General features: G+C 37.3%; 109 protein-coding genes, 2 rRNA genes, 1 riboswitch and 1 other annotated feature (1 of these 113 running past the window's edge). Of the genes, 82 read left to right on the forward strand and 29 right to left on the reverse strand.

Translation table 11 applies throughout. The annotated features are described in order from the left end of the window. The 7 genes from GLW08_RS07190 to GLW08_RS07220 all read left to right on the forward strand — a co-directional run. Nucleotides 1-126, forward strand: a 23S ribosomal RNA gene (locus GLW08_RS07190); the annotation flags it as partial. A 123-nt stretch (nucleotides 127-249) separates the two neighbouring features. Then, nucleotides 250-365 (forward strand): 5S ribosomal RNA (rrf, locus tag GLW08_RS07195). A gap of 174 nt (nucleotides 366-539) precedes the next feature. After that, a complete protein-coding gene (locus GLW08_RS22400; protein ID WP_202406296.1) occupies nucleotides 540-722 on the forward strand; it encodes an S-layer homology domain-containing protein in 183 nt (60 codons plus the stop codon). Then, complete coding sequence (locus GLW08_RS07205; RefSeq protein ID WP_337193927.1) at nucleotides 719-1,108, forward strand: S-layer homology domain-containing protein; 390 nt, start codon at nucleotides 719-721, stop codon at nucleotides 1,106-1,108. Before GLW08_RS22400 ends, GLW08_RS07205 begins: the two co-directional genes overlap by 4 nt. Then, nucleotides 1,068-1,526, forward strand: coding sequence for a DUF5050 domain-containing protein (locus tag GLW08_RS07210; protein ID WP_237458364.1), 459 nt, complete (start codon nucleotides 1,068-1,070; stop codon nucleotides 1,524-1,526). The genes GLW08_RS07205 and GLW08_RS07210 overlap by 41 nt, the downstream gene beginning before the upstream one ends. A gap of 27 nt (nucleotides 1,527-1,553) precedes the next feature. Then, nucleotides 1,554-1,838 (forward strand): hypothetical protein, encoded by a 285-nt coding sequence (locus GLW08_RS07215; protein WP_160847940.1) that lies wholly within the window; start codon nucleotides 1,554-1,556, stop codon nucleotides 1,836-1,838. A gap of 217 nt (nucleotides 1,839-2,055) precedes the next feature. Beyond that, the gene (locus GLW08_RS07220) at nucleotides 2,056-2,580 is read left to right on the forward strand and encodes a YobA family protein (protein WP_160847941.1); all 525 of its coding nucleotides are present in this window, start codon (nucleotides 2,056-2,058) and stop codon (nucleotides 2,578-2,580) included. Nucleotides 2,581-2,799: 219 nt separating this feature from the next. Here the strand turns inward: GLW08_RS07220 and GLW08_RS07225 are convergent, their stop codons facing one another. After that, nucleotides 2,800-3,459 carry a fumarylacetoacetate hydrolase family protein gene (locus GLW08_RS07225; protein WP_160847942.1) on the reverse strand — a complete coding sequence of 220 codons (660 nt, stop codon included), beginning with the start codon at nucleotides 3,457-3,459 and terminating at the stop codon, nucleotides 2,800-2,802. 141 nt (nucleotides 3,460-3,600) lie between these two features. Here GLW08_RS07225 and GLW08_RS07230 point away from each other — a divergent pair, with 141 nt between their 5' ends. After that, nucleotides 3,601-4,776 carry an acyl-CoA dehydrogenase family protein gene (locus tag GLW08_RS07230; RefSeq protein WP_160847943.1) on the forward strand — a complete coding sequence of 392 codons (1,176 nt, stop codon included), beginning with the start codon at nucleotides 3,601-3,603 and terminating at the stop codon, nucleotides 4,774-4,776. A gap of 216 nt (nucleotides 4,777-4,992) precedes the next feature. On the opposite strand, the gene GLW08_RS07235 is transcribed toward GLW08_RS07230, so the two are convergent. Then, the gene (locus GLW08_RS07235; RefSeq protein WP_160847944.1) at nucleotides 4,993-6,249 is read right to left on the reverse strand and encodes an NAD(P)/FAD-dependent oxidoreductase; all 1,257 of its coding nucleotides are present in this window, start codon (nucleotides 6,247-6,249) and stop codon (nucleotides 4,993-4,995) included. 114 nt (nucleotides 6,250-6,363) lie between these two features. On the opposite strand from GLW08_RS07235, the gene GLW08_RS07240 reads away from it, so the two are divergent. Both GLW08_RS07240 and GLW08_RS07245 read left to right on the forward strand, forming a co-directional pair. Continuing rightward, nucleotides 6,364-7,989, forward strand: a complete 1,626-nt coding sequence (locus tag GLW08_RS07240) for a putative polysaccharide biosynthesis protein (RefSeq protein WP_160847945.1) — start codon at nucleotides 6,364-6,366, stop codon at nucleotides 7,987-7,989. A gap of 17 nt (nucleotides 7,990-8,006) precedes the next feature. Next, nucleotides 8,007-8,735, forward strand: coding sequence for a pseudouridine synthase (locus GLW08_RS07245; protein WP_237458365.1), 729 nt, complete (start codon nucleotides 8,007-8,009; stop codon nucleotides 8,733-8,735). 370 nt (nucleotides 8,736-9,105) lie between these two features. Here the strand turns inward: GLW08_RS07245 and GLW08_RS07250 are convergent, their stop codons facing one another. Continuing rightward, entirely contained in the window at nucleotides 9,106-9,324 is a 219-nt protein-coding gene (locus tag GLW08_RS07250; RefSeq protein WP_160847946.1) for a DeoR family transcriptional regulator, read from the reverse strand. Nucleotides 9,325-9,488: 164 nt separating this feature from the next. On the opposite strand from GLW08_RS07250, the gene GLW08_RS07255 reads away from it, so the two are divergent. The 5 genes from GLW08_RS07255 (at nucleotide 9,489) to GLW08_RS07275 (ending at nucleotide 14,645) form a co-directional block, all read left to right on the forward strand. Beyond that, complete coding sequence (locus GLW08_RS07255) at nucleotides 9,489-10,511, forward strand: potassium channel family protein (RefSeq protein ID WP_160847947.1); 1,023 nt, start codon at nucleotides 9,489-9,491, stop codon at nucleotides 10,509-10,511. Further along, nucleotides 10,508-11,920, forward strand: coding sequence for a dipeptidase PepV (gene pepV, locus GLW08_RS07260; RefSeq protein ID WP_160847948.1), 1,413 nt, complete (start codon nucleotides 10,508-10,510; stop codon nucleotides 11,918-11,920). Before GLW08_RS07255 ends, pepV begins: the two co-directional genes overlap by 4 nt. Nucleotides 11,921-11,945: 25 nt before the next feature. Continuing rightward, the gene (locus GLW08_RS07265; RefSeq protein WP_160847949.1) at nucleotides 11,946-13,133 is read left to right on the forward strand and encodes an MFS transporter; all 1,188 of its coding nucleotides are present in this window, start codon (nucleotides 11,946-11,948) and stop codon (nucleotides 13,131-13,133) included. A gap of 13 nt (nucleotides 13,134-13,146) precedes the next feature. Then, the gene (thpR, locus tag GLW08_RS07270) at nucleotides 13,147-13,716 is read left to right on the forward strand and encodes an RNA 2',3'-cyclic phosphodiesterase (RefSeq protein ID WP_160847950.1); all 570 of its coding nucleotides are present in this window, start codon (nucleotides 13,147-13,149) and stop codon (nucleotides 13,714-13,716) included. 77 nt (nucleotides 13,717-13,793) lie between these two features. Beyond that, on the forward strand, nucleotides 13,794-14,645 hold the full coding sequence (locus tag GLW08_RS07275; protein ID WP_160847951.1) for a nuclease-related domain-containing protein: 852 nt from the start codon (nucleotides 13,794-13,796) through the stop codon (nucleotides 14,643-14,645). On the opposite strand, the gene GLW08_RS07280 is transcribed toward GLW08_RS07275, so the two are convergent. Next, nucleotides 14,632-15,651, reverse strand: coding sequence for an EAL domain-containing protein (locus tag GLW08_RS07280; RefSeq protein WP_160847952.1), 1,020 nt, complete (start codon nucleotides 15,649-15,651; stop codon nucleotides 14,632-14,634). The two genes, GLW08_RS07275 and GLW08_RS07280, sit on opposite strands and share 14 nt — an antisense overlap. A gap of 75 nt (nucleotides 15,652-15,726) precedes the next feature. Between GLW08_RS07280 and GLW08_RS07285 the strand changes: the two genes are divergently transcribed. Further along, entirely contained in the window at nucleotides 15,727-16,662 is a 936-nt protein-coding gene (locus GLW08_RS07285) for a diacylglycerol/lipid kinase family protein (protein WP_237458388.1), read from the forward strand. A gap of 209 nt (nucleotides 16,663-16,871) precedes the next feature. Beyond that, nucleotides 16,872-17,675: a phosphotransferase family protein gene (locus GLW08_RS07290; RefSeq protein ID WP_160848482.1), complete on the forward strand. Its 804-nt coding sequence runs from the start codon at nucleotides 16,872-16,874 to the stop codon at nucleotides 17,673-17,675. Here the strand turns inward: GLW08_RS07290 and GLW08_RS07295 are convergent. Both GLW08_RS07295 and GLW08_RS21610 read right to left on the reverse strand, forming a co-directional pair. Next, complete coding sequence (locus tag GLW08_RS07295; RefSeq protein WP_160847954.1) at nucleotides 17,665-17,946, reverse strand: YtzH-like family protein; 282 nt, start codon at nucleotides 17,944-17,946, stop codon at nucleotides 17,665-17,667. The two genes, GLW08_RS07290 and GLW08_RS07295, sit on opposite strands and share 11 nt — an antisense overlap. Before the next feature lie 254 nt (nucleotides 17,947-18,200). Further along, the gene (locus GLW08_RS21610) at nucleotides 18,201-18,359 is read right to left on the reverse strand and encodes a hypothetical protein (protein ID WP_202406312.1); all 159 of its coding nucleotides are present in this window, start codon (nucleotides 18,357-18,359) and stop codon (nucleotides 18,201-18,203) included. Between the two features lie 258 nt (nucleotides 18,360-18,617). Between GLW08_RS21610 and trmB the strand changes: the two genes are divergently transcribed. Further along, on the forward strand, nucleotides 18,618-19,256 hold the full coding sequence (gene trmB, locus GLW08_RS07300; RefSeq protein WP_160847955.1) for a tRNA (guanosine(46)-N7)-methyltransferase TrmB: 639 nt from the start codon (nucleotides 18,618-18,620) through the stop codon (nucleotides 19,254-19,256). Nucleotides 19,257-19,409: 153 nt separating this feature from the next. Continuing rightward, complete coding sequence (locus tag GLW08_RS07305) at nucleotides 19,410-20,252, forward strand: YtnP family quorum-quenching lactonase (RefSeq protein WP_160847956.1); 843 nt, start codon at nucleotides 19,410-19,412, stop codon at nucleotides 20,250-20,252. Nucleotides 20,253-20,313: 61 nt separating this feature from the next. Here the strand turns inward: GLW08_RS07305 and GLW08_RS07310 are convergent, their stop codons facing one another. Next, entirely contained in the window at nucleotides 20,314-20,628 is a 315-nt protein-coding gene (locus GLW08_RS07310) for a PepSY domain-containing protein (protein WP_160847957.1), read from the reverse strand. Between the two features lie 143 nt (nucleotides 20,629-20,771). Here GLW08_RS07310 and GLW08_RS07315 point away from each other — a divergent pair, with 143 nt between their 5' ends. Together GLW08_RS07315 and GLW08_RS07320 are read left to right on the forward strand one after the other, a co-directional pair. Further along, complete coding sequence (locus GLW08_RS07315) at nucleotides 20,772-21,839, forward strand: M42 family metallopeptidase (protein ID WP_160847958.1); 1,068 nt, start codon at nucleotides 20,772-20,774, stop codon at nucleotides 21,837-21,839. Between the two features lie 84 nt (nucleotides 21,840-21,923). Then, nucleotides 21,924-22,442: a DUF84 family protein gene (locus GLW08_RS07320; RefSeq protein ID WP_160847959.1), complete on the forward strand. Its 519-nt coding sequence runs from the start codon at nucleotides 21,924-21,926 to the stop codon at nucleotides 22,440-22,442. Nucleotides 22,443-22,718: 276 nt separating this feature from the next. Here the strand turns inward: GLW08_RS07320 and GLW08_RS07325 are convergent, their stop codons facing one another. After that, the gene (locus tag GLW08_RS07325) at nucleotides 22,719-23,159 is read right to left on the reverse strand and encodes a YtoQ family protein (RefSeq protein ID WP_160847960.1); all 441 of its coding nucleotides are present in this window, start codon (nucleotides 23,157-23,159) and stop codon (nucleotides 22,719-22,721) included. Between the two features lie 191 nt (nucleotides 23,160-23,350). On the opposite strand from GLW08_RS07325, the gene GLW08_RS07330 reads away from it, so the two are divergent. Continuing rightward, nucleotides 23,351-23,893, forward strand: a complete 543-nt coding sequence (locus GLW08_RS07330; RefSeq protein ID WP_160847961.1) for a hypothetical protein — start codon at nucleotides 23,351-23,353, stop codon at nucleotides 23,891-23,893. Between the two features lie 75 nt (nucleotides 23,894-23,968). On the opposite strand, the gene GLW08_RS07335 is transcribed toward GLW08_RS07330, so the two are convergent. Continuing rightward, nucleotides 23,969-26,119 (reverse strand): methyl-accepting chemotaxis protein, encoded by a 2,151-nt coding sequence (locus GLW08_RS07335; RefSeq protein ID WP_160847962.1) that lies wholly within the window; start codon nucleotides 26,117-26,119, stop codon nucleotides 23,969-23,971. A gap of 281 nt (nucleotides 26,120-26,400) precedes the next feature. Between GLW08_RS07335 and GLW08_RS07340 the strand changes: the two genes are divergently transcribed. The 7 genes from GLW08_RS07340 (at nucleotide 26,401) to murC (ending at nucleotide 35,511) form a co-directional block, all read left to right on the forward strand. Continuing rightward, nucleotides 26,401-27,426, forward strand: coding sequence for a PTS sugar transporter subunit IIC (locus tag GLW08_RS07340; RefSeq protein WP_160848483.1), 1,026 nt, complete (start codon nucleotides 26,401-26,403; stop codon nucleotides 27,424-27,426). 12 nt (nucleotides 27,427-27,438) lie between these two features. Continuing rightward, nucleotides 27,439-27,759, forward strand: a complete 321-nt coding sequence (locus GLW08_RS07345; RefSeq protein ID WP_160847963.1) for a thioredoxin family protein — start codon at nucleotides 27,439-27,441, stop codon at nucleotides 27,757-27,759. Nucleotides 27,760-28,076: 317 nt separating this feature from the next. Beyond that, the gene (locus GLW08_RS07350) at nucleotides 28,077-28,889 is read left to right on the forward strand and encodes a DUF1444 domain-containing protein (RefSeq protein ID WP_160847964.1); all 813 of its coding nucleotides are present in this window, start codon (nucleotides 28,077-28,079) and stop codon (nucleotides 28,887-28,889) included. 21 nt (nucleotides 28,890-28,910) lie between these two features. Then, nucleotides 28,911-29,516 (forward strand): YtpR family tRNA-binding protein, encoded by a 606-nt coding sequence (gene ytpR, locus GLW08_RS07355; protein WP_160848484.1) that lies wholly within the window; start codon nucleotides 28,911-28,913, stop codon nucleotides 29,514-29,516. Nucleotides 29,517-29,929: 413 nt separating this feature from the next. Then, nucleotides 29,930-32,593: a DNA translocase FtsK gene (locus GLW08_RS07360; RefSeq protein ID WP_237458366.1), complete on the forward strand. Its 2,664-nt coding sequence runs from the start codon at nucleotides 29,930-29,932 to the stop codon at nucleotides 32,591-32,593. Between the two features lie 95 nt (nucleotides 32,594-32,688). After that, nucleotides 32,689-33,804 carry a nicotinate phosphoribosyltransferase gene (locus GLW08_RS07365; protein WP_160847966.1) on the forward strand — a complete coding sequence of 372 codons (1,116 nt, stop codon included), beginning with the start codon at nucleotides 32,689-32,691 and terminating at the stop codon, nucleotides 33,802-33,804. Nucleotides 33,805-34,221: 417 nt separating this feature from the next. Beyond that, nucleotides 34,222-35,511, forward strand: a complete 1,290-nt coding sequence (gene murC, locus GLW08_RS07370; RefSeq protein ID WP_160847967.1) for a UDP-N-acetylmuramate--L-alanine ligase — start codon at nucleotides 34,222-34,224, stop codon at nucleotides 35,509-35,511. A gap of 354 nt (nucleotides 35,512-35,865) precedes the next feature. Here the strand turns inward: murC and GLW08_RS07375 are convergent, their stop codons facing one another. Continuing rightward, nucleotides 35,866-36,987 (reverse strand): aminopeptidase, encoded by a 1,122-nt coding sequence (locus GLW08_RS07375; protein WP_160847968.1) that lies wholly within the window; start codon nucleotides 36,985-36,987, stop codon nucleotides 35,866-35,868. A 277-nt stretch (nucleotides 36,988-37,264) separates the two neighbouring features. Here GLW08_RS07375 and GLW08_RS07380 point away from each other — a divergent pair, with 277 nt between their 5' ends. The 3 genes from GLW08_RS07380 (at nucleotide 37,265) to ytxJ (ending at nucleotide 38,655) form a co-directional block, all read left to right on the forward strand. Beyond that, nucleotides 37,265-37,699 carry a DUF948 domain-containing protein gene (locus GLW08_RS07380; RefSeq protein ID WP_160847969.1) on the forward strand — a complete coding sequence of 145 codons (435 nt, stop codon included), beginning with the start codon at nucleotides 37,265-37,267 and terminating at the stop codon, nucleotides 37,697-37,699. 32 nt (nucleotides 37,700-37,731) lie between these two features. After that, a complete protein-coding gene (locus GLW08_RS07385; protein WP_160847970.1) occupies nucleotides 37,732-38,229 on the forward strand; it encodes a YtxH domain-containing protein in 498 nt (165 codons plus the stop codon). Nucleotides 38,230-38,328: 99 nt separating this feature from the next. Continuing rightward, nucleotides 38,329-38,655, forward strand: a complete 327-nt coding sequence (ytxJ, locus tag GLW08_RS07390) for a bacillithiol system redox-active protein YtxJ (protein ID WP_160847971.1) — start codon at nucleotides 38,329-38,331, stop codon at nucleotides 38,653-38,655. A 370-nt stretch (nucleotides 38,656-39,025) separates the two neighbouring features. Here the strand turns inward: ytxJ and GLW08_RS07395 are convergent, their stop codons facing one another. Then, nucleotides 39,026-41,212, reverse strand: a complete 2,187-nt coding sequence (locus GLW08_RS07395) for a cell division protein FtsA (protein WP_160847972.1) — start codon at nucleotides 41,210-41,212, stop codon at nucleotides 39,026-39,028. Between the two features lie 113 nt (nucleotides 41,213-41,325). Between GLW08_RS07395 and GLW08_RS07400 the strand changes: the two genes are divergently transcribed. The 4 genes from GLW08_RS07400 to motS all read left to right on the forward strand — a co-directional run bounded on the left by GLW08_RS07400 (nucleotide 41,326) and on the right by motS (nucleotide 45,418). Next, a complete protein-coding gene (locus GLW08_RS07400; RefSeq protein WP_160847973.1) occupies nucleotides 41,326-42,381 on the forward strand; it encodes a bifunctional 3-deoxy-7-phosphoheptulonate synthase/chorismate mutase in 1,056 nt (351 codons plus the stop codon). Between the two features lie 376 nt (nucleotides 42,382-42,757). Beyond that, nucleotides 42,758-43,756, forward strand: coding sequence for a catabolite control protein A (ccpA, locus tag GLW08_RS07405; protein WP_160847974.1), 999 nt, complete (start codon nucleotides 42,758-42,760; stop codon nucleotides 43,754-43,756). Between the two features lie 53 nt (nucleotides 43,757-43,809). Then, on the forward strand, nucleotides 43,810-44,631 hold the full coding sequence (motP, locus tag GLW08_RS07410; RefSeq protein WP_160847975.1) for a flagellar motor protein MotP: 822 nt from the start codon (nucleotides 43,810-43,812) through the stop codon (nucleotides 44,629-44,631). Beyond that, nucleotides 44,621-45,418, forward strand: a complete 798-nt coding sequence (gene motS, locus GLW08_RS07415) for a flagellar motor protein MotS (protein ID WP_160847976.1) — start codon at nucleotides 44,621-44,623, stop codon at nucleotides 45,416-45,418. The genes motP and motS overlap by 11 nt, the downstream gene beginning before the upstream one ends. A gap of 205 nt (nucleotides 45,419-45,623) precedes the next feature. On the opposite strand, the gene GLW08_RS07420 is transcribed toward motS, so the two are convergent. The 4 genes from GLW08_RS07420 to GLW08_RS07435 form a co-directional block, all read right to left on the reverse strand. Further along, nucleotides 45,624-46,802, reverse strand: coding sequence for an acetoin utilization protein AcuC (locus GLW08_RS07420; RefSeq protein WP_160848485.1), 1,179 nt, complete (start codon nucleotides 46,800-46,802; stop codon nucleotides 45,624-45,626). Beyond that, entirely contained in the window at nucleotides 46,799-47,452 is a 654-nt protein-coding gene (locus tag GLW08_RS07425; RefSeq protein ID WP_160847977.1) for an acetoin utilization AcuB family protein, read from the reverse strand. Before GLW08_RS07425 ends, GLW08_RS07420 begins: the two co-directional genes overlap by 4 nt. A gap of 1 nt (nucleotide 47,453) precedes the next feature. Beyond that, the gene (locus tag GLW08_RS07430) at nucleotides 47,454-48,107 is read right to left on the reverse strand and encodes a GNAT family N-acetyltransferase (RefSeq protein ID WP_160847978.1); all 654 of its coding nucleotides are present in this window, start codon (nucleotides 48,105-48,107) and stop codon (nucleotides 47,454-47,456) included. A gap of 137 nt (nucleotides 48,108-48,244) precedes the next feature. Beyond that, entirely contained in the window at nucleotides 48,245-51,430 is a 3,186-nt protein-coding gene (locus GLW08_RS07435; protein WP_160847979.1) for a transglycosylase domain-containing protein, read from the reverse strand. 130 nt (nucleotides 51,431-51,560) lie between these two features. Then, nucleotides 51,561-51,772, forward strand: a binding site (T-box leader). Nucleotides 51,773-51,886: 114 nt separating this feature from the next. On the opposite strand from GLW08_RS07435, the gene tyrS reads away from it, so the two are divergent. From tyrS to GLW08_RS07450, 3 genes are all read left to right on the forward strand, one after another. Beyond that, a complete protein-coding gene (gene tyrS, locus GLW08_RS07440) occupies nucleotides 51,887-53,155 on the forward strand; it encodes a tyrosine--tRNA ligase (protein ID WP_160847980.1) in 1,269 nt (422 codons plus the stop codon). 261 nt (nucleotides 53,156-53,416) lie between these two features. Next, on the forward strand, nucleotides 53,417-53,662 hold the full coding sequence (locus GLW08_RS07445) for a hypothetical protein (RefSeq protein WP_160847981.1): 246 nt from the start codon (nucleotides 53,417-53,419) through the stop codon (nucleotides 53,660-53,662). Then, nucleotides 53,659-55,605: an insertion element protein gene (locus tag GLW08_RS07450; RefSeq protein WP_160847982.1), complete on the forward strand. Its 1,947-nt coding sequence runs from the start codon at nucleotides 53,659-53,661 to the stop codon at nucleotides 55,603-55,605. Before GLW08_RS07445 ends, GLW08_RS07450 begins: the two co-directional genes overlap by 4 nt. Before the next feature lie 46 nt (nucleotides 55,606-55,651). On the opposite strand, the gene GLW08_RS07455 is transcribed toward GLW08_RS07450, so the two are convergent. The 5 genes from GLW08_RS07455 to rpsD form a co-directional block, all read right to left on the reverse strand. Next, on the reverse strand, nucleotides 55,652-56,218 hold the full coding sequence (locus GLW08_RS07455; protein WP_160847983.1) for a VanZ family protein: 567 nt from the start codon (nucleotides 56,216-56,218) through the stop codon (nucleotides 55,652-55,654). Nucleotides 56,219-56,361: 143 nt separating this feature from the next. Beyond that, nucleotides 56,362-57,690, reverse strand: a complete 1,329-nt coding sequence (locus tag GLW08_RS07460; protein WP_160847984.1) for a DUF4179 domain-containing protein — start codon at nucleotides 57,688-57,690, stop codon at nucleotides 56,362-56,364. Continuing rightward, nucleotides 57,683-58,228: a sigma-70 family RNA polymerase sigma factor gene (locus GLW08_RS07465; protein WP_237458367.1), complete on the reverse strand. Its 546-nt coding sequence runs from the start codon at nucleotides 58,226-58,228 to the stop codon at nucleotides 57,683-57,685. The genes GLW08_RS07460 and GLW08_RS07465 overlap by 8 nt, the downstream gene beginning before the upstream one ends. A gap of 634 nt (nucleotides 58,229-58,862) precedes the next feature. After that, nucleotides 58,863-61,217, reverse strand: a complete 2,355-nt coding sequence (locus GLW08_RS07470) for an ATP-dependent DNA helicase (RefSeq protein ID WP_337193915.1) — start codon at nucleotides 61,215-61,217, stop codon at nucleotides 58,863-58,865. 72 nt (nucleotides 61,218-61,289) lie between these two features. Further along, nucleotides 61,290-61,892 (reverse strand): 30S ribosomal protein S4, encoded by a 603-nt coding sequence (rpsD, locus tag GLW08_RS07475; RefSeq protein ID WP_160847985.1) that lies wholly within the window; start codon nucleotides 61,890-61,892, stop codon nucleotides 61,290-61,292. Nucleotides 61,893-62,391: 499 nt separating this feature from the next. Between rpsD and GLW08_RS07480 the strand changes: the two genes are divergently transcribed. Together GLW08_RS07480 and GLW08_RS07485 are read left to right on the forward strand one after the other, a co-directional pair. Continuing rightward, nucleotides 62,392-63,006, forward strand: a complete 615-nt coding sequence (locus tag GLW08_RS07480) for a hypothetical protein (RefSeq protein ID WP_160847986.1) — start codon at nucleotides 62,392-62,394, stop codon at nucleotides 63,004-63,006. A 142-nt stretch (nucleotides 63,007-63,148) separates the two neighbouring features. Next, nucleotides 63,149-65,023 (forward strand): sensor domain-containing diguanylate cyclase, encoded by a 1,875-nt coding sequence (locus GLW08_RS07485; RefSeq protein ID WP_160847987.1) that lies wholly within the window; start codon nucleotides 63,149-63,151, stop codon nucleotides 65,021-65,023. A gap of 239 nt (nucleotides 65,024-65,262) precedes the next feature. Here the strand turns inward: GLW08_RS07485 and GLW08_RS07490 are convergent, their stop codons facing one another. Further along, the gene (locus GLW08_RS07490; RefSeq protein WP_160847988.1) at nucleotides 65,263-65,742 is read right to left on the reverse strand and encodes a GAF domain-containing protein; all 480 of its coding nucleotides are present in this window, start codon (nucleotides 65,740-65,742) and stop codon (nucleotides 65,263-65,265) included. 137 nt (nucleotides 65,743-65,879) lie between these two features. Between GLW08_RS07490 and refZ the strand changes: the two genes are divergently transcribed. From refZ to GLW08_RS07525, 7 genes are all read left to right on the forward strand, one after another. After that, nucleotides 65,880-66,518 carry a forespore capture DNA-binding protein RefZ gene (gene refZ, locus GLW08_RS07495; protein WP_160847989.1) on the forward strand — a complete coding sequence of 213 codons (639 nt, stop codon included), beginning with the start codon at nucleotides 65,880-65,882 and terminating at the stop codon, nucleotides 66,516-66,518. Nucleotides 66,519-67,035: 517 nt separating this feature from the next. Beyond that, nucleotides 67,036-68,730, forward strand: coding sequence for a septation ring formation regulator EzrA (gene ezrA / locus GLW08_RS07500; RefSeq protein WP_160847990.1), 1,695 nt, complete (start codon nucleotides 67,036-67,038; stop codon nucleotides 68,728-68,730). 10 nt (nucleotides 68,731-68,740) lie between these two features. Further along, nucleotides 68,741-69,091 (forward strand): hypothetical protein, encoded by a 351-nt coding sequence (locus tag GLW08_RS07505; protein ID WP_160847991.1) that lies wholly within the window; start codon nucleotides 68,741-68,743, stop codon nucleotides 69,089-69,091. A gap of 149 nt (nucleotides 69,092-69,240) precedes the next feature. Beyond that, nucleotides 69,241-70,380, forward strand: coding sequence for a cysteine desulfurase family protein (locus GLW08_RS07510; protein WP_160847992.1), 1,140 nt, complete (start codon nucleotides 69,241-69,243; stop codon nucleotides 70,378-70,380). A gap of 5 nt (nucleotides 70,381-70,385) precedes the next feature. Next, nucleotides 70,386-71,591: a tRNA uracil 4-sulfurtransferase ThiI gene (gene thiI, locus GLW08_RS07515; RefSeq protein ID WP_160847993.1), complete on the forward strand. Its 1,206-nt coding sequence runs from the start codon at nucleotides 70,386-70,388 to the stop codon at nucleotides 71,589-71,591. An 80-nt stretch (nucleotides 71,592-71,671) separates the two neighbouring features. Next, nucleotides 71,672-71,869 (forward strand): alpha/beta-type small acid-soluble spore protein, encoded by a 198-nt coding sequence (locus GLW08_RS07520; protein WP_036817163.1) that lies wholly within the window; start codon nucleotides 71,672-71,674, stop codon nucleotides 71,867-71,869. A gap of 403 nt (nucleotides 71,870-72,272) precedes the next feature. Then, on the forward strand, nucleotides 72,273-73,859 hold the full coding sequence (locus GLW08_RS07525) for an amidohydrolase (RefSeq protein ID WP_160847994.1): 1,587 nt from the start codon (nucleotides 72,273-72,275) through the stop codon (nucleotides 73,857-73,859). 309 nt (nucleotides 73,860-74,168) lie between these two features. On the opposite strand, the gene GLW08_RS07530 is transcribed toward GLW08_RS07525, so the two are convergent. Further along, a complete protein-coding gene (locus GLW08_RS07530) occupies nucleotides 74,169-74,972 on the reverse strand; it encodes an NAD kinase (RefSeq protein ID WP_160847995.1) in 804 nt (267 codons plus the stop codon). 136 nt (nucleotides 74,973-75,108) lie between these two features. Between GLW08_RS07530 and GLW08_RS07535 the strand changes: the two genes are divergently transcribed. The 9 genes from GLW08_RS07535 to GLW08_RS07575 all read left to right on the forward strand — a co-directional run bounded on the left by GLW08_RS07535 (nucleotide 75,109) and on the right by GLW08_RS07575 (nucleotide 82,323). Next, the gene (locus GLW08_RS07535) at nucleotides 75,109-75,762 is read left to right on the forward strand and encodes a DUF2953 domain-containing protein (RefSeq protein WP_160847996.1); all 654 of its coding nucleotides are present in this window, start codon (nucleotides 75,109-75,111) and stop codon (nucleotides 75,760-75,762) included. A gap of 21 nt (nucleotides 75,763-75,783) precedes the next feature. Further along, nucleotides 75,784-76,308, forward strand: a complete 525-nt coding sequence (gene ytfJ, locus GLW08_RS07540) for a GerW family sporulation protein (RefSeq protein ID WP_160847997.1) — start codon at nucleotides 75,784-75,786, stop codon at nucleotides 76,306-76,308. A gap of 117 nt (nucleotides 76,309-76,425) precedes the next feature. Next, entirely contained in the window at nucleotides 76,426-76,926 is a 501-nt protein-coding gene (gene tpx, locus GLW08_RS07545; protein ID WP_160847998.1) for a thiol peroxidase, read from the forward strand. Nucleotides 76,927-77,112: 186 nt separating this feature from the next. Further along, on the forward strand, nucleotides 77,113-78,102 hold the full coding sequence (locus GLW08_RS07550; RefSeq protein WP_160847999.1) for an N-6 DNA methylase: 990 nt from the start codon (nucleotides 77,113-77,115) through the stop codon (nucleotides 78,100-78,102). 123 nt (nucleotides 78,103-78,225) lie between these two features. Next, entirely contained in the window at nucleotides 78,226-79,422 is a 1,197-nt protein-coding gene (locus GLW08_RS07555; RefSeq protein WP_160848000.1) for an acetate/propionate family kinase, read from the forward strand. A gap of 429 nt (nucleotides 79,423-79,851) precedes the next feature. Continuing rightward, nucleotides 79,852-80,679 carry an EcsC family protein gene (locus tag GLW08_RS07560; RefSeq protein WP_160848001.1) on the forward strand — a complete coding sequence of 276 codons (828 nt, stop codon included), beginning with the start codon at nucleotides 79,852-79,854 and terminating at the stop codon, nucleotides 80,677-80,679. Further along, on the forward strand, nucleotides 80,679-81,185 hold the full coding sequence (locus GLW08_RS07565; RefSeq protein ID WP_160848002.1) for a MogA/MoaB family molybdenum cofactor biosynthesis protein: 507 nt from the start codon (nucleotides 80,679-80,681) through the stop codon (nucleotides 81,183-81,185). The genes GLW08_RS07560 and GLW08_RS07565 overlap by 1 nt, the downstream gene beginning before the upstream one ends. Nucleotides 81,186-81,594: 409 nt before the next feature. Then, a riboswitch (cyclic di-GMP riboswitch) is annotated at nucleotides 81,595-81,680 on the forward strand. Nucleotides 81,681-81,702: 22 nt separating this feature from the next. Beyond that, a complete protein-coding gene (locus GLW08_RS07570; RefSeq protein ID WP_237458368.1) occupies nucleotides 81,703-81,855 on the forward strand; it encodes an anti-repressor SinI family protein in 153 nt (50 codons plus the stop codon). 102 nt (nucleotides 81,856-81,957) lie between these two features. Further along, nucleotides 81,958-82,323 (forward strand): helix-turn-helix domain-containing protein, encoded by a 366-nt coding sequence (locus GLW08_RS07575; RefSeq protein WP_160848003.1) that lies wholly within the window; start codon nucleotides 81,958-81,960, stop codon nucleotides 82,321-82,323. A gap of 84 nt (nucleotides 82,324-82,407) precedes the next feature. Here GLW08_RS07575 and GLW08_RS07580 read toward each other — a convergent pair whose 3' ends face one another. Continuing rightward, nucleotides 82,408-82,854, reverse strand: coding sequence for a universal stress protein (locus tag GLW08_RS07580; RefSeq protein ID WP_160848004.1), 447 nt, complete (start codon nucleotides 82,852-82,854; stop codon nucleotides 82,408-82,410). A gap of 116 nt (nucleotides 82,855-82,970) precedes the next feature. Between GLW08_RS07580 and GLW08_RS21615 the strand changes: the two genes are divergently transcribed. Continuing rightward, complete coding sequence (locus tag GLW08_RS21615; RefSeq protein WP_202406300.1) at nucleotides 82,971-83,129, forward strand: hypothetical protein; 159 nt, start codon at nucleotides 82,971-82,973, stop codon at nucleotides 83,127-83,129. Nucleotides 83,130-83,202: 73 nt separating this feature from the next. Here GLW08_RS21615 and GLW08_RS07585 read toward each other — a convergent pair whose 3' ends face one another. Continuing rightward, complete coding sequence (locus GLW08_RS07585) at nucleotides 83,203-84,540, reverse strand: purine-cytosine permease family protein (RefSeq protein ID WP_160848005.1); 1,338 nt, start codon at nucleotides 84,538-84,540, stop codon at nucleotides 83,203-83,205. A 74-nt stretch (nucleotides 84,541-84,614) separates the two neighbouring features. Between GLW08_RS07585 and GLW08_RS07590 the strand changes: the two genes are divergently transcribed. From GLW08_RS07590 to GLW08_RS07630, 10 genes are all read left to right on the forward strand, one after another. Next, nucleotides 84,615-85,382 (forward strand): SDR family oxidoreductase, encoded by a 768-nt coding sequence (locus GLW08_RS07590; protein WP_160848006.1) that lies wholly within the window; start codon nucleotides 84,615-84,617, stop codon nucleotides 85,380-85,382. 157 nt (nucleotides 85,383-85,539) lie between these two features. Continuing rightward, nucleotides 85,540-86,655: an alanine dehydrogenase gene (ald, locus tag GLW08_RS07595; RefSeq protein ID WP_160848007.1), complete on the forward strand. Its 1,116-nt coding sequence runs from the start codon at nucleotides 85,540-85,542 to the stop codon at nucleotides 86,653-86,655. Nucleotides 86,656-86,844: 189 nt separating this feature from the next. After that, nucleotides 86,845-87,360, forward strand: a complete 516-nt coding sequence (locus GLW08_RS07600) for a DUF4178 domain-containing protein (RefSeq protein WP_160848008.1) — start codon at nucleotides 86,845-86,847, stop codon at nucleotides 87,358-87,360. Nucleotides 87,361-87,375: 15 nt separating this feature from the next. Next, nucleotides 87,376-88,044, forward strand: coding sequence for a PspA/IM30 family protein (locus GLW08_RS07605; protein WP_160848009.1), 669 nt, complete (start codon nucleotides 87,376-87,378; stop codon nucleotides 88,042-88,044). A gap of 82 nt (nucleotides 88,045-88,126) precedes the next feature. Continuing rightward, nucleotides 88,127-88,822 (forward strand): DUF4247 domain-containing protein, encoded by a 696-nt coding sequence (locus GLW08_RS07610; protein ID WP_160848010.1) that lies wholly within the window; start codon nucleotides 88,127-88,129, stop codon nucleotides 88,820-88,822. An 18-nt stretch (nucleotides 88,823-88,840) separates the two neighbouring features. Beyond that, complete coding sequence (locus tag GLW08_RS07615) at nucleotides 88,841-89,245, forward strand: DUF350 domain-containing protein (protein ID WP_160848011.1); 405 nt, start codon at nucleotides 88,841-88,843, stop codon at nucleotides 89,243-89,245. Between the two features lie 138 nt (nucleotides 89,246-89,383). Continuing rightward, nucleotides 89,384-90,931, forward strand: coding sequence for a polyamine aminopropyltransferase (locus GLW08_RS07620; protein WP_160848012.1), 1,548 nt, complete (start codon nucleotides 89,384-89,386; stop codon nucleotides 90,929-90,931). A gap of 74 nt (nucleotides 90,932-91,005) precedes the next feature. Next, nucleotides 91,006-91,689, forward strand: a complete 684-nt coding sequence (locus GLW08_RS07625) for a metal-dependent hydrolase (RefSeq protein ID WP_160848013.1) — start codon at nucleotides 91,006-91,008, stop codon at nucleotides 91,687-91,689. A 128-nt stretch (nucleotides 91,690-91,817) separates the two neighbouring features. After that, the gene (locus GLW08_RS21620; protein ID WP_202410153.1) at nucleotides 91,818-92,054 is read left to right on the forward strand and encodes a hypothetical protein; all 237 of its coding nucleotides are present in this window, start codon (nucleotides 91,818-91,820) and stop codon (nucleotides 92,052-92,054) included. An 81-nt stretch (nucleotides 92,055-92,135) separates the two neighbouring features. Further along, nucleotides 92,136-93,449 carry a DRTGG domain-containing protein gene (locus GLW08_RS07630; protein ID WP_160848014.1) on the forward strand — a complete coding sequence of 438 codons (1,314 nt, stop codon included), beginning with the start codon at nucleotides 92,136-92,138 and terminating at the stop codon, nucleotides 93,447-93,449. A gap of 150 nt (nucleotides 93,450-93,599) precedes the next feature. Here the strand turns inward: GLW08_RS07630 and GLW08_RS07635 are convergent, their stop codons facing one another. Continuing rightward, entirely contained in the window at nucleotides 93,600-93,899 is a 300-nt protein-coding gene (locus tag GLW08_RS07635; RefSeq protein WP_160848015.1) for a YtpI family protein, read from the reverse strand. A gap of 130 nt (nucleotides 93,900-94,029) precedes the next feature. Between GLW08_RS07635 and GLW08_RS07640 the strand changes: the two genes are divergently transcribed. Further along, on the forward strand, nucleotides 94,030-94,983 hold the full coding sequence (locus GLW08_RS07640; protein ID WP_160848016.1) for a DHH family phosphoesterase: 954 nt from the start codon (nucleotides 94,030-94,032) through the stop codon (nucleotides 94,981-94,983). 248 nt (nucleotides 94,984-95,231) lie between these two features. On the opposite strand, the gene GLW08_RS07645 is transcribed toward GLW08_RS07640, so the two are convergent. The 3 genes from GLW08_RS07645 to GLW08_RS07655 form a co-directional block, all read right to left on the reverse strand. Beyond that, nucleotides 95,232-95,426 carry a hypothetical protein gene (locus GLW08_RS07645; RefSeq protein ID WP_160848017.1) on the reverse strand — a complete coding sequence of 65 codons (195 nt, stop codon included), beginning with the start codon at nucleotides 95,424-95,426 and terminating at the stop codon, nucleotides 95,232-95,234. A 104-nt stretch (nucleotides 95,427-95,530) separates the two neighbouring features. Next, on the reverse strand, nucleotides 95,531-96,049 hold the full coding sequence (gene ytrI / locus GLW08_RS07650; RefSeq protein ID WP_160848018.1) for a sporulation membrane protein YtrI: 519 nt from the start codon (nucleotides 96,047-96,049) through the stop codon (nucleotides 95,531-95,533). Next, nucleotides 96,049-96,384 carry a YtrH family sporulation protein gene (locus GLW08_RS07655; protein ID WP_160848019.1) on the reverse strand — a complete coding sequence of 112 codons (336 nt, stop codon included), beginning with the start codon at nucleotides 96,382-96,384 and terminating at the stop codon, nucleotides 96,049-96,051. Before GLW08_RS07655 ends, ytrI begins: the two co-directional genes overlap by 1 nt. A 228-nt stretch (nucleotides 96,385-96,612) precedes the next feature. On the opposite strand from GLW08_RS07655, the gene dnaE reads away from it, so the two are divergent. The 8 genes from dnaE to GLW08_RS07695 all read left to right on the forward strand — a co-directional run bounded on the left by dnaE (nucleotide 96,613) and on the right by GLW08_RS07695 (nucleotide 108,350). Beyond that, nucleotides 96,613-99,954 (forward strand): DNA polymerase III subunit alpha, encoded by a 3,342-nt coding sequence (dnaE, locus tag GLW08_RS07660; protein ID WP_160848020.1) that lies wholly within the window; start codon nucleotides 96,613-96,615, stop codon nucleotides 99,952-99,954. A gap of 201 nt (nucleotides 99,955-100,155) precedes the next feature. Continuing rightward, nucleotides 100,156-101,364: an NAD(P)-dependent malic enzyme gene (locus tag GLW08_RS07665; RefSeq protein ID WP_160848489.1), complete on the forward strand. Its 1,209-nt coding sequence runs from the start codon at nucleotides 100,156-100,158 to the stop codon at nucleotides 101,362-101,364. A 40-nt stretch (nucleotides 101,365-101,404) separates the two neighbouring features. Further along, nucleotides 101,405-102,028: a FadR/GntR family transcriptional regulator gene (locus GLW08_RS07670; protein WP_202406303.1), complete on the forward strand. Its 624-nt coding sequence runs from the start codon at nucleotides 101,405-101,407 to the stop codon at nucleotides 102,026-102,028. An 85-nt stretch (nucleotides 102,029-102,113) separates the two neighbouring features. Next, the gene (gene accD / locus GLW08_RS07675) at nucleotides 102,114-102,974 is read left to right on the forward strand and encodes an acetyl-CoA carboxylase, carboxyltransferase subunit beta (RefSeq protein WP_160848022.1); all 861 of its coding nucleotides are present in this window, start codon (nucleotides 102,114-102,116) and stop codon (nucleotides 102,972-102,974) included. Then, on the forward strand, nucleotides 102,971-103,936 hold the full coding sequence (gene accA / locus GLW08_RS07680) for an acetyl-CoA carboxylase carboxyl transferase subunit alpha (protein ID WP_160848023.1): 966 nt from the start codon (nucleotides 102,971-102,973) through the stop codon (nucleotides 103,934-103,936). Before accD ends, accA begins: the two co-directional genes overlap by 4 nt. A gap of 308 nt (nucleotides 103,937-104,244) precedes the next feature. Then, entirely contained in the window at nucleotides 104,245-105,204 is a 960-nt protein-coding gene (pfkA, locus tag GLW08_RS07685) for a 6-phosphofructokinase (RefSeq protein ID WP_160848024.1), read from the forward strand. A gap of 69 nt (nucleotides 105,205-105,273) precedes the next feature. Next, nucleotides 105,274-107,034: a pyruvate kinase gene (gene pyk / locus GLW08_RS07690; RefSeq protein ID WP_160848025.1), complete on the forward strand. Its 1,761-nt coding sequence runs from the start codon at nucleotides 105,274-105,276 to the stop codon at nucleotides 107,032-107,034. Nucleotides 107,035-107,957: 923 nt separating this feature from the next. Beyond that, nucleotides 107,958-108,350 carry an FxsA family protein gene (locus tag GLW08_RS07695; protein ID WP_160848026.1) on the forward strand — a complete coding sequence of 131 codons (393 nt, stop codon included), beginning with the start codon at nucleotides 107,958-107,960 and terminating at the stop codon, nucleotides 108,348-108,350. A 73-nt stretch (nucleotides 108,351-108,423) separates the two neighbouring features. Here the strand turns inward: GLW08_RS07695 and ytvI are convergent, their stop codons facing one another. Next, nucleotides 108,424-109,548, reverse strand: coding sequence for a sporulation integral membrane protein YtvI (ytvI, locus tag GLW08_RS07700; RefSeq protein ID WP_160848490.1), 1,125 nt, complete (start codon nucleotides 109,546-109,548; stop codon nucleotides 108,424-108,426). 579 nt (nucleotides 109,549-110,127) lie between these two features. On the opposite strand from ytvI, the gene citZ reads away from it, so the two are divergent. The 5 genes from citZ to GLW08_RS07725 form a co-directional block, all read left to right on the forward strand. Then, nucleotides 110,128-111,243, forward strand: a complete 1,116-nt coding sequence (gene citZ / locus GLW08_RS07705) for a citrate synthase (protein WP_202406304.1) — start codon at nucleotides 110,128-110,130, stop codon at nucleotides 111,241-111,243. A gap of 122 nt (nucleotides 111,244-111,365) precedes the next feature. Beyond that, nucleotides 111,366-112,640 (forward strand): NADP-dependent isocitrate dehydrogenase, encoded by a 1,275-nt coding sequence (gene icd / locus GLW08_RS07710; RefSeq protein WP_160848027.1) that lies wholly within the window; start codon nucleotides 111,366-111,368, stop codon nucleotides 112,638-112,640. 27 nt (nucleotides 112,641-112,667) lie between these two features. Further along, nucleotides 112,668-113,606, forward strand: a complete 939-nt coding sequence (gene mdh / locus GLW08_RS07715) for a malate dehydrogenase (RefSeq protein WP_160848028.1) — start codon at nucleotides 112,668-112,670, stop codon at nucleotides 113,604-113,606. Nucleotides 113,607-113,627: 21 nt separating this feature from the next. Continuing rightward, nucleotides 113,628-114,164, forward strand: coding sequence for a MaoC/PaaZ C-terminal domain-containing protein (locus tag GLW08_RS07720; protein WP_337193917.1), 537 nt, complete (start codon nucleotides 113,628-113,630; stop codon nucleotides 114,162-114,164). 692 nt (nucleotides 114,165-114,856) lie between these two features. Further along, nucleotides 114,857-115,343, forward strand: partial view of a response regulator transcription factor gene (locus GLW08_RS07725; protein ID WP_160848029.1) — the 5' portion only. The gene runs 224 nt beyond the window's last position; 487 of the gene's 711 nt are visible here — the first part of the coding sequence; the start codon lies at nucleotides 114,857-114,859; the stop codon falls past the right edge of the window.

A 115,343-nucleotide genomic window follows, 5' to 3' on the forward strand; every position in this document is an offset into this window, starting at 1 on the left:
AAGATGAGATTTCCCATCATTTTAAATGAGTAAGATCCCTTGTAGACGACAAGGTTGATAGGTCCGAGGTGGAAGCGTGGTGACACGTGCAGCTGACGGATACTAATAGATCGAGGACTTAACTAAACACGAAAAGCGCAGGCGACTGCTTCGGCAGTCGATGGAGCTCGAACCCGAAAAGACGCACCAACCATTCGATGTCTCATTCTTATCTAGTTTTGAAGGTACTACCTTCAAGAAAATACAAAGTATGGCGGTTTTGGCGAAGAGGTCACACCTGTTCCCATGCCGAACACAGAAGTTAAGCTCTTCAGCGCCGATGGTAGTCGGGGTTTCACCCCCGCAAGAGTAGGACGCCGCCATGCACACACAAATCCCTTAGGAATTTCGTTTCCTAAGGGATTTTTTTGTTCAATATATTTGATTTGGTATTAAATGTAATTAGATGAATAGTACTATATGTGTATCTATTATTTAATTTTGGAGGTATGTGATGTAAAAATGATGTTTAGTCTGTGTCATGGTTATGATGATTGGATTTGGGGTGGCTATTTTCTCCGGGAGTTAGTTATGGATTTTCGGATGTATCAGAAAATTATTGGGCAAAGGAAGAAATACATTATTTAAGTGAAAGATTTATTATTAAAGGTATGAATGATGGAACATTTGGCCCAAACAATCCTTTGGAGTACTTGCTAATGGAATTTTTGATGATGTTATAAATGATGGATATTTTAAACCGCATGAACCGATGACACGTGGAGAAATGGCTATTGTATTACAGAAGGAATTTAACTTAAACGGAATATCTAATAAAAGTTTTAATGATGTTTCCGCTGGACATAAAGCGTATGAGGTTATTCAAGCTTTGGCAAAGAATAAAATAACTAATGGTTATTTAGATGGAATCTTCAAATCAGGTAATATCTTAACTCGTGCTCATTCCACAGTATTTATGGCAAGAAGTATGAGTAACTATTTTATTTCTGGTAAGGCATCTTTACATAGTAAAAATGTCATTGTCTGGTCGGATTATTTTGGGGTATATAAAACAGATGTTACTACAAATGAAACACAAACTCTCGCCTGTAAAAAAAGTCCTAGGTGAATCATATAGACTTGGAGATTGGGTCTACTTTTTACACGAGGTTTATCGTAGTGATAGGTCAGGTGATCTTCCCAAAGGACAAATCTATCGAGTAAATCTGGAAGGAACTAAATTAGAAAGGTTGTCAGAAGAATTAGTAACTGATATGGCGATTTCAGATAGTAAAATCGTATATAGCTATTATGGTAATTTCTTGGAAGGTGGAGGGATTGAAAGAGGGGGACAATATTATTTAAAAAGTAGAAATGCAAATGGAGAAGATCCTAAGATTATTACAAAAGAGGTAGAAATCTTTAATTTAGATGCTAAAGATGGGTGGGTTTACTTTACTAACTATTCAGATGAAGAGAAGCTTTATCGTATTCGATTAGATGGTTCCATGCTCGAAAAATTAAGCAATGAACCATTTTATTACTAAGTCTCTTGGAATATAATAGAAAATAATGTGGTATATGGAAGTGTCATATTAGATAATGATGGTTCCAATAAAAAAGAATTAGATCCTGAAGAAGAAATCATCCCAATCATTAAGGGGGATCTGTACTCCATTGAAGAGCTTACAAATTTATTTAAGTTCTCATCAGAAGTATTATCTAAAGAAAAAATAATGGAAGATACACAAGGACAATATATTGGGACAAAAAATGACCAGTTATGGTTTATAATAAGAGACAGTATATGGGAAGAGAGTTATCAAAAAGAGTATTTTAGCATTCCTCTAAAAAATTAAAGTAAATGAAGAACACCTTATTAGATGAATACGATAAGGTGTTCTTTTTATAATGTGAAATGGAATAAGGTTTAATTATTGGTAATCAATTTCAAGGAATTAATATTTTTATATGAATGATTAGTTGCTATATACATACTTCTTTCTTACCGTAACTCATTATGGTTTATATACGTCTGATAAATGAATGAACAGAATTATTAGGAGGTTTCTCGTTATGAAAAAAATCTCTCTCTTTTTTATTGTTACGCTGTTGCTAAGTCTAGTTCTAACAGCATGTTTTGATGGGGATAAAGTAAGTTTAGGGGAACCTGATTACAAAGGATATGTGATGGATAAGAAAGAGGGAAGTATTCTAGTCGTAGGTACAGAGCCGAAAGATTATAGTAAAAACGGAGGTGACCCTGAGTATTATAGTGCACTTTGGGGTTCCAATGCACCTGATCGGATAGAAGTAGGTCAACAAGTAGAAGTATGGGTAGATGGGGGAGTGCAAGAATCTTATCCTGGTCAAGCGAAGATAGGTGATGTTCGAGTTGTATCACAAGAAATAGAAGAGAATGCTGATCTATCGGAAGCAGAAGCATTAAGAAAAGCATTAAATAAAATAAATAGTGTAGAAGGGATTCCAGTTGTGAAATCTATTAAATTTAGCGAGAAAACAAATAGTTGGGCAATAGAGATACAAGTAGAGAATGCTGGAGAGAAATCCATCCTTACTATGTCAATTAACGATAATTAAGAAATGAAGCCTTCTCATACTGTTTTTTATATGTCTGGACGATTCTTCTGAATTTGAATATAACTGATGTTTGCTACTATTACTTATCATGTGTATTATACTTTGAAATACTATTAGATAAATAGTTAAAGCCGTTAAAAATCCCTTAGAGTAGTTTGAGCTCTAAGGGACTTTCAATAGGCTTTCTTTCTCTGACTTTATCATAATGGATAGCTACTGTTAGGTGCTTTTCATTGAAGTAATCGTTAATGGACCAAATGTATATGAAGAGTCAGTATGAGGATGATAAAGTTTTAACTCCATAACATCGCCTGATTGAATAGGACCTACTCCTTCAGGGGTTCCTGTAAAAATAACGTCTCCTTTGTGAAGTCCAAGATGTGTATCTATGTACTCAAGTAACTCACGAATGGAGAAAATCATTTGCCCAGGTTCTCCTTCTTGAACAACGTCACCATTCTTAACAAGAGAGTATGATAGGTGAGGTATATCTGATTCATTTGGGACAGGAAGAAATTCAGTTAGTACAGCTGATCCTTTAAAACCTTTTGCCAGTAACCATGGTTGGCCTTTTTCTTTAAGCTTTGTTTGTAGATCACGTGCTGTCCAATCAATTCCTAAAGCGATACCGTCTATTACCTTATCTAATGATTGGTTAGGGTTGAAGGTGGATGCCATCTTGATGACGAGTTCTAATTCATGATGGATGTCCCCTAACTGGAAAGGAAGTTCTAGTTCCCCTTCTGCTGAATGTAGAGCATGGGTTGGTTTTGAAAAAATAACAGGAGATGAGGGAACCTCATTTCCTAGCTCTTTAGCATGTTTTGCATAATTTCGTCCTATGCAGTAAATATTCTCAACGTCATGAAAATCTACCATAATGTCCTCCTTACTAAAACAATTCTAGTTTGAGTGTAGCATATTCTTTCAATAGTTGAGACAAAACAGTATAATCTCATCATTAGCATAATTCCTATAGATTTAATATGATTTAAGTAAGGAAGTCGAAGAGGTGATGATATGAGAAATTTATACACGAATATCATAAAAACAGACAGACAACAAGAATTGTTTGATATAGTGGATTCTTTAGGTGCTAGCATCAAAGAACGAGCATTAAATGCAGATGAGAAAGCAGATTTTCCAGAGGAAACGTTAAGAGATCTGAAGGAGGTTGGTTATCCAGCTTTACCTTTGCCTCACTCCCATGGCGGGCGGGAGCTTTCCCTTTATGAGTTGCTATTGATCCAAGAGAGATTAGCTGTTGCGGATGGATCCGTTGCTTTATCAATTGGTTGGCATATGGGCATTATTATGGAACTAAGAGATGAAGGTTTGTGGTCGGATGAGGATTTCGATGTCCTAGCACATGAAATCCAAGGAGAACAGAAAGTTGTAAATAGAGCAGCGTCTGAACCAGCAACTGGTAGTCCAACGAGAGGTGGCCGTCCAGAAACTACGGCTAAGAAAAATGGGAATACGTATAACGTTACTGGAAGAAAAACATTCACTTCTATGGCAAGCGTTTTAGATTATTATATTGTCTCGGCGTATGTAGAAGAGAAAGACCAGGTAGGTTGGTTCTTGATTGATTCAAGTTTAGATGGAGTATCCATTGATTATACATGGGACACAGTAGGGATGAGAGGAACAGGTAGTCATGACTTGGTGTTAAACAATGTTCAGTTGCCTGAAAAAAGATTAGTTGAAATGGCTACGAAATCTAAAAAACCTAAAGGCTGGTTGTTGCACATTCCGGCTTGTTATTTAGGTATTGCCATTGCTGCTCGAAATGATGCCATTGATTTTGCCAAGAGTTTTCAACCTAATAGTCTAGATACACCTATTTCTGAAGTACCCCACGTACGACAGAAAATAGGCGAAATGGACTTGAAGTTAATGAATGCTCGTCACTTTATGTATTCCATCGCAGACCAATGGGATCGTTATCCTGATAAGAGGGAACAGCTAGGAGAAACACTTGGTGCAATTAAAACTATAGCTACAAATGCAGCCAACGAAATAGTGGATCTTGCAATGCGAATTGCTGGTGGTAGAGGTTTATCAAAAAAATATGCATTCGAAAGGTATTATCGTGATGTAAGAGCTGGTTTGCACAATCCACCTATGGATGATGCAGTTATTGAAAATTTAGCTAAACAGGCTATTCATAATGCGCCTGAGAAGGATGAATAATATTCAGTATTCAAGCGAAAAAGGAGGGGATTCTCTCCTTTTTCCTTATTTTTGAGACGGTTTTAATCTATCACTCTATCCCCTTGATGCTTGGCAAGTCCCCCCTAATTTCCTTCTTTCTAATAGAAAAAATATTACCGAATTAAATAATAAAGTGCAACTCCCATTAGGAAGTTGCACGGTTGTAAAAAGGGAAGCATGTTATAAGCTTGTTTTTTAAGAATAAGAGTCATATGCAGCATTTGAACCTGCTAATCTTCCAGTTACGAGCGCAGAGGTGATATTATAACCACCTGTATAGCCATGAATATCTAATATTTCTCCACTGAAGTAAAGGCGATCCATTTTCTTAGAAGCCATTGTATTAGGAATGATTTCTTTTGTAGAAACACCACCTCCTGTTACGAATGCCTTTTCGATTGATTGTGAATCGTGGACATTAAAGGTGAATTTCTTAAAATCATGTACAAGATTTTGTAGCTTTTCCATAGAAGTATTTGCCGCTTTATCTTCGGTGGTAATACCATTCTTGTCCATAAGCATTTCAAGATAACGCTCAGGAACCCATCCTTTTAAGAGGTTCTTGACTGTTCGTTTTGGGTTGTCCTTAACTAGTGTCTTCATTTCATTAAGTAGTACATGTTCTTTTTGACCAGGAATGGCGTCGATTTGCATTGGAACAGGTCGGTTCCCTTTTTTGAATTCTTTTACTACATATTGAGAACAGCGTAATACCGCAGGACCACTAATACCAAAATGGGTGAAGAGCATATCCATTTGATGTGTTTTTATGATTTTTCCTTTAGGATTAAGGACAGATAATGCTACATCTCGAAGTGATAATCCTTGTAGCGTCTTCTCCTGTATGAATGTTTCTTGAGAAATTAAAGGGACTTCGGTTGGATAAAGGTCCGTTATGGTATGTCCAGCTTTTTCAGCCCAAGCATATCCATCTCCTGTTGAACCAGTATGAGGGACTGATTTTCCGCCAACAGAAATAACTAATGATTTCGTTTCGATTCGTTCTTTTGATTGCAATTCAATCACATGAATTTCATCACTGTAATGAATGGTTTCAACAGGTGTTTGCTTCATGACCGTAATGTTTAGTTCATCCATTCGATGAAGCATCGCGTTCACAACATCTTTTGCTTTGTTGCTTGCAGGGAACATTCTGCCGTGATCTTCTTCTTTAAGAGCTACGCCTAGATTCTCAAAGAATTCAATGATATCGTAGTTATTAAAAACTGAAAATGCACTATATAAAAAGCGGCCGTTACCTGGAATATGCTTAATGATTTCTTCTTCAGGAAGGCGATTCGTTACATTACATCTTCCGCCTCCTGAAATTGCTAATTTTGTTCCTAACTTTTTTCCTTTATCGATTAGCAGGGTGTTGGCTCCATTCTCTGCAGCTGCAATAGCAGCCATTAAGCCAGAAGGGCCGCCTCCTATTACTGTAACGTCATACATTGGTTAGACATTCCTTTCTATGAAAAGACAATTTTCGTCACAATCAAATCGTAATCCATCTTATATATGATAAAATAGAATGGTTGTATTCTACAAATAAATGCAGGTGAAAATATGGCAGTATCTAAAATATTAAAAGGAACCATGCTCTTAACAGGAGCTACATTCCTGTCAAAATTCTTAGGAATGATTTATACCATTCCGTTCAATGAAATGGTAGGAGAAACAGGGGGGGCTTTACTTTACTATGCTTACACTCCTTATAACATCTTAATCAGTATTTCCACTTTAGGGGTCCCATTAGCTGTTTCCAAGTTTGTCTCTAAATATAATGCCATTGGAGATTATGAAACAGGTAGGAAAATGTATCAATCAGGTCTAGGTCTAATGGGAATAACAGGTGTAATTGCATTTTTATTATTATACTTTAGTGCAGATCTAGTAGCGCCTTGGGTCAAAGGTGATAGTCAAAAAGGGAACTCAATTGAAGATATTGGAATGGTCATACAAATGGTCAGTTTTGCTCTGCTTGTTATACCTGGGATGAGTCTGACAAGGGGTTTTTTCCAAGGATATGAATCAATGGAGCCTACTGCTTTTTCACAAGTTATTGAACAAATTGTTCGTATTATTTTTCTTTTAACTGGAACGTACCTCGTAATGAAATACTATAACGATATTCCACTGGCTGTTGGGTTTGCATCCTTTGCGGCTTTCATTGGTGCCATAGCTAGTGCGATTGTTCTTTATGTGTTCTGGAGAAGGAAAAAAGCAAGCTTAGATGAAATGTTAGCTCAACAACAAACAAGTTCAAACATACCAATGAAAGATTTGTATAAAGAATTATTAGCTTATGCAGGACCATTTGTGCTAGTTGGAGTAGCTACTCCGATATATCAGCTTGTTGATATGCTTACGTTTAACCGAGCTATGAGTGCAGCTGGGCTTGGGAGTATTAGCGAAATATCTCTTTCCGCAATGAACTTATATGGACACAAGTTGGTTATTATACCTGTAACGCTTGCGACTGGCCTTTCTCTTGCGTTATTACCCGCTATTACGAAGTCGTACACAAATGGAGCACAGAAACAACTATTCCACCAAATAAATCAATCACTCCAAATTATCATTCTAATTATTTTGCCCGCTGCAGTTGGAATGAGCATATTATCAAATGCGGCTTATGCCACATTCTATGGATTTGAGAATATGGAGATTACAGGTCGACTTCTAGCATGGTATGCACCAGTTGCATTATTCTTTGCATTGTTCACAGTCACCTCTTCTATTTTGCAAGGTATTAATAAACAACGTTTTGCAGTGGTGAGTTTAGGAGCAGGATTGTTCTTAAAAATAACGTTAAACATTCCGTTTATTCTATTGTTTGGAGCTAAAGGAGCCATATTTGGTACAGGGTTAGCTGTTGGAACAGCGGTTATACTAAATTTAATTAAAATTAGTAGAGCTGCTTCCTTTCCATTGAAACAAATAATGAAGCGAAGTATGTTGATGGGGATATTAACCATCATCATGGTCTTGGTAGTCATGTTAGTTCGATGGATATTAGCTTTAGCTGGCTTGCAATATGATGACGGTCGTATGTCCGCGATAGCCGTTTTATTCATCAGTGCTGGAACAGGAGCAGTCGTGTATTTAGGATTGGCTTATCAAACGACATTACTAGAACGTGTACTAGGAAACCGCATAAAGGTATTAGACCGATTTTTAAAACGGAGTTAACGTGAGGAGGTAATAATTTGAGAATAGATAAAATGTTAGCCAACATGGGATATGGGACAAGAAAAGAAGTAAAAAAGTTATTAAAGTCAGGCATTGTCAGAGTTGATGCCCAGCCCATTAAAGATGCCAAAACACATGTTGATCCAGAAACACAAGAGGTCACTGTATACGGAGAAGTGGTTGAATACAGAGAGTACATTTATTTGATGATGAATAAACCTCAAGGACTTATCTCTGCGACAGAAGACGCTCATGATACAACGGTCATTGATATATTAGAGCCTGAAGATCATGTATTTGAGCCATTTCCTGTTGGAAGGTTAGATAAAGATACTGAAGGATTATTGTTGATTACCAATGACGGAAAGCTAACTCATCAACTTTTATCTCCGAAGAAAGGCATTGGGAAACGTTACTTTGCTACGATTGAAGGTGAAGTCACTGAAGCGGATCAAAAGGCGTTCCGAAGAGGTGTAGTACTGGACGATGGATATCAAACGAAACCAGCAGAGCTGGAAATTATTCATTCTGGACCAACTTCAGAGATTGAGTTAGTTATTACAGAAGGAAAGTTTCATCAAGTAAAACGTATGTTTGAGAGTGTTGATAAACAAGTAACCTATTTGAAACGAATTAGTATGGCTGGTCTAGAGCTGGATGAGGACTTAGAGCCTGGAGAGTATCGAGAGTTAAATGATGATGAAATCGAACTTCTACATCAAAATAGCTCTCAGTCGAAAGAATAAGTATACGATAGGATACCAAAAAAAGCCCGGATAAGTTGCTATCCGGGCTTTCTATTACATTATGTGGTTTTCGTCATGATTTGGTTGTCGAGATGACGAATGGTGTATGATGTTTTTTAATAGTAAAGAAAGTATAAGTTGGTGGCTCTTACATGTCCAGCTCCAGCGCCCAGCGACTAGCAAACTTCCTGCACCTCCTTACGATAAGTCAACATCGAATCGTTATCGCTCTTCGTGTATCCTGTATCTCATTCGGATTTTGAGGAAGTTCGATTAAACTCGCTGCTTCACGCAGTAACATCGAACCAACCCACGTCCTGTGGGCCGCAGCACATACGTCGCTAATCGGGCGCCTCTAGCTTTTGTTCTGTTATGATATTTTCACTTTTCTTTCTGTAATCGTCCACTGTCCACGATTCGGACTTGTAACCAGCCCATTGTATTGCAAAACATGAAGGTCCCTCTGAACGGTTCGGTCTGTGATGCCAAACTCTTCGGCCAAGTCAGTGGTACTCACCATTCCTTTCTCTCGGATATAGAGATAAATAGCTTTCACACGACTTAGCATACGAGTTGTTGAACGATTCAAAAAACCACTCCTTAATGTTTGTTTGAGACGTGGTGCCTGTGAATCTTGGAAGTTAAGTTCATTCTACAATAATTCGTTGTATAATAGCTAGTGTATGGCCTGAAATTTACAGAGAATTCATGTTATTTACGATGCGTTATCATTATGTAAAAAAGGAGGATGTTATGATTTTATTACGAAAACTTTTATTTAAAATGATTAAGATCAATAATACTGTTTTATTCGTTAGTAGTATGTTGCTTATCGGATTATCTACGGTATTAATTGTATTGGTTGAGCCTGATACATTCCCTACTTTTTTTGATGGCTTTTGGTGGGTGATGACAACCGTTACCACTGTCGGGTATGGTGATTTTTCACCAGTAACAGTAGCAGGTAGGATGATTGCCATAGTATTGTACATTTTAGGCATAGGGTTGATTGGTGTTGTCATTGGTAAAGTTGTCGATGGTTTATCATTATTTCGCAAAAGAAGAAGGGAAGGTAATATTGTGTACAAAGGAAAAAGTCATTACATTATTCTTGGTTGGTCTAAAAAGGCACACTATGCAGTGAACGAAATGTTAGATACGATGGAAGATACAGAAATTGTCATTATAGATGATTTAGAAACAGCACCTCTCTTAGAAGATACTATTCATTACATTAAAGGAAATGCCTCATCTAGAGAAACTTTAGAAAAAGCAAATGTGAGAGAAGCAAAAGCCGTGTTAATTTTTGCTGACGACACGCTACAAGATGCTCAGTTGATTGATGGCAAAACATTGCTCATTGCATCTACCGTTGAGTCTATGACAAAAAATGTACACACAGTAGTAGAGGTTATGGAAGAACAGCATATAAAAAACTTTGAGCATGCCAGTGTAGATGAATTTATTTTCTCTAATGAAACGATTTCCTCACTTGCTGTACGTTCTGCATTTACAAAAGGAGTCTCAGGGATTTATGGGCAATTGATGCGACGTTCCCACGGGGATGACTTGTTTCACGTTCCTTCACAACAACATTGGGATACATACCGAAAGGCTTTCAATGAGTTGCTTGAGTACGGTGCTACGTTAATTGCGGATCGTCAGAACCTAAGTATCAATCGCATGCTTGACCAACCATTACCTAAAGAAGCTGAACTATACGTCATATGTGATAAAGAAACCTATCAAATGATAAGGAAGGAGATGTCATCATGAAGCCAGATTTTACCCAGCAAGGCATAAACGAATACCAACCCTTTTTATTGGATCACCTTAAGTCACTTCTAACGATTCCAAGCATGTATGATGAATCAACTATAGGAAAGAACAAACCTTTCGGACAAGGTATTCATGAAGCTTTAGAATTTATGTTAGCTCTAGGAGAGAGTGAAGGTTTCAACGTTAAGAATGTCGATGGCTATGCAGGACATATAGAATGGGGACAAGGTACTGATTTAATTGGTGTTTTAGGTCATCTGGATGTTGTTCCACCAGGAGAAGGTTGGAGTGGAGATCCTTTTCAACCAACAGTTTCTGAGGGGAAACTATTTTCTAGAGGTGCTCAAGATGATAAGGGACCTGTAATGGCAGCCTTTATAGCAATGAAATGGTTAAAGGACTTAGGAGTGAAGCCTAATAAACGAGTTCGTTTTATTGTAGGCACAGATGAGGAACGCCAATGGAAATGTATGAAGCATTATTTCGAGCAGGAAGAAATGCCAAGTATTGGATTTTCGCCTGACGCTAAGTTTCCAGTCATTCATGCAGAAAAAGGTCTTGTTGATGTCGAATTAATTAAATCCACTACAACGATACAATCAGAAGAAGCTAAGGCATCTATACTGTCTCTTCAAGGTGGAGAAAGGTTAAATATGGTTCCTGAAAAAGCTACTGCAACGGTTAGCTGGAATAGCGCTGCTTTACCTGATATGTTTGATTTCTTTATGAAGGAAGACGCCTGTGAAGGAGAGATCATACAACATCCTACTCATTGGGAAATAACCATGACGGGAAAGTCAGCTCATGCCATGGAACCGAACAATGGAGTGAATGCATTTGTTAGCATGCTATCATTTCTTAAAACACTTCCTTTAGCGGATGATTTAAAACAAACCCTGAAATGGATTTCTGAGAAGCTTGCGCCAACTAGAGGGGAAGAACTAGGGATTGCTTGTCAAGACGATGTATCCGGTCCACTAACAGTGAATATAGGACAAGGTTCTATAGAAAATGGTATTATTACGCTTGGCCTGAATATGAGGTACCCCGTAACGAAAGATTTTGAGGAGTTGTTTTTAACCTTTAAAAAAGAGGTCAATTCCCAATGGTTTGAAGAATCCATTATCGAGCATCTTGAATCTATTTTCTTAGAAAAGGATCATCCATTTGTTCAACAATTACTTAATGTGTATAAGAAGCATACTCCTGATCAAGAGGATGTAGCTCCAATTGCAATTGGGGGGGCAACGTATGCAAGAGCTCTAGAACAAGGAGTTGCGTATGGAGCTCTGTTTGATGATAGTCCAGATACAGCCCATAATGCAGATGAGCATGTTAGAATTGATGATCTCATGAAAGCAGCATTAATTTATGCAGAAGCACTCTACGATCTTGTAACAGACTAGCTTAATGACAGAAAGGGTCTTACCAATGAATGTAACGAAACCACAGAAAACATACCGATTTTTTCAAACTTTTTATTTCTTTGCCTTTTTTGGATTTGGGGCATTATTTCCACTATTATCGGTCTATTTAGAAACGGAAAAAGGATTGTCCCATACCCAAATTGGACTAGTGGTAGCTGCAATCCCTATTGTAACAATCTTTATACAACCTCTATGGGGAATGATGAGTGATTATACAAGAAAGCCAAGACGTTTACTAGTGATTGCGGCAGTAATGGCGAGTGTTATGTCATTTGCATACACATGGTTAGACGGATTTATTCTTTTATTACTAGGTATTGTGGGGATTGCTTTATTCCAGTCAGCCGTCGTACCTCTTTCTGATAGTTTATCTCTAAATTTCGTTCAAGTATTTAATAAAGAGTACGGGAACATTAGGTTATGGGGAGCGGTTGGCTTCGCTGTCGCTGTCTTTGTTGTAGGGCAAGTAACAGATCGTACAGGTGATTTAACATGGATATTTTATGCGTTTAGTCTAGGGCTGCTTTTATCAGTGCTAGCCTTATCCTCTTTCCCAAAACAAGGCCAGCATGTACAAGTTGATTTTAGAACAGGATTCAAAACGCTTATAAAAGAGAAAACATTTATTGTTTTCTTAGTATCAAACTTCTTAATTTTTGGTCCAGTTTTGGCAAATAATTATTATTTTGGTACATTCATTTTAAGTACAGGTGGAACATTAACCGGTGTTGGTATTGCTTTCTTAATCGCAGCCGGCAGTGAAGCACCCTTTATGAATATTGCTCAAAAGGTTATCAATCGATTAGATGTTACATTCGTAATGCTCATTTGTGCATTTATATCGGGGTCACGATGGCTATTTTATTTCTTTGAGCCTAGTGTGGCCCTTGTTTATGCTACAACGATTGTGCAAGGTGTATCAGTGGGACTTTATATACCTGCAGCTTTATTATTTGTTCGTAAAACAGCACCTAAAGCAGTTCAAGCTACAGCAGTAGGCATCTATTCCGCAGTAGGTAATGGGATGGGGAATGCTTTTTTTACCTTTATTGGAGGTGTGTTATTGGATTATTGGAGTGTTAATGGAATGTATGGATTCTTTGCTATGATGACGTTTATAGGAATGTCTCTCTTGATTTATATTAGAGGTGGCATAGGCGTGCCATCTTCTCAAGTAAGCTATTCAGAGTAAAGGAGGGGGCAGGATGGAGGCTCATTATTTTATTGGGATTTCATTACCTAGAGAAGTGGCTGCTCATTTATCTCGTTGGCAGAGTGCGATGAAACAGCATGCGAATTATAAAAACTGGACCGATTCAGATGACTTACATATTACGCTTAAGTTTTTAGGTGCAGCAACCGAAAAGAAAATAAAGAAGTTATGTAATGAGTTGGTAGAATGTGGATATACATCCACATTCTCTCTAAATGTAGAAGGGTTTGGATTTTTTGGGAAACCAACTTCTCCAAGAGTGATTTGGGCCGGAGTTGAAAAAACAAATTCGTTACTTTTACTTCAAGAAAAAATAGACCAAGTATGTAGTGAACTAGGATTTGAAAAGGAAACAAGAGTGTACAAACCTCATATAACATTGGCAAAGAAGTGGGTAGGCTCATCCTCGATTGGTCCAGAGTTGGATTCAATGCTTAAACATCAAGAAGTATTAGGTACAGTTAAGGTGAACAAATTTACATTATTTAAAATTCATCCGAATCAAACACCTAAGTATGAAGTAGTCCAACAAATACCTTTATCTCCTCAAAACCATTTATAGGGTTCAGGAGATAAAGAATAACCTTACTATATTAGTAAGGTAGTATGGTTATAACAAATAACAAATGAGGGTTAGGTATGGCACAATTAATAAAGTTACAAGATTATGCATCCCGATATACTGCGGACCCCTATCGTTACCCAAGTCGTTTTATTCGATTGAAGCAGCAAAATTGGAAACGTATGAAACAGGTTTGGGACCAGTATAAACAAAATGGAAGAGATACCATGGATGAAGAAATGAGAGAGTACATGTTTAATGGCCATATTCCTGAAAGTGAACAGGAGTTAAAGCAATATTTTTTAAATGGGTTACTTCCATTTCAGTTTAAATGGGCGTCCAGGACGTTAACTGAAATGTCTTTTTTAGATCGATATTATGAAAAAGATTCAACATTGATATATTTTCTTCAGCGATTTCCGGATACATTTCTACTTATGTATGAGCCAATTTTCAAGATAAAGAAAGCTCCTGTGGAAACCGATCACCTTCTTATCCACCCACAAGGAATCTATTGTATATCGTTTGTGGATATACCTGATACGGACATGCTCATCGCTGGGGATGATCGCACATGGTATCAAGACAGTAATCAAATTCGCAGCAGAATGTTAAGTCCACTTGTTTCCCTGAAGCGATCTAGTCGTATTGTTCGCAGTATCTTACATGCATATGAAATAGATTTGCCTGTAAAGCAAATTGTATTGGCACCCAACCATCCCATTTTATTTGAGTATGAACCTTATCAAACAGAATATGTAGGGATGGAAGAATACGAGGGTTGGTTCCATAAAATGCGAACATTTTCTTCACCACTTAAGTCTATTCAACTAAAAGCGGTGTCGGCTTTACTAAGCTACACGCAAATTACGTCTGTGAGACGTCCAGAATGGGAAGACGATTCCATGGATTCCTTTATGCATGACTAAAGGAATGAATGGGATAAGGAGAAGGTTTGCCGATGTAATATCCTTGTCCGTACTGAATACCATTGTTCTGAAGCCAATTGTATTCTTCTATCGTTTCAATGCCCTCAGCCAATAGTTCAACTCCTAGTTCATACGCTGTATTGATTACCCTTAGCAAGAAATCTTGTTTTTCTTTTTCTAAATGGCAATCTCGTATATATTCTCTATCAATTTTTACAATATGGGGCTTTAATAGATTTAAAACTTCAATTGTACTATATCCACTTCCAACATCGTCTAATGCAACATTCATCCCAGAAGCCTGATATGTTTCAAATATATTTTTTAAATGATCCATGTTTGTAATTTTTTCTGTTTCCACTACTTCGAAGACCAGGTCGGATGGGGCCACATCATAGTGTTTTACAATATTGAATGTATGGCGCAAACAGTATTCTGGCACGTAAATGGTTGAAGGTAAGAAATTGATAAAGCATTTCTGCCCCTTTGGAATATGTTTAGCTTTTGATTTTACGGCTTCCTCTCTAGCTTTTTGATCAAGCATGGAATGAAGTCCGGCACGTTGAGCAAAAGCAAACAGGTCACCGGGTGAGGTAGAAGAGTTTGTAGTTCTGAGTAACGCTTCATAGCCAAAAATCCCCTGAGTTTTCAAATCAATAATAGGTTGAATATGAGAGGTGAATTCTCCGTTGTATATAATGGAAGTTAATGCAGGTTGGGTTGCTCTTTCATAGAGGTGTTGAACGGTTATTGGCATTTGATTATTGTGGTTATCTAGCAATTCCATCCACTCATTATGTACATCTTCTTTCAACCACTCTTCTAATAGGGTAATAAGATTATTAGTAGATTGGAAAGAGAAATAGTATCGATTATGTTTTTGATGGAATTCAGGTTTTACGAATCTATTCCCTGCCATTTTTTCGTATTGTTTAGGGTGCATCGTAACTTGGCCTTGTTCTGGAATAGCCATTTGAATTCCACAATAGTGACATGTGTTGGACATAATAATCACTCCTTTTTTTAGTATAATAAAACTTTGTAATTTTTCCAGTGATTTGAATAGAGGCGATGATTGAATATGTATATTTTTATAGTAAATCCTACAGCAGGAGACGGAAGGGCACTACGCGTTTTTAAGAACATACAAAATGACCCCTTATTTCATAAAATTTCTTGTCGTACTTTTTTTACCAAACATAAAGCTCATGGTGAAGAATTAGCAAAACAACTGGTTGAAATGTATCCTGACAAAATAACCTCATTTATTGTGGTAGGTGGTGATGGCACGTATCATGAAGTACTGAATGGTTTGAAAAGCTATTCCACTATTCCCTTAGCTTTTATACCAGCAGGTTCAGGCAATGATTTTGCAAGGGGTATCTCCTCTAAACTAAAAGGTGTACGACTCTTTAAAAAAGTAGTTAGCTCTTCTTGTTATCGGCCTTATTGGGGAGGAGTCTATCGTACTGATAGGCGAAAAAAACATCACAGTCGATTGTTTGCCAATAGTATTGGCTTTGGGTTTGACGCTGAAGTTGTAAGACGTTCTAATCAAGCATCTTATAAAAAGTGGCTAAATAAAATTCATATCGGTTCGCTCTCCTATGTTGTAGCCTTATTAGAGTGTCTATTTCGTTATCAACCAAGAACGCTAACCATTACACAAGATGGAGTTACTACCACCCATAAGAATGTATGGATGCTTACCATTTGTATCCATGGATATTATGGAGGAGGAATGAAAATTATTCCCAATTCTAAGATGAATGAACATAATTTTTCGGTACTTCTGTTAAAAAATATTTCTAGGTGGAAGATACTTGGATTATTTTTAACTGTTTTCTGGGGAGGACATCAACATTTTAAAGAGATTTCCATAACGGAAGCTGTCCAAGTTGATTTCTCAGCTAATCAGCCTATTGCTTATCAAGTTGATGGTCAATCGGGATTATGTGAAAGCTGCCATGTGAATAAAGAAATAAAGTCCAGAAGCGTGTTTCAATATGATAAATAAAGAGTTAGGCTTGAATTCATACAATAAAATGCGTTAATCTATTGTCGTGTCTCTAAAAGAACGAAGAACTATTTATGGTAAAAAAGTACTATCAAGAAAATTATAACAAGTTTTAATGTGTTTTGCACAAAAATAAGGTATACTTAAGTTTACCTTTTAGCGTTTTCGAAACAAACCAACAAAGATTTGAGGAATTGAAGGTGAATTGGTTGGAACAAATACTCGGTCAAGATTGGACAATTACACCAGCAGGCGGATCAACGGGTGAAGCGTATTATGCACAACGCGATGGCAAACGCCTATTCTTAAAACGAAATTCCTCACCTTTTTTAGCCGTTCTGTCAGCTGAAGGCATCGTTCCCAAGCTCGTATGGACAAAGCGAATGGAAAATGGTGATGTCATAACAGCGCAACAATGGTTAGAGGGTAGAGAGTTATCCCCTGAAGAAATTCAGCATCCTCGAGTTGCCCAACTATTAAGTAAGATTCACCATTCGTCTGAGTTATTAGACTTACTTATGAGAATAGGGAAAAAGCCACTAGATCCTGAGAATTTACTACAGGACCTAAAAAATCAAGAACAAGATTCAAGTTTTATTGATACTCAAATTGAAATCCATCAAGCACTTCGTTACCTTGAGAATCAATTAAAGTATGTTGAGAATCAAAAGAAGGTTGTCTGCCATTGTGATATGAATCATAATAATTGGTTATTAACGAATTCAGATCAGCTTTATTTGATTGATTGGGATAATGCTATGGTAGCCGATCCAGCAATGGATTTAGGAATGATTTTACACTGGTATATTCCGAGGGATGAGTGGCATCAATGGTTGGAAACCTATGGAATTGAATTAAACCAAGACTTATTAAGTCGAATGCACTGGTACATTATTGCTCAGACCATATCATTCATACAATGGCATAAATGCCGTAAAGAAGAAAAGCAAGCCGCCCGGTGGTTGAATGATTTAAAGCGGCTTATGGTCCAATTAGGTATCATTAATATTTAATATTTTGTATAGACGAAGCCCATTGAGTTAGTTGTGGTTGATTTGTCATAATGTACTCGTTTAAATCTTGAGATGTTTCTGCTTGTAAGCTGTACTCATATATTTCAGGAAGAATTCTAAGAACATCTTCATCTTTTATGTTCTTTTTTGATAATAAGGAACGAACGAGCCTTTGTATCTGTTGACATTCAGAATGGGTCCCGCAGCAGTCTTCTGATTGTTCACTTAATAAATCATACAAAACATGTATCTGGTCTTTAGCTGTCAGCATTAGTCATTCCCCCTTTCCTCTGAGGTTATCTTTTCACCTTTAGAGGGGAAATATGTATGTACAGGTCAATTGATGAGATATAATTCATTTTAAGAGCTTGGCACTTTGCCAAGCTCTTTATTATCTTTGCTATTTGTTTAATAAATGTTCACACATACAAAAATGCATGGGGGATACTTCCCACCATGCATTTTTGTACACTAATAAATTTTGTTTTGCATATTATATCCTTATTTTATCAAACGACGTTACGTTTAGTTAGGCGCGTGTTCTAGTTGTTTTTGTTTTACTTCTGGGCTGGTAAGTGTTTGGAGTTTTTCAAGGGGATAAAGAAAAACAGCATATCCTGCAAATAAAACACAAACTGTAGCAAGAACTAGAAATTCAGTCATTTTAGAGATTATCGTTACCATTTCGTCACTCTCCATTTTCCGTATTTATCACACTTTATTAACTGTAAACGAGAAAGCGTTTACAACCCAAGGGGGATAAAGGCAGTTTTTACACCATTTTTTAGAATCAACATGTGTGAAGTGGAAATAGCTTACCAATGATTATATATCCTTCAAAAGGATCCCAATTTCTCTCATATGCTCTAAAAAAGGTGATAACTTTCGATTTTATTTAATTCATGGTAAGGTAACAGGTGATGAAATGAAGGAGGAAACGATATGCGGTTGAGAAATAAACCTTGGGCAGATGACTATATGAATGAAAATAGTCATATTGTTGTAGCAGACCCGTTTTCAAAAAAAGGCAAGTGGGTAAGTGAATTTGAAAATGAAAATCCGGTTCATATAGAAATTGGTACAGGAAAAGGACAATTTATTACGGGGATGTCTAAGCAATATCCCAATATAAATTTTATAGGAATGGAACGTGTGAAGAGTGTCATTGTTGGAGCTATAAAGAAAGTAAAAGAAGCAGAAATCCTAAATACACGTTTACTTAACGAGGATGCTGATGATCTTAGGGAACTTTTTGAAGAAAGTGAAGTAGACCAAATCTACTTAAACTTTTCCGACCCATGGCCCAAAGCTCGACATGAGAAAAGACGTTTAACATATAAAACCTTTTTAGAACAATATCAGTCTATTTTAAAGTCAGATGGAAAGGTTGTAATGAAAACCGACAATCGCCAACTCTTTGAATATTCTTTAGTTAGTTTCTCACAATCAGGGTGGACATTAGAAGAGGTTTCATTAAACCTTCATAATTTAGAAGATGCTACAAACGTGATGACAGAATATGAAGAAAAGTTTTCAGAACAAGGTCATCCTATTTATCGTTGTGTAGTAAGAGTTCCGTAACCGAAAGATGTCGATTGAAAAGCCTTTGACCAACGCAGAGGCTTAATTATATGTTCACTTTCTTATGTAGAGAGGAAGTGCGGATTGATATCGCTTACAAGAAAACGCCTCCTGTGATACACTGAAATATATGTATGAAGGAGGAGAGAGGATATGGAAACCTTACAAGTTGGACGAGCCAAGTTAACATGGTTGAATGGGGGAGTCAATCATTTAGATGGAGGGGCAATGTTTGGAGTTGTGCCAAAACCCCTATGGAGCAAAAAATATCCGGTAAATGAAAAGAATCAAATTGAATTAAGAACAGATCCAATTTTGCTAGAAATAGATGGAGAAAAAATACTAATTGACTCTGGACTAGGTAACGATAAACTTACCGAGAAACAAATCAAAAATTTTGGTGTTGAGGAGCAGTCAAAAGTAGAATCGTCTTTGAATATATTAGGTTTTTCAACAGGCGAAATTGATCGTGTTCTGATGACACATCTACATTTTGATCATGCTTGTGGTCTAACGAAATGGGTGAATGGTGAATTAAAGCCAGCATTTGAAAATGCCACTATTTATACCTCTTCAACCGAATGGAATGAAATGAAACATCCTAACATCCGATCTGCAAATACGTATTGGGAAGACAATTGGAAACCCATTGTTGAACAGGTTGAAACATTTGAGGATGAAATGGAAATCGTCAATGGTTTACATATGGTTCATACTGGTGGCCATAGTGACGGCCATAGTGTGATTCGGTTTGAACAGGACGAAGAAGTATTTATTCATATGGCGGATATCATGCCAACGAATGCTCACCAAAATGTCCTTTGGGTATTAGCTTATGATGATTTTCCTGTTACGTCCGTTCATCAAAAACAGGATTGGATGAAGTACGGCTATCAAAAAGAAGCATGGTACACGTTTTACCATGATGCGTACTATCGTGCTCTAAAGTTTAATGAACAAGGAGAAGTGCTTGATAAAGTAGAACGCCTTCGCTAATAAAATTGCGTAAGAATGTAGCATGCGGTTTTGCAAAAAAATCCGCACAGAGTGCGGATTTTTATGCTACAACACTTACATCAAGTACTGTACCAGTTACAGCGTCTACTAAAAATTCGTATTGCTTCGTTTCCCCATCAACAGACCGGGAAACACCACCACGATAAATCGTGTAAGGCATGTCATCTTTGGAAAGCTCTTCTGTTTTCATATGAATCCATGAACCACTTATAGGTCCTTGACGCTTAAAAGACTCTTTAGCTAGTTTTAATGCCTTTTCTGGAGATAATTGCTTATGATCATTGACTTGTTTTGCGACAGCGTAGCCAACTATTGCTCCAGCAGCAACTGTAGCGACTGATTTTTTCCAATTCATTTGTTACACCTCTCTGTTCAGTACTATAACCTTAGTATATCTAAAATCATCCAAAATAGAAAATAAAAACATATATCGGTGAATGGTTTCTGAATATTCGATAATATAGAATCAATTATTACATAGAGATTGGGGATTTTTATATGAAACAAGATACATTAAATCTATTTCAAACATTAACTGAGTTACAAGGAGCTCCTGGTAATGAACATGCTGTACGTAAATTTATGAAAAGTGAATTAGAACAATACTCAGATGAAGTTATTCAGGATAATTTAGGAGGAGTATTTGGAGTGAAAAAAGGTCAAGGCCCTAAAGTGATGGTGGCTGGTCATATGGATGAAGTAGGTTTCATGGTGACGCAAATCACTAAAAATGGTATGATTCGATTTCAACCATTAGGAGGTTGGTGGAGTCAGGTATTACTTGCTCAACGTGTGCAAGTAATGACAGATCACGGACCTGTAATTGGGGTCATCGGATCAATTCCTCCACATAATTTAACCCCCGAACAGCGCCAAAAACCAATGGAAATGAAGAATATGATGATTGATATAGGTGCTGATGATCGAGAAGATGCTAAACAGATTGGGATAAAACCAGGCCAACAAATTGTACCAATTTGTCCTTTCACACCAATGGCAAATGAAAAGAAAATATTGGCTAAAGCATGGGATAATCGTTACGGTTGTGGCCTCTCCATTGAGCTTTTGAAAGAACTTCAAAATGTAAGTCTACCAAATGAACTGTATTCTGGCGCTACGGTACAAGAAGAAGTAGGGTTGCGTGGTGCGCAAACAGCTGCTAATATGATTCAACCTGATATTTTTTATGCACTTGATGCATCACCAGCAAACGATATGTCTGGAGATGAAAAAGAGTTTGGGCAGTTAGGTAAGGGAGCTCTATTACGAATATTTGATAAGACAATGGTGACTCATAAAGGAATTCGTGAATTTATCTTGGATACTGCGGAAACGAATGATATCCCCTATCAGTACTTCATTTCTCAAGGTGGTACCGATGCTGGTAGGGTTCACGTTTCTAATGAAGGTGTTCCTTCAGCGGTAGTTGGTATTTGTTCAAGGTATATCCATACCTCTGCATCAATGATTCATATCGATGATTACGCAGCGGCCAAGGAATTAATTACAAAATTAGTAAAAACAACAGATCAAAACGTTGTTGATCAAATTAAACAAAATGGATAATTGTAAGGATGGGGTTGCTCACTAATAATGTGAAGCAACCTTCCTTCATTCCAAATGAGTTATGGTCCTAGAAAGGATGAAACGATGAAAATTGTAGTAGGTTCTACAAATCCATCAAAAGTAAATGCAGTAAAAAACAATTTCGTAGATGCTGATATTGTAGGGATTGAAGTTGGATCAAAAGTGTCTTCACAACCCTATTCTGATGAGGAAACGTTTGAAGGAGCCATTAATCGAGCACGCGAATGTGCAAACAGCACCAAGGGGTGTCTTGGAATTGGTCTTGAAGGTGGAGTTATGGAACTAGAGAATGAACTGTACCTTTGCAATTGGGGAGCTCTTGTTGATGAAAAAGAGAACACATTTACTGCGAGTGGAGCTCGAATCCCCCTACCTGAAGAAGTTGCTAATGAACTTCAAAAAGGAAAAGAGTTAGGTGATGTAATGGATAAATTTGCACAACGATCTGGTGTTAGTCTAAATGAAGGAGCAATTGGTGTTTTCACTAACGAAGTGGTGAACCGAACTGAAATGTTTGATCATGTGGTTAAATTATTAAAAGGCCAATACGAATTCTATTACAAGGCTAAGGGCATTCAGTAGTTTATCGAATATTACAAGATATTATATTTCACACTTAATTTCTTATACAAAACGCATGCGAATAGGACATTCGCATGCGTTTTGTGATGGTAAAGGGAGTTGAAATAAAACATAAAAAACTGCGTCCATTTATGCTGAATTATATTAATAATTACAATAAAAAAAGGACGTAATACATAACCATTCTACGTTTTCATAACAAGCTCGGCGGTGAAAAGGATTAAACAACTTTGAGCTTTTATTGTGCTACGATAATGATTCTTTGAATATTAATTGTCACTCATATATATATCCAAGTGCTTGTATTGCTTGGTCAATGTTTTCTACTGTAACGGTAGATTTGTTTGATAGTTCTTTTAATGGGTGGTGAAGAGATTTAGGTCGAATGATGATGGTAGGTTTATTCATGGTCTGTGCTGCGCTCAAGTCCATGGCTGTGTTCCATTGCTTATACTTTTCACCAAAAAGTGCAATAACAAGGTCAGATTTATTCATCAATACTTGAGTACGAAGGTTATTCATACTTGAAGCAGCATCATCACGGTACACATTTCCAGGTTGCTCTCCTAATATGTCTTCACCTATTGAGTCTGAGCGGTCATGTACCTCTTGAGGTCCGACAAAGTCAACATTAAGATTTTTTTGCTGTGCTTTTTCCTTTACTTCATCGCGCCAAGCATCATGAATCTGTCCAGCTAAATAAACAATTAATTTCATTATCAATATCCCCCTTAAGCTTTTATTGGTAGTGGTAATAAGCTTATTTGTCTAATAATATCACAAAATTTTTGCAAAATGGGAAATCAATTCTAGTCAGTCTACTCCTTGTCAAATTGTATATCCATAGTATGATATGGTTAGGTACTTTAAGTATGACTTCATCGTCTAATGGCAAGGAGAGAGTCAATGTGAAAGAATTTAGACCAAAATGGTTATTATTAGGTTTAATCGGTATAGGAGTGCTCATCCTTATTCTAATGACAGTGTTTGGTTTTTTTATCTCTGAAGAGAAGGCAGTGAAAAAAGCAACATCTATGGCGAAGCAGGAATTTGAGAGAGAGGACATTTCCATTAATCATGAACTGGAAGACATCTCCCTTTACTTACCTGAAAGGATGGAAATTTTATCTAATGAAGCAAATAATTTATTGCTTCAAGAAGATGAGCAAAAGTATATTCTATTTTATAACACATTTGAGAAACCAACAAATGACACCTTTTATACTTCTGCAAAGCAAGCGGACGACATCCTACATATTGAATCCTTTGAGAATGAGGAACGATTTGGTTACATACGTGTTCTATCAATTGAAGAGGATATGTTTGAGCTTCAGGTAGGAGTAGGTGGCGTTAAGATGACGACAGAAACAACAAAGCGAGCGATGGAAGACGATGCAAGAAATATGATGAAGATTGTTCGATCAATTGGATTTAAAGCGTCAAATGAATAGAATAGAAGCCTTAAAGAATAAAGAACGGAAAACTCACGTAGCCAGGGAGTTTTCCGTTCTTTTTGTGTGAGTTATTTACTGTCTTCTTGATGATAGATGCTCTGGATTAGACTCTAAAGTTTCATATACTTCTTCATAAGTACTTGCAACTTTCTCAGGTTCCATTTCTTGATTTTCTTCTTTGTAAGAAAGTTCATCATTATTCCCATCTTTTATCATAGATTTCTCATGTAATTTTATGTCAGTTCTTTCTCCTAAAGTGAATTGACTAACTTCACTATCTAGGTCTTGTGATAGGTTTTGAAGCTCTAGCGCAGATTGATTAACCTGCTCAATTGCTTGAGTTTGATTTTCTGACGAGGCTGCGACTTCTTCAGATGTAGCTACAGACTCTTCAGAAATAACACTAATCTCTTGCAGTTTACTCTTCAGTTCCTGATTAAAGCCACCAACATCTCCTAAAGCATGTTTGACTCCTTCAATTTTGGTGTTCATATTCGTGACCTTCTCGGCTATACGATTAAATGCTTCTTTCGTTTGATGAACAGATTCAGATTGATTCTCTTGGAAAGTTTGAAATTTCTCAGCTTCTTTTGACAATGAATTCATTTGTTCAGACATACCATTTACAAGGTTATAAATCTCTTGTGCCTCTTGTTTTGAACGTTCCGCTAATTTTCGTACTTCATCTGCTACTACAGCAAAACCTTTACCAGCCTCACCCGCACGTGCTGATTCAATAGCAGCATTTAGAGCAAGTAAATTTGTGCTATCGGCAATTTCTTGAATAGTCGAGACAATATGATTGATTTTTCTAGATTGTTCTGTTGCTTCTTGTACTTCGCTTGTTAAATGAGAAGAAAGAGTAATAAAAGAATCGGATGTTTGCTCAAGGCGACTCATTGTATCTAAACCAGCTTTTCCATCCTCTTCAGCCGCATATAAGGCATTGGTAATTTCCTGTGAAGAGTGGTTTGTCTTATTTATTGCTTCCGTAACTTTTTCGATTAAATGTGTACTCTCTTCAATTTGACCGGCTTGTTCTTGAGATCCTACGGCTACCTGATTGATTGCTGTACTAACTTCTTGAGCTTGAGCAGTTGTTTGTTGCGAAACGGCTGCAAGGTTAGATGATGAGGATGATAGAACATTGGAAGCTTCTGAAACTTTTAGCAAGGAATGCTGCATTTTATCTGCCATTTGATTAAACGTTTTTGCAAGCTCTGCCATTTCATCTTTAGTATGTAATTCAACTCGATAAGATAGGTTTCCGTTTCCGATAACCTCGGCACCGTCCCGTAGTGTTTTAATAGACCTACTTATGGATCGGATTAATAATATGCCTGTGATCAACGTAATAGAAATCGCTATAACACTTACCACAATAAGAATCGTATTCATTCGTTCTTGAGCAGAGGATTGAGCCTCCACTAAATTTGACTGTATTTGAGTTGAGTTTGCCATTACCTCATCAACTTTTGCGTTAACAGTAGCAGCAATTTTTGAAAACTTATCCGTAATACCTTGTGCCTGTGTTTTTGTACTTGTTATCGATTTTAAGGTTTGTTCATACTTTAAAAATTGAGTACTGATATTACTTAAGTCTTTTTCTGAGAGGTTCGTAGTCTCAGCAACACTTTGAAATGTTGAGGCAGCGGCTTGAAAGGATTGAAGATCTTTATCATTACCTGAATCTAAGTATGATTGTTCCGCCATTTTTAAATCGACAAACGCATTGCTAAGAGCTGAGTTATTCCCTTTTTTAACTAATTCATAGAAAGATTGGGAGGAAGTTTCAATGTTTTTATACATGCCTTCCGCTTTGCTAAAACCAATTAGACTATACATATTAATTAGTGCTGGTAATTGCTCTTTATACTGTTGAGCACTTTCTTTAATTTCGGTAAATGTACTAGCTATTTCTGGGTATTCTTTGTTTGATGTTGCAAATGTTGAAGCTTTATCAATTACTTTTTGAATAGACGCTGTCATGGCTTGCCCATTTTCCTTAGAAGGATTGTTGAAAAAGGCCAGTTCTTTATTCTTTGCTTGTGCCATGGCATAATTCACTTGTTCACTTTGAGATTGAATTTGTTGTACTTTTTCTTGTTCGTTGGCCATCTGTTGTTGTTCTTGAAAGAAATAAAATGAGAACCCGATAAGAATCAGTAAACTAATTAAGGATAAAAGTAAAATGAGTCGAACTCTATTTCGGATGGATCTCAAGATGTAGCCCCCTTTTTGACAAAATTATTTAAAAATTGCTAATTTATCTAATTATTATAGAACTAATAGGTCAGAATTACAATTGTATTAGAGTATTCTGTAGTAGTTTAGACTTAATCCGACATCATGCATCACTCCTATTATATATTTCGGGAATTTCTTATGATTCTGAATGCGTTTTCTGAAATTAATTGTTTTTAAAGATGCATTGCGTTAGGATAAAATCAACATATCCGCTTTATTATAGTAGAAGGAAAGGAGGTAAAACCATGAAAGAAAAAATAGGAGGATTTTTAGACAAAAAAGGTGTCACTCTATCACCAAAAACTTATTTCATTACTGCTTTAAGCTATATGGCCTTAGGACTTTTTTCATCATTAATTATTGGGCTAATTATTAAAACAGTAGGAGATGAATTAGGGGTTACTCCTTTTGTGGAGATGGGTGAATTTGCAATGGACGCTAATATTTGGGGCGGAGCCATTGGGGTAGCGATTGCATATGGCTTGAATGCCCCACCATTAGTCATTTTTGCAGCATTATTCAGTGGTGCTTTTAGCGCTTCTGTTGGCGGAGGACCCGCGGGAAGTTACATAGCAGCTTTGCTTTCAATAGAAGTAGGAAAACTAATTAGCAAGGAAACAAAACTAGATATTTTATTAACTCCATTTGTGACGATTGTTGTTGGTTATATCGTAGGCGTGACAATCAGTCCGCCTGTAAACGCATTTATGATTGGATTTGGTGATGTCATCATATGGGCTACAGATCAGCGACCATTTATTATGGGGATTATTGTTGCAATATTAATGGGTTGGGCGTTAACAGCTCCTATCTCAAGCTTAGCGATAGCTATCATGATTGATTTAGATGGAATTGCAGCTGGGGCAGCTACCGTTGGATGTGCTGCACAAATGATCGGATTTGCGGTGATGAGTTTTCGAGAAAATGGATTTGGAGGTTTACTGGCTCAAGGAGTTGGCACATCCATGCTTCAAGTTGCCAATGTGGTTAAGAAGCCAATAGTTATCCTTCCACCTACCATTGCAGCTGCAATTCTAGCTCCTTTTGCAACATTGGGATGGCTAGGTGTTCCAATGATTAATAACGCATCAGGTTCAGGGATGGGCACGAGTGGCTTTGTTGGTCAAATTATGACAATACAAGTAATGGGTGTTTCCTGGGAAATAATCATTTCAGTACTTGTGTTGCACATTATTGGTCCTGCTATCCTCACTTTGATAGTATCGGAATGGTTCCGAAAGAAACAATGGATTCTATATGGTGATTTGAAGATTGATTACTAAGGAGGAAATATCATGAGAAAGTTAAAATCAATAGAAGAATATCAAAATATTATTCAACAAGGAAAGAATGTATTGCTCTTTTCAGCAGACTGGTGTCCAGATTGTAGAGTAATTGAACATTTTCTACCTGAATTAGAAGAGACTTATAGTGAATACCAGTTCATATATGTCGACCGAGATGAATTTTTATCATTATGCGGTGATTTAGGTGTGTTTGGTATTCCTAGTTTTGTTGCTTTTCAGAATGGGGAAGAAATAGGACGATTTGTTAGTAAGGACCGTAAATCAAAAGAACAAATTGAGGAATTTATGGATGGGCTTACTACGTCATAACAATATAAAATCGTGACCCCCTCTTTATAAGAGCCTGTGCCATGCTCAGGTTCTTTTTATAATTAGGAAAAATATTTGCTTGTGTATAAATTTTACATTATAAAAGCCACGTTCAGCTGCACCACCACCGCCCAGAATACTTCCCTGTTTCCTTATCTCCTACGGGATCAGGTGAAGTTTTAGACTAAATTATGTCGGATAGTCCGCAGCCCTTACCCCGCTAAACGAGCGCGCCTTGGGCTTTTGTTCTGTGTGATGATTCGTGCTAAAATAAACAAAGTGATTGTCTCCTTCAATCCGTAAAGGAGGAAAATGAAATGAAGATGACAAGTATTAAGATGAAAAAACTAATTGAAGAACGTCTGAATAATCCTGAATGGCGTACTTCCTTTAACCGAGATAATAATGTGTTGCGTATAGAATGGAAAGACACAAAGCAAGGAATAGAAATATCTTTACCAGGAGTGGTTTCAAAGTACGAACAGAAACAGGATAAAGCGTTAGATGATTTAGAAGAGCACATCAAAGAAGCTCTAAAAATTATGAATGAAACACAAACGCTTGTTGGTAAGGAAAAGAGTATATTCCCTGTAATACGTGCTACGTCCTTTCCGACTGAATCAAATGAAGGGAACACATTAGTCTATGATGAACATACAGCTGAAACAAGAACGTACTATGCACTCGATTTAGGTAAGTCTTATCGTCTTATAGATGAGAAAATGCTTCAAGAAGAAGGCTTAGAAACCGAACGACTTCGTGAAATAGCCAGATTTAATGTGCGTTCCTTACGGGCAGATATGAAGCAAGATGATGTTGCAGGCAATACATTTTACTTTGTGTCATCTAATGATGGTTACGATGCATCCAGAATTTTAAATGAAGCATTACTAGAGGAAATGAAGGCGAAAAGTATTGGAGAGCTTGCGGTTGCTGTACCACATGGTGATGTATGTATCTTTGCAGATATTCAAAATGCAGAAGGCTATGATATTTTAGCTCAGATGACAATGAAATTCTTTGCTGAAGGGCGAATTCCAATCACTTCGTTACCATTTCTTTACGATGATAAAACATTGGAACCAATCTTTATTTTGGCCAAAAACAAACCGAAAGATAATGAAAACTAGGAGAAGAAGGGACGTTAAATGATGCAAGTTTATTATAACCGTAAAGGTTTGGGAGATGTATTAATCATTCCTTTGAAACAAGGGGAAGATCGTAATGAAGTTGAATACACTAAACATGGAGATGTTGTGAAAATCACCGACAAGGAGGGGGCGATATTAGGTTATAATGTATTTAGAGCATCTGAATACATTAACTTCTCAGAGAAAGGTGCCATTACACTAACGGAAGAGCTTGTATCTTCAATTGAAAACCTATTTGAGCGTAATGGTCTACAAGATAGTCTGAATGTCGATCTATCACCAAAGTTTGTTGTCGGCTTTGTTAGTGAAAAGACACAGCACGAAAATGCAGATAAACTAAGTGTATGTAAGGTTGATGTTGGGGATGAGAAACTCCAAATTGTCTGCGGTGCTCCTAATGTGGACCAAGGTCAAAAAGTTGTCGTTGCCAAGGTTGGTGCAGTAATGCCAAGTGGAATGGAAATTAAGGATACGGAATTACGTGGTGTCCCTTCAAGTGGCATGATTTGCTCAGCAAAGGAATTGGGCCTTCCCGATGCTCCGAAAGAGAAAGGAATTTTAGTATTAGAAGATTCCTACGAAATTGGACAGCCTTTTGAGCAATAGATGTATGACGTTCGTTTAAAGTTAACTACACTATATTAGAAATGGTATGTGATAAGACCACATACAAGAGGGGCAGTCAAAATTGGAGGACAGCCCCTTTTTAATGTAAATAAATTATAGTTCTAGCGAGCGCCCAGCGACTAGTATGCTTCTCTCGCCTCCGTACGATAAGTTAGCATCGAACCAACCTACGTCGTATAGGCCGCAGCACCTACGTAGCTAACCGGGAGATTGCGCTTTTGTTCTTGGGTTAGGGGATTTATGCTTTAATTCCTATTTATTTTGAGCTTTTCAAACAAATAAACATACAGATTAGCCATTATTGCCCCTCCCCACTAGAGCATGAAACCTGTTAAAATAGTAATATTAAGACTAATTTTTTATAGAAAGAGTGAGAGCCGATGTGGGATCGGATGAAAAAATGGATACATCAAATGCGAGAGCAAGAGGAAGATTGGGACGAGCAGGAACAAAATCAGCCCTCCCCACAAACGCAAGGTCAATCCCGAAATCAATCAAATAGTGATATAAAAACAAAAATGTATTACCAATACCCATCACAAGGATCTTTTAAATTTCCAGTCATCCCTGATGATCAGCAAAGAAAACAACAACATAATAGACAGAAGCAAAACAATCATGTTTTAGATCAAAAGTCAGATGGAAGGTCGAATAGTTATACAAGTCAATCTTCCAATAGTTATTCAAGTACCAAAAAAGACAGTTATACGTGGTCATCCAAGGAAAGTACTAACTATTCTTCTAAAAGTGTAAAAGAAGATATTCAACCAAGTACGTTTACACCAAGCGAAGTGCCTTCCCCAATTTATGGATTTGGTAAGCGAGAAGGACAAATTATGGAGACTGATATTGATGAGGTGCCGGCATATTTTCGGAAAGCAAGTCAACATGAAGAAGATTTAACTAAACCTGATTCCATTACTACGAATGTGAATTTAGATCATTCAGAGGTATTTCAAGACTTTGAGGAATCTGAGGATTTTCAAGAAGAAGCGAATGATAATGTCGTAAGTTTATTTGAATCCTCTCTTACAGAAGATGGCCAGGAAGATGATATTCAAAATGACGATCAATCGAATAATGAACAACATGATGAAGAACTGCATGAATCTTTTGTTTCTTTAAATGATAAGAATGATGATTATGTGAATCAGGAAGATGGGGTAGAGGATGACAGGAATTATGGTTCAAACGCTCTTACCTTAGACACCGATATTGATGAAGAGATCGAAGAAGCAGCTACCGAGATTGATAAAGACGAGCTGGAAGATACCAAAATTCTACAAGAGGAGGTCGAAAGTCAAGATACTCAACCAGAACATTATTCTGAGACTGAAGATGAAGTGGAAGAAGAAAAGGACTTTGTTGCAGTACAAGAAGAATCCGAAGCACGTCATTCTAGAAATGGCGTTCAGGAATCTGCCTCTAATGAATTAGAAAATAAAACTGTTGGAAAAACAGAAGTCGAACCAGCATCTAAAAAACATAAACGACCATTCAATGTTATTATGACACCTAGGGATAAACGGAATCGAGATCGACAACAATCTGCTGAAAAAGAAAGACAAAAAAAGACTGAAGAAACTGCTGCTCACTCAAAAGGTGAAGTAGAAAATGAACAACATGATCAGAGAAAAGATTCTACTCCACCTATGCATTTATTAAATGATTCCCCAAAAAAAAACGAAAATGATCAGGAATGGATCGAACAACAAAAAGAATTATTAGAAACGACCTTACGTCACTTCCATGTTAAAGCCAAAGTTGTTAATGCCATGAAAGGGCCCGCTGTAACAAGGTTTGAAGTACAGCCAGAACCTGGAGTGAAAGTGAGCAAAATTACTAACTTAAGCGATGACATTAAATTGAACATGGCTGCAAAGGATATACGTATGGAAGCACCTATACCAGGCAAGAATGCAATTGGTATTGAAGTACCAAACCCAGAATCTCAGGCTGTCGCATTACAAGAAATTTTAGAAAGCCCTGATTTCGTGGAGCATGAATCTCCATTATCTGTTGGTCTCGGATTGGATATAAGCGGCACACCTGTTGTGACAGATCTACGTAAAATGCCCCATGGGTTAATTGCTGGGGCTACAGGTTCAGGAAAGAGTGTATGTATCAATACGATTTTACTTAGCCTACTGTACAAATCTCATCATGAAGATGTTAAGTTCCTTTTAATAGACCCTAAAATGGTGGAACTTGCTCCTTATAATGATTTGCCACATCTGGTAGCCCCTGTTATTACGAATATTAAAGCAGCTACTTCAGCGTTGAAATGGGCCGTTAAAGAGATGGAATCTCGTTACGAAAAATTTGTAGCTGAAGGTGTTAGAGATATTGATCGATATAATGATAAGGTGAAAGCAAAAGGACGACCAGAAGATAAAATGTCCTATCTTGTCATTGTTATTGATGAGTTAGCAGATTTAATGATGATGTCCCCTCAAGACGTAGAAGATGCGATTTGTCGTATTGCACAAAAAGCAAGAGCATGTGGAATGCATTTATTACTTGCTACTCAACGTCCTTCTGTAGATGTCATCACTGGTCTTATTAAAGCCAATATCCCAACCCGTACAGCGTTTAGTGTATCGTCACAAATAGATTCTCGAACGATTTTAGATGCTGGCGGGGCTGAGAAATTACTCGGTAAAGGTGATATGCTGTTCTTAGAAAATGGTTCAGGGAAGACGCGACGAGTTCAAGGTGCATTTGTTTCAGACGATGAGATTGAGCGAGTTACCAACTATGTTAAGAAAATTGCTTCTCCTCAATATGAATTTGAGCAAGAAGAGTTAATTCAACAAATGGATTTCGAAGAAAGTGAAGATGACTTATTTGAAGAAGCAGTAGAATATGTGATTGAGCAAAATGGAGCAAGTGCTTCATTGATACAAAGAAGATTTAAAGTAGGATATAATCGTGCGGCTCGTTTAATTGATACAATGGAAGAAAAAGGCATTATATCTGAAGCAAAGGGTAGTAAACCTAGAGATGTATTTATGAATTGGGCTAGTTTTGAAGAAATGCGACAGAATAATGAGTAGAAATTCACGCATTTAACTTGTCGAATTCCAGATAATTTTATACTATAAGAAATTAGTAAAACTATGAGGAAACTCGATAAGGAGTTATCGTAAAAATGAAAGAAATCGAAAAGAAGATGAAGGGCGAAATTAAGCGGTTAACAAACCAAACCTTTAAGTTTGATCAGCGAATAGAAGAAGGATGGTTTTCAGCTGTTTACTTTTTAAAAACGAAAGAAATTGTTGAAGAGACACTACCAGATAACTACGTAACAATGCAATTTTTCCAAAAAGAAGAAGCAGTACTTTGTGGTTCGGATGAAGCAATTGCTCTCATTCATACATTTGCAGAACATCCAGAAGAATTAGAAGTTCATTCACTTAAAGATGGAGATCGCATTCGCCCTTTTGAAACTGTACTTACTATTTCAGGACCTTATCAGTATTTCGGCTATCTCGAAGGAATTATTGATGGGATTTTATCTCGTCGTACCTCAGTTTCTACTAATGTATATAACGTTGTAAAAGCTGCTCGTACTTCAGGTAAACAAAAGCCGATTATTTTTATGGGAGATCGTGATGATCATTACACCCAACAAGCTGGTGATGGATATGCGGCTTATATTGGAGGATCAACTGCTCAGGCAACCCACGCTATGAATGAATGGTGGGGGAAAGAAGGGATGGGGACAATGCCACATGCTCTCATCCAAATGTTCCAAGGGGACGTCGTAGCAGCTTCAAAAGCATATCACAAACAATACCCTAACGATGATTTAACGGCATTGGTTGACTATAATAACGATGTTATTACAGATTCATTAAAAGTAGCCAGAGAGTTTGGTAACGAGTTAAAAGGTGTTCGTGTTGATACGTCTAGAACGTTGGTAGATAAATACTTTCTTCGCAATCAGCATTTAATGGGAACCTTCGACCCTCGGGGAGTGAATTCTCAACTAATTTTTGCATTACGAAAAGCCTTAGATGCAGAAGGTTATAATCATGTGAAAATTGTTGTTAGTGGTGGGTTTACTGAAGATCGCATTAGAGAATTTGAAGAGCAAAAAGTACCTGTAGATATGTATGGTGTCGGAAGCAGCCTTTTAAAAATTAACACATCTTTTACAGGCGATAATGTGTTGTTAAATGGAATGTCCGAAGCTAAAGAAGGCAGGCGATATCGACCAAACCCACGTTTGGAGAGAGTAGAATATATTCCACAAAAAGGTTGACAAAATATGTCAACCTTTTTTGTGGAATAGCAAAATGTTGGCTTGTACAAAATCTAATTAGTCATTATTGCCACATGAAACCAAAGTCTCAAGAGGTATTCTTTATCATTGAGAAAATATCGGATATCATTTATCCTTATACAAGGATGATTGCTTTTAAAAAATAGTAGTGTCATTCTACATTAAACAATACTTACTTCTTTCTAAAGTATAGAAAGTAAAGTTTAATATGAAATAATCTTTAACTGAGCCTAAATATAAAGTTTTAAAGAGTTAATGGCTATGCGTTCACTCCCATGCAAGGGTTTGCTATAATGGACAAGTAGATAAGAGACAGTAAAGTTTAGGCGCAAGTTGAACTTGAATACATATACTATGATATAGAAATGACTGTATATTTGTGGAGGTTCTAACGATATGACAATTTACCATTTTGTTGGTATAAAAGGTACGGGAATGAGTGCGTTAGCCCAAATACTGCATGATGCAGGTGAACGCGTTCAGGGATCTGATGTGGAAAAACGTTTTTTTACTCAGGAAGCATTAGAAAATAAAGGAATAAAGATTCTCCCTTTTTCAAAAGAGAACTTAAATGAAGATTTAACTGTAATTGCTGGTAATGCATTTGGTGATGACCATGAAGAAATTAAAGCAGCTCAAGAGTTAGGGTTACCATTTTACCGCTATCATGAGTTTTTAGGAGAATGGTTAAAGCAGTACACTAGTATTGCGGTAACAGGTGCTCACGGAAAGACTTCAACTACTGGCTTACTAGCTCACGTTTTGAGTACTGTTAGGCCTAGTTCCTATTTAATTGGGGATGGTACTGGAAAAGGCCATGAAGATGGACAGTATTTTGTATTTGAAGCATGCGAATACAGAAGACACTTCCTTGCTTATGAACCAGATTATGCCATTATGACAAACATTGACTTTGATCATCCTGACTATTTCACAAGTATTGATGACGTTGTAAACGCATTTCAGGAAATGGCATCACAAGTTCAAAAAGGAATTATTGCATGTGGTGACGATGAGTTATTGCAACAAATTCAAGCTAAAGTTCCCGTTGTGTACTACGGATTCAACGATGGCAATGATTTTCAAGTACAAAATGTAGTTGAAGATGAAACAGGTACAACGTTTGATGTATTTGTCCGCAATACGTTCTATGATGAATTTCACATCCCGACATATGGAAGTCATAATGTGTTAAATGCATTAGGAGTAATAGCTCTGTGCCATTATGAGCAGATTCCATCAGATGAAATTAAACACATTGGTACATTTAAAGGTGTTAAACGACGTTTTACTGAGAAGCACTTCAACGATCAAATTTTAATTGACGATTATGCTCACCACCCAAAAGAAATTGAAGCTACTATTGAATCGGCAAAGAAAAAGTATCCTAACAAGCAAATTGTAGCTATCTTCCAACCTCATACGTTTACTAGAACTCGTATGTTTCTACAAGAATTTGCGGATAGCTTGCAAGATGCTGACGTAGTTTATTTATGTGATATCTTCGGTTCAGCACGTGAGGAATCTGGCAAGCTATCAATAAATGATTTACAAAGTAAAATTGATGGAGCTTATCTGTTGGATTTAAATGAAACAGTAGCCCTCCAACAATATAAAGACAGTGTTCTAATATTCATGGGTGCAGGAGATATTCAAAAGTTTCAAGAAGCATATGAAGCATTATAAATATAGGGATTAAACAGGAGCAACTTTCATTTGAAAGTTGCTCCTGTTTTTTATCGTCTAGGAAATTATAAAAATGTTGGCTTGTGTATAACTAAGCAAGTTATAGAGGCCACGTCCAGCTCCAGTGCCCAGCGACTAGTATTCTACTCTCTCCTCCTTACGTACGATAAGTTAACATTGAATCCTACGGAAATAGTGAATTTCTGGGATGATGGAGGTTCTAGAGTAATGGAGGTTCGATTAAAACCGCTCCATAACGCAGCAACATCAAACTGACCTACGTTCCTGTAGGCTGCAGTTATACGTTGCTAAACGGGCGCATGCGCTTTTGTTCCTTCACAATCGTATTGTGATTTAACTATTCTTTAAATATTCAGGGTTTAACTTTTCTAAATCTGGTGTAACAAAGCGTCCGTTTTTACGAATAAGGACGTTGTCAAAATAGATTTCCCCACCCCCATATTCAGGTCGTTGAATAGATACCATATCCCAATGAATAGCAGAATGGTTTCCATTTGGAGCTGTTTCGTAACTTTGTCCTGGCGTGAAGTGGAAACTCCCATCAATTTTCTCGTCGAATAGGATATCTTTCATTGGATGTTGGATATAAGGATTTAAGCCAATCGCAAATTCACCAATATATCGTGCTCCTTCATCTGTGTTAAAAATTTCATTTATTCGTTCTGTGTCATTAGCAGAAGCCTCTATTATCTTCCCATCTTTAAAGGTAAGTTCAACATCTTCGAATGTGTAGCCATTATAAGGAGATGGTGTGTTATAACGGAGGGTACCATTTACAGAATCGCGAACAGGTGCTGTATAGACTTCCCCATCAGGAATATTTAAATTTCCTGCACATTTCACTACAGGTATATCTTTTATGGAGAAAGAAAGGTCTGTGTTTGGTCCCTTAATATGAACTCGATCTGTCTTTTCCATTCGATTGGCTAAAGTATCCATAGCTTTATTCATATAATCATAATCTAGTGTACAAACATTGAAGTAGAAATCTTCAAATGCTTCTGTACTCATATTAGCTAATTGGGCCATGGAATCATTTGGATAGCGAAGGACACACCATTTTGTGCGAGGGACTCGCCAATCTCTATGAACTTTTTGACCTACAATTTGGTTATATTGTTTCATATTTTCAGAAGGGACATCAGCTAACTCAGAAATATTGTCACCTGACCGAATGGCTATATATGCATCCATTTGTTTCATTAAAGAGGCTTCATGTTCTGCCCAGATATGTAGTTGTTCTTCATTTGCTTGATACAATAAGGAACGAAAAACTTTTGGGTCTTTTAGTGAAACAAGAGGGGAAGCCTCTGCTTTATAAGCTTCCTCGATAAGAGCGGAAACTAATTCTTGTTGCAATCCGGTGTTTTCAATGAGAAGTTTCTCCCCCTTTTGCAAACTTACCGAGTAGTGAACAATCTGTTTTGCTAATTTCTGTATCCTAGGGTCACGCATACAAATTTCCTCCTATACTATATTAATCTTTATGATACAGAAAAAGAATTAAAAACTAAAGCGTGCGCGTACCTTTGCTGTGATTTAAGGGGGATGATTTCTACTTCCATATGAAAAAATATATTTTTAGGTAGAAAAAAATGATAAGTAGAAGGAGATTGATTAAAAAAGTCGAATAATAAAAGTTAAGGAATTATGATTTTAATGTTTTGTTTCACAGGAAGATGGGAAAAAACTTAATATGGGTAATACATATAGAAGGAGTTGAGCAGGGGGAATGATTATATTATTATACATTGCTGCATTAATATTTGCCCTAGCGTTTACAGTACTGGTGGTTTATTTAGCGAAAACTCTTAAAGCCGCTCAACGAACGTTGGACAATGTAGCTACAACCTTAGGTGGTTTGGAGCAACAAATGCAAGGGATAAGTGAGGAAACGACTTCTCTCTTACACAAGACAAATTATTTAGCGGAAGATATTAGTGAAAAAACACAGAAGCTAAATAGTCTGGTAGATGGAGTAAAAGGAATTGGAGATTCTATTAATGACTTCAATCATTCCTTACGCTCGATATCATCTAACTTAAGGCAGTCAGCCGAACATAATACAGATAATGCCGCTCAAGCCATGAAATGGGGGCAGGTCGGTATTAATCTATATAAAAAGTGGCAGAAAGAGAAGCCAGCCTCATCTTCAAGTAACAATTAATTTTAGATAGACAATTCTAAGGAGGAATACAAATGAGTAACCAAAACCAGAACCAAAACCAAAACCAAAACCAGAACCAAAACCAGAATCAAAACCAAACGGATAACATCAACAGTAAAGATTTCTTAATTGGCTCCCTAATTGGAAGTATGATTGGAGCGTCAATGGCAATATTATTTGCTCCTAAATCAGGAAAAGAAGTACGTGAAGATTTAAATCAAGGCGCTAATTATGTACGTGAACGTGCTGGAGAGTGGAAAGATGTTGCCTATGAAAAAGGAAATGAACTAGGTACACGTGCTAAAGAATCTTCTTCTCAGTTAAGTCAAAACGTATCTGTAAAATCACAAGAGTTTGGTGAAAAAGTTCGTAACAAAGTAGATGGTTTCAGAAGCACAAATGATGAAGCTGAAGAAGCTGCTGAAGAAGTAGCTCAGGCTATTGAAGAAGCTGCTGAAGAATTAGAAAGACAACAAGATCAAGAACAGCAAGAACAAGAAACTACTACATCTTCTACAACGAATTACTAAGTATATAACTTTGGGGAAAAGTTGTTGGTATGCTACATTAATACCAACAACTTTTTTTATACTATAGAAGAAGTTGCTACGTTGAAGGAGGAAAAATCCATGACCATCCAAAGTATTGAGCAAAAAGAAACATTTGAACAAGTGCTTGAACAGCACAACAAATTTCTATTGTTAAAGCATAGTCTTACTTGTCCTATTAGTGCAGATGCTGAAAATACTTTTAAACGGTACGATGAAGAGACGAATACCCCTCTTTATATCTTACCAATCCAACAGGCAAGAGAATTATCAAATTACATTGCCGAAGAGTTCGGTGTTAAACACCAATCTCCACAAGCATTATTATTTGAAAAAAAACAAGTGAAGTGGGACGCTTCCCATTGGAAAATCACAAACGATGCATTGAAAAAAGTGGATACAGAGTAAAGAGAATTATATTGAAAAACGCACATAATTCCTTAACGGAATCTTGTGCGTTTCTACTTTTATATAAATTTCACATGTAATGAACCACTGCATAGTAGATGAAAAGGTAAAGGTTAGAAAAGTCTTAGATTTAGTTAGAATAAAAGTGGCCGTGGAACAACTCGCGTCCTGCCAGCTCGCATGCAGGAAAGCGAGTTGCTTCATCGTAACCCCCTTACACTTTTTGGACACATCACCTTTTGAATATCTCGAACTAAAGTCTTCAAGATAATGGGGCTTAAACGGAATAAAAACCTAAAAGAAAGAAGTTGAATTTTATTAATCCAAGCTCTTTGATGTAAAGGAAGCGTGTTAATAGTTTATTTCCTTGTTAATCGCTATTTGAAGAATACCAGTGTAGTTCAAGTTCATCACCATATGTAAGTGAATCGAAAAACGTAGCTTCTTCACCATTTCTTAGAATTTTGAAGTTATGCCCTTTTGTATTATGAAGATTAATATCTACATATCTAAAGATATCTTGGAAAATAAATGGTTGAGCAACTGTCTCTTCTGAAGTTAATTTGTCATCAGGAAAAATCAAGTCATTAAGGAGTAGCGGCTCTCCATTTCTCCTTAAGGTTACTAATGGTTTGTGTAAATTGATAGTTTCTCTGTTAAACGTAACTTTAATCTCATAATGCGGGTCAAGGTTTAAATCTTTCATTACTTCCTCTACTGTAATAGGAGAGACAGGTGTTGTTGTGATATGGTCGCCATCCTCAATTGATGATTCAGGTGGAAACGCTATTCCGTTTTTTCTAAGCTTTTGCAAAGAGTACGGTAAATCATGTTCGATGTTATTTATACATATTCTGAATGGTCTAAGCATTGATAAGATGTTAGTCTGATTAATGGCGTAGAAAAAGTCACGAATCGTTTTTACATAGTGATATTCAATTGAATCATGATCTTGTACAACATACTCCAAAGGTACATGATTAGTATTAACTTTGATATCAGGAGAAATGATATAAGGAATGTCATTCCAAGAAATTTGAACAGATGGAAGGTCACCGATCAAATCTCGTATTGTGAATGTTGGTGACTGGCCATCAATTCCACGTTCAATAAGTAATTCATCACTATGTTGAATCGGATCTTGCAGCGAACATGATACTCCGTTCAAACGTAATGTAGGCTTGCTACCATGTTCACCAGGTAAGGTTATGTCTTTTCCATTTAAATGTACAATATAAGCTATACCTGGACGACCATAGAGGGAGTTCATTTCTATACCTGCTGCTAGCAAACAATCTCCAACCGTTAATGTTTTTAAATCGAACATACGCACCGTGCGATCATTAACTTGAACAGTAATATATTGAACAGGATTTTGCTTTGAAGCAATTGCTATTCCAATTGGCGTAACAAACGTAGGTCCCTCTGGTATGTTCTCAGACTTCTTTAGTTTAGGGATTGCATCGACTCCTCTGATGGCAACTCTGTTTTCTGGAAGGCCTAATTGTTTTGACAGTAGCTTTGGTAATTCTGGAGTAAGGCTCCCTCCTCCAACAAGCATAACGGCCTTTGGTGCTTTAGAGTTGAGAGAAATAATTTCTTCACGAATGGATTCACTAAGTCTTTTTATCACTGATTCAATGGATGAAACCATATCTTCATAAGAAACTTCTGTCTCCATCCCAAGAATATCTGTAATGGTTACATATTCTTGGGAGATGAGTTCTCTCTTAGCTTGTTCAGCTAAAGGAAAGTCGAGCAAATATTTATCACTAATCTCTTCTGTAATTTCATCTCCGGCAACAGGAACCATTCCATATGCCGTAACAGTACCTTGTTCTGTTATAGCAATATCGCTTGTTCCAGCTCCAATATCGACAAGAGCAACGTTTAATCTTCGCATAGACTCTGGTATAAGTACATTAATAGCAGCGATTGGTTCAAGAGTCAGTGCCTCCATTTCTAAGTTCGCTCTTTGTAATGCAGAAAGAAGGGATTCAACAACAACTTTCGGTAAAAAGGTAGCAATAATCTCAACAGATGCCTGATTACCTTGTTGATCAGCCAAAGAACCAATCTCATCCTCATCTAAGTAATAATGAAGAACTGAGTATCCTACACAATAATAATGGATGCTGTTGCTTGCCTCCTCCTCTCTCGCAAGTTCATATTGAGCTTGTTGAACAGCGCTTAATTCCATATGAGAAATATCATCTTGATTCATAAATGGATAACCCTGTATATTTGTTCTTATCTGGGTTCTTTTTGTTTTCAACGCTCGACCTGCAGCGGCTACACATACTTTATGTAATGGGCCATGAGTGGCTTCTAATTCTTCTTTAATAGACTGGATAATGGTAGATACAGATAATATATCATGTATTTGTCCATCTACCATTGACCGTTCCTCATGTTCTTTCGTTATAATATCAATTACATGATAAGAGTTTAACGACTCTTCGATAATGATTCCTACAACCGATCTTGTACCTATATCAAGTGCAAAAATACGCTCTTTCACACATACTCGATCCCTTCTGTCTTGAATTCTTATCATTTTTCTCAAAATCATCTGGTGACAAGTCAAATAAAGTTAGCTATAATGATGTCTAATTATTAAGAATTTATCATACTTTCTTAGTTCTATAAACAATATTGGAGGCGAGAGAATTGAGTAATGAAGAATTAGATAAGCTTAGACAAGATTTAGACGAGGTTAACCAAGAATTGTTAACATTAATTAACAAAAGAGCTCAGCTAGTACAAGATATTGGTGGTATTAAACAGCAACAAGGTATGAACCGCTTTGACCCTGTACGTGAGAGAGATATGCTCGATTCAATCACCCAAAATAATGATGGTCCATTCGAAAATTCCACGATCCAACATATCTTTAAAGAAATCTTTAAAGCAGGACTAGAATTACAGGAAGATGATCATCGAAAGGCATTACTTGTATCACGTAAGAAAAAACCTGAAGATACAGTTATTACCATTAAAGGTGAAACCATTGGTGATGGAAACCCTCACTTTATTATGGGGCCTTGTGCTGTAGAAAGCTACGATCAAGTTGCACAAGTAGCAGAAGCTGTTAAAGGAGAAGGCCTTAAATTATTAAGAGGTGGAGCATTTAAGCCTAGATCTTCACCGTATGATTTCCAAGGTTTAGGACTTGAAGGATTAAAGATTTTAAAGCAAGTAGCTGATGAATATGATTTAGCAGTAATTAGTGAAATAGTAAATCCAGCTGATATTGAAACAGCAGTCGATTATGTAGATGTGATTCAAATCGGAGCTCGTAACATGCAAAACTTTGAATTATTGAAAGCGGCAGGGCGAGTAAATAAGCCAGTCCTATTAAAACGAGGCATGTCTGCAACCATTTCTGAGTTTATTAATGCAGCAGAATATATTATTTCTCAAGGTAACGAGAATATTATTCTATGTGAACGCGGAATTCGTACGTATGAAAAGGCAACAAGAAATACGTTAGATATTTCTTCTGTACCAATCTTAAAACAAGAAACACACTTGCCTGTATTTGTAGACGTAACTCATTCAACTGGACGTCGTGATTTGTTACTTCCTACTGCTAAGGCAGCGATGGCTGTTGGAGCAGATGGTGTCATGGCTGAAGTACACCCAGATCCTGCTGTTGCTCTGTCTGATTCAGCGCAACAAATGGACATTGAGACGTTCAAGAAATTCATAAATGAGTTAAGATAGTTTAATCTTGATTTATAGAAGTAAATAGCCTATATTTAAGGATAGTACAGCAAGACAGCCTCATTCATTGTAGTTGTCTTGCTTCCTTTATGTAGCATGAATGCATATACGCCAACGTCTTGTTGGCGTTTTCTTTTTTCTTTTCAGATATCTGTACTTTAAAATGGACACCGAGAGTTATAGCGACTTTTGCTGATTCTAAGGTCGAGATTTTTTAATGTTCTTTTTTGAAAAAATCCTTTTCATAAAGTATTTTTTCTTATCTAAAGGAAGAAAACGTCGAGGATTGCGGATTCATACATAGTATCGTATGATTATTTAAAGATATAATAAGGAAAACTGTTCTTATGAGACGAATTATGAGGAGGTTAATAAGATGAACGTAACAATATATGATGTGGCACGAGAAGCCAATGTTTCAATGGCAACAGTGTCTCGTGTAGTTAATGGGAACCCAAACGTTAAGCCAGCAACACGAAAAAAGGTGTTAGATGCAATCGAACGACTAGGTTATAGACCAAATGCCGTTGCAAGGGGCTTAGCTAGTAAGAAAACGACTACAGTTGGAGTTATTATTCCAGATATATCCAGTATATTTTTCGCTGAATTAGCACGAGGTATTGAAGATATTGCCACAATGTATAACTATAATATAATTCTAAGCAACTCAGATCAGAATAAAGAAAAAGAGATCCATTTAATTAACTCCATGCTTGGTAAACAAGTAGATGGATTAGTATTCATGGGTGGAAAAATAACAGAAGACCATATTAGAGAATTTCAAAATGCATCTGTTCCTGTTGTGCTAGCAGCTACAGTAGATGAAACCAATACCGTTCCTTCTGTGAATATCAATTATGAACAGGCAGCATATGAAGCGACAAAAACATTGTTTGATCATGGCAATGAACATGTAGCGTTTGTTGCAGGTCCAATTGAAACGAATATCAGCGACCAGAAGTATAGTGGTTATGTGAAGGCTTTGAAAGATAGCGGAAAATCATACACGGATGCCTACACAATTCGTGGAGATTACACATATGACAGTGGTATTGAAGCACTTGAGCAATTAATGGAAATGGAAGAACCTCCAACAGGTATTTTTGTAGCTTCAGATGAAATGGCTTTAGGTGTCATTCATGGGGCACAAGACCGTGGTATGAAGGTACCTGAAGATATTGAAGTATTTGGCTTTGATAATACGCGCTTAGCCACAATGGTGCGCCCAACATTATCAACTGTAGTACAACCTATGTACGATATTGGGGCAGTATCTATGCGGTTATTAACGAAGTATATGAATAATGAAGAAGTAACTGATCAAAACGTTATTCTTCCACATCGAAATATAAAAAGAAACTCAACAAAATCATAATAGTGCCGATATTAATAGTAGATCTTCATGGTTGATTATTAGGGAGAGAGACGATGAAAAGAAATGATTTGTTAACTCCAATCGGTATTTTTATTGGTATTACTATGATTATGTTTGGAATTTTCTCTAGTGGAGGATTAACTGGAGTTGTTTCCTTTGTGCAAATTTCTTCAATTGTAATTGTACTTGGAGGTTTAGCTGCAGCTATTTTAATTAACTTTAATTTAGAGGAGATTAAGCTTACGGGGAAGGTGCTTAAAGAAGCATTCAATCGCGATGAGCAAAATCTTAGAGAATTAATTGACCTATTTGTACGGTTATCTGAACGAGCTAGAAGAGAAGGGCTATTAGCTTTAGAGACGGAATTGGATGAAGTAGAAGACCCATTTATTCGAAAGGGAATTTTACTTGCAGTAGATGGGATAGAACCTGAAGTCATAAATGATATTATGAATGCAGAGATTTCAGCCATTGAAGAAAGACACCGTCGAGGTAGAGCTATCATTGAAAAAGCTGCTGAATATGCACCGGCATGGGGAATGATTGGTACGTTGATTGGATTAGTCCTGATGCTTAAAAACTTAGAAGATCCAACAACACTAGGACCAAATATGGCGATAGCACTCTTAACGACATTCTACGGAACAGTGTTAGCTAATCTTGTATTTCAACCTATGGCAGGTAAGCTTATTAACAAAACCGATCAAGAACTATTTATGAAGCAAGTCACGATAGAAGGTGTCATCGGTGTACAATCCGGCCAAAATCCAAAAATCCTTGAAGAGAAGCTAAGTGCTTTCTTGTCAGAAAAAGAAAAGAAAGTAGAACCTGAAGAGGAAGAGGGTTATATGGAGGAAACGGCTAATGAAGCTTAGAAAAACCACTAGACGTGAAGATAAAGGCGCACCGAAATGGATGGTTACCTTTTCTGATATGATGACTCTAATTCTAGTGTTTTTCATTTTGTTGTTCTCGATGTCCCAAATTGATCGAGTCAAATTTAAAGCAGTAGCCGAATCGTTCAATAACCGGGCGATGTTTGACTTTAATCCCTCAATCGTTGAATTTGAGAATCCATCTAGTAATAAGGAAAATGAAAATCAAGAAATAAAAAAAGATGGAGCATCTACCGAGGAAAGTGGAAGGGAAAACAACAAGGATACGAATGAAGAACCTAATTCATTAAATGATCTTGTTAAAGAAGTTGAAACATTCTTAAAAGAAAACCAATTAAATAAGGTAATTTCTGCAAATCGTACAGATCGAGGGGTTGTTCTAACTTTACAAGAACAGGTTCTTTTTGAATCAGCTAGAGCAGATATTATTGATGACGGGAAACCTTTTTTAGAAAAAGTTAGTAAATTATTAACCAATATTCCTAATCATGTGAAAGTTGAAGGTCATACAGATGATCGACCTATATCCACGTTTCGCTATCCTTCCAATTGGGAATTATCTACAGCACGCGCAAGCAGTGTCATTCGATACTTAACTCGGGTAGAACAACTTGATACTAATCGTTTTTCCGCAGTAGGTTACGGTGCTACACGTCCTGTAGCACCTAACAATTCGCCAGATAATTGGGAGAAAAACCGACGCGTTGAAATTGTGATATTAGATCCAAACTATGATGAAAGTCAAAATGACACACCTGCACAATAAGTATTTATTACGTAAAAATCCTAGTGCCTCTCTAGAGGTACTAGGATTTTCTATAAGAAAAAGGAGATTCCTTTATCTTATAAGGGTTTAAAGGAGGTTTTAGGATGATGGAGGTTCGTTTAAGAGCGCTGCATCGTGTAGCACATCGAACCAACCCATAGCAGTTTGTACGTCGCTGAACGGGGACTTGCGTCTGTCTATGTCTTTATATACCCGAATTTGGTGAGTTATATTTTAATTGTACAAACTGTAATGCTTTTTCAAGAGCTTTCTCATTCTTTTCGGTGATTTCCTCTTTTCGAGGTATCGCTTTATACATGTTGGCTGGGTCATTCCAATTATCTGGTAAAGTCACTGGGGCTTGCTCTTGCCATTTTGTTGTCCACTCCAATGGTAGTTCACCTGAGAAGGGGGTATTACTGGTCATAACCTTCCATATTTGCGCCCAAGCTCGTGGTACGACACGCCAAATATCATACCCCCCACCTCCTAAAGCAATCCATTTACCATCACAATACTCATGAGCAAGTTCATGTGCTAGCTTAGGAATATGCTCAAAGATATTCATCGTACAGCACAAATGGGTAAGGGGATCTAGAACATGCGCATCGGCTCCATTTTGAGTCACGATAACATCTGGCTTAAAGTAGTGCATTATTTCACGTAAGGCTTCTTCATAGACTTGAAGAAACGATTCATCCTCTGTGAAAGCATCAACTGGTATATTAAAACTATACCCATAACCTTCTTTTATTCCTCTTTCATTCACATTTCCAGTGCCAGGGAAAAGGTATCGGCCTGTTTCATGAATGGATAATGTGCATACATTTGGATCATCGTAGAAAGCCCATTGAACACCATCTCCATGATGGGCATCTGTATCAACATATAATACTTTCGCGTCATAGTGCTTTCTAATATACTCAATCGCTACGGCGCCATCATTATAGATGCAAAATCCTGACGCTTTTTGTTGAAAGCCATGGTGAAGTCCACCACCAAGGTTAAGAGAATGTTTTACTTCACCTTTCATCACTGCATCAACGGCTGTTAAGGAACCCCCGACTAACAGGGAGGCAGCTTCATGCATATGTGCAAACATTGGTGTATCTTCTGTACCAATTCCATAAGGAAACCCTTCGTCTTCTGTAAGTTTGCCCTCGCTAGCTAGCTTTACGGCTTGTATGTATTTAGGGTCGTGGATGAGTCTTAATTCTTCCTCTGTTGCCACTCGAGGAGGAATGAGATGGTTATCATCAATAGCATTACTCGTCTTTAATAATTCATAAGCTAACGTTACGCGTAATTGATTGAAAGGGTGTCCTTCCCGAAACCGGTACTTTGTAAATTGGTCTGAGTACACAAATTTAGCTTCACAGGTCATTTCTCTATCCCCGGCATATTTGGCCACAACACCTCATACCCTTCTGCGTGCAAATCTTCTATAATTGGCATTGGGTTCATAGTTTGTAATCGAAAGACTAGTATTTTATAGCGTTGATCTGGCTCATAAGGATAAATGAGTACAGATGTAATGTTGACTTTTCTACGTCCCAAAACAGCCGTTACTTCTGGAAGGATACCTGGTTTATTAATTACTTTTAATTCAATTTGAGAGCTTTGGACGTTCACTCCAGTTAATTGAATTAACGTATAGAGCATATCCTTCTCGGTTACTATGCCTACTAGTTTGTTAGCTTTTGTTACTGGTAGACAAGCAATTTCTTGCTCATAAAAAATGGACGCAATTTCCTCTACAAAATCTAATGGATGAATAGTCGTTACAGGTGTACTCATAATCGATCGTAATTCATTTTGCAGTTCATTCTCATCATTGTCTTGATGAATATGAAAAATGGAAGGGCTTGCATCTCTTACATCTCGATCTGATACGATACCTATCACTTGATTAGATTCATCAACAATTGGTATATGCCTTATATGGTGATCGTTTAGCAACTTTAAAGCGCTTTCAATAGTTTCAGTAGGTTTACAAGTGATAACCTGAGTTTTCATAATTTGTTCGACAAGCATCTTAATCTCCTCCTCGACTCGTGCGATAACGGTTACGATTTAAGAAACGTAATTGTTCAAAACGTTTAACTGATTCTGGGTCAACACGCTCCCCGATTCTTGCCATTAGACAATTTGCTGGGTGCGAGACAATTTCTTCATCATCAGTTGGATACGGAGTAAGCCCGCCTGCTCCCATCATTTTCTCCATTACTTTACGGTAATTCCAGATATTTAAACGTGTACCTGAAAGATCCCAATGCCAATAATACTCAGTTGAAATCACAATAAAATCTTCCATTGCATCATCCAACATGGAAACCTTTAATAGCCATGAACCGATTTTGTAGCCTCGATAAGCAGGAATAACTTCAATAGCACCTAATTCAATCAAATCTTCCATTTGAAATTTCGACCATCGTTCAAGTGGGTCGGGATATAGATACGTAACATATCCAACAATTGTTTCTGAAGTTCGTGCTATAATGATCCGTCCTTCCTCAAACTCAGCTATTTTCTTTACAGCTTCAAATTGCTTTTCAGAGGGGCGAAACGCAGTTAAATGTTCATGAAATGAATAGTTGGCTAATTCCGAAGAAGAAAGAGGACCTTCTATTACCACTGTACCTTCATGGGTCTCTATTTCTTTGGAATGATACTCTTTTATATGCTTCATTTCTACACCACCTAAAAATTGAACCTTGATTTTATTAACATTATACAGGAAAAACCATGAAAAATAATCCCAAAAGTCTGAAAAAATGTTACAACCCTAGGACAAAATAAAAGATTAAAAATTTTTATTTAAATAGGTTAGTATTTAATCAATAAAAAAGGAAGAGGAATATATATTCCTCTTCCTTGCTTGATTAGAGTTGTTATATTATTGAGAGTTATTACTGTTCTCCAGAGTCCAGAGCTCTCACTATTGCCGGAACTTCCATCGCTGCTAGAAGAATCTCCTCCACTAGAATCACTGGAACTTCCTGAATCCTCATTGGAATCACCAGAACTTCCGGTATTTCCACCAGAATTACTTGAGTCTCCTGATGAATCACCAGAGGTTCCATCACCAGAGTTACTAGTGTCATCTCCGGAGTTACCGGTGTCATCGCCTGAGTTGTCAGAGTTATCAGTGTTTCCTGAATCACCTGAGTCACCGGAATTTCCACTATTTCCGGAGTTATCATTTCCTTGACCAGAATCATTGTTATCATCTGGTTCAGGCTGTGGTTCTGGATCTGGTGTAAAGTCACCATATTGGGCTGATGGAGAAGCGCCAGAGACACGACCATAGTAGTCAACAGCCTTGACAATATATACTCCTCTACCTCTAGATCCTAATGACGTATCAGCTGAACTTCCTGCCAGTTGGAATGCTGCTCCCGGTGAAGGTGCACGATACACTCGATAACCTACCACATCATTACTTGCAGATGCAGACCATGTAACAGCGCCACCACTAACATTGACGGTTGCAGGTGCTGCAGGTGGTTGACCATCATTAGGTAATTTATTTGATGCAGGAACACTAACATTCGCCCAACGTTCATTATTTGGAATTAACTGACTAAAGTCATCTAATTTGTCATAATTATTACGTTCAATCCAATCTGGATTAAAGTATATTCCACTATTGGTAAACTCATTTGGTGTCGCTTCATCAGCTACATATGTTTTACCGTTAACAACAACAGATCTCGTTTGAATTAAACTATCATCTGTTTTAGATGGTACTTGTCCTGAAGCGTAGATATCGCTTTTAACAAGTCCAAATTCAGAACATAGTTCAGAAGGAGCTAGTCCTGAGGTAGCACAATAGTTAGCTGTAACAATACCTCCAGGGTTCTTAAAGCTTTCTTCTGGAACCATTAGATCTGGTCTAATATCAGATGCTGCATTTACTACTTGTGACCAGAGGTTGATGTTTCGGTTACTGTAGCTTAGGTTACAACCATAGCATTTTATAGATTTAGGGGTATCATATCCCATCCACATTCCCATGGTCACATTAGGGTTTGTCGCAACAAACCAAGTGTCTCGGAAGTTTTGGGATGTACCTGTTTTACCAGCCCAATCCACATCTTTATACTTAAGTTGATAATTTGCATATGTTGCTGTTCCATAATCCAAAACATCTCTCATCATATCAATAGTAAGGTAAGATGTTTGTTCACTGAATACCTTCGTTTTTTCACTTTTATGCTCATATAATAGTTCGCCGTCTTTATTTTCTATTCGGTCTATCATGTAAGCATCGACGAAGTTCCCCATATTTCCAAATGTGGAATAGGCGTTTGTGTTTTCTTCTACTGTTACACCGTTTGTTACGGCACCTAAAGCCATAGATAAATTGGTTCTGTCACCTTCTGTTAATGTCGTGAAGCCCATTTTATCTAAGAAAGAAACTGGATCTTGATTAACAATATCTGCATAGGTTCTAGCTGCTGGTACGTTAAAGGATTTCGCAAGGGCATAACGAATCGATGTTAAGCCATGATAACGACCTGTGTAGTTTCCTGGCGACCACGTTTTCGTTCCCGCTTGGAAAGACGTATCGATGTCAGCTACCACAGAACCGGGTTGAGCTTGACCAAGTTCAATGGCTGGAGCGTACACAAGAATCGGCTTCATCGTACTCCCATTTGAACGTTGTGAGTCTGTTGCGTGATTCACTTGATTCTGTTCGTAATCTCTTCCACCAATGAAACTGAGAATTTTACCTGTACTGTTCTCCATTAGGAGACCACCGACTTGAACAGGCTCTTGAATGGTTTTTTCTTCTCCATCAACTACGACGGTTTCTGGTTTTTCTGGTCCATATTGATTGTAATTATTTTTTATTTCTTGCATTTTGTCGTAGATTTTTTGGTCAATTGTGGTGTGAATTTTGTATCCATTTCCACGTAAGTTACGGTCAGCAAGAATAAAATATTGTTCTTGAAGTGCTTCATTATTCTCTAAGTCTTCTTCGCTGTAACCGTCTTGCTTGGCCAGTTCCTTCGCTAAAATCTTTTTCGCACGCTTTTCAATCTCAATTGTTAAATAAGGATACTCTTGAATAGGTGATGTCTCAGGCTTAGCGAAATCAGCTGCAATATTATAGTTACGTGCTGTCTCTAATTCTTGATCTGATATCATTCCAGCTTCATGCATTCTAGTTAGAACGGTTTGCATTCGATCCATAGCCGGAGCGATATTTTCTTCACTTTTGACTTCACCACTGTTGGAAAATGGTGTGTAAAGGTAAGGGCTTTGTGGTAAACCGGCAATAAATGCGGATTGAGCTAAATTTAACTCATCTGCACTCACACCAAAGATACCTTGAGCAGCTGTTTCAATTCCTGCTATGTTTCTACCCGACGCATTTCGTCCAAAAGGTACGACATTTAAATATGCTTCAAGAATTTCATCTTTTTCAAAGAACCGTTCTAAGCGCATGGCTAGAAGTATTTCTTTCGCTTTACGCTCGAATGACACTTCGTTTGTGAGAATTTGGTTTTTAATTAACTGTTGAGTAAGTGTACTTCCACCAGTTTTTGTACTTGCATTGGTTACTTCTTGGAATATTGCCCTCAGTATTGCCTTTGGCACAATTCCTTCATGTGTTTCAAAATATTCATCTTCTGTAGCAATAACAGCATTTCGGACGTGTTTCGAAACGTTTTCTAGTTGAACTTCTTCACGATATAAATCAGAGCGTATTTTCCCTAAATACTTATTATCTCCAAAAAAGATTTCTGTCGTTTCCTCATAGTTATAAATATCCTGTTTCATATCTTCTTCGGCTCGAATAGGTTCATCTTTCACGAGTGATGCGAAATAACCCGCACCTAATCCCCCTGCGAAGAAGAATCCTACAACACCAATGATTAAAAAGAATAGTAAAACATTCCATGCGACATCATAAGTGATTCGGGAAGCTTTTTGAATTTTCCCTTCTTGCCACCATTTCGTAAATGGTGATTTATCAGAACCATTAGATTGGTTATTATTCATATTATGGATCCCCCCCCTATACTTACAACGAATATTATACCATAATCCACCATGAGGAGACATGATTCTACTGTTATTTATAGTTGCTTTTTCAAAAAAATTGTGCTATAAATTTAAGATAGAAATAAATATATTCACGTTGAAGGGTATGCAGTAATAATTTGTTCCCTGTTGTAGAGAGCTGACGGTTGGTGAGAGTCAGTACAAAGCAAATTGTGAATTACGTCCTGGAGTATCTTCTGCTAAATCAGAAGACGGTTATAACCGTTATATTTCCGAGTGGTAACAGATAGAACGCTGTTACAACAAGGGTGGTACCGCGAGGCAAATCTCGTCCCTTTTAGGGGCGAGATTTTTTTATGCTTTTTTAGGTGAATACTTTAAAAAAATAGTGTTACCTAAGCTGAGCTCTAGAATTAAATAAATTAGATATACATATCAAAAAGGAGTGACACTATGCATATTTTAGAAGATCTAAAAGCAAGAGGTCTAGTGAATCAGACAACGGATGAGGAGAGCTTGCAAAAGCATTTAAGTCAAGAACAAGTAACATTGTACTGTGGATTTGATCCCACCGGGGACAGCTTGCACATTGGTCATTTGCTGCCCTTATTAATTTTGAAGCGTTTTCAAAGAGCGGGTCATCGTCCCTTAGCCCTTGTAGGGGGAGGGACAGGAATGATTGGCGATCCAAGTGGACGTTCAACAGAGCGTCAACTGAATAGCGAAGACACAGTACGCTATTATAGTAAACAAATCGAAAAACAAATGGCCAAAGTTCTAGAATTTGACCAAGGTGATAATGCTGCTGCAGCTCGAAATAATTTAGATTGGCTAAAGAATTTAACAATGATTGAGTTCCTACGAGACGTGGGCAAGCACTTTGGAATTAACTACATGTTAGCTAAAGACTCGGTAGAATCAAGAATTGAGCATGGGATTTCGTACACAGAGTTCAGCTATATGATTCTGCAATCATATGATTTCTTAAATCTCTTTAGGGAAGAGAACTGTACTCTTCAAATTGGTGGAAGTGATCAATGGGGGAATATCACTGCGGGTCTAGAGCTCATTCGTCGTACATCCTCTGAAGGTGAAGAAGCAAAAGCATTTGGTTTAACAGTCCCACTTATAACGAAGGCAGACGGAAGTAAATTTGGTAAAACAGCTGGGGGAGCGATTTGGTTAGATTCAGAAAAAACGACACCATATGAGTTTTACCAATTTTGGATTAATACGGATGACCGAGACGTTATTAATTTCCTTCATTATTTTACATTCTTATCCTTGGATGAAATTGATGAGTTAAGAAAAGAAGTTGAGGAACAGCCTGAGCAAAGAGTTGCTCAGCGTCGGTTAGCTGAAGAAGTAACGCGAATGGTTCATGATGAGGAAGCATTGCAACAAGCACAAAAAATTACCGATGCTTTGTTTAGTGGAGAACTTAAAGATCTTACGGGAAGCGAAATAGAGCAGGGCTTTAAAGATGTACCAACGCATCATTTAGATGAGCAAGAAAAAGGACTCATTGATCTGTTAGTTGAAGCGAAAATTTCTTCTTCCAAGCGTCAGGCGAGAGAAGACATTCAAAATGGAGCTATCTATATTAATGGAGACCGACAACAAGACATGAAGTACACTGTTACAGAAAAAGATAGAATTGACGAGACCTTTACCATTATACGTAGAGGAAAGAAAAAGTACTTTTTAATTCGTTTTAATTAAAAAAGGAGCTGTTCCATTGTTTATTAAGTAGTTCAGTTTTGGAGCACAAAAGACGAAAATGTAAATGAAATTGGGTGTCAAATTGTTATATAATTTGACACCCAATTTTTATTGTTATAACAAGGTTTCTTGGCAATTTGTAAAGTAAATTGCATGCCAAAATGTATATAAAATTGCAACCGTGAAATAATTATTGTAAGGATGAAAATTAGGGTGCTAAAATAGCTGTAAATTCAACTACAAAATGGGGTGCATTTTACTGTGCGGTTTTTAGAACCAAAAAATAAAAACGTTAAAGCGGTTGATTGGGAAATATCGGAGCAAACAAGAGAAATAGTAAGGCAGTATGCCGAATATGCGGAGCGTACAGAGAGTGAAACAGTTGATGAATTTTTATTAAACATCCTCGATGACAAGAAGTTCATCGAATGGGTGACCAATAAAAGAAGTAACAAACGAATTGTTAGAAGAATGGGCTTAGAAGACAAAGCGGATAGATCACAGTGACAAAGTTAAAGCGGTTAATTACAAAAGAAGATGAGATCGTAAAGATCCATCCACCTATAACAAAAGAAGTGTTGGAAGACCGCAAGAAGCAATATGATCTCTTATCTCCTAAAAAGTTTGCGACACGTTATAACTCAGCCCTTTTTACGCCTGTGAGTTTTGAATTATTGGGATGGGACTATTCAATACAGCTCAACTACTGTATCAACCCTTTTTGCTGCAACTTTGGAAAAGAACAGCATAAATACGATGAAACCAAAGGGAAGCCAAGCCGATATAAATTAACTGGAAGTTCCAAAGACCATAAAGGTTTGTATTGTAATGACAATCCTATGAGGAGAGGTGTATCACAGAATTGCAAGGTTACCCCTGTATCTAACTGGTCTGTTGTTGAAGAAATTAAGCGTCTCGTGGAAGTTGGCGGGATTACAAATATTGATCCAGAATACCAATTTCATAAAGATGACTGTACTTTAATCAATATTTCACCTTTCAATGAACCTAAACAATTTTATAAGCGAGGCAAAAGTAAAAGTATGTCTCAAAGATACCAGTGTAAAACATGTAAGAAGTACACTAATGTATTGCCCAAAAGAACAGAAACAACAACTTATCATCAAAAGAAAAACTCCATTCTCCCGATGTTCGCTCGGATGTTGGTTGGCAAAGTGTCTGTCAGTCGCTGTTGTGAAATGTTAGGTATTGGTGTCGGCACATATTATCACAAGTTGGAATGGCTATATAAACGTTGTTTGGAGTTCTTGGAGCGACATGAGACTCAGGCTTTTAAAACTATGAAGTTCGATGATATATGGCTTAATACAGATAAGATGCACTACTACCTAAACAATGTTCGGAAGAAAGGGCAGGGCTCGAAGAAATACACTGGATTAGAAGAACTCAATATGCAAACTCACCTGGTTGTTACTGCGGAAGCTCTATCCAGATATGTATTCCGTTCTGACATTGCTTATGATTGGGATACAAGCTTAAGTGATTTAAACGAAGACACAAGAAAATTAAAAGAGGACCACTTAAACACATTTAGTCGCAAGAACGATAGACTAGATTGGTCATATTATCCTCAGGAACCATCTGCGAACGATACGCAAGATATTAGTACCTATCAACATGAACTTAGACAAATTGAAAACAGAGGTAAATATGTAGATGGTTTGAATGTGGCATCTGGATATACTACAACCGCCCACTATTGGTTACTTAAACAGATGGTGAATGCAGATGAATGGCGGATGATAAGTGACGATGATCCATCTATTAGAAACGCTTTCTATCGTGTATTTACCGATGAGCTTAGATTAAGTGATGCCCATCATTTTATTTGTCAAGTCGATAAGACCAAAAGCAGAAGTCAATGTTTAGAAGAATATGAAGATGCGAGAAGAGATTTATTGGTCTGGGCGGAAAACAGAGGGTACGACACGAAGCATCTTAGAGGCATAGCCTATCGCTATTTAAAGGAATTATTTTTGACACATGATTTTCATAAGGAATCCGTTAACAAGGATGGAGAACGTTATCGTGAGTATGCAAGTAACCCTATTAGAAATCCTCTTGCTTCAAAAGATAAAGGGGTTTACTCCGTTGATTGTAGAACAGATTTGTCCTCGCTTGAACCAAGTGTTATAGCTAAAATGATACTAAACGTTAACGATCATTCAACCAATAGCTTTATTCAGCAAATAAGAAGAAGAATATCTTCTTTAGAAAGACCTTTAACAACAGCTCGTGGGGATAAGAAAAGCTATATTTACGCCAATTTTAACCCAAAATACGCGCAATATGTCGTAACCATTCTTAGAACGTATTACAACTTCTGTCGTCCTTATAAAACAGCAGACAGTAAATCATTAACACCTGCACAACGACTAGGAATCACGCACAAGCAGTTTGATTGGAATGACATCATTTACTTCAAATAAGACAAAAAGAGCTTGGAGTTCCAAGCTCTTTTTATACTATTAATGCTCATATCTCATTAGTACCATGTTGGCGCAGGGCATCTTTATTATTCCCCTTAATCTTGTAAGATATCTTTTCAAATGTTTTTAATACAAGATAACCTAGGATAGCCCCTAAAGTATTGAGTATAATATCATCAATATCAAAAGCCCTTATTGGTAAGAACAATTGTGAAACCTCTATAAACAAAGAGCTTAATAAACCGACGATCCCAACTCTTTTTACACTTTTTAACCTACCGTACTTTAGTGACAGCACAAAACCTAATGGCATAAACAAAATGATGTTCCCTACAATATTCCTTAAAGGAACCATAAAATATGAGTGGTTCAACATACTTTGCATGCTTGTAAATGGGGTGAAATTGTGGTTGATCCCATATTTATGAGGAACACCAATTTCAAGCGGGAAAATTGTCATTTTAATGATCCATAGCACACTTGCCAAGAAAAGAAGGTTAATTACTTCCTGCCTTAAAACGATTTTTTGTTTCTTATAAATTACGTTAAAACTTCTAATGATAAACCAGAAAGCTATGATAATTATGGCTGGTAATAGAAAGTTTATCCTCAATTTGCACTTCCTCTCGATATTATTTGAATGCCGACTGATATTTATATGTTATTTATTGAAAGTATTAAATTTAGGTCGCTCCTTCTGTTAAGGGGAGTAAGAAAGATCTTATCTTACAAATAGAAAACTTTTCCTAAGTTTAACTACTTGATTACTTTTTCAGTACCATTAATGATCACTGATTTAATTTCCATAGGGTCTAAAGGTATGTCAGACTCGAACTTCATTATAACCTCTCCATTCTCGTTAATAGCTTTACTTGCAGGAAGCGTTACAATCTCATCGTTCGTAAGCTTAACATCTACATTTGGTTTGTTTCCTTCACTTAAACTCCCTTCTCCCTGAAGAGTTACTCCTAATGGATGAATCGTTAATTGATTAGATGTCCATCCACCCATGCTCATTTCGAATTTCATTTCTAACAATGACGAATCTTCTGCCTGTAATTTGAATGTTGTGTTCCAACTCCCTTCTTCAAACAACCCCGAAGCTACAAAATTACCGCTTAGATCATAATTCAAATGGTCCTCACTCTCGACCTTGAAAATGTACTCAGTGTATTCTCTGCCATAAGAAGTTTTGCTACCATCAAAACCAAATTGAACACTGGAGGGTTTTATACTACTTCCAGTCTGATCAGTAAGTGTTAACTGTCCGTGACTATCAACGTAATCCTCATCCCAGCGAACTTGAACATGTAAACGATCTTCAATTAATCCAACATTCGTTACCTCCATAAAGTCATGCTTGAAAATGTTATTTTTTGATGGAGCGGGTTGGAGAACCTGTATCGTTTCTTGATTCTCTAACGAGCGATACAATTCGCCTCCCCCGCCAGGTATATTGTTCATATCCAGTGTCATTGTGTTTGCTTCTTCTTTTAAGATAGAAGAGATGTTTCTTTTTTCAAATTCATGTGTTTCTTTGTGACTCAAGAACGACTGAATTTGAAACTTAACCTTTTCCCCGTTGAGGTCCTCTCCACCATTCGCCTGAATTCTAAGTGTGGCTGTTTTCGTAGTTTCATCAAAAGCAATAACCTTGCTGTTAAACATTTGAGCACCACTTAGTGAAAAATCATAAAGGTCTAGGGTGGAGTCAATACGATCTCCCGACAAATCTTGTAGTGTTATATAGATAACAGCCATTTCATCATCGCTTATAGCAGCAACTGTCTCCATCTTGATATCATTATCAACACTCGTTTTTTCAATAGGTTTTAATAGCAAAGCGATCTCGGGACTGACTAATGATACTAAATTATTAACAAAAGGATTATAGGCGGTGACAACTCCAGCAGAAAAAAGAATCATTAAGGATGCCAGAATGGAAGTTAACCTTTTTTCTAATTTTCTCTTCTTATGCTTTCCCCCATCGTGAACACTTGCAAAAAAGTTCGCCCTGTCCTCTTCCTTCAATAGAGGAGATTCCCCTATATACTGATCTAACTCTGTCTTAAAGCGTTTATTCATCTATATATCCCCCTAGTTTCTGTCGCAGTTTAGATTTCCCTCTAGAAATTCGTGTCTTGACCGTTGATTCTTTCACATCTAGAGCTTCACTAATTTGTTGTATGCTATATGATTGATAATAGCGTAATACAAAAATTTCTCGATATTTAATGGGGAGTGATAGAACATTCGCTGCAAGACGGAGGTTATTTTCCTTTAGAATCACCATGTCTTCCGCAGACTTCTCCTTTTCAGAAAACAGAGTATCGTTCAAGCTAATTATACGTTTTATAGGAGATCGCAAATGATCTTTACATGTGTTAATAGCAATTCGATACAACCAAGACCTTAATTTTGCTTCCCTTCTAAAACTACCGATTTTCTTATAAACCTTTATCAAAAATTCCTGAAAAATGTCATCTGTGGTGGCATAGTCCTTCATGTATGTAAAAATAAGACGTTTTATCTCTTCGCCATATTGATCAATGATATAATTCATTACCTCTTCGATTGATTCATAGAGAATATCCTCATCCTCTTCTAATTCTTCTCTTTCCAATCTTTATCACTACTTTCCATATTTCTTTAACTTAAGACGAGCACCCTTAAAGAAAGGTCCCATGTTTTTCAAAATTTTTCAGGTGAAAAGACGTCATCTTAATAAGTTCTATAACTATTTTCACAAAAGTTTTTCTAATAAAAAAGGCGCATCAAGGAATGCGCCATCGTATTTTTAATTCTGTTAAAGTTCAATATTGATATATAAAAGAGAGGAGTTTCCAAATAATCAGAAACCTTCTTCACCATTATTTTTCTTCAATAACACACCTTATAGTTTATGTAATTCGTTTCACAAATCAAGGACTTGAACCAAAGGCAATAACATCATATATAGCCAACAAGACCCCTCCAAAAATTCATTCATTTAAATTACATTTTACCGCTTCAGCGTTAATTTTTTGATGAACTAAATAAGGATTTGATTTCACTGATATTGTACCACAAGATTTCCAATTGCCTTTTAACTTACAATTTCTCTTGCAATTTGGCTATCAATTACTACGTATTTTCTATGTGAATTCACATAAAAAAAGCAGTTCAATTAAGGGTACAAAATGCAATTTTGTACTCCAAAACTGAACTACTTAATTGTTTATGGAGCAGCTTCTTTTTTCAATTCTATATAAATGTAATTATAGTACAGTATAATCGCGCCATTCTGGAGGCAATAATATTTTATAGCTTGCCTGCAAAAATCTGTCATCTATTAATACAATAATACCTTTATCCATCTCCGTTCGAATTAATCTACCACCCGCTTGAAGGACTTTGTTCATACCTGGATAACGATACGCGTAATCAAACCCGTTTTTATTTACGTTAGTAAAATAATCTTTAATAATATTTCGTTCTAATCCAATTTGCGGAAAGCCTACTCCTATGATGAATACTCCTGAAAGTCTGTTCCCTTTTAAATCGATCCCTTCTGAAAAGATGCCCCCTAATACTGCAAACCCAATTAATGTATTTTGGGGATCGGTATTAAAATGGTCTAAATAGGCAGCTCTATCTTTTTCGCTCATATCTTGGCGTTGAAGAATCGTTTCAACGTCTGGGTATTGATCTTGAAATGCATCATATATGCGATACATATAATCATAGGAAGGCAAGAAGACAAAGTAGTTACCTGTCTTTTGATTAGTAAGCTCTCTTATGGTTTGAACAATTTGATCTATTGAGTTATCACGATCGCGGTACCTTGTAGATATAGGCTTTATAAAAGTTTGTGTATGATCAGAAGCGAAAGGGGAGGGGATGGCTAATTGATAATCTTCTTCTTTAGCTCCCAACATATCCTTGTAATAGTCTAGTGGTGTTAAAGTAGCAGAGAAGTACGTTTTGGATTGATAATCCTTCCCGGCCCTTTTTAACAATACAGAAGGGTTTACACAAAACATTTTTATCGCAATTTCTTGCCTCCATTGCTCCAGATAGGTTACGTAAGACTCATTATATAATTGTCCAATTTTGATAAAGGTATTAGTAGAAAAGTAGGTTTCAAGTAAATGTTCGAATTCTTCCCCTTCTATTTTAGGATTTATTAACTCTTCTTCAGCGGCTTTAATAAACGTAGGGAGAATAGATAGTAGAGTGGAAGGAGCACTAGTGAACACCTCTTGCTTGGTCTCTGCCTGTTTTTCAAGAGTAGAAAATGCCTCCTTTATTGCTGCTGCTTCCTCGACAAGGTCTTTATTATGCTTGTACATACTGATGATTCTGACAAAAGAAGATTTGAGTAGCTCTGCAGAAAACATCGTCCGTGCTCGGTCCACTAAATTATGCGCTTCATCAATTAGTAGAGCAGTGTGTTTCTTTTGTTCATTGCTTAATCGCTTCAAAGATACTCGAGGGTCAAAGATATAATTATAATCGCATATTACCGCATCAGCTGTGTAGGCAAGGTCTAGCGACAACTCAAATGGACAAACCTTGTGTTTTTTAGCATAGGATTCAATGACTGGCTGATTTAGCAAGGACTCATTCGAGAATATATCAATGATTGTTTCATTAATACGATCGAAATAACCTTCTGTAAAAGGGCAATGCTCCTTTGTACATCCGTCCTCTTTAAAACAAATTTTATCTTTTGCGGTTATCGTAACAGCTTTCACTTCTAGACCTTGCTTAATCATAGACGTTAGGGCTTCCTCTGCAAGTTGTCTAGTGACGGTCTTAGCTGTTAAATAATAAAGTTGTGATAAATGATTTTCCCCCATGGCTTTGATGGCGGGAAAGATAGTAGAAATGGTTTTCCCTGTCCCAGTAGGGGCGTTTGCAAACAAATCACTCTTTTCTTTAATTGATTTGTAAACAGCTCCTGCAAAATAGCGTTGCCCATCACGAAACGTCGGAAAGGGGAATGTTAATGCTTGAGCACTCTTGTTTCTATTGGCTTGATGATGATGAAGTAAAATAGCATAGGGATAAAAACCTTCTAATAAATCATTTAAAAATGCCTCTAGCTCATCGAAAGAATATGTATCTTTAAAATGAAGTTGTTCATACGTATCAACTTGGATATAGGTTAATTGAATGTCTATATCAGTAAGCTTGTGTTTGGAAGCATGCATATAAGCATATACTTTTGCCTGAGCCCAGTGGACAGGTTTATCTTCTTTATCGATTTCTTCTATGTGCTGTTGGGTTGATTTTATTTCTTCAATAACAACTTTGTTGTCCTGGAATAATAATCCATCACATCGGCCTTCTATATCGAATATGAGGTCCCGAAAAGGGATGCGTTGTTGGAAAAATACTTCTTTTTTATCAGTGTCCTTGTATTGGGATTGAATATATTGGTGAGCTTTTGTACCTTCTGTCATGGTACTTGTGCTCTGAAAACCACTTGTAATGCTACCGCTCCGAAATACATACTCTACTAAAGGGCGAACGGAAGTATGCACTATATTATCGATAAAAATCACCCCTTTATGTTTAACAACACTATTATAGCATGTACTCATATAGATCAATACTTTGGGATTCAAGCACCTGATTCCTGATATATATGTATAAAAAAATCCTGACCGAAAAATTCGATCAGGATTTTAATGAATCTATTAACGAGAGTAGTACTCAACGATAAGCGCTTCGTTGATTTCAGAAGGCATTTCATTACGTTCAGGGTAACGAGAATACGTTCCTTCTAGCTTTTCAGCATCGAAAGAAAGGAATTCTGGTACATAGTTACTTGCTTCAAGAGCATCTACAATAGCAGAAAGCTTTTGAGATTTTTCACGTACTGCAATAACTTGACCTGGTTTAACGCGGTATGATGGGATGTTTACACGACCACCATCTACTGTGATATGACCATGGTTTACAAGTTGACGTGCTTGAGCACGAGTACGTGCAAGACCGAAACGGTAAACAATGTTATCCAGACGAGATTCTAAAAGCATTAAGAAGTTCTCACCATGAATACCTTGCATGTTACCAGCTTGTTCAAACATGCTATGGAATTGACGTTCGTTTAAACCGAACATAAAGCGTAGCTTTTGCTTTTCTTGAAGCTGTAAACCGAACTCTGAAAGTTTTTTGCGTTGATTAGGACCGTGTTGTCCTGGAGCGTATGGGCGCTTTTCAAGCTCTTTCCCTGTACCGCTCAATGAAATACCTAGACGACGAGACTTTTTCCAAGTTGAATCTGTATAACGTGCCATTGGAAATTTCTCTCCTTTATTTTATATTTGCATAAAATAAAAACAGTGTGTCCTTCTTCACGCTGCTCATTTTGTTTTCATGTACCTTCGCCCCAGCAGCAGAGGGTTACACAATACACCTCTTATTCAAGAGGAACAAAATGATTACAACGGCGGCTCACCTAAGCTGCCTTTTATTTTACACAAAGGCAATTATAATGTTTTTATGTGAATAAGTCAAGGAGGTGTAGTAAAAGAGTTAGGAAGGATGCTTTGATTTAATGCTGTGGTACAATGGTAATAGGTGAACGACTCATCACTTAACTACCCTTGGGAGGATTACTTTGGACAGTTCCTCTCCTTTTAGTCTTATGTTAACAGTTTTTTTGTAACGTGTTCGGTCATATAGCACGAAGGAAAGTCAATTTTTCTCCCACTCACCGTTAGACAATGGTTTTCGTGCGCTTGAAGAGGGAGAAGTAATTATTACATTCGTTACCTTTTATTTGTGGGGGATTTTATGCATTCAACTGGTCCTTTTACTGAAACAAATCAAACTAAGAGGATAAGATACACTATTGTTGCGATATCCATTTGTAGTGTCGTTCTCGCATTTATGGTACAGAATCAGTTGCTTTTAAGTATGACAAAAGGTCAAGAAGATCAACAACTAATGATTACATCATCTGTGCGACCTAATGCCATGACGAAGGTTGCAATGATAAAGAATAAAGACAACCAATCCTTCCTAGTACTATACGAAGTAGATCAAGAAAGCTATAAATTTACAACCACCTCATTTCTTGAAATTCAAACGCCAATTAATAGTATCCTATATGATCAGCAAAACCGTCTATGGATAAATCAACAAAAGAAATGGTATCAGCTTAATACTTCTTTAGAAAAGATAGATTCCGTTGATTCACCGCCCGTGAATTTAGACAATAGTGAATTCAAATTAAAAAGTACAAAAAAGGAAAACGTTTATAAAACCGTTTTGCAACATAACAGTGACATTGTATGGTCAAAAACATTTAACAGCAATCCCATTCAAACTGTTTCCTTAAATGAAAAACAAGGGGTTTGGATCGTACTTTTTGAAGATGGAGAGACAAAAATTGTATCTCCTACATAACATAAGAGATTTTTTAGAGATTTTTTGCCTGAATTAAAAGTTTATAAAAAAATAAATAATATGAATAGGAAAATAAACCTATGACCGATATAATAGAGGAAAGATAATTATAATGATTTTGTTTGGAAAAGGTGATGGATGAATGGACTCAAATGACTACCTATCACATATAACGAAAGAGCTTAAGTTACATTTTTTTGATTTGCTTACAAGCGAATATAATCGCAGTTACAATGAGCTTTTAATCAATTTAGTTCATATACTCGAAGATGTGCTTGGTGCAGAATATGTAGGTGTATATGAATATAACACTTCAGAGGGTCAATTTTTTCTACATACTAATAAGGTGAAATTGACCCAACAAAAACTTGATTATCAGGATTGGGTTTCCTATCAACAAGACCATCCAGAGACTGGTTATAAGGTTATGGACGGTAGACCTTTTTTTTACAAAAAGAATAGCTATATTCTTCCTTTGTATAACGTAGATAAGGTAATAGGATTTGTGTACGTGCTTTTTGAAAATGAAATGGAGGTAGACAATGTTCGATCTATCCTACATTCAATAGTGGATGAAGTAGCAAAAATGTTATTAAGAATAAGAAAAGATAGTCAAACATTGGAGGAAGAAAAAAAATACAAACGACTCTTTGATGTAACAGCTAAATTCCACTCATCAATGAACATGGAAGAGATACTGACGGAAATCATTGATACGTTAAGGGGAGTTTATCCTCATTTTGATTGTTACTTATTACTGTCACATGACTACTCAAGTACACAACATCTTCCTATAAAAGAATTAAAGTTTGATAATAATGAAATAGAAACTGCTAGTGCCCAGGCTTATTTAACCGGTGAGATACAATTTGATGAATTAGGTGAACAAAACGCTTCCTTTTATGCACCTTTAAGAGGCAAACAAGGCATTTATGGTGTTCTTCAGATTATGTCGCTACCTCCCCTCCTTTTTCACGAAGAAGACGTAGAGTTTATCAAATTGTTAGCGAATACCGCAGGAAATGCTCTTGAGAATGCTAGGCTATATCAACAATCCAAACGTTTAATATCTGATTTGCAACTAATAAATGAAACGTCACATAAATTAAATTCAAACCTACGCCTCACAGATACCATTTCGTATATGGCTAATCAAATTAAATCGTCCTTCCTTGCAGAAGAAGTTGGATTCATCTTATATAAAGATCATGTGAATTGTATTCAGGATGTACTGAGTGGTAGTACAGCACACTTTCATGATCCTAGTTCAGAACATTTAAGGGACTTCGTTACTCAAAAAATAAGCGCTACGCATGATTCTGTTTTTATTGGAGATATTTCTACTAAAATTTCTAGTGAATATTGTTCTGTAATGGCAATTCCTATGATTCAGAATGGTTCGTTAAATGGTTTAGTTATCGTGTTGCATACACAGCCTTATTATTTTTCTTTTGAAACATTTAAGTTACTACAATCCTTAGTACATCATTCTACACTAGCCTTTGCTAACTCTATGCTTCGGGAAGAGTTAGAACAACTTGTTCGGACGGATTATTTAACTAAGTTGTGCTCTAGGAAATATTTGGATGAGACAATCCATAAGCATATAGATGAACAGAATGATGGGTCATTCTTAATTATTGATATCGATGATTTTAAGAAAGTAAATGATTTTTATGGTCATCAGGTTGGAGATAGGATTTTGATTCAAGTAGCTAATATCGTAAAAGAACATATTGGCTTTAAAGGTACTGTGGCTAGATGGGGTGGCGAAGAACTAGCGATTTATCTACCTCATACATCTTTGTTTGAAGGCTATATAATAGGAAGGGTACTAGTTGAAAAAGTAAACCAGATGACAAATCCTACCGTTACAATTTCTTGTGGCGTTTCCTATTGGGATCCTACCATTCATAATGAGGTCAAAGACTTTTTCATCCGTGCCGATCGTGCCCTGTATGAAGCGAAGGATGCAGGAAAAAATGCAATAAGAAGAGATGAAGTTTCAAGTGTATAATACCTGATTAACTTAATCAGGTACTCTTTTGATTGGAAGTTGGGATGCTACACACCTAATCCTCAGGTCTTTTTAATTTCGAAATGAAGTGAAACAATTCATAATCGGGTATAAACTTCAAGATAATGGGGCGATTATGGAATAAAAAACGTCTAGGCTATGTAAGTAGCGCTAGACGTTTTTGTGGTGATGTTAAATAGGAAACGATTAGTAAAACCTCTTAAGACTTTATGGGCTTCCTATATATATTGTTTAATGACATCAATAAACATCTCAAGGTATTGTTCATCTGTTTCGTCAAAACGGTTTTTGATAGGGCTATCGATATCAAGAACACCAAAAATTTCACCATTCTTATAAAGTGGTACCACAATTTCTGATTGGCTTGCAGTGTCACAAGCTATATGACCAGGGAACTGATTCACATCGGCAACCCTTTGTGTTTTCCCCTTGGAAAGAGCTGTACCACAGACGCCTTTTCCATAGGGAATCCGTACACATGCAGGGAGGCCTTGGAATGGTCCGAGGACGAGCTGATCGTTTTTCCATAAATAAAAACCAACCCAATTCACCTCATCTAAGAATTGGTTTAATAGTGCTGATGCATTGGAGAGATTAGCCACTTGGTCAGGCTCATCTTCAAGTAATGCTTTAAGTTGTTTAAGTAAAAGGTCATAATTTTGATTTTTCGTTCCAGTATAATGTTCAACGTTAAACACAGTAACATACCTCCTTAGGTGAAATACAATCTAGTAGTGGCTATTCGACAATTCTTATGCAGAAAATGACGAGCGAAATATGCAGGAAATCCTCTCATTAGAACGAAACTATTCGGTAGTAGGAGGAGGATTTAAGCATGACATCATTAAATACGAAACAAAAAGTAATGGATGCTGCTCGTTCACTTTTTTATACAAAAGGGTACAATGGTACTTCTGTAAGGGATATTGCCGCTAAAGCTAAAGTGAATGTTTCCTTGATTAGCTATCATTTTAAAAACAAACAGGGTTTATTGGAGTACATGATGATTCATTATTTTGAGTCTTATATAGAACTTCTGGAATCAGTTCAACAAGAAGAAAAGGAACATTCTTCTAGAGAATTACTCCGTAGAATGATAGAAGTCATTATACACTATAAACAAACGAACTATCAATTTACTTGTTTTATACATCGTGAATTAACACTTGATAATGTGCTCGTTCGAGAAATGATGGTCACTTATCTTGCTAAGGAAAAGTATTTATTATTTGGTGTGTTTAAACGTTCCCTCCAAACACTCGGACTAAAAAACCTGCAAATAAATTACTACTATATACAGTTTAAAGGAATGCTCATGACTCCATTTTTAATGCCATATGAGATGAGAGAGCATGTCTCGTTTGACCAATCTCATGACTATTTCATGAAGCAGTATTCCAATTCAATCATCAACTGGTTGGAATATATCTACAATACGAATCAGAAGCCTGGATTTAAACAAAGTATTATGTAGGGTGTTGTAGTAGAATACTGTTCAACTTATGAAGCACTATTCCGATTGAAGGAATAGTGCTTTATGTATTTTTAACTTTTACACAAAGAATGTAGTATGTTTTACTAAGAAATCATAATTATACGTTTTCAAGCATGTAAGATAGGGTATGGCTAGTTTAAAGAATATACAACAAACTGTGACAATACTAATTTAAGTTGTGATTAGACCTTGTGCAGCCTAGCTTTTAGGAAATGATAAAAATGTGATTAGTAAGCTGCATTCACCTTTGTGCTCCTTAGAAAACTAGTGAGTTTCTCCTACTCCGTACGATAATTCAATATCACCCGATCGACATCGTTCATACGACCCTAGTCGGGGAGCTTGAGATTTTGTTTTTGAAAAAAATGTCATTGTCTTAATTATTTTGAAAAATTTTAGCCAAAAGGAAGGTTTACATGGTATCATTATTACCATACATATACATAATTTGTCGTTAATTAAATAGATGTACTTGACAAGGGTTAGGAGGCTTTTTATGGAGTACGTCATCATAGTAGTACTAGTATTAATTGTTGCATTTATTTATGGGTTAATATTACGTAAAAAGATTTATGATGAAGTGGATCGTCTTGAAAATTGGAAATTGAATATTACAAACCGGAACGTAACAGAAGAACTTTCAAAAGTGAAGAACTTAAACTTGTCAGGCGAGACGCAGGAGCGTTTTGAAAAGTGGCGCTCAGAGTGGGATGATATTCTATCAAAACATCTTCCAGATTTAGAGGAAGGGTTGTTCGACGCAGAAGAACATGCAGATCGTTATCGCTTTAAGAAAGCAAGAGCGGTTCTGAAAAATATAGAACAGTCACTTCATTCTATTGAAGCCTCCATAGAAGGAATGTTTGAAGAGTTAGATACATTGTTAAACTCTGAAGAGAATAGTCGAAAGCATGTCGAGGAAATTGAACCTAGGCTAAAAGAATTAAAAAAGAAATTACTTCAACAACGTCACTTATTTGAAAAAGCAGAAACATACTTTGAAAAAGAGATAGCAGAAACCCAAGAAAAATTAACCCATTATTATGACCTCATCGAGGAAGGTAATTATTTCGAAGCAAATGAAATGGTTCAAAATCTTCAAGAAGAGCTATCTACTATAGAGCATAGGATTGAATCTTTTCCTTCCCTCTATAAATCATGTAAGAAAGAGTTACCTGATCAAATTGATGAGTTAATTAGTGGGATTCGAGACATGAGGGAAGATGGATATCGTATTGATCACTATGAATATGAAGCAGAGGCTCTTGAATACCAGGAGCGTTTAAATGACTATTTAAATCAGTTAGAGAAAGCTGAAATGGAAGAGGCTCAACATGGTATTCAAGAAATAGAGGAACGAATTAAGGAAATGTATGCCCAACTTGAAAAAGAAGCACTAGCACGAAACTATGTTGAAAAATACCACCCTCAATTGTTAGAGCAGTTAAATGTCATTAAAGATGAAATAGCTGAAACCAAAAATGAAGTAGATATACTTCAACATTCTTATCATGTTGAAGAACGTGATTTAGAGATACACCTGAGTTTAGAAAAGTGGATTAACAACTTAACGAAACAACTTGATGACATAAAGCTAAATTTAGAAGATGAAGAAACGTCACATGTTACAATACGTGCTCAACTAGAAACACTAACGACTCAATTAGACGAGTTGGTTGAACAACATGAACAGTTTAAAGAACGTTTACATACTTTACGTAAAGGTGAAAGGGACGCCAAGCAACAGCTTTCACAAATGAAACAGGAGTTGCTAGCTGTTTATCGTAGATTGCAAAAAAGCAATATACCTGGGGTGCCACACTATATTGAAGATGTATTAGAGAAAAGTCGGTCTTCTTTATTGAATGTACAACGTCAAGTAGAAGCGCAACAACTAGATATGACAAAGGTTCAAAGTGCAATAGACGAGGCTGTGAAAGATACGGAAAATGCCAAGCAGCAAACGGAACATCTGCTAGAAACAGCATATATGGCAGAAAGTGTTATTCAGTATGGTAATCGGTACAGAAGTAAATATCCATTATTGGCAGCTAAATTATCGGAAGCAGAGCAAGCTTTTCGATCTTACCAGTATGACGTAGCTTTAGAGGAAGCTTCACATGCAATAGAGGAGATTGAGCCTGGCGCTCTAAAACGAATACAGGATATGGTGCAGACTCCTGTAGGATAAGGAGATAGATATGCAAAAAAGATTAGTCCTCAGTTTATCTCTAAGTTCAATTATTGTATGGGTAGTTGTTATCAGTATGTTGTTCGTGCAAGGGGAAACATATAAAGTGATTCCCCATTCAGAAAAAGAACAATATCATCAGATGACAAAAGCATCAATGGACCCACCATTCCTAAAACAGGAAGACAGAAATATATCTAATAATTTAAGCGAATCCAAGCAAGTTACAAAGCGAAATATTGAAGAAGTAGGACTGACTAAAGAATGGGTAGCTAAACATACTAAAGACCGAGTATTATCCATTAACAAACTTCTAGCTTCTTTAGAAATCTATTCTGTAAACCCCCTTTCTTCTAATTGAAGAAAAAGGGGGTTTTATACTGTTCATAGTTCGGACTAGAGTGTTTGTTATAATAATAAGAAATAACAAGGTTGATTGACATTTAAAGCTTTAGGAAAGTATGATAATATAATTGATTGCAAAAGAAAATAAAAAGGGGTTCAGGCCAAATGATCTATTTTGATAATAGTGCCACAACAAAGCCATATCCCGAAGTATTACAGAGTTTTCACCAAGTAGCCGATACCTATTATGGTAATCCTTCCTCTATTCATCGCTTCGGAAGTGATTCAGAACGGTTATTGAATCAGTCAAAAAAACAAGCTGCTCAGCTATTATCGATTGATCCAGAGGAAATCATTTTTACATCGGGTGGAACAGAGGGAAACAACTTAGCCATTAAAGGGATTGCACTTCAACATCAAAATCGAGGTAAGCATATTATTACGTCATCCATTGAACATCCTTCTGTATTAGAAGCATGTAAAGCTTTAGAAGGGTTAGGATTTGAAGTAACCTATTTACAAGTGAATGAAGAGGGAATTATTGATCTTTCTGATTTAGAAAAATCTATACGAGAAGATACGATCCTCATTAGTATTATGCACGTGAATAATGAACTTGGATCGATACAACCTATACAACAAATTGGTAAGATTGCAAATCGTTATCCAAAGCTTTATTTTCATGTTGATTATGTACAAGGATTAGGTAAAGTCCCGTTGGATTTTCATAAAAACAATATTGATCTGTGTACGATGTCTAGTCATAAAATACATGGGTTGAAAGGAACTGGTATTCTCTTTGTAAAGAAAAATACCTCCCTTTTCCCATTGTTGCATGGTGGTAGCCAAGAAGCATCCTATCGAGCTGGGACAGAAAATTTACCTGGTATAGTATCTATGGTAAAAGCGTTAAGGATGACTCTTGAGCACCAACGAAGTCACCTTGCCACTTTGCAAAAAATGCACGAAAAGATTAGGGTGAGCTTAGAGGAAATGAGTGGAGTGATTGTCAATACACCTGAAAATGCTGCTCCTCATATCCTTAATTTCTCCTTGCCAGGGTTTAAGCCTGAAGTTGTTATTCATGCACTTGGAGAACAAGGTGTATTCATATCTACAAAATCAGCTTGTTCTTCTAAGGATGCTGATGAGAGTGCTATTCTTATAGCCTGTGGTGCTAACCATGAACGAGCGTCATCTGCGCTCAGAATTAGTTTGTCTTATTTTAACACCAACAAAGAAGTAGATAGTTTCCTTCGTACGTTTAGAAATGTAATCGATCAACTAAGTGAAGTAATGGGGTAGATACAATGCAATATGATCATATATTAATCCGTTATGGAGAAATGTCATTAAAAGGGAAGAATCGCAAGCATTTTGTAGCAAAGCTATATGAAAATGTGAAGTCTAAATTACAGTCTTTCCCTGATATAAAAATCAAACGAAACCGTGACCGTATGTATATCCTTTTGAATGGTGAGGATCCTCAACCAATTATGGATCAAATTAAGGATGTCTTTGGAATTCAATCATTTAGCTTAGCTGTAAAAGTAAACAGTACGGAGGAAGAAATTAAAGCAGGTGCTTTGTTCGCTTTAACAAAGCCAGAGAATGTTAAGACATTTAAAGTATCTGTTCGTAGAGTTAATAAGAACTTTCCTATCAACTCACAAGATATGAACCGTGTTATTGGAGGCCATCTTCTGCGAAATACGGAGGGTTATCAAGTTGATGTTCATCAACCAGATATGGAAATCATGGTAGAGATTAGAAGAGATGGAACCTATATCACCTCGGAGAAAATTAAGGGTGCCGGAGGACTTCCTGTAGGCACAACCGGAAAGAGCCTTCTCCTTTTATCAGGTGGAATCGATAGTCCTGTAGCAGGTTATTTGACAATGAAGCGAGGTGTTGAAATTGAAGCCATTCATTTTCATTCTCCTCCTTACACCAGTGAGAGATCAAAGCAAAAGGTATTAGAACTTGCACAGAAGTTAACCAGATTTGGTAACAAAGTACGTGTCCATATTGTCCCATTTACGAAATTGCAACAGTCGCTTTATCGACAGATACCAGAGGAATATGGGATGACGGTAATGAGACGATTAATGTTACGCATCAGTGAGCATGTTGCCGAGCGAGAGGACATTCTTTCCTTTACCACAGGGGAAAGCCTTGGTCAGGTTGCCAGTCAAACGATGGAAAGTATGAATGCAATCAATGAGGTAACGAATTATCCAATTATAAGACCGTTAGTAGCAATGGATAAACTTGATATTATCGAACTATCCAAAAAGATCGATACGTATGAGATTTCTATACGCCCATATGAGGATTGCTGTACAGTCTTTGTTCCGAGTCAGCCCAAGACAAGACCTACTCGTGAAAAAATCAATGAGCTTGAAGCTAAAGTTGACTTTACTCAAGAATTAGAAGAAACGTTAGAAAACATCGAAACATTAGAGTTCCGGGAAGAACATAGTGAACAAGAGAACGAATTTTCTGATCTGTTATAACTAACAGAATTGCCAAAATTTGATTAGTATTTACCTTGCGTTGTTGCACAAGCTAGTAGTATCAAGGAGGTGAATTCATCATGGCATATAACAACTCTAACGAACTTGTAGTACCTGGTGTACAACAAGCTTTAGATCAAATGAAAACTGAAATTGCTCAAGAATTTGGTGTACAACTTGGTCCAGATTCAACTTCTCGTCAAAACGGATCAGTTGGCGGTGAAATCACGAAACGTCTAGTTCAAATGGCGGAACAGCAATACGGTGGTAAACAATAACTGAATACAGTTGGCTACAAGAAGAGCAGTGATAGCTGCTCTTCTTTTTTGTCTAGCGGAAATTATAAAAATGTTGGCTTGTGCATAACTAGGTAAGTTATAGAGGCCACTTCCAGCTCCAGCGCCCAGCAAATTTCCTGCACCTCCTTACGATAAGTCAACATCGAACGTTTGCGCTCTTCGTTTCCTTTATCTCATACGAAATCAGGTGAAGTTCGATTAAAATCGCTACATCACGTAGCAACATCGTACCAACCCACGTCGTGTGGGCCGCAGCATATACGTCACTAAACGGGCCCTTGCACTTTTGTTCACAATCAAGCTTCTTGGAGGATTGCAATCCCTTCCTTTTTTGGGAAACATGTGCTATGGTACATAAAAAGTAACGAGAGAGGATGAGCCTATGGGAGAGCTATGGTTTGGTGGAACTATATACACAATGAATGTGCCAGAGGACACTGTAGATGCTATCTATGTACATAAAGGAACCATCATGGATACTGGTGCGGTTGATGAGCTACGGAATCAATATAAAGAAGATATCGAACAAGAACATAACCTGCAAGGTCATGTTATGTATCCAGGTTTTGTAGATAGTCACCTACATATTATTAATCATGGAGAAAAATTACTTCGTTTAAACCTTGCCTATTTTAAAAGCCCAGAAGAGGTAAAAGATGCATTACGGACTCAGATCCCCCATTTAGAAGAGGGGGAATGGATGATTGGAGAAGGTTGGAATGAAAATCAATGGGAAGACACACAAATTATTCATAAAGCAGAATTAGATGAAATCTCAACCATACATCCAATCATGTTAACGAGGGTATGTAGACACGCACTTATAGCAAATAGTAAAGCAATGGAACTAGCAGGAGTAACTTCTGAAACAGCAGACCCTCAAGGTGGCAAAATCATCCGTGATGAAAATGGAATAACAGGATATTTTTTAGATACAGCACAAGAAATAATAAAACAAGCTATGCCACCCCATTCCAAACAGTACCTTAAAAAAGCGATAAAAAGTGCTGTGGAGGATTTGATGAAGAACGGTATTGTCGGAGGTCATAGTGAAGATTTAGCTTATTATGGTGACTTTCATAAGACTTATCATGCTTTTTTGGAAACCATACATAACGATTTTCCTTTCCATGCCCATTTACTTGTTCACCACCATGTAGTAGATGATATGCAACTGGTAAAAGAGCAAGCAGATAATCCTTATGTTGAGTTTGGAGCGATGAAAGTTTTTAGTGATGGTGCAATAGGTGGAAGAACTGCTTGGTTATCAGCGGATTATTCAGATGAATCCGGAAACAAAGGGATGCCTATTCATACCGATGAAGACTTATCAGCATTAGTTCGAAAAGCTCGGGAATATAATATGCCTGTGGCTATTCACGCTATCGGAGATGCTGCAGTAGAGGCAGTAATCGAGGTTATGGAAGAACACCCTGCAAATCGTGCTAATATACCTGATCGTATTATACATGCTCAAATCATGCGAGATGACTTGTACGAAAGGTTACGTTCATTACACGCTATTGTAGATATCCAGCCAACATTTGTAGGTTCTGATTTTCCTTGGGTGATTGAGAGGCTAGGAGAAGGTCGCCTCGCCAATGCGTATCCTTGGAAAAAGTTGCTTCAACACGAAATACCTTGTGCAGGTGGGTCAGATGCCCCTATTGAAGAAATCAATCCACTCTTAGGTATTCAAGCTGCAGTATTAAGACAGTCCTATCATGACCATGAATCATATGGAGATGAACAAAAACTAACGATGTTTGAAGCAATCTCCTTATACACTACAGGAAGCGCATATGCGATAGGAAAAGAAAAGGAAAAAGGAAAAATCCTTCCTGGTTATAATGCGGACTTTACCGTTTTAGATCGTGATCTTTTTTCCATGACACCAGAGAATTTACTACAAGTAGTGGTTAGTAAGACAATTATAGCTGGAAGGGTTGTGTATGACGGTTTTGCTTAAGAGACAAATGACTTAATATAAGATCACATTTTTACGGACATCTGGTAGCTTATGTGGATGAAGAAGACCCTGAAGGGTTTTTCAACTTCCACATTAAGAATCAGATGTCCGTTTTGTGTTCCAACCTAACCCAAGTCCTGTGGGCCGCAGCCCTTACGTCGCTATCTGTGCGCCCCGAGCTTTTGTTGTGTCCAGCTCCAGCGCCTACCCCCTCGGAATCTTAAGCAAATCCTCTCTGTGGCAAAAATCGCCACGACGAGGCTTTGCTTAAGCCTGTCGGGGGTGAACAAGGCGCTTGCGCTTTTCTTGTTATAAGAAAGTACGTTTAACGCGTTCCCAATAAGAATTATTTTTCAGTTTAATGGTTTTAATGAGTTTGTCGCTAAGTTTAACTGTTACATCATGTACGTTACGAATTGGTAATGCTTCATTATCCAATCCAATGATTGGGTGATCGTTTCCGTCTTGGGTGATTTGTAAGGCTAGTGTTCGTTCTGCCCCTAAAATAAAGGAAGAGCCTAGTGTACGATAACGATTGTTGTTTAGGGAAGCAAGCTCTGATACTTGAAAGCATGGTATCTTTGGATCCACTACTGCACCGTTAATTGACTTGTTATAAGCAGTACTACCAGTTGGTGTGGATACAATCAATCCATCTCCTTGGAATGTTTCGAGGTGTAAATCATCAATATATACATCCATGGTAATCGTTTTAATTAAGCTAGAGCGGATACTAACCTCATTTAAGCAATAGAACGATGTATTATTGTTTACATTGGTTTCAATAACAGGGAAGCGTCTTACCTCTAATTCTTCATGCATCATAGAATGCACCATTTCATCAAAGTGTTCTAAATTAAAATCGCAGTATAAGCCTGCTTCACCTTCTGCTCTTGTAATACCTGTATATAAACAATCCTGTCTAAACCCAGTTTTTCGAACGGCTTGTAAGAACATGCCATCACCACCAACACTAATGATGATATTAGCATTATCTGCATGATCTACAATCTCAAATCCATTTTCTCTAGCAAGTTCAAATAAGGGTTGTAGTTTTTTCTCTAATTCGGCATCTTTCTTGTAATAAAAATATAAATTGCTTCGTTCAGCCACAAGTATCCCTCCAAAATCCATCATTGCCCTCATCATATCACGAAAGAAATCGATTTCATAGTTTGACTTATAAAGTTTCCAAATATGTTTAAAAGTTTGTATAAAAGCTGACACTAATGGGGAGGAGGGCTAAATTATGTGGTGGATCATAGGCATTATCTTATTCTTAATCATCAATATCTGTATTATTATTCTATCTCGTTTGTATATCACCCTATTATATCTGCACCGTGATGATCGTGATTTTTTACAAGTCGAATTACGGTTTCTTCGTTGGGTTAAAATAAAAAAAGAAGTCCCACTTATCGCAGTTGACAAGGAAGATATGTCCATAAAAACAAAAGAAAAGACTGAGGTGGGTAGCAAAGATAAAGGTGAGCAATCTAAATCTTATACTCCAAAGGATATTTATAATCAAATCAAATCTATCCATGATTTTCTAAATCGAGTAATAGGACTTCACAAAATAATTAGGCGATTTTTACAGAAAGTGCACGTTGAATCGCTTAAATGGGATACGCAAGTTGGAACTCCAAGTGCGAGCACTACTGGCACAATTTGTGGTGCCATTTGGTCAGTGAAGGGCTGTATAGTAGGGATTCTTTCTCAATACTTAAAATTAAAACAGAAGCCTGAAATTTATGTTACACCGTTTTTTCAACAAAAACATTCCGTTACTAGATTAGAATGTATGATTTCGTTCAGATTTGGGCAAGCTATTTTCGCAGTATTTCAAATCGTCCGGTACACCAAAGGGAAAATCCCGAAGTGGAGAAAAAAGACGGCATAACGAATTAAAGGAGGATTTATCATGTCAGAACATCCCATTCAAGGTCTTATGACCACAGCGATGGAAAACCTGAAAGATATGATTGACGTAAATACAATAATAGGTGATCCAGTAGAAACTCCTGATGGGAGTACGTTAATTATTACAGTATCCAAGGTAGGTTTTGGTTTTGCTGCAGGAGGCAGTGAGTTCCATATTAATAGCAATAACGAGCAAGATAATGGTGGCCAAGGCAGTGATGCAGATGGTGAATTACCATTTGGTGGAGGTAGTGGTGGAGGTGTATCCATTACCCCAATTGCCTTCTTAATCGTAAATAAATCCTCAGGTGTAAAAATGATTCACTTAGACGAACATGCCCATCTTTATGAGCGTTTGTTAGATTTGGCCCCTCAAGCTGTAGAAAAAATACAAGAGGCATTAGGAAAAAAATCAGACAAAGATAAGAAGAATGGATCTCATTCTTCTAAACAATCTCAACAAAACCAAGATGGATCACAACATAATCAAAATGGCTCCCAGAATAATCAAAACTTTTCTTGGTAAGCTATGATTAGACAACAGAGAAAACTGCCTTCATAATTAGACTATGAGGCAGTTTTTCTATTGTAAAACAAAACTGTTATTTTCTAATGAATGATAATCATAAAGGAGGATATAAGAATGGCAAACGTAACATTTAAAAACAATCCAGTAACACTAGTTGGCGAAGAAGTAAAAAAAGGTGATAAAGCTCCTAATTTCACAGTACTTGCAAATGATTTATCAGAAGTTTCATTAGAAGACTACAAAGGCAGTGTAAAACTCATTAGTGTAGTACCATCTATCGACACAGGAGTTTGTGATGCTCAAACTCGCCGTTTTAATGGAGAAGCAGACAAGCTTGATAATGTAAAGGTACTTACCATTAGTATGGACCTTCCATTTGCTCAGAAGCGCTGGTGCGGTGCAAATGGTATTGAGAACGTAGATACTCTATCCGATCATCGTGATGCTTATTTTGGTGAGGCGTTTGGCGTACTAATTAAAGAAATGCGTTTACTAACTCGTTCTGTATTTGTAGTAAACAGTAATGATGAAGTTGTATATGCAGAATATGTACCTGAAGCTACTGATCATCCAGATTATGAAGCGGCACTAGAAGCAGCAAAACAAGCCGAATAACAATGAAGCCCGGCAGATTAGCCGGGCTTATTCATGTACATGTAATCAGTTATACAGATTACAAATAATACCCTTCATCATAAAAGGAATGGCACAATTATACGTAAACCTCACTCTTGGTAAATAGGAAGACCATTTGCTAGAATAGGGAAGGTTAACGTCTGGTATTTGAGGAGGATGAAGAACGTGGAAGAATCAAAAATAGAACAATTGTACACTTGGTTAGATGAAGCAGCAGAGAAGATGGGGGAGGAAATTGACCTTTCCTACTTAGAGCTACTTCCTCTAGCTGGAAGGATTTTATTTGATAAAGAAATCCCAGAAGAATATAGTGACTCTATTAGAAATTGCTTGTCGGATAAATTAACAAACATCTCCCTTGAGGACTATAAAAGGGAAGAGGTACGTAAAGGAATTCAACTTGCAATTCTTAAAGGAATGAAAGGCTCTACACAACAGCAACACATGATTACACCAGACTCTGTGGCTATTTTCATGGGGTATATTTTAGAAAAGGTTATGGACACTAAGGAAACCATCCGATTATTTGATCCTGTGGCAGGGACAGGTAATTTATTAACAGCTGTCGTGAATCAAATAGAAAAAGACGTTGAGGCTTATGGAAGTGATGTTGATCAAACACTCCTTCAATTAGCATTGATGAATGCAAACCTTCAGCATACAGAAATTGAGTTTTTCCATCAGGATAGCTTACGTTCCTTTTTATTAGAGCCTGTTGATTACGTTGTAGCTGATCTACCAGTTGGCTATTACCCTGATGATGTGCAGGCGAGTGAATATGAATTAAAAGCTGAATCTGGTCACTCCTATTCGCATCATCTATTAATGGAACAAAGCTTAAATTATATGAATGAGGGTGGATATGGACTATTCCTCATTCCAAACTTCTTATTCGAGGGGGATCAATCCGCTCAACTCCATGCATTTCTACAAAAGCATGTACACGTTGTGGGTGTATTGCAATTACCTGACTCTATGTTTAAGAATGAGCAGTTTGGAAAGAGTATCTTTATTGTGCAGAAAAAAGGAGAGGAAACCCAAGCACCAAAAGAAGCTTTGATTGCAAAACTACCTTCATTCTCCAATCCAAATGCAATGAACGAAATGGTGGAGAAAATCAATAATTGGTTTCTAGAATATACTTCGTCAAAATAGTGGGAAAATAAAGATTTTGGGTGGAAAGCGTTAACAATTGCACATGTGTCTTGAAAACGTTCATGACGGGTGTTTAAATGGATAATGGTAATCATGATCCTAGTGTATAAGGGGATGAATAAAGTGAGCAAAATTTTAGCCATCAACGCAGGTAGTTCTTCTTTAAAGTTCCAGCTAATCGAAATGCCATCTGAAGAAGTGGTCACCAAAGGATTAGTTGAGCGTATTGGGTTGGATGACGCAGTCTTCACTATTGAAGTGAACGACGAAAAAGATAAAACAGTAACGGAAATACCAAACCATGAAAAAGCAGTTGAAATTCTTGTGGACAAGCTTCAAAAAACAGGTGTTATTGAATCCCTGGATGAAATTGAAGGAATTGGCCACCGAGTAGTTCATGGTGGAGAACGATTCAGTGATTCTGCTCTTGTTACAGAAGAGGTTCTTCAAGAGATTGAGGAAGTTTCAGAATTAGCACCTCTTCATAACCCAGCAAACCTAACTGGTATTCGAGCATTCCAAGAAATCTTACCGAATGTTCCTGCTGTAGTTGTATTTGACACAGCCTTTCATCAGTCAATGCCAGAGCAATCTTATTTATACAGTCTACCGTATGAATACTATGAAAAGTACGGTATCCGTAAATATGGTTTCCACGGTACATCTCACAAGTATGTATCCCAACGTGCTTCTGAGATGCTTAATCGCCCTGAAGAGCAATTGCGCATTCTTTCTTGCCACCTTGGTAATGGTGCTAGTATTGCTGCCATTGAAGGTGGGAACTCTGTTGATACGTCAATGGGCTTCACGCCACTTGCAGGTGTAACAATGGGAACACGTTCTGGTAATATCGACCCTGCATTGATTCCATATATTATGGACAAAACAGGTAAATCTGCAGAAGAAGTTCTTCATGTATTGAACAAAGAAAGTGGTCTTCTTGCATTGTCTGGATTCTCCAGTGACCTTCGTGATATTGAAGACAAGGCAAAAGAAGGCGATGAGCGTGCAGAACTAGCATTAGAAGTATTTGCTGCTCGAGTTCACAAGTACATCGGCTCTTATGCTGCACGTATGCATGGCGTCGATGCTATTGTCTTCACAGCAGGTGTTGGTGAAAACAGTACAGCTATTCGTGAACGTGTCCTAAAAGGGCTTGAATTCATGGGCGTATACTGGGACCCATCCCTAAACCAAACTCGCGGCGAGGAAACATTCATTAACTATCCTCATTCTCCTGTTAAAGTTATGGTTATTCCAACCAACGAGGAAGTAATGATTGCGCGCGATACTGTTCGTATGATTGAAGAGAATAAATAAGAAACCAAAGCTACTGAATTCATTCAGTAGCTTTTTTTTTTGTCCAGGAAATTATAAAAATGTTGGCTTATGCATAACTAAGTAAGTTATAGAGGCCACGTCCAGCTCCAGCGCCTAGCAAACTACCTGCACCTCCTTACGATAAGTCAACATCGAACGCTTGCCTCTTCGTGTTTCCTTTATCTCAAAACGATTCAACGCTGCGTCACGCAGCAACATCGAACCAACCCACGTCCTGTGGGCAGCAGTTCGTACGTCGCTACTCGGGCGCCCGAGCTTTTGTTCATGGCTTTTGATAATAATATAATGTATTCAACAAACAGATTGTAATCATTATCATAAATAACAATAACATCTTCAGTAATGTTCGCAATTTTATGGAAATAAGCTAGAATAAAGATAACAAACATGTGAAGGGGCGGATGTAGCATGAGTGAGGAAAAAGTGTATCAAGATATTCTAAAATGGGAGAACCAATGGAAAGATTATCGAGCTAATGACTTTGAAATGATTTATGAGCAATGGATGAATAAAACCTTCACGAACTTAAATCCAAAAATGAAGAAAAAATTTTTCCACCAAATGGATCAATGGTTCTTTCATACACATGCCTACATACAAGGAACAGCATTTCAAAATGAAGCAAGATTAAGAATTTTAACAAGTGGTCGTATTTTCCGATCAGATATTGATTATTTAGAAGATATGAAAGAATTAACGATTGATCAATTAACATACTTAGCGCATCAACATATCGCAAAAGGCAAGCTATATTCCTTTGCTCAAGGAGGTCTTACAGGCACGGGCGGATATCTTCTTTTAGGGGTGGATTTTCCATTAATGATGATATTAAACCTTCGAGCTGTACAGCTAATTGGTTTAACATTTGGATATGAAGTAAATCATCCTTATGAAATGATGTTGTCATTAAAGATTTTTCATGCAGCTACGTTACCAAAGCGACTGCAAAAAGGGGCCTGGGATGATCTAAAAAAAGAACTTGAACATCATACTTCTCCGTTTATTTATGAAGGTGAGGATGAATTCACAGATGAAACATGGCTAGAACAGCCATTTAAGCAAGGAATGAAATCATTATTTATTCTAACGTTCCGGAAAAAACTCATTCAAGGAATGCCGATTGTTAGTATGGTTATAGGAGCTACATTAAATTATCAATTAACCCGACAAGTGACCGATTTTGCACTACGATTTTATCAATATCGTTATCTTGTTGAGCAAGGAGAGATTGAGTAATGTCCGTTTCAGAACATAAACAACAATCAAAACCATCGATAACTTGTAAAGTGATTACTATTTCTGATACTAGAGACGAGTCCTCTGACAAAAGCGGCCAGCTAATGATGGATTTTTTAACGTCTTCAGGTCATGTTGTTAAGGACTATGAAATTGTAAAAGACCATCAGCAAGCAATCCGAGAATCGATTGAGTTAGGGTGTAGCGATGAGAGAATTGAAGCCGTTCTAACCAATGGTGGTACTGGTATGGCAAAACGTGATGTAACCATTGAGACAGTGGAAGGTATGTTAGACAAGGAAATGGTAGGCTTTGGTGAATTGTTTCGCATGCTAAGCTATACAGAAGATATAGGTTCTGCTGCTATGTTATCAAGAGCCATAGCAGGTGTGCGAAACCAAACAATTTTGTTTTCAACCCCCGGTTCCACTGGAGCGGTTCGTTTAGCAATGGAAAAACTGATTATGCCTGAATTACCCCATGTAGTAAGAGAGTTATCAAAATAAGTTTTAAGTGAAAACCTCGTATTGAGGGGATTATTTTAAATCGAAACTCCAATTATCATAAGAATTGGAGTGTTTGTTATATTGTTATTTCTAATTTAGTCTTGTCTACTTCTTTCTACCAAAGAAGCCTAAAAGTTGTTTATCAAAACCCCCTGCTGACATCACTATTTGGAGAGAGTTAATAATAAGTGTCTATCTCCAATCCAAGAATTACAAGAGAATGGCTATAGGTAAGCAAATTTAATGACAATAAAAGAATAAAATGGGAATTAATTCAAAATTATTGCACACTTTTAATTGACAGAAATTTAAGTTATTTCGACAAAATCATCAAATAAAAATGGATTTTGCTAACAAATTCTAACAATATTTTTGGGACAAGTTTTGTATAGTTAATCTATACTAATCCTTCAGAAAAAGGCAAACTAATTGAAAGGTTAGGACGCAAAGTCACAGGTCTAAGGTGAATTTTACTAAGACGGCTGGTCTACCTGGAAAAATTCAGGTTTGGAGGAGAATGATGAAAACAAATACGGTTACTGATCGAGAAGAGCTTGATAGTGAATGGGTAGAGTTAATCAAACAGGCAAAGGAGCTGGGATTAACCAAAGAAGAAATAAAAGGGTTCTTCTATCGGAAAGAAGATCAAATGGTTGTTTATAAGAAGTGAAGGTATAAGGATTTTGTATTGATTTTTAATATTTTTCAGAACAAGAATGAAACCTTTAATTCAAATATGGTATACTTCATTGCAGGAAGAAGGTGAAGTGCCATGATAGGAGAACAAATTAAGGCTTTACGAAAAGAAAAACAACTATCCTTATCAGAACTAGCAGAACGAGCTGGTGTTGCTAAATCGTATCTTAGTTCTATTGAACGTAACCTACAAAAAAATCCTTCTATTCAATTTCTAGAAAAAATCTCAAAGGTACTGCATGTCCCCCTAGAGCATTTGCTACATAATGACCAACAACGGGAAGAAGGGTCATCATCTTTAGATGAAGATTGGGTAGACTTGGTTAGAGAGGCCCAGGACTCAGGAGTAACGAAAGATCAATTTAAAGAATTTCTTGAGTTTAACAAATGGCGACTCCACCAAGGTGAATACACCCAGGAAAAAAACAATAAATCCAACTGAAAATAAAAATGTACTAACAAAAAACGAAGCTGTATCGGTAACAGCTTCGTTTTTATTATAAGACGACTGAAAAATAACGAACTCCTAGTGAGTATCCGCTCTTACAACTAATACATCACAGCTTGCATATCGAGTGATATGTTCAGAAACACTTCCAATAAAGAAACGTTCTACAGCGTTTAATCCTGTGGCACCACATATAATTAAGTCTGCTTCTAATTTTGGCGCTACTTCTTTTGCGATTTTTACTTTTGGAGACCCATAATCAATATCCACTTGTACTTGCTGAATTCCTGCTTCTTTTGCCTGTTTTTCATACTTGTTTAAGAGCTCCGTTGCATATCCTTCAGCTCGTTCTGCTAAAGAGCGATCGTATGCTTCCACTGTTGCAAAAGCACGTGTATCTACAACATGACAAATAAAGAGATGAGCATCGTTACGTCTAGCGATATCTATTGCTTTTTCAAAAGCATGTTCAGAGGCTTCCGAGCCATCGACTGCAATAACGATACGTTTGTACTCAAATGGCATATGGAATCTCTCCTTTCCTTTTTCTTCATTATAACATTTGAACGCTTTCATTTGGAAAAAGATGTGGCGAAGAATAAGGCTATCTTGTGACATACTAAAAGTGGGAGGTGTTCTATATGGATAAGGAAAACAAGCTAGGTTTACAATTCGACCCTGAAGGGGAAAAGATTGTAGCAGAACAACTTTCTGATAGTTATATGAGTGGAGTAATTGATCAATACGAACAAAACGAAAGAAACAAAAAGGCCAAAAAGGAACCAAAACGTTCTTTTTAACCACGTCTTCACTTGATTGATGAAAGCATAAAGCTCACCCTTCACCTTACACGAGTGAAGGGTGTTTGTTTATTTATAAGGAAGCAAATTTTGTTTTGTTGAATTCAGCTAAAACTCCATAAAGAACTCCGACAATGACAAAGGTAAGAAAGCCAGGAGAAAAGCTTTCTGGTATGACGAAGTAAATTGCTGTCCCGATTAAAACAGAGATAAATGGCAATCGGTACACACTCCCTGTTTCTTGAAGGGATAACAATGATGATGTGGGTATGCTTGCTCGCTTTATCCATAAATAATCAACTACAATGACGGCGGATATAGGAATGATCAGACCTCCAAGAGCCGATATAAATTGCTCAGCTTGATTAACAAGAGTTGGAGTGGCACTTAATACCACACCTAACACACCGAAAATGATTGCGCTTTGAACTCTTGAGAGTTGAGAAAAAGTATTCAAGAGACTATATCCGCCTGTATAAGCATTGCTCATATTAATGGAAAGCATCGAAACCATAGCGGTTAAGGTGATGATTGTTATCATCCATGGAGTGGATGTTACTGCTGTTGAGGAAACATAAGGATTTACATCGTTAAATAAATAAGCCGAACCACTTCCTAAAATAGCAGTTAAGATAAAACCAAAGCTATTCCCCAAAAATAATCCAAGAGCACCTTGATTTGGCGTTTTTGCGTAACGTGTCATGTCTGCTGAAGCACTTACGCCCGATACGTATTGAACAAATGCTAAGCTAGAAAAGAAAGCCATCATCGTAAAGCTACCATGGCCACTTTCTGGTGTAAGCTCTAATAATGAACGATTTGTTTCATTTGTAGTAAAGTAGATATAGAGCATGGTACCTTCGCCAAGTAACAGTAATGGCAGGAAGTAAGAGGTAGCTTTTTTTACTGCCTCAAAGCCGATAATGGCTAATATAACCATGACAATAGAGATAGGAATGGAAAACATTAAGAATGGATATTCAGTTCCAGTTAGCCGTAAAATGAGTTGTTGTAGGACATATGTACCTCCAATGGTTTGAACACTAAACCAATACAACGACGTGACACTTCGAATGGGAGATGAAAGAAACCTTGCCCCTTTCACTCCAAGCATGGCCCGAATAGCGTATTGTGCTGGAATGCCATGAATACTTCCTGGATAAGACAGTAATGAAACAAAGATAAAACCTAGGACAGCACCTATTGTTGTAGAGATAATTGCCGCTAAGAAAGATAAACCACCTTCCATGACAGCTAATGCTGGAATAAGGAAGTTCCCTGCATTGGCAGAGATAGCAATTTGAATAAACATATAACGATACCAAGGAGTTGTTCTTGCAGATACTGGTACTGCTTCTAATCCCATTTTTTCTATAATTGTCGACTTTAATTCACGTTGATTTGTACTCATGATTACACCCCTTCATAGCACACATATTGTACATAAGGAACTTCAGGTTGTAAATAAATAAGGAGGTATTGGATTTGCGACATGCAATTATCACAGCAGGCTCAAAAGGACTAGGAAGAAAAGTAGCAGAGCAATTTCTTGAGCAAGGATATTCTGTAACGGTGACGTATCGACAAGATAAAGAAAAGGCAGAATCATTATATAAACAGTATCCTACCTACTCGGATCGTATTCAATGTGTACAAGCTGACGTTACCAACCAAAATGACTTGTTGAATCTAGTGGATGAAGTTGTTGAAAAATTTGGAAGGATTGATGTTCTTGTGAACAATGCTGGTCCCTATATTTTCGAACGCAAAAAAATAATGGATTATTCCGTAGAAGAATGGAATGGTATAATCAGGGGGAATTTAGATGCTGTTTTTCATCTACTAAAAAAAGTTATCCCTGTTATGAGAGAACAAAGGTTTGGTCGTATTATTACCTACGGTTTCCAAGATGCTACGTCTGCACCAGGATGGGTGTATCGCGGAGCATTTGCTGCTGCTAAAACAGGTCTTGTTTCGCTAACGAAAACAATAGCGTATGAAGAAGCAGAGAATGGAATTACAGCGAATATGATCTCACCAGGAAAAATTGAAGCTGATTTAAAAGAAGGTACAATTGAAGAAAGTCGTAAACATGAAGATCCTAAGACACCTGTGGGGCGCCCAGGTTCTGGAGAGGATATTTCGAGAGCGATTATGTTTTTATGTGATGACCAATCCGATATGGTTACAGGAAGTGTTATAGAAGTAACGGGAGGAGTGGATGTTATTCACAAATATCGTACTCAAAAATAAAAATGAAAAAAAGGAATGGATTTGTTACAATGAAAAGGCTTACATCAAAAAAGTGAAAACTATTCTTCCGTCCACCTTGATTGGAATGCTATAGTTATATCAATCCATTCGCACGAGGACGTTAAGCTAAAGTTTTTTATGGGAGGTTGCATAGCATATGAAAATTGGGGTACCTAAAGAGATTAAAAACAACGAAAACAGAGTAGCAATGACACCAGCTGGAGTGATCACACTAAAGAGTTCTGGTCATGAGATTTTTGTGGAATCCACAGCAGGTGAGGGTTCTGGGTTTACCAATGAGGAGTACCAAGAAGCAGGCGCAACGATTGTTTCAACCGCTAAAGAAGCTTGGGAACAGGATATGGTGATGAAAGTAAAAGAACCACTTCCTGAAGAATATGAGTACTTCCATAATGGACTTATTTTATTTACTTATTTACATTTAGCACCAGAGCCAGAATTGACGAAAGCTTTGATTGAAAATAAAGTAGTAGCTATTGCGTACGAAACAGTTCAATCCAAAAAAGGAACATTGCCTTTGCTAACTCCGATGAGTGAAGTAGCCGGTCGCATGTCTTCACAAATAGGTGCACAGTTCTTAGAGAAATCAAGAGGTGGCATGGGAATTTTATTAAGTGGTATTCCAGGCGTGAAACGAGGAAGAGTCTCCATTATTGGAGGAGGGGTTGTAGGGACCAATGCTGCTAAAATCGCTATGGGGCTTGGTGCTGATGTAACGATTATTGATTTAAACCCTGAACGTCTCCGAGAGCTAGACGATATTTTTGGTTCATCGATTAATACCCTTATGTCTAACCCGCTTAACATTGCCCACGCATTGAGTGAATCTGATTTAGTCATAGGGGCTGTATTGATTCCTGGAGCCAAAGCACCAAAGCTCGTTACAGAAGATATGGTAAAGGATATGCAAGAAGGAGCAGTCATCGTTGACGTTGCTATAGACCAAGGTGGAATTTTTGAGACGACTGATCGCATCACCACACATGATAATCCAACGTATGAAAAACACGGTGTATTACACTATGCAGTAGCTAATATGCCCGGTGCAGTACCTCGTACATCTACTATTGGCTTAACAAATGTTACTGTTCCTTATGCTCTTCAGTTAGCCAATAAAGGGTACCAGAAGGCTTGTCTAGAAGATGAATCCTTACTTAAGGGTATTAATACGCTAGATGGATATGTAACCTATAAAGCAGTAGCAGAAGCACACGACCTAGATTACTGTGATGCACATTCTTTATTGAAATAATCTGTATTGAAGCGGACAAGTTATTCATGCTTGTCCGCTTTTTTGTATTACTTATTTAGGGTTACATTGGACTAGTAAGTATAAAATCGTATATGATGAAAGAAATAATAAAAAAAAGTGAAACATTTTGATTATCAAGTCGTATTACACTAATGACTAAGGAATCATCCATGAAAAAGAGGTGAAGAAATGGGTTTGTTTTCTAAGCTTTTTTCCAAGCAGAAGAACCGGAATCAGCCCGAGGTTCAAGAGCGAACTCCACTAAACATTCAAATTGGTGATATTATCTCGTATGACCTAGTTGATTATGAGGTTGTGGGAAAGATTACGTATCGAGATGGTTCGTATAAGTGGTATTCCTATCAACTACTAGAAGGACGAAACACAATATGGCTAGCCGTTGAAATGGATGAGGAGTTAGAACTAGGAATATATAAAAGCATTGTCTTGCCGGTATCAGAACCTTTTCCGAAGAAATTGGAACATGATGGGATAACCTATTATTTAGATGAAAAAGGGGAGGCTAATGTAACAGGTGAGGGCCGAAGTGAGAATATAAACGGTCGGACGACTCGTTATGCAGATTATTGTGATGAAGAAGAAGAGCAGTTCTTAAGTGTTGAAACATGGGGATCTGAAACTGAAGTCAGTCATGGTTACCCTATTGAAGAATATGAAATCAAAATTATAGCGGGATCAATGTAAAGGGAGGAATTGTAAATGTTTAAATTTTTTAAACGTGTAGGTACAGTAGTCAATTCTGAATTAAATTCAATGCTTGATAAAGCAGAAGATCCAGTAAAAATGCTAGATCAGTTCATGAGAGACATGGAAACAGATATCCGTGAAGCGGAAAGTGCTGTAGCCAAGCAAATTGCAAACGAAAAAATGTTAAAGAGAAAATACGATGATGCTCAAGCCCTAGTTGAAAAGCGCCAGGAGCAGGCAGAGAAAGCAATTGAAGCCGGTAATGAAGACTTAGCTAAACGGGCACTTCAAGATAAGAAAAATCATCAAGAACAGGCTGATTCCTTAAAAGAATCCTACGATCGTGCTCAAGCTGATTCTCAAAGCTTGCGTACGAAGCTTGAAGAAATGAAAAAAGAATATCAAGAAATGAAGCTTAAGAAAGATTCCTTAAAAGCTCGTGCAGAGTCAGCTAAGACGCGTACAAAAATGAATCGTACCATGTCTAGTATTAGTAATGACGAATCAAAACGAGGCTTTGAACGCATGGAAGAAAAAGTCATGCAGCATGAAGCTGAAGCAGAAACAAGTGAAGATTTATCAGAATCCAATCGTTCACTAGATGATGAATTTGATGAGTTAGAAAAAGATGATGTGGATGATGAATTAGCTTCCCTTAAAAAGAAATTAGGAAAAGAATAACCCTCTCCTAGATTGGCCTACCTTTTAAGGATAGGCCAATCCTTTCATGTACACTATATAATAGAGAAGGGAGGGATTTCAGTTGAGAAAGAATATAGCCATCATACCGTTATTTTTATCTGCATTACTGGTGCTATCCAGCTGTGCACAAGGTGGTTTACTTTCAGAATCAGATGAATTTTTTGGAGATGCTGGTAGTGGAATGTCTGGTACACAATCCAATACATATACATTTCCAGATGAGCCTACCAAGGAAACATTACAGCAGGAAATCAAAGACGGGAGTTTTCAGGATCCCCAGGGCTTGGTGTCCAATGTGTTCCCATTAATTGATACAGTAAGAGGTCAAAATAATCAAGAAGCTCGAATTTATGCTACACAACAATTCACTATTGAAGAGCTATCTAATATCCTTACTGAACGATTTAAGCCTGACAGGGAAAGTGACCTAGTGGATGGTAAAAAAGCTTTGATTTACTCTAATTACTTTATAACTCTACAACAAAGTGAACAGAATCAAGATGCTATCTTGATGGAAATTGCATCCGATCGATTTGTACGAGACAACTATTCGCCCAATTTCTTTAATGGTTTATTTGCGTTGTGGATTTTAGATGAAGTTCTAGATGTAGATGATTGGCATAAAAAACGAAAACGAGAGTGTTTAACTGGAAATTGCTATGGAGGGTATTCCAGTAGTAAATATCGTCCAGGGAGTACAGGTGGTATAAGAGGATCATCCGGTACTCGTGGTGGAGGTCCAAGTACAGGGAAATAATAAAAGGAGGGGTTTTACATGGGTGTACTACAACCATTCATTTTAACGTTGTTATATTTTATTGTTGCAATTGTTATTGTAGTAATTGGTTTGTTCATTTTTGAAAAAATCACGCAGAACTATAAGGATTGGGATGAAATACAAAATGGCAATACAGCTATTGCCTTGTCGATTACAGGTAAGATTATTGGGATTTGTATTATTTTAGCGTTTGCTATTTATCATTCTACTCAGCTTTGGGATACATTGATTTGGGGAGCATTTGGAGTTATTTTACAAATGATTGCTTACCTTATATTTGAAGGATTAACACGTAAGTTTTCAGTGGAAACGCAGCTACATAAAAATAATGTAGCAGTAGGTGTTGTGACTATGGGTGTTTCAATTGGTTTAGCTTTTGTAATTGGCGCATCCATCACCTAATAAAAAAGGAAGATAACGGTATTGTGAGAACCTCATATCATATACTAAATCCTGCTGCTTATGTAGCAGGATTTCCTTTACATAGGAGTAGAATAGAATGACGTTGGGTTATTCTAACAAGCAGCGGAGTGATGGAATATGAACAAGGAAGCTGAACGGAAAAGTAAGTTTATTTATTGGGCTTCAGGAATCGTGTCCATATGTGGAATTATCTTTGAAGTATTGTTTGGAGCATTAGGATCGTACATATTAGGTGATGGAGTGAAGCAATATACACTGACCATTTCGTTATTTTTAACAGGGATGGGTGTAGGAGCATCCCTTAGTGAACGGGTGCTAAAGAACTTAATTGTAGCATTTGTGCTGGTAGAATTCGCTGTTGCATTTCTTGGTGGTTTTTCAAGCTTAACGATGTTTGCAATCACTGCATTCACCTCAGCAGGTACAGATGCATTGTATTTATATTTTATTACATTTGTGATTGGAGCTTTGACAGGGATTGAACTTCCGATTCTTATTCGTAAAGCTAATGAAATTGGAGTAGAGTTGAATAAAAGTACAGCTAGGGTTTTGTTTTCAGATTATGCTGGTGGACTTATTGGTGGCCTATTATTTGTATTCCTTCTTCGACCGCAAATGGGGATGGTGCAAAGTGCATTTGTCGTAGGTTGCATCAACTTAGTAGTAGCTCTAGTAATTGTTTGGCTGTTTCGACATGAAATTAAACATGTAAAAAGGTTAGTGACTATTGGCGCTTTAATTGGGATAAGCTTAGTTTGGGGTGTATTGTTTGGGGAGGAGCAAGCAGTTTCTTTTGAAAAGAAATTATATAAAGACCCGATCATTCATCTTGAAGATACAGCTTATCAACGAATTGTCTTAACGAAAGAGCAAGGAGATACGAGGCTCTATTTAAATGGAGCCCTACAATTTAGTTCTTCTGATGAATATCGTTACCACGAGCCGCTCATCCATATACCTATGGGACAAGCTGAAGATCGGAAGAAAGTCTTAATTTTAGGTGGAGGCGATGGGATAGCTGTAAGAGAAGTATTAAAGCATGAAGAAGTAGAATCCATTACGCTAGTTGAGCTTGATCCTAGGATGACAGAATTAGCAAATGAAAACTTTCATCTTCTACAATTAAACAAAGGTTCGTTAAAAAATGAGAAAGTAAACATTGTTCATCAAGATGCGTTTGAATTTATGGAAAATAATGATGAATGGTACGACATTATTATTTCAGACCTTCCCGATCCAAATAATGAAAGTTTAAATAAGCTTTACACAAAAGAATTTTATTCATTACTTCGAAATCATTTAAATCCTGCGGGAGCCATGATGGTGCAATCAACAAGCCCTGTATTTGCAACATCTGTGTACTGGACTATATCAAATACGATAACTGCTACAGGGTTATATACAGAAAATGTACATGTTGATATACCGAGCTTTGGAAATTGGGGATTCGTACTAGCAAGTAGAAAGCCGATTCAGATAGAATCTATCAACATTAATGTCCCAACTGAATTTTTAACGTCTGATATGATTCCGAGTCTAACCTATTTTGGAAAGGATGAGGATGAAGTGATTAAAAAAAATGGTTCAACGCTTCCACTTCCACCTAACACACTTATTGATCCCCATTTAATTCAAAAATATGAAGAAGCATGGAAGAACTACTAAACGGGTAGAAGGACAGTGGAGGTTCTATTGAATGAATTCAATAGACAGTAAACTTATAAAAGGAGAGGTTATTCATGAACGTATCTTATCATGGACATTCAGTAGTAAAGATTGAAACAAATGAAAAGACAATTCTTATTGATCCATTTATTACTGGTAATGGGAATTGTGATTTAGATGCAAGTACGGTAAAAGCTGATGTAATACTACTCACTCACGGTCACAACGACCATGTTGGTGATACGGTGGACATAGCGAAGCGAAATGACTCCTTCGTTGTAGCTCCATTCGAACTGGCTACTTATTTAGGATTTAAAGGGTTGAATACACATCCAATGCACATCGGCGGAGCTCATGAATTTGATTTTGGTAAAGTGAAGCTAACCCAAGCTTTTCATGGATCAGCCTATACAGAAGACGAAAATCAGCAAATTGTTTATACTGGCATGCCTACTGGAATTTTATATACGTATGAAGGTAAAACATTATTCCATGCAGGCGATACAGGGTTATTTTCAGATATGAAATTAATTGGAGAGCGCAATGACATTGATCTTGCTTTCCTACCAATTGGCGATAACTTTACTATGGGACCAGAAGATGCTTCTGTTGCAGCAGAATGGTTGCAGGCAAAACAAGTGGTTCCGATTCACTACAATACGTTCCCACTAATTGAGCAAGATGGTCAAGCATTTGCCACTTCCTTACCAAATGGAATGGGTAAAGTCATGGAAGTAGGAGAATCAATCGAATTATAAATACTATTAAGCTGGCATCTCACATGAGGTGCCAGCTTTTTGTATGTTAGTAGGAACTATAAACGAATGAACACATAATAAGAATCATACATTAGGACAAGGAGACATTAATAAAGGAGGAGTTTGGTGTGAGACAAAATGCCATTCTACGTTTAATGCTAGCTTGTTTCTTGTTATATGTTGCATGGCCATATCTACGAGTACAGGGGAGTCCAATAGGTTCTTATTTTTGGTTAACATGGCTTTCTTTCTTTTTACTGGTTGCAGGTGCAAACTTGGCTATAATACTAAGAATTCCTAATAAGATGGACGTTTCGTCACCGTCTCATGAAAAGAAAAGGCAACAATCCTATGGAAAAAATTGAAGCTTCTTTCATTCATCTGTATAATAACAATAGACTAACAAATGACTAGTACAGTTTAGAATAGAAAGATTGGTGAATGAAGTGGCTACGAAGCATGAACAAATACTTAATCATATAGATTCTTTAACGGTAGGTAGTAAAATCTCGGTTCGAGGTATTGCGAAAGCGTTATCGGTTAGTGAAGGAACAGCATATCGGGCTATTAAAGAAGCGGAGAACCAAGGTCTTGTAAGTACAATCGAACGGGTAGGTACCATTCGAATTGAACGAAAACAAAAAGATAACATAGAAAGACTAACTTTCGCAGAGATTGTTAATATTGTGGAAGGTCAAGTGTTGGGGGGAAGAACTGGTCTCTACAAAACCTTAAATAAATTCGTTATTGGAGCGATGAAACTCGATGCGATGATGCGTTACACGGAGGCGGGTTCATTACTAATTGTTGGGAATCGAACGAATGCTCACGAGTTAGCTTTACAGGAAGGGGCAGCTGTACTAATCACCGGTGGCTTTGATACAGACGAGCATGTTAAGCGTCTCGCAGATGAAAAGGAGCTGCCAATCATATCTTCAAGCTATGATTCATTTACGGTAGCCACGATGATCAACCGAGCCATTTATGATCAAATGATCAAAAAAGAGATTGTACTAGTAGATGACATTTACACGCCACTTGATAGGTCCTACTTCTTATACATTGATGATAAGGTGGAAAAATGGCACGAATTGAATGAAGAAACGATGCATAATCGGTACCCTGTTGTGGATTTCCAAATGAGGGTGGTTGGAATGGTAACGTCAAAAGATGTTATTGGAAAAGAGCGAAGTGTTTCTGTTGAGAAAGTCATGACACGTAATCCAATGACAGTGCAAACGAAAACCTCCTTAGCCAACGCTGCTCACATTATGGTTTGGGAAGGAATCGAAGTAATGCCTGTTGTTAACCAATCACATAAAATTCAAGGAATAATTTCTCGACAAGACGTTTTAAAAGCCCTTCAACACATTCAACGTCAGCCGCAAGTTGGTGAAACCATTGATGATTTAGCAACTAGTCAACTAGTAGAATCAGTGGATGATAAAGAAGAAACCATTTATCAGACTGAAGTAACACCTCAAATGACAAATCAGCTTGGAACGTTATCCTATGGTGTTTTTACCTCTCTTGTTATCGGGGCAAGTAGTCGCTTGCTTCACCACTACAAAAAGGGAGATCTTGTCGTAGAGAATTTGTCTGTGTACTTTATCAAGCCGGTACAGCTAGAGAGTATATTAGTTATAACTCCTAGAATTTTAGAAGTAGGACGGAAGTTTGCAAAGTTAGATGTAGAAGTATTCAATGATGGAGCTTTAGTAGGTAAAGCGTTACTCATGGCTCAGCTTATTGACAAGTAAGCAGAATAGGAAGAGAACAGCTCTGAAGCCAAACATGACTAACTATAAATATAAAGAAAAGAGCTTGGATAACAATCCAAGCTCTTTAGTGTTCTTTATTCTGTTAACTAGTTTGTTTGTAGAGTTGAAGCTCCATAAGTAGGGTTTCCATTACGCACTTGAATCTGCACGTTCATTGATTTGTTTTCCATAAAATTTGGTGGTTTTCACTCCATAGACTAATTGCATGATGCCAAGTACGAGTAATACCAAGCAAATATATAACGCTATTTTTGTTTGGTAGAAGGCATATTGGTTTATTGCAAATGCTATTAGCAGGGTGCCTAAGGCAATGCGAGCTTTGGAGTTTGTGTACTCTTGATATAAAGGGTCATTTTGTCGAAGGATAGACACTTTAAAATATAAATACAATGTAGCTGAGAGTACAATTATAATTGGGAAAATTACCATTCATCATCGACCTTTCTAAATATATAACTATAACTCTACTCATTGTATCGGTATTCACAAAATTATGCTACCGGTTTTTTTCATGATATGGTTTAATGGGAGATAAGGATTAAAGGTAAGGAGACTAGTTATGAGCAAACAAGAGATCGTGGAATTAATTGAAAAGTATCAAACGATTATTGTACACCGCCATGTAAGACCAGATCCAGATGCATTGGGATCTCAAGGTGGTTTGGCGCAGCTAATACGTGATACATACCCTGAAAAGAAAGTGTTTGAAGTCGGTGAAGAAGAGGAGTCACTAACTTTCTTAACAAAAATGGACGACGTAAGCGATGAACAATATCAACAAGCATTAGTGATTGTTTGTGACACAGCCAACCAAGCTAGAATTAGTGACCAGCGTTACAATATGGGAGAAAAGCTGATTAAAATTGATCATCACCCTGTTGTAGATGCATATGGAGATGTTCAATGGGTGGATACGACTGCGAGCTCAACTTCAGAAATGGTATATGAGCTGTTTGAGGCAGGTAAGCCAAGTGGGTTAACTCTTACCCAAGAGTCTGCTCGGTTATTATATGCAGGTATTGTAGGAGATACAGGGCGCTTTTTATTCCCTAGTTCTACAAAACGAACGTTACAGATTGCAGCAGATTTAGTTGCTTATGATTTCGATCGCCCTGAATTGTATGAAGATATGTATAAAACACCTCATGATATTGCACGTTTAAAAGGATATATCTTGCAACATTTCACTGTTTCTCCTTTAGGATTAAGTACTGTGAAATTATCAAAAGAACTTCTAGATGAATATGGAATTACCCCCTCACAAACGTCAAGTCTAGTAGGTGTTCTTGGGGATATTGAAGGAATTATTGCATGGGTAATATTTGTTGAGGAAGAAACACAAATAAGAGTGCGATTGCGTTCTAAAGGACCAGTTATCAATGAAGTGGCTGCAATGTTCGATGGTGGTGGTCACCCAATGGCATCAGGAGCAACAATTTATTCCTGGGACGAGATGGACCGAGTAACTGCAGCCCTTGAAAAAGTTTGTAAAGAGTATCAAAACAAGGCATAAGTAGAATATTAAGAAACATATAAAGTATTGTGGCTACGTCCAGTTCACCGCTCTTCGTGTTTCCTTTATCTCATATAGATACAAGGGAGTTCTGGAGTAATGGAGGTAAATCGCTGCATCGTGCAGCAACATTGAACCAACCCACGTCCTGTAGGCAGCAGTTTGTATGTCGCTAGCAGGGCGCTTGCGCTTTTTTTACACAAAATAAAACGTCTGGGGCCCCCAGACGTGCATCTATGTTTAAGAAATCATTGAGCTTGTTTCTGTTTAGGTATAAACCAGCATCCGCTATCCGTTTCATCCATATACACGGGCAGGTTTTGGCGTTCTAGTTCTCGTTTGACTAGGCGGATGAGTTCTTTTGATTCAGCATATGCTGTTTGCCCGTTGACAATTCTTTGGATTTTATCCTCGACCAATCTTCTACGGTTCATGATAAGCATCTTCCCTCACCCCTTTCGTTGCAATACTTATCTTCATCTTTATTGTATAAAAGAACTACCAAAAAAGCTATCGTTTTCAGAATCTTTCACACATTGTTCATTATTTACCTTTTGGTTGGAATAATATTAACTCCGATTTTTAGGTCTTGAGATAGGACAATTCGTTCCACCTTAAGTTCATATAGTAGATCGTCGATTTTGTACCGTTTATTTTCGATAGATGTATATAGGAGAGAGACGTTTTCAGATAAACTTGTTATACTTTTTCCAACTAAATCAGGAAGTTGCTCCTTGGTTAGTTCTCTTAGTTTATATACGGTGAGCCGGTCAATTGTGTGCTGACTGAGTAGCTTTTTTTCATTGAGGAATATGATTTCAACAGAGTGTATTTTGATTTTCTCTTTCTGCTTTTCGTCTAATTCTTTTTTATCTTCACTAAGCATTGAGTATTGCTCTTCTAAATCATTTATGTCTTCTCTTAATTCCATGTTTTCTTTTATCCATCTTTCAACGTAAGTACCATACATGAAAAGAAAGACTGCGTATGCGATTATACCTCCTAGAAAAACTCCAGCTAAGAATCTCTGCCAATTCCTTTTCTTATAATATGGAGGAATATGCATTATGTGATTTCCTCCTGTATAAGCCACTCAATAATGAGTAGTGCAGTCTGCACGCCCCCCATGGCTGATATGATACAAACGATTTGTTTAAACATATCAATTGTGGATCCTTCAAAAAGTCCCTTCTCAAAAGTTGTAATCGCATCGAATGTACCTCCTATCGCTGCAACAATTGCCCAAATTCGTAAGCTTTTCGCCAGACGAGCTATATATGTGTAAGGGGCTTCTCCGGCTGCAAATGCCCCGATACTTCCAATTAGAGTGCCTCCAATCATAACCCCTAGTGCAATAAAATAATATTGAAAGATGGTTTCAAAAAAGCGTTGTTCTTCCATAATTGGACCCTCTCCTTAAGGTTTGTACATAAGTCCTTATTGTATGTCTATGGAAGGGGAGGGGGTGGTATGTCAAGGATTTCGTTCCATCTGTGTTACGAAGTAAAGGGGGGGGAGATGTAGGCTTGTCCATTTTTTGCCTAAAAAACGTGAGGTTCGTGTTTTCCTATTAGCATGCAGATACGCTATAATGAAACAATAATTAAACTTAGAGGCGGGAGAATCATTATGGATTTTGTTCACTTACAGGTTCGAAGTGGATATAGTTTTATGAAAAGTACCAACACCATAGAAAAAGTTGTTGAACAAGCGAAACAATATGGATATACCTCCCTTGCTCTTACTGATGAAGGTGTCATGTACGGAGCTATTTCGTTCTACCAAACCTGTAAGAAACACGGGATAAAACCGATTATTGGGCTATCTGTGCCTATTTTTATAGATGAAGAACAGGTTGATGAGCTTGTTTTATTAGCTCAGGATCAGCAAGGTTATGAAAATCTTATGCAACTGAGTAGTTATGTTCAAATGTCAGAGGAATATGTAGAACGAAGAGAACTTTCACAGTACACTAAAGGTTGTATTGGCATTTTGCCTATCTATAACTCTCATTTACAACCCTTCATCTTACATAATCAGCGTGATGAATTAAGTAAGGAGTTAGAACAGTGGAAGCATGTTATAGGACCTTCTGATTTTTATTTAGGTATAGAAGACCATGGTTTAGAAGGGGAGAGGCACTTACAGGTAGCAATTGAACAAGTCTTACCAGCCATTGAAACCCCAATGGTTGCATTAAATGATGTTCGATATATAAAAGAAGACGATGCACTAGCTTATGATTGTTTACAGAGCATTCGTAAAAATGAACATTGGTCACAACAAATTGAAGATCATTCCATTAAGCATCGGCATCTTCGAAGTATGGAGGAAATGTACACTCTTTTTGGAGAGTGGTCTAAAGACCTACTTGAAAACACAAAAGTGATTGCTGATCGTTGTAATCTTGATCTGATTTTGAATCGTATGATGCTTCCTGAATATCCTGTCCCACATGAAGTAAGTTCTGCAGATTATTTAAGGCAGCTTTGCGAAAAAGGATTAAAGCGTCGGTACACTTATCCAAATGAAGAAATCACATCAAGACTAAGCCATGAATTACAGGTCATTGAAACGATGGGATTCAGTGATTACTTTCTCATTGTTTGGGACTTTATTACCTATGCCAAAAAACATAATATATCTACAGGACCAGGTCGTGGGTCTGCTGCTGGGTCACTCGTATCATACTTACTGGGGATTACAGAGGTCGATCCAATAGAGTATGATTTATTATTTGAACGTTTTTTAAATCCCGAACGTGTCTCTATGCCAGATATTGATATTGATTTTTCTGATGTGAAGAGAGATCAAGTTATCCAGTACGTGATGAATAAATACGGTGCTGACCATGTCGCACAAATTATCACATTTGGTACATTTGGCGCTAGGTCGACTATCCGTGAATTAATTAAGGTGATGGGGGTAGACAATCAAGAAGCGAGTTACTTAATGAAATTCATACCCCAAACAACGTCACAATCCATTGTTCAGATTGTACAAGATTCTAAGGATTTACAAGCATATATTCAACAATCACAAACATTAAAACGGCTATTCAAGATTGCTGCTAGACTTGAAGGACTTCCAAGGCACGCTTCTACACACGCAGCAGGGGTGATTATTAGTAAACAACCATTGATGAAGCATGTTGCACTAACGGAAGGACATGATAGTGTCCCGTTAACGCAATATGCTATGAATGAGTTAGAGACAATTGGTCTATTAAAAATGGACTTCCTTGGTTTGCGTAACTTAACGTTAATCGAAAAGATGACACAGACTATTTATGAGAATGAGGGGAAAGACATTCAATTCAATCAAAAAGACATGGTTGATGAGAAGACATTTGCTTTACTAAGAAGTGGTAAAACTACTGGGATTTTTCAGCTCGAATCAAAAGGGATGAAAGATGTATTAATGCAGTTACGACCTACTCACTTTGAGGATATTGTAGCTGTAAATGCGCTTTACCGACCTGGTCCAATGGAATATATTCCAACTTATATTCGAAGGAAGCACGGTAAAGAATCTGTATCATATCCACATCCCGACTTAGCCCCTATACTAGAAAAAACATATGGTGTATTAGTTTACCAGGAACAAATTATGCAAATCGCGAACAAAATGGCTGGGTTTTCTTTAGGGCAGGCAGATTTATTAAGGAGAGCGGTAAGTAAAAAGCAACAGGATATGATGGCTGACCAAGAAAAAGCTTTTGTAGCTGGATGTAAGGAAAACGGGTACTCAAAAGAAGTTGGGGATCAACTTTATGAATGGATTGTACGTTTTTCAAACTATGGGTTCAACAGGAGCCATGCTGTAGCATACAGTGTAATTTCCTATCAATTGGCTTTTTTAAAAGCCCATTACCCTGCGAGTTTCATGGCAAAATTAATGAGTACAGTTTCGTCAGACAAAATATTAAGCTATCTTCGTGAAGCAAAGGAATTAGGAATTATTGTTCAACCACCATCTATTAATCAAAGCTTCGGCAAGTTTACCGTGGAAAATGGTCAAATTCGCATGGGGCTTGGTATGATTAAAGGGGTAGGGAGAAATGCGATTTTAGAAATCCTTCAAGCACGAAAGCAGAAGCCTTTTTTGAATCTATTTGATTTTTGTAGACGTGTTTCTTTAAAAGTCATTAATCGTCAAGTACTGGAATCGTTAATTTTAGCTGGCTGTTTTGATGAAACGTTCGATAACCGTGCTTCTTTGTTGGCTAGCATTCAACATGCGATAGAGCAAGGAGAGCTATTTAGCGATATGAATGATCAGGAGTCCTTATTTGATGATGAGATAGAATTAGACGCTACTTATGTAGAGTCAGAGCCGTTTGATATATTAAAACGCCTTTCATTTGAAAAAGAAGTGCTTGGTATGTATGTTTCCTCTCACCCTTTAGAATCCTATCGGTCCATGTTAAGAAGTTCAGGTTACCTTTCTTTGCAAGATGTATATAAATCTGTAAAGAAGAAACGACTCAAGGCAGCTGTAGTGGTAGAGGAAATCAAAACCATTCGTACTAAAAGAGGAGACCCTATGGCCTTTCTCACCTTTATAGATGAAAATTCAGAGATGGAAGCTGTCATTTTTCCAGACGTATTTCGAGATGTGAAAAGATGGCTGGTAGAAGAAATGCTTGTTTTTATAGAGGGAAGAATAGAAGATAGGAACGGTAAACAACAATGGATTATCGAAAGTATTACCCCTTTTGATTCAGAGAGCTTACAAGGAGCTACACAACAAAGGTTATTTTTGAAAATAGAAGAAAGAGAATCAGACAGCATCACTCGCTCCATTAAAGTCATATCCAAACGTTATCCTGGAGAAGTTCCGATAATACTCTATTACGCTGTAAGGAAGGAGACATTTAAGTTAGCTCATGACTATTCGGTATCAGCAAACCGAGAATCCATTGAACAGTTTAAAGAACTGTTAGGTGAAGCTAACGTTGTTCTAAAATGAACAACAAGTATCAATTGTAGAATAAAGCAATTCTTTTACATGCTTGCGTTATTCTATGCTTTACAAGCAAAAGCCATTTGTTATAATGAAGTAGATTAGTGGTCAGACCACTTAACGCCAATAATTATAAATAATATAAATACTCTTTATTCATAAAAGGAGCGGATTTCTTTGTCAAACATTCGCGAAGAGGCACTACATATGCATCGTGTTCATAAAGGTAAATTAGCTACTCATTCTAAGGTACCTGTGAGAAATAAGAAAGATTTAAGTTTAGCTTATTCACCTGGTGTGGCTGAACCTTGTAAAGAAATATACGAACATAAGGAATCTGTATATGATTACACAATGAAGGGAAATATGGTAGCAGTTGTAAGTGATGGTTCTGCTGTTTTGGGCTTAGGGAATATTGGGGCGGAAGCCTCTTTGCCAGTTATGGAAGGAAAGGCTGCTTTGTTCAAGAGCTTTGCTGGTGTGGACGCCTTCCCAATTTGTTTAAGTACTAATGACATCGAACAAATTGTACAAACAGTTAAATTGATGGAACCAACGTTTGGAGGAGTGAATCTTGAAGATATTGCCGCTCCAAATTGCTTTATTATAGAAGAACGTTTGAAGAAAGAAACTAACATACCTATTTTTCATGATGATCAGCATGGAACAGCCATAGTAACTGTTGCTGCATTAATGAACGCTCTGAAACTTTCAGGGAAAAAATGGTCAGATATAAAAGTGGTAGCGAATGGTGCTGGAGCTGCCGGTATTGCTATTATTAAACTTTTATATCATTTCGGAGTGCGTGACATTATCATGTGTGATTCTAAAGGTGCCATTTTTGAAGGGCGTAGTTATGGTATGAATGGTATTAAAGATGAAATCGCCAAAATGACGAATAAGGACCGACAAGAAGGAAAGCTAGAAGATATGATGGATGGGGCAGATGTGTTTGTAGGTGTTTCTGTTGGAGGGTTATTATCCAAGGAAATGGTCCAAAATATGAATGATGACCCTATTATATTTGCCATGGCCAATCCAGAACCTGAAATTATGCCAGACGACGCTAAAGAAGCTGGTGCCAGTGTTATTGGTACGGGCCGTTCTGACTTTCCGAACCAAGTAAATAACGTATTAGCCTTCCCCGGAATCTTCCGTGGAGCACTAGATGTAAGAGCTACGAGAATTAATGAAAAAATGAAAATTGCAGCTGCAGAAGCAATTGCATCTCTAGTAAGTGAAGAGGAACTTAATGCTGACTATGTCATCCCAGCACCTTTTGATCCTCGAGTAGCACCTGCTGTAGCAGCTAGTGTTGCTAAAGCCGCAATGGATTCCGGTGTTGCACGTCACCATGTCGATCCTGAAGACGTAGCTGAGAAAACAAGACAGCTTGCATTAATCGATGAATCCTAATTCAAGGATTTGATGGAAGGAGTGATCCTAATCAGTGACAATGCCATCTAAATCCAAAGTGTATGAAGAGGTATTGAAAGAGCTCCGTCGCTTTATTGAAGAACAAGGATTATCTCCGGGAGATAAGCTTCCCTCAGAACGAGAGCTAGCTGAAAGATTAAACGCTGGCCGCTCTTCTGTAAGGGAAGCTTTGCGTGCAATGGAGCTTCTTGGTCTTATTGAAACAAGAAGAGGTGAAGGGACGTTTCTTAGTTCTTATCAGCCGTATCATATGGTCGAGATTCTGTCAGCATTCATCCTACAAGAGGCTAAAACGAAAGAAAATCTCAAAACTACCAAACAGCTAATAGAAAAAGAAGCGTTAAAGATAGCAAAACAACATTTAACAGAATACGACTATGAAGTGTTACAATATAAAGTTAATCAGTTTGAACCAGGGACTGAGACATTTCATTATGATTTTTTCTATACCATTTTCGATGTAGGAGAAAATCAATTGCTAATGAAAATATGGAGGCTCATGGAAGAGTTTTCACGTACATTTCATAAGCCAGCCTACGATATAAATCTTTATAAACGTTTAGTGCAAGCCCTCTATGACCAAGATGATATCCAAATAGAAACACTAAGCCAGCAACTCTATCAGGAGAAATTGTCGAAATAAAATAGACATCGTTCTACAACACTTTTACCGTACAATAGCTAAAGTAGGATAGAAAGGCTCTATTTGTTTTAAAGGAGGAATCCCCTTGCTTAAAGACTTTTTTAGCAAGAAGAAAAAATATGCATCGATTCCAAGGGAAGAAGCTAAACAAGATATTCCTGAAGGCTTAATGCAAAAATGTCCAGATTGTCATAAAATCTTCTATCGAAAAGAATTGAAAAAAAACTTAAATGTATGCCCAAATTGCGAATATCATCATCAAATGACAGCTTATGAGAGAATTGACAGCTTGTTTGATGAAGGTACTTTCGAAGAATGGGATCAAGAAATTATATCTGAGAACCCTTTAGGATTCCCTGAGTATTTAGAGAAGTTAGAGAAAGATCGTAAGAAGACAGGATTAAATGAAGCCGTCGTAACAGGTAAAGCAACTATGGAAGGAATGGAAACAGCGTTTGCTGTCATGGATTCTCGTTTTCGCATGGGAAGCATGGGATCTGCGGTCGGCGAAAAGATTGCTAGAGCCGTTGAGCGGGCCAGAGAACTACATATTCCCTTCATTATCTTTACTGCTAGTGGTGGAGCACGTATGCAGGAAGGCGTTTTGAGTTTGATGCAAATGTCCAAGACATCTATTGCAATTCAACGTTTTAATGAAGCTGGAGGATTAATGATTTCTGTGATGACCCACCCAACGACAGGTGGCGTTTCGGCTAGTTTCGCCTCAATCGGTGATTATAATTTCGCAGAACCAGGCGCTTTGATAGGATTTGCAGGACGTCGTATTATTGAACAAACAATTCGTGAGGAATTGCCTGAGGATTTCCAGACTGCAGAATTTTTATTAAAGCATGGACAACTTGATCAGGTTATTCCACGACATGATATGAAAGATGTTTTATCAACTCTTCTAGACCTTCATGCAGAAGGGAGTAAGCCATCATGAAACAAAAACAAGTTTTAGAGTTTGAAAAACCAGTCATGGAGCTTCGTGAGAAAATTGCTGAACTGAAAGAATTCACAAGTGAAAGTGACATGGATTTAACAGATGAAATTCGGACACTAGAAGCTCGATTAGTTAAGGTTGAAGAAGATGTTTATGGAAACATGAAGCCATGGGACCGTGTTCAGATGGCTCGTCATAGCGAACGTCCCACAACACTAGATTATATTCATGAATTGTTTACGGATTTCCTTGAATTTCACGGAGATCGGTTATATGGGGACGATGAAGCTATTGTAGCAGGGATAGCGAAATATAATGAGCAACCAGTTACGGTAATAGGCCATCAACGTGGCAAGGATACAAAAGAAAATATTCGTCGTAACTTCGGTATGCCTCACCCTGAAGGATACCGTAAAGCTTTGCGCCATATGAAACAAGCAGAGAAGTTTAACCGTCCGATTGTTTGTTTTATTGATACAAAGGGTGCTTATCCAGGTAAAGCTGCTGAAGAAAGAGGCCAAAGTGAAGCCATCGCTCGTAATCTTATGGAAATGGCGGGGCTTAAAGTACCTGTTATTTGTTTCGTAATCGGTGAAGGTGGTAGTGGTGGAGCACTAGGTCTTGGAGTAGGAGACCGGATTCACATGCTTGAGAACTCAACTTATTCTGTTATCTCTCCTGAAGGGGCAGCCGCCTTATTATGGAAGGATTCTGGTCAAGCTCAAAAAGCTGCAGAAACGATGATGATTACGTCTTATGATCTTAAAACTTTAGAAGTTATAGATGAAATAATTCCAGAGATTAAAGGTGGAGCACACCGTGATGTGAAAACGCAAGCTACCTATATTGCTCCAGTACTTGACCAATCTCTCAAGTATTTAAAAAGTTTAACAACAGAGGAATTACTTGAGGAAAGATGGGAAAAGTATAAAAAGATTGGTTCCTACACTACGGATTTATAAAATGAGCAACACCTGAGCGTGCAATTGAAACTTGCACGCCTCTTTAGTTTTACATAACAAGAGGGAATATTTTTATAGACCAATGTATGAAGAAAATCTTTTAGCAATAAATACTTCCTTTAGTGATATCCCCTAAATGATTTAAAGTCATTAAGCGCTTGCATTTATTTTTTCTGAAGATTAATGAAGTTCTAACTTTTGTTGATTGATGGTTTATGGTTGTCAAATAAAGCGTTTAGCATTATCTTTGAATGGGGAGAGAACAATTAGAAGAATGACAATGATATAGTTCAATGAGGTGATGAGGGATGAAAAAGATTGGTGTGTTAACCAGTGGTGGAGATGCGCCTGGTATGAATGCTGCCATTCGTGCAGTTGCGCGTAAATGTATCTATCATAATGTAGAAGTATATGGTGTTTATTACGGGTACCAAGGCCTGATTGAAGGTCATATTGAAAAAATGGAATTAGGTTCTGTTGGTGACATCATTCAACGTGGAGGTACGACTCTTTATACAGCGCGTTGCCCGGAATTTAAGACAGAGGAAGGCCGAGCGAAAGCTATTGAGCAATTAAATGCCCATGGAATAGAAGGCTTAGTTGTTATCGGTGGAGATGGCTCGTTTATGGGTGCGAAGAAATTAACAGAGTTAGGTTATCCTTGTATCGGTGTTCCTGGTACGATTGATAATGATATTCCAGCGACAGATTTCACCATTGGGTTTGATACGGCTTTAAACACAGTGATTGAAGCAATTGACAAGATTCGTGACACGGCTACTTCACACGAACGTACCTATGTTATTGAAGTTATGGGTCGTAACGCTGGAGATATTGCGTTATGGGCTGGATTGGCTGATGGTGCAGAAACTATTATTATCCCTGAAGTGAATGACAGCTTTGATGATATTGTAGAACGACTGAACCGTGGGCATGAACGCGGAAAACGCCATAGTATTATTATTGTGGCTGAAGGTGTTGGTTCTGGTTTTGACTACGGTAAACGTATTCAAGAAGCTACAGAATTAGAAACACGTGTGACAGTGCTTGGACATACTCAACGTGGTGGATCACCAACTGCATTTGATCGAGTGTTAGCTAGTCGTTTAGGGGCTCAAGCAGTTGACTTATTGCTCGAAGGAAAAGCAGGTCGTATGGTGGGTATACAAAATAATCAATTAGTTGATCATGATATTATTGAAGCGTTAGAAACCAAGCATGAACTTGATTTAAGTATGTATAAGCTATCAAAGGAACTATCTATATAAGACATCCTCAAGACTGTGGGAACGATCTCAGTTTACAATGTAATATATGGATGAGGAGGATATAAGAATATGAAAAAGACTAAAATTGTTTGTACGATTGGACCAGCATCTGAGTCAGTAGAAACATTAAAAGAGTTAATTGAAAATGGAATGAACGTAGCACGATTAAACTTCTCCCATGGTGACTATGAAGAGCATGGCCAGCGTATTGAAAACATACGTGAAGCTTCTCGACAAACGGGTCAAACAATAGGTATTTTGTTAGACACAAAAGGTCCTGAAATTCGTACAGGAATCCTTAGAGATGAGGAAGTTTATTTAGAAAAAGGCGCTATTGCTCGTGTCACAATGGACGAGATTGAAGGAGATGGAGAGCGTTTTTCTGTAACATATCCTGGATTGATTGATGACGTTCATGTAGGTGGCAAAATCCTATTGGACGATGGATTAGTTGAGTTAGAAGTTCTTGAAATACTTAAAGATCAGAATGAAATCAAAACGCGAGTGCTAAACTCCGGACCACTAAAGAATAAAAAAGGTGTTAACGTCCCAAATGTCAGCGTAAGTCTACCTGGTATTACAGATAAAGACGCCAATGACATTATCTTTGGAATAGAGCAAGGAATTGACTTTATTGCAGCATCATTTGTACGACGTGCATCTGACGTCTTAGAAATTCGCGAGCTTCTTGAAAACCATGGCGCAACGCATATTCAAATTATACCTAAGATTGAGAACCAAGAAGGTGTCGATAACATTCGCGAAATTATCGAAGTCAGCGATGGACTAATGGTAGCACGTGGCGATCTTGGTGTTGAAATTCCTGCAGAAGAAGTACCACTAGTTCAAAAGGAATTAATTCGCCAGTGTAACACTGCTGGTAAGCCAGTTATCACAGCAACACAAATGCTAGACTCTATGCAACGTAACCCTCGTCCAACGCGTGCAGAGGCAAGTGACGTAGCGAATGCTATCTTTGATGGTACTGATGCTATTATGCTAAGTGGTGAGACTGCTGCGGGAACGTATCCGGTTGAAGCTGTAACAACGATGTTTAACATTGCTGTTCGTGCTGAAACAGCTTTAGATCATCAGGTTATTCTAAGCAACCGTTCTCGTACAAGCGATATGACTATCACAGATGCTATTAGTCAGTCTGTAACACATACAGCAATGAACTTAAATGTAACTGCTATCTTGGCTCCTACTGAAAGTGGTCATACAGCACGAATGATTTCTAAGTATCGTCCAAAAGCACCTCTAGTTGCAGTTACCTTTAATGAGAGAGTACAACGCATGCTTACTCTAGTTTGGGGCGTTCAAGCTGTAATGGGCGAACCATCTGAAACAACGGATGATATGTTATCTGTTGCAATTGATAGTGGTCTGAAAACGGGTGAATTTAACAGAGGAGATCGTGTTATTATCACAGCAGGTGTTCCAGTCGGCGAGAGTGGTACAACGAACATGATGAAAGTTCATGTAGTTGGAGACGTTCTTGCAAAAGGACAAGGCATTGGTAAGAAGTCTGCATACGGTAATGCAACTGTTGCCAAAACAGCTGATGAAGCGATTAACAAAATCGAAGATGGTGAGATTTTAGTAACCATTAGCACGGATAAAGATATGATGCCGGCCATTGAAAAAGCGAGCGGTATCGTAACCGAAGAAGGCGGTCTAACATCTCATGCTGCAGTAGTAGGCCTAAGCCTTGGTATTCCGGTTATCGTAGGTGTGAAAGACGCTACAAATCTTGTCAAAGATGGAGAAGAAATCACAATCGATTCTTCACGCGGAGATATCTACGAAGGACATGCAAGCGTACTGTAAAAGAAGAGGATTTTCCTCTTCTTTTTTTATGAAAGTTGAAATGCAATTAATAGGTGAAAGAACCTATACTTATTCCACAAAAGTCTCATTATCCTGAAGACTTGGGTTCGAGATAAATACCTTTATTAAGCGGGTTGTTTCCGATACGTTAATACGGAATAAAGGTAGCCGTGGAACAACTCCCGTCCTGCCGGCGAGCTGGCAAGCTACCTTCGGGGAAAGCACCCTCAGGGGATCTTGCCCACCTCTTTCTCCGGCGGGAGTCTCCTTGTTCCCAGGCCACCTTTGCTTTTGTTGAAATGAACGGAAACATGGCGTTAAGCCAAACGAACGAAAAGATGGGCCGGGAAATTGGGGGGCGGTCGCTCCGAAACTTGAAAATTTGCTCGCAACCGCTCCTCCAGAGCATCCCCAAAACAGCGGTCGCTCCTATTTTGAAAAAGTCGCTCTAAAATGGGCAAGAGTCGCTCCAAAGCCCATGTTTTTATTGCAGTGATATGACAAGTCCCTGTGCTGTATTATGGAGACTACAGTGAAAATACAGATGTGTCGAGGCCCCTCAGGGCACGGTTTTGCCTGAGGAGACGAATGATTTCACTGGAAGTTCGACTAAGATTGTCACATCCAGTGCAAACTCGAACGACCATACGTCGTGTAGTGTCGCAGGAAAACGAGCTAATTTCCCAGCCAATCTTTTCTCCTACTTAACACAACGGAAACACCCCACTCACCCAAACTATCTCGATTTCGATTTCAATTTCAAGCCTTCCACATTATGCCTCTTATATGGAATATCACATTAGAAAAACTATTATTTATTATGGTTATATACTTTAAATATAGTTGTAAGTTAAACGAATCGCCAATATAATTTCTTTCGTGTATAATAGGGAGAAGAATGTTAGCTGGAAAGGAAGATTGTTTTGTTTCGCTGGTTATTGTTATTAATTATTATTGTACCGGCTATGGAAATTGGAATATTAGTTTGGGCAGGCAATTTGATTGGACCCTGGTGGGTTATCTTATTGATTATTTCTACAGGTATTCTTGGAGCTTATTTAGCCAAGCAACAAGGTTTAGAAACTTTAAATAGAGCGCGTGATAATATGCAAATGGGGATGACCCCTCAGGATGAGCTTATTAATGGTGTCTGCATATTAATTGGTGCTGCTGTTTTACTGACACCGGGTTTTATAACAGATGCTATTGGATTTACATTGTTACTACCTGTAACACGTGAACCTATTAAAAAAGGTCTTATGAAAGTTGTTAGAAGAATGATGGATAATGGTACAATCACGGTTTTTAGAAAATAATAGAAGAATAAAGTTAGTAAGATTCTAAGACTAAATAAAAAGCCATATCATCGCGATATGGCTTTTCTATGTTTTATTTATGCTTAGGCACCATAATAAAGTTCCATATTTCTTGTAACACACCTGTTTGGAATAAGGTTTTGACAATGACAAGAAAAACTGGCCCAATAATCAAGCCTAAAAAGCTGAATAGTTGATAACCTACGAAGAGAGAAATAAGCGTTGCTAATGGGTCCAAACCAATGTTAGTAGATAGCACTTTTGGTTCCATCATTTGACGTTGAATGATGACTACTATATATAAAATAGACAATCCAATTGTGAGAAAGTAATTTCCTGTAAAGAACATAAAGATGATCCATGGAACAAAAATCAAACCTGTACCTAAATATGGAAGTAAGTCTACAACCCCTGTAATAATAGCAATTGTGATAGCATAATCGACCTGTAGGATCAGAAGCCCAATTAATACGATGATTGCTGTGATAGAAATGAGTGTGAATTGCGCTTTCATAAATCCAAATAAAGCGTTTTGTAAACCTCTAAACACATTCCCACTCGAACTCATAATCTTGTCTGGGGTTAATGATTTTATTTTATTTCCCCATCTGTACCAGTCTTTACTAATAAAAAATGTTCCTAATAAAGAAAATACCAAGACTGTTGCAAAATCAGGAATTTGCGATAGTTTTTCAGGAAGCCATTTTAATATACTTTCAAGCAAATTAGCGCCACTTGCAGCAATGTTACCTCCAACATTTTCGATTTGTTTCATAATTTCCTTCTGGTGGTTTGGATCTAGAGTGCTTAACATAGATGTTAATCTCTCATATATAGGAATGATTTGGGAAGCAATTAAATCTTCGAAATAGTTCACTAATGTAGCAAAATCTTCAGGGATTCGTTCAGATAAGTATAGAGTGCCATTTACAAGTTCAACAATTAATAGCGTAATAATACCAATTATTATACCTAAAATAACTAAAATAGAAAGAAATACAGCTACAGGTCTAGGCATCCTTCCTTTTGTCTCTAGTATATTCACTAAAGGGTTCATAATAAAAGCTATCGCAATTGCAATCAGGAAAGGGTATGTGTATTGAGTGAATTGGACAATAATAAAAAGTCCAAAAACAATAATACATGCCACATATAAAAAGCGAGCAATTCGCCAAAAATTAAGCCAAAACTGATCCATATCCATAAATGATAAACGTCCTTTCTCGTTATAATTAAGCTATTTTATATTATTTCGATTCAGGATAGAGGAACTCCTTCAAGATGTAACGGGATAGAAGTATCTATATACGTATATGCAATTAAAGGAAGAAAATATGGATAAATATAACTATAAAGGGAAATTGGAGTTTAAATACTACTAGGACAGTGAAAAATCTTAATATATAAAGAAACTACTATGGTTTTATATATTAAATGAAGAATAAATCGTTGTTTAGTTGTACCAAGTCCTTTTTTGCCAAGCATTTAGTATAAATTTATTAATATATATATGCTGAAGTTTTGGAACCTAAAATATTTTGCGTTATTAGTAAACATTAATCAGACAATAAACGAAAGGCATAGAAGCTTTCTCTTTTTTGTAGAAGAGTTTTTTAAGTGAATTAAACGGTTTCAATTCACAAAAATCTGATATTTGTTTATAATTGAAGGTGGGGATAAATTCCTGAAAAAATTTTAATAATCATGTTAAGCGTTTTCTTATTTTACATAAGAGCGTATATGGGGAAACTATTCATGAAAAAGGAGAGAAACTATAATGGCAATGACAAAGGGTCTAGAAGGAATTGTTGCAACAGAATCATCCATTAGTTCCATTATTGATGACAAATTAACCTATGCAGGGTATAACATTGATGATTTAGCTCAAAATTCAAGCTTTGAAGAGGTTATCTATCTTCTTTGGAATAAAAAGCTTCCAACTAAAAGTGAATTAGATCAACTTAAGAGTGACTTAGCTAAAGAAATGTCTATTCCACAACACGTGGTAGAGCATCTTAAGTCTTATGATTTAAGCACTGTTCATCCAATGGCTGCATTGCGTTCTGCCGTTTCTATTCTAGGTTTACATGATGAAGAAGCAGACGTCATGGAAGATGAAGCGAATCAACGCAAAGCAGTTCGGATACAAGCTAAAATTTCTACCGTTGTGACTGCTTTTGCTCGAATTCGAAAAGGACAAGAACCAGTTCAACCAAAAGAAAATCTGAGTTTTGCTGCAAATTTCTTATACATGCTTAATGGAGAAGAGCCGAAAGACTTAGAAGTAGAGGCAATTAACAAAGCATTAGTCTTACATGCTGACCATGAATTGAATGCGTCAACATTTACCGCTCGTGTATGCGTTGCAACTCTATCTGATATTTATAGTGGTATCACAGCTGCAATAGGTGCCTTAAAAGGACCTTTACATGGTGGTGCTAATGAAAGAGTTATGCAAATGCTTACTGAAATTGGTGATGAAGATAAAGCCATTGATTACATTAAAGAAAAATTAGAAAACAAAGAAAAAATCATGGGTATGGGACACCGTGTATATGAAACTGGCGATCCACGTGCTAAACACTTAAGAGAGATGTCTAGTGAGCTTACTAAGATTACTGGGAACTCTAAATGGTACAATATGTCTGTTAAAATTGAAGAATTTATTAAAGAAAATAAAGGCTTACCGGCAAACGTTGATTTCTATTCTGCATCAGTTTATCACAGTTTAGGAATTGATCACGATTTATTCACTCCATTATTTGCTGTGAGTCGTACTTCTGGATGGTTAGCTCACATTCTTGAACAATATCAAGATAACCGTTTAATTCGCCCTCGTGCAGAGTATGTAGGGCCGAAAAATCAGACATATACCCCAATTGAAGAGCGATAAAAAGAAGAAGAAACTTAGGATTCTTTTCTGAGTTTCCAAGTAATTTTTGCTTCATCTATTGCTAATATCGTATGATGTTACATGTAATACAATTTTATGAAAAGTACTAGGAGGTATTTATAGTGGCACAAGGAGAAAAGATTACTGTTACTAACGGAGAAATGACTGTACCTGATCATGCAATTATCCCATTTATTGAAGGGGACGGAATTGGTCCAGATATTTGGGCATCAGCAAAGAGAGTTATTGAAGCAGCTGTTCAAAAAGCATATGGTGACACGAAGAGTATTGTATGGAAAGAAGTTTACGCTGGTCAAAAAGCAAAGGATAACACTGGTGAGTGGTTACCAAACGAAACGCTAGATACGATTCGTGACTACAAGATTGCCATTAAAGGTCCATTAACTACACCAATTGGTGGCGGTATTCGTTCCTTAAATGTTGCTCTTCGCCAAGAATTAGATTTATTTACTTGTCTTCGTCCAGTACGTTGGTTCCAAGGTGTACCATCCCCTGTGAAACATCCTGAAGATACAGATATGGTGATTTTCCGTGAGAACACAGAAGACATTTATGCTGGCATTGAATGGGAAAAAGGTACTCCAGAAGTAAAGAAAGTCATTGACTTCTTGCAAGACGAGATGGGTGTACATAATATTCGCTTCCCTGAAACTTCAGGAATCGGGATTAAACCAGTTTCTGAAGAAGGGACAAAACGTCTAGTTCGTTCTGCAATTGAGTATGCCCTTCGTGAAGGTCGTGAGAATGTAACATTAGTTCACAAAGGTAACATTATGAAATTTACTGAAGGTTCCTTCAAGGCCTGGGGTTATGATGTAGCTGAGCAAGAATTTGGAGATAAGGTCTTCACTTGGAGACAATATGATGAAATCGTAGAAAAAGAAGGAAAAGAAGCAGCTAATAAAGCGGAAGATGAAGCAAAGGCAGAAGGTAAAATTGTAGTGAAAGATGCAATTGCAGATATTTTCCTTCAGCAGATTTTACTACGTCCAAAAGAATTTGATGTTGTAGCTACAATGAATCTAAATGGAGACTATATCTCTGATGCTTTAGCTGCACAAGTAGGTGGAATTGGGATTGCTCCTGGAGCAAACATCAACTTCGAAACTGGACATGCTATTTTTGAAGCTACGCATGGCACAGCACCTAAGTACGCAGGTCAAGATAAGGTGAACCCTTCTTCCGTCATTCTATCAGGTGTGTTAATGCTTGAGCATCTCGAATGGAGAGAAGCAGCAAATTTAATCACGAAAGCTATGGATAAGACAATTGGTGAGAAGACAGTAACGTATGATTTCGCTCGTCAGATGGAAGGTGCGACTCAAGTTAAGTGTTCTGAATTCGGTGATGCTTTAATCAACAATATGGACGCATAAGTACTAAGTATCAGGAAGGGGATTTTTATGGGTATTCAAAGAAGAAAAGTATCCGTAATTGGCGCAGGTTTCACTGGTGCAACAACTGCATTAATGATTGCTCAAAAAGAGCTTGCAGATGTAGTTCTTGTTGATATTCCTGACCAAGAGCAACCAACACAAGGTAAAGCACTAGATATGTTAGAGGCTAGCCCGGTTCAAGGTTTTGATTCTAATATTGTAGGTACTTCCAATTATGAAGACACTGAAGGTTCTGATCTTGTAATCATTACTGCAGGCATGGCTCGTAAGCCTGGTATGAGTCGTGATGATCTAGTGGCTACTAACTCTAAAATTATGAAGAATGTAACACAACAAATTGTGAAGTATTCTCCTGAAACAACAATCTTAGTTCTAACAAACCCAGTTGATGCGATGACATACTCTGTATTCAAAGAGTCTGGCTTTCCTAAACACCGTGTTATCGGACAAAGTGGTGTACTAGATACAGCGCGTTTCCGTACATTCATCTCACAAGAGCTTAACCTTTCCGTAAAAGACATTACTGGTTTTGTGTTAGGTGGTCATGGTGATGATATGGTACCATTAGTTCGATACTCTTACGCAGGTGGTATCCCACTTGAGAAATTAATTTCACCAGAACGTCTTGAAGAGATTGTAGAACGCACACGTAAAGGTGGAGGGGAAATTGTTGGGCTTCTAGGAAATGGAAGTGCATACTATGCTCCCGCAGCTTCGTTAACAGAAATGGCTGAAGCGATTCTTAAAGATCAGCGACGCGTCCTTCCGGCTATTGCTTACTTAGAAGGTGAGTACGGCTATAAGGACATCTACCTTGGTGTTCCAACTATCTTAGGTGGAAATGGAATCGAGCAAGTAATTGAACTTGATTTAACAGAAGATGAAAAAGCTCAATTAGATAAATCAGTAGAATCTGTCAAACATGTAATGAATGTAGTAGAATAAATATAAACATAGAGAAACTCGGTGAAATGCCGAGTTTTTCTATCACCATATAAGAAAACGCTTTCAAATGGAGGTGGCATGTTGTTAGGGAAAAAACGAAAGTTAGGTAAAAAGCTAAAAGATATACAGATTGGAGAAACATTTTCCACAAGTGCTAAAATAGAAGATAAAGATTTACTACTATTTCTTGGCCTAACGGATGATGCAAATCCTTTGTACATCCAACATGATTATGCTTCACAAACTCCTTTCAAGCGACCAATTGTACCTACTGTGATGCTTAATGGTATTGTAACATCTGCTATTTCGATGCACCTTCCCGGTCCGGGATGTCACATTGTTGAGGAGCATTTGTACTATCCGAATCCAGTCCATCATTATGCAGAGTTACAAGTATCATTGGAGGTAACGGAAATGGATTGGGAAAAGCATCTCGTAACTGTAAAGGCAATAGCTTTAGATGAAGAAGGAAATGAAGTTGTAAACGGTACACTGAATGTATGTCCAGCCTATGAGCCAGAATCTATGAATGCCAAATCGTTAGAGAATTTTTACTAGAACAGGTACATTAGTATAAACTATAAGATAAAGATGCCTAATTTGGATAAGTAGTTCAATTTTATTTCGTACAGTAACACGAGTTGTACAAATATATTGAACTATTTTTTTATTGTATAGAGAAATTATAAAATTCAATGCTTGTGTATAACTAAAAAAGTGATGTAGCCACGTCCACCTCCAGCGCCCAGCGATTAGTATGCTTCCCTCGCCTCCGTACGATAAGTTAACATCGAATCACGCATGTTTTTCGTGTTTCTTTTACCTCCTACGGAAAGAAGCTCGATTAAAATCGCTACATCACGTAGCAACATCGAACCAACCTACGTCGTGTAGGCCGCAGTACATACGTTGCTAAACGGGCGCATGCGCTTTTGTTCTATTAATTCACCTCTTTGTAAAGCGAGATAATTTACAAATTAGAACCAACAGATTATTAAATAGAGTATAGTCTTTATTGTTTAGCAAAATCTAGTTACAGAAACTTTGTGTATAATCATAAGAATTTAGTACAATGGGCGATAATGTGTATATAGAGAAAGTTTGGAGAAATCAACGATTATTATTAATCTTTCGAAAATTCTATGTTAATTTTTTGTAAACATACTATGCTTTAAACAGATAGTGCTTTTGAAATTATATACTTCATTGTATGATTAGGGTAGAAACTTGAAACTGAGGTGTTATGTAAGATGGCTCAACATATATTAATCGTGGATGATGAAGAATCCATTGTCACATTATTAAAATACAATATTGAACAAGCTGGCTTTACAACGGAAGTAGCTTATACGGGTAAAGAAGCATTGGAAAAAGCTAATGAACAAACATTTGATCTTATTGTCCTGGACGTCATGCTACCAGAAATGGATGGAATGGAAGTTTGTAAGCAAATGCGACAAAAGCAAGTTCAAACTCCTATTCTTATGTTAACAGCAAAAGATGATGAGTTTGATAAAGTATTAGGACTAGAATTGGGTGCAGATGATTATTTAACAAAACCATTTAGTCCACGAGAAGTGGTGGCAAGAATTAAGGCCATCTTACGTCGAGTCACGTATCATTCAAATAGCACAGAAGAAGAACGGGAATGCTTCAAAATTGCAGATTTGATGGTGTATCCAGAACAATATGAAGCAACTGTAAAAGGGGAAGGGTTGATTCTTACACCTAAGGAGT

The sequence above is a fragment of the Pontibacillus yanchengensis genome (assembly GCF_009856295.1).
GTDB lineage: Bacteria > Bacillota > Bacilli > Bacillales > BH030062 > Pontibacillus > Pontibacillus yanchengensis_A.

Excerpts from the sequence above, each read along its gene's own strand:
- GLW08_RS07210 (WP_237458364.1), top strand. The coding sequence starts at position 1,068 with ATGAAACACAAACTCTCGCCTGTAAAAAAAGTCCTAGGTGAATCATAT.
- GLW08_RS07220 (WP_160847941.1), top strand. The coding sequence starts at position 2,056 with ATGAAAAAAATCTCTCTCTTTTTTATTGTTACGCTGTTGCTAAGTCTA.
- GLW08_RS07225 (WP_160847942.1), bottom strand. The coding sequence starts at position 3,459 with ATGGTAGATTTTCATGACGTTGAGAATATTTACTGCATAGGACGAAAT.
- GLW08_RS07230 (WP_160847943.1), top strand. The coding sequence starts at position 3,601 with ATGAGAAATTTATACACGAATATCATAAAAACAGACAGACAACAAGAA.
- GLW08_RS07235 (WP_160847944.1), bottom strand. The coding sequence starts at position 6,249 with ATGTATGACGTTACAGTAATAGGAGGCGGCCCTTCTGGCTTAATGGCT.
- GLW08_RS07240 (WP_160847945.1), top strand. The coding sequence starts at position 6,364 with ATGGCAGTATCTAAAATATTAAAAGGAACCATGCTCTTAACAGGAGCT.
- GLW08_RS07255 (WP_160847947.1), top strand. The coding sequence starts at position 9,489 with ATGATTTTATTACGAAAACTTTTATTTAAAATGATTAAGATCAATAAT.
- pepV (WP_160847948.1), top strand. The coding sequence starts at position 10,508 with ATGAAGCCAGATTTTACCCAGCAAGGCATAAACGAATACCAACCCTTT.
- GLW08_RS07265 (WP_160847949.1), top strand. The coding sequence starts at position 11,946 with ATGAATGTAACGAAACCACAGAAAACATACCGATTTTTTCAAACTTTT.
- thpR (WP_160847950.1), top strand. The coding sequence starts at position 13,147 with ATGGAGGCTCATTATTTTATTGGGATTTCATTACCTAGAGAAGTGGCT.
- GLW08_RS07275 (WP_160847951.1), top strand. The coding sequence starts at position 13,794 with ATGGCACAATTAATAAAGTTACAAGATTATGCATCCCGATATACTGCG.
- GLW08_RS07280 (WP_160847952.1), bottom strand. The coding sequence starts at position 15,651 with ATGTCCAACACATGTCACTATTGTGGAATTCAAATGGCTATTCCAGAA.
- GLW08_RS07285 (WP_237458388.1), top strand. The coding sequence starts at position 15,727 with ATGTATATTTTTATAGTAAATCCTACAGCAGGAGACGGAAGGGCACTA.
- GLW08_RS07295 (WP_160847954.1), bottom strand. The coding sequence starts at position 17,946 with ATGCTGACAGCTAAAGACCAGATACATGTTTTGTATGATTTATTAAGT.
- GLW08_RS21610 (WP_202406312.1), bottom strand. The coding sequence starts at position 18,359 with ATGGTAACGATAATCTCTAAAATGACTGAATTTCTAGTTCTTGCTACA.
- trmB (WP_160847955.1), top strand. The coding sequence starts at position 18,618 with ATGCGGTTGAGAAATAAACCTTGGGCAGATGACTATATGAATGAAAAT.
- GLW08_RS07305 (WP_160847956.1), top strand. The coding sequence starts at position 19,410 with ATGGAAACCTTACAAGTTGGACGAGCCAAGTTAACATGGTTGAATGGG.
- GLW08_RS07310 (WP_160847957.1), bottom strand. The coding sequence starts at position 20,628 with ATGAATTGGAAAAAATCAGTCGCTACAGTTGCTGCTGGAGCAATAGTT.
- GLW08_RS07315 (WP_160847958.1), top strand. The coding sequence starts at position 20,772 with ATGAAACAAGATACATTAAATCTATTTCAAACATTAACTGAGTTACAA.
- GLW08_RS07320 (WP_160847959.1), top strand. The coding sequence starts at position 21,924 with ATGAAAATTGTAGTAGGTTCTACAAATCCATCAAAAGTAAATGCAGTA.
- GLW08_RS07325 (WP_160847960.1), bottom strand. The coding sequence starts at position 23,159 with ATGAAATTAATTGTTTATTTAGCTGGACAGATTCATGATGCTTGGCGC.
- GLW08_RS07345 (WP_160847963.1), top strand. The coding sequence starts at position 27,439 with ATGAGAAAGTTAAAATCAATAGAAGAATATCAAAATATTATTCAACAA.
- GLW08_RS07350 (WP_160847964.1), top strand. The coding sequence starts at position 28,077 with ATGAAGATGACAAGTATTAAGATGAAAAAACTAATTGAAGAACGTCTG.
- ytpR (WP_160848484.1), top strand. The coding sequence starts at position 28,911 with ATGCAAGTTTATTATAACCGTAAAGGTTTGGGAGATGTATTAATCATT.
- GLW08_RS07360 (WP_237458366.1), top strand. The coding sequence starts at position 29,930 with ATGAAAAAATGGATACATCAAATGCGAGAGCAAGAGGAAGATTGGGAC.
- GLW08_RS07365 (WP_160847966.1), top strand. The coding sequence starts at position 32,689 with ATGAAAGAAATCGAAAAGAAGATGAAGGGCGAAATTAAGCGGTTAACA.
- murC (WP_160847967.1), top strand. The coding sequence starts at position 34,222 with ATGACAATTTACCATTTTGTTGGTATAAAAGGTACGGGAATGAGTGCG.
- GLW08_RS07375 (WP_160847968.1), bottom strand. The coding sequence starts at position 36,987 with ATGCGTGACCCTAGGATACAGAAATTAGCAAAACAGATTGTTCACTAC.
- GLW08_RS07380 (WP_160847969.1), top strand. The coding sequence starts at position 37,265 with ATGATTATATTATTATACATTGCTGCATTAATATTTGCCCTAGCGTTT.
- GLW08_RS07385 (WP_160847970.1), top strand. The coding sequence starts at position 37,732 with ATGAGTAACCAAAACCAGAACCAAAACCAAAACCAAAACCAGAACCAA.
- ytxJ (WP_160847971.1), top strand. The coding sequence starts at position 38,329 with ATGACCATCCAAAGTATTGAGCAAAAAGAAACATTTGAACAAGTGCTT.
- GLW08_RS07395 (WP_160847972.1), bottom strand. The coding sequence starts at position 41,212 with ATGATAAGAATTCAAGACAGAAGGGATCGAGTATGTGTGAAAGAGCGT.
- ccpA (WP_160847974.1), top strand. The coding sequence starts at position 42,758 with ATGAACGTAACAATATATGATGTGGCACGAGAAGCCAATGTTTCAATG.
- motP (WP_160847975.1), top strand. The coding sequence starts at position 43,810 with ATGAAAAGAAATGATTTGTTAACTCCAATCGGTATTTTTATTGGTATT.
- motS (WP_160847976.1), top strand. The coding sequence starts at position 44,621 with ATGAAGCTTAGAAAAACCACTAGACGTGAAGATAAAGGCGCACCGAAA.
- GLW08_RS07420 (WP_160848485.1), bottom strand. The coding sequence starts at position 46,802 with ATGACCTGTGAAGCTAAATTTGTGTACTCAGACCAATTTACAAAGTAC.
- GLW08_RS07425 (WP_160847977.1), bottom strand. The coding sequence starts at position 47,452 with ATGCTTGTCGAACAAATTATGAAAACTCAGGTTATCACTTGTAAACCT.
- GLW08_RS07430 (WP_160847978.1), bottom strand. The coding sequence starts at position 48,107 with ATGAAGCATATAAAAGAGTATCATTCCAAAGAAATAGAGACCCATGAA.
- GLW08_RS07435 (WP_160847979.1), bottom strand. The coding sequence starts at position 51,430 with ATGAATAATAACCAATCTAATGGTTCTGATAAATCACCATTTACGAAA.
- tyrS (WP_160847980.1), top strand. The coding sequence starts at position 51,887 with ATGCATATTTTAGAAGATCTAAAAGCAAGAGGTCTAGTGAATCAGACA.
- GLW08_RS07460 (WP_160847984.1), bottom strand. The coding sequence starts at position 57,690 with ATGAATAAACGCTTTAAGACAGAGTTAGATCAGTATATAGGGGAATCT.
- rpsD (WP_160847985.1), bottom strand. The coding sequence starts at position 61,892 with ATGGCACGTTATACAGATTCAACTTGGAAAAAGTCTCGTCGTCTAGGT.
- GLW08_RS07480 (WP_160847986.1), top strand. The coding sequence starts at position 62,392 with ATGCATTCAACTGGTCCTTTTACTGAAACAAATCAAACTAAGAGGATA.
- GLW08_RS07485 (WP_160847987.1), top strand. The coding sequence starts at position 63,149 with ATGGACTCAAATGACTACCTATCACATATAACGAAAGAGCTTAAGTTA.
- refZ (WP_160847989.1), top strand. The coding sequence starts at position 65,880 with ATGACATCATTAAATACGAAACAAAAAGTAATGGATGCTGCTCGTTCA.
- ezrA (WP_160847990.1), top strand. The coding sequence starts at position 67,036 with ATGGAGTACGTCATCATAGTAGTACTAGTATTAATTGTTGCATTTATT.
- GLW08_RS07505 (WP_160847991.1), top strand. The coding sequence starts at position 68,741 with ATGCAAAAAAGATTAGTCCTCAGTTTATCTCTAAGTTCAATTATTGTA.
- GLW08_RS07510 (WP_160847992.1), top strand. The coding sequence starts at position 69,241 with ATGATCTATTTTGATAATAGTGCCACAACAAAGCCATATCCCGAAGTA.
- thiI (WP_160847993.1), top strand. The coding sequence starts at position 70,386 with ATGCAATATGATCATATATTAATCCGTTATGGAGAAATGTCATTAAAA.
- GLW08_RS07520 (WP_036817163.1), top strand. The coding sequence starts at position 71,672 with ATGGCATATAACAACTCTAACGAACTTGTAGTACCTGGTGTACAACAA.
- GLW08_RS07525 (WP_160847994.1), top strand. The coding sequence starts at position 72,273 with ATGGGAGAGCTATGGTTTGGTGGAACTATATACACAATGAATGTGCCA.
- GLW08_RS07535 (WP_160847996.1), top strand. The coding sequence starts at position 75,109 with ATGTGGTGGATCATAGGCATTATCTTATTCTTAATCATCAATATCTGT.
- ytfJ (WP_160847997.1), top strand. The coding sequence starts at position 75,784 with ATGTCAGAACATCCCATTCAAGGTCTTATGACCACAGCGATGGAAAAC.
- tpx (WP_160847998.1), top strand. The coding sequence starts at position 76,426 with ATGGCAAACGTAACATTTAAAAACAATCCAGTAACACTAGTTGGCGAA.
- GLW08_RS07560 (WP_160848001.1), top strand. The coding sequence starts at position 79,852 with ATGAGTGAGGAAAAAGTGTATCAAGATATTCTAAAATGGGAGAACCAA.
- GLW08_RS07565 (WP_160848002.1), top strand. The coding sequence starts at position 80,679 with ATGTCCGTTTCAGAACATAAACAACAATCAAAACCATCGATAACTTGT.
- GLW08_RS07570 (WP_237458368.1), top strand. The coding sequence starts at position 81,703 with ATGATGAAAACAAATACGGTTACTGATCGAGAAGAGCTTGATAGTGAA.
- GLW08_RS07575 (WP_160848003.1), top strand. The coding sequence starts at position 81,958 with ATGATAGGAGAACAAATTAAGGCTTTACGAAAAGAAAAACAACTATCC.
- GLW08_RS07580 (WP_160848004.1), bottom strand. The coding sequence starts at position 82,854 with ATGCCATTTGAGTACAAACGTATCGTTATTGCAGTCGATGGCTCGGAA.
- GLW08_RS21615 (WP_202406300.1), top strand. The coding sequence starts at position 82,971 with ATGGATAAGGAAAACAAGCTAGGTTTACAATTCGACCCTGAAGGGGAA.
- GLW08_RS07585 (WP_160848005.1), bottom strand. The coding sequence starts at position 84,540 with ATGAGTACAAATCAACGTGAATTAAAGTCGACAATTATAGAAAAAATG.
- ald (WP_160848007.1), top strand. The coding sequence starts at position 85,540 with ATGAAAATTGGGGTACCTAAAGAGATTAAAAACAACGAAAACAGAGTA.
- GLW08_RS07600 (WP_160848008.1), top strand. The coding sequence starts at position 86,845 with ATGGGTTTGTTTTCTAAGCTTTTTTCCAAGCAGAAGAACCGGAATCAG.
- GLW08_RS07605 (WP_160848009.1), top strand. The coding sequence starts at position 87,376 with ATGTTTAAATTTTTTAAACGTGTAGGTACAGTAGTCAATTCTGAATTA.
- GLW08_RS07615 (WP_160848011.1), top strand. The coding sequence starts at position 88,841 with ATGGGTGTACTACAACCATTCATTTTAACGTTGTTATATTTTATTGTT.
- GLW08_RS07620 (WP_160848012.1), top strand. The coding sequence starts at position 89,384 with ATGAACAAGGAAGCTGAACGGAAAAGTAAGTTTATTTATTGGGCTTCA.
- GLW08_RS07625 (WP_160848013.1), top strand. The coding sequence starts at position 91,006 with ATGAACGTATCTTATCATGGACATTCAGTAGTAAAGATTGAAACAAAT.
- GLW08_RS07635 (WP_160848015.1), bottom strand. The coding sequence starts at position 93,899 with ATGGTAATTTTCCCAATTATAATTGTACTCTCAGCTACATTGTATTTA.
- GLW08_RS07640 (WP_160848016.1), top strand. The coding sequence starts at position 94,030 with ATGAGCAAACAAGAGATCGTGGAATTAATTGAAAAGTATCAAACGATT.
- GLW08_RS07645 (WP_160848017.1), bottom strand. The coding sequence starts at position 95,426 with ATGCTTATCATGAACCGTAGAAGATTGGTCGAGGATAAAATCCAAAGA.
- ytrI (WP_160848018.1), bottom strand. The coding sequence starts at position 96,049 with ATGCATATTCCTCCATATTATAAGAAAAGGAATTGGCAGAGATTCTTA.
- GLW08_RS07655 (WP_160848019.1), bottom strand. The coding sequence starts at position 96,384 with ATGGAAGAACAACGCTTTTTTGAAACCATCTTTCAATATTATTTTATT.
- dnaE (WP_160848020.1), top strand. The coding sequence starts at position 96,613 with ATGGATTTTGTTCACTTACAGGTTCGAAGTGGATATAGTTTTATGAAA.
- GLW08_RS07665 (WP_160848489.1), top strand. The coding sequence starts at position 100,156 with ATGCATCGTGTTCATAAAGGTAAATTAGCTACTCATTCTAAGGTACCT.
- GLW08_RS07670 (WP_202406303.1), top strand. The coding sequence starts at position 101,405 with ATGCCATCTAAATCCAAAGTGTATGAAGAGGTATTGAAAGAGCTCCGT.
- accA (WP_160848023.1), top strand. The coding sequence starts at position 102,971 with ATGAAACAAAAACAAGTTTTAGAGTTTGAAAAACCAGTCATGGAGCTT.
- pfkA (WP_160848024.1), top strand. The coding sequence starts at position 104,245 with ATGAAAAAGATTGGTGTGTTAACCAGTGGTGGAGATGCGCCTGGTATG.
- pyk (WP_160848025.1), top strand. The coding sequence starts at position 105,274 with ATGAAAAAGACTAAAATTGTTTGTACGATTGGACCAGCATCTGAGTCA.
- ytvI (WP_160848490.1), bottom strand. The coding sequence starts at position 109,548 with ATGGATCAGTTTTGGCTTAATTTTTGGCGAATTGCTCGCTTTTTATAT.
- citZ (WP_202406304.1), top strand. The coding sequence starts at position 110,128 with ATGGCAATGACAAAGGGTCTAGAAGGAATTGTTGCAACAGAATCATCC.
- mdh (WP_160848028.1), top strand. The coding sequence starts at position 112,668 with ATGGGTATTCAAAGAAGAAAAGTATCCGTAATTGGCGCAGGTTTCACT.